Origin of the sequence: Nocardioides sp. QY071 (assembly GCF_029961765.1) — a bacterium.
In the GTDB taxonomy this organism is placed as follows: domain Bacteria; phylum Actinomycetota; class Actinomycetes; order Propionibacteriales; family Nocardioidaceae; genus Nocardioides.
In genome coordinates, this window is record NZ_CP124681.1 from 3281409 (window position 1) to 3395343 (window position 113935).

At 72.1% G+C, this 113935-nt stretch carries 111 protein-coding genes (2 of these 111 only partly in view); 45 read left to right on the forward strand and 66 right to left on the reverse strand.

Annotated elements, in window-relative coordinates:
- The 5 genes from QI633_RS15850 to QI633_RS15870 form a co-directional block, all read left to right on the forward strand.
- Positions 1-1080 carry the 3' portion of a cytochrome bc complex cytochrome b subunit gene (locus QI633_RS15850; RefSeq protein WP_260805921.1) on the forward strand. The gene continues 624 nt to the left of window position 1, outside the view, so 1080 of the gene's 1704 nt are visible here — the last part of the coding sequence; the start codon falls outside the window, past its left edge; its stop codon occupies positions 1078-1080.
- Positions 1081-1139: 59 nt separating this feature from the next.
- Positions 1140-2450 (forward strand): hypothetical protein, encoded by a 1311-nt coding sequence (locus QI633_RS15855; RefSeq protein ID WP_282426318.1) that lies wholly within the window; start codon positions 1140-1142, stop codon positions 2448-2450.
- Positions 2451-2538: 88 nt separating this feature from the next.
- Positions 2539-3240 carry a glycosyltransferase family 2 protein gene (locus QI633_RS15860; protein WP_282426319.1) on the forward strand — a complete coding sequence of 234 codons (702 nt, stop codon included), beginning with the start codon at positions 2539-2541 and terminating at the stop codon, positions 3238-3240.
- A complete protein-coding gene (locus QI633_RS15865) occupies positions 3237-3584 on the forward strand; it encodes a DUF2304 domain-containing protein (protein ID WP_141798309.1) in 348 nt (115 codons plus the stop codon). The genes QI633_RS15860 and QI633_RS15865 overlap by 4 nt, the downstream gene beginning before the upstream one ends.
- Entirely contained in the window at positions 3568-4443 is an 876-nt protein-coding gene (locus tag QI633_RS15870) for a glycosyltransferase family 2 protein (protein ID WP_282426320.1), read from the forward strand. The genes QI633_RS15865 and QI633_RS15870 overlap by 17 nt, the downstream gene beginning before the upstream one ends.
- On the opposite strand, the gene QI633_RS15875 is transcribed toward QI633_RS15870, so the two are convergent.
- The 4 genes from QI633_RS15875 to coxB all read right to left on the reverse strand — a co-directional run bounded on the left by QI633_RS15875 (position 4436) and on the right by coxB (position 8740).
- Positions 4436-5650, reverse strand: a complete 1215-nt coding sequence (locus tag QI633_RS15875) for an Ig-like domain-containing protein (RefSeq protein WP_260805920.1) — start codon at positions 5648-5650, stop codon at positions 4436-4438. The two genes, QI633_RS15870 and QI633_RS15875, sit on opposite strands and share 8 nt — an antisense overlap.
- Before the next feature lie 125 nt (positions 5651-5775).
- Positions 5776-6192, reverse strand: a complete 417-nt coding sequence (locus tag QI633_RS15880; RefSeq protein ID WP_141798307.1) for a cytochrome c oxidase subunit 4 — start codon at positions 6190-6192, stop codon at positions 5776-5778.
- Positions 6192-7811, reverse strand: a complete 1620-nt coding sequence (gene ctaD, locus QI633_RS15885) for a cytochrome c oxidase subunit I (RefSeq protein ID WP_141801007.1) — start codon at positions 7809-7811, stop codon at positions 6192-6194. The genes QI633_RS15880 and ctaD overlap by 1 nt, the downstream gene beginning before the upstream one ends.
- Positions 7812-7876: 65 nt before the next feature.
- On the reverse strand, positions 7877-8740 hold the full coding sequence (gene coxB / locus QI633_RS15890) for a cytochrome c oxidase subunit II (protein ID WP_260805919.1): 864 nt from the start codon (positions 8738-8740) through the stop codon (positions 7877-7879).
- Between the two features lie 104 nt (positions 8741-8844).
- Here coxB and QI633_RS15895 point away from each other — a divergent pair, with 104 nt between their 5' ends.
- The gene (locus QI633_RS15895; RefSeq protein WP_282426321.1) at positions 8845-9963 is read left to right on the forward strand and encodes an aminotransferase class V-fold PLP-dependent enzyme; all 1119 of its coding nucleotides are present in this window, start codon (positions 8845-8847) and stop codon (positions 9961-9963) included.
- Positions 9960-10187 carry a sulfurtransferase TusA family protein gene (locus QI633_RS15900; protein ID WP_282426322.1) on the forward strand — a complete coding sequence of 76 codons (228 nt, stop codon included), beginning with the start codon at positions 9960-9962 and terminating at the stop codon, positions 10185-10187. The genes QI633_RS15895 and QI633_RS15900 overlap by 4 nt, the downstream gene beginning before the upstream one ends.
- Here the strand turns inward: QI633_RS15900 and QI633_RS15905 are convergent.
- Positions 10180-11112 carry a carbohydrate kinase family protein gene (locus tag QI633_RS15905; RefSeq protein WP_282429309.1) on the reverse strand — a complete coding sequence of 311 codons (933 nt, stop codon included), beginning with the start codon at positions 11110-11112 and terminating at the stop codon, positions 10180-10182. The genes QI633_RS15900 and QI633_RS15905 overlap by 8 nt on opposite strands.
- Before the next feature lie 140 nt (positions 11113-11252).
- On the opposite strand from QI633_RS15905, the gene QI633_RS15910 reads away from it, so the two are divergent.
- Positions 11253-11465: a hypothetical protein gene (locus QI633_RS15910; RefSeq protein ID WP_141798304.1), complete on the forward strand. Its 213-nt coding sequence runs from the start codon at positions 11253-11255 to the stop codon at positions 11463-11465.
- A 99-nt stretch (positions 11466-11564) separates the two neighbouring features.
- Here the strand turns inward: QI633_RS15910 and erpA are convergent, their stop codons facing one another.
- The 5 genes from erpA to QI633_RS15935 all read right to left on the reverse strand — a co-directional run bounded on the left by erpA (position 11565) and on the right by QI633_RS15935 (position 14764).
- Positions 11565-11981, reverse strand: coding sequence for an iron-sulfur cluster insertion protein ErpA (gene erpA, locus QI633_RS15915; RefSeq protein ID WP_260805918.1), 417 nt, complete (start codon positions 11979-11981; stop codon positions 11565-11567).
- A gap of 71 nt (positions 11982-12052) precedes the next feature.
- The gene (locus QI633_RS15920) at positions 12053-12805 is read right to left on the reverse strand and encodes a zinc-binding dehydrogenase (protein ID WP_282426323.1); all 753 of its coding nucleotides are present in this window, start codon (positions 12803-12805) and stop codon (positions 12053-12055) included.
- Complete coding sequence (locus QI633_RS15925; RefSeq protein WP_282426324.1) at positions 12802-13170, reverse strand: alcohol dehydrogenase catalytic domain-containing protein; 369 nt, start codon at positions 13168-13170, stop codon at positions 12802-12804. The genes QI633_RS15920 and QI633_RS15925 overlap by 4 nt, the downstream gene beginning before the upstream one ends.
- A complete protein-coding gene (locus tag QI633_RS15930; protein WP_222117805.1) occupies positions 13167-13637 on the reverse strand; it encodes a DUF4334 domain-containing protein in 471 nt (156 codons plus the stop codon). Before QI633_RS15930 ends, QI633_RS15925 begins: the two co-directional genes overlap by 4 nt.
- A gap of 41 nt (positions 13638-13678) precedes the next feature.
- Positions 13679-14764: a glycerate kinase gene (locus QI633_RS15935; protein WP_282426325.1), complete on the reverse strand. Its 1086-nt coding sequence runs from the start codon at positions 14762-14764 to the stop codon at positions 13679-13681.
- 44 nt (positions 14765-14808) lie between these two features.
- On the opposite strand from QI633_RS15935, the gene QI633_RS15940 reads away from it, so the two are divergent.
- Both QI633_RS15940 and QI633_RS15945 read left to right on the forward strand, forming a co-directional pair.
- Entirely contained in the window at positions 14809-15672 is an 864-nt protein-coding gene (locus QI633_RS15940) for a GNAT family N-acetyltransferase (protein WP_282426326.1), read from the forward strand.
- A 75-nt stretch (positions 15673-15747) separates the two neighbouring features.
- On the forward strand, positions 15748-16386 hold the full coding sequence (locus tag QI633_RS15945) for a helix-turn-helix domain-containing protein (RefSeq protein ID WP_141798300.1): 639 nt from the start codon (positions 15748-15750) through the stop codon (positions 16384-16386).
- A 12-nt stretch (positions 16387-16398) separates the two neighbouring features.
- Here the strand turns inward: QI633_RS15945 and QI633_RS15950 are convergent, their stop codons facing one another.
- Complete coding sequence (locus QI633_RS15950) at positions 16399-17607, reverse strand: globin domain-containing protein (RefSeq protein WP_282426327.1); 1209 nt, start codon at positions 17605-17607, stop codon at positions 16399-16401.
- A 142-nt stretch (positions 17608-17749) separates the two neighbouring features.
- On the opposite strand from QI633_RS15950, the gene nadA reads away from it, so the two are divergent.
- Genes nadA through QI633_RS15970 form a run of 4 tightly spaced genes read left to right on the forward strand, consistent with a single transcriptional unit; the run spans position 17750 to position 20567 of the window.
- Positions 17750-18925 (forward strand): quinolinate synthase NadA, encoded by a 1176-nt coding sequence (gene nadA / locus QI633_RS15955; RefSeq protein WP_282426328.1) that lies wholly within the window; start codon positions 17750-17752, stop codon positions 18923-18925.
- Entirely contained in the window at positions 18918-19286 is a 369-nt protein-coding gene (locus QI633_RS15960) for a zinc ribbon domain-containing protein YjdM (protein ID WP_141798297.1), read from the forward strand. The genes nadA and QI633_RS15960 overlap by 8 nt, the downstream gene beginning before the upstream one ends.
- A 2-nt stretch (positions 19287-19288) precedes the next feature.
- Positions 19289-19882, forward strand: coding sequence for a DUF3043 domain-containing protein (locus QI633_RS15965; RefSeq protein ID WP_141798296.1), 594 nt, complete (start codon positions 19289-19291; stop codon positions 19880-19882).
- A gap of 28 nt (positions 19883-19910) precedes the next feature.
- Positions 19911-20567 carry a hypothetical protein gene (locus tag QI633_RS15970; protein WP_282426329.1) on the forward strand — a complete coding sequence of 219 codons (657 nt, stop codon included), beginning with the start codon at positions 19911-19913 and terminating at the stop codon, positions 20565-20567.
- A gap of 178 nt (positions 20568-20745) precedes the next feature.
- Here QI633_RS15970 and QI633_RS15975 read toward each other — a convergent pair whose 3' ends face one another.
- A complete protein-coding gene (locus QI633_RS15975) occupies positions 20746-21756 on the reverse strand; it encodes an aldo/keto reductase family protein (protein ID WP_141798294.1) in 1011 nt (336 codons plus the stop codon).
- 214 nt (positions 21757-21970) lie between these two features.
- On the opposite strand from QI633_RS15975, the gene QI633_RS15980 reads away from it, so the two are divergent.
- Genes QI633_RS15980 through QI633_RS15990 form a run of 3 tightly spaced genes read left to right on the forward strand, consistent with a single transcriptional unit; the run spans position 21971 to position 23457 of the window.
- Positions 21971-22489 (forward strand): GNAT family N-acetyltransferase, encoded by a 519-nt coding sequence (locus QI633_RS15980; protein ID WP_141798293.1) that lies wholly within the window; start codon positions 21971-21973, stop codon positions 22487-22489.
- A gap of 3 nt (positions 22490-22492) precedes the next feature.
- A complete protein-coding gene (locus tag QI633_RS15985; protein ID WP_141798292.1) occupies positions 22493-23155 on the forward strand; it encodes an AzlC family ABC transporter permease in 663 nt (220 codons plus the stop codon).
- The gene (locus tag QI633_RS15990) at positions 23155-23457 is read left to right on the forward strand and encodes an AzlD domain-containing protein (RefSeq protein ID WP_141801002.1); all 303 of its coding nucleotides are present in this window, start codon (positions 23155-23157) and stop codon (positions 23455-23457) included. Before QI633_RS15985 ends, QI633_RS15990 begins: the two co-directional genes overlap by 1 nt.
- A 12-nt stretch (positions 23458-23469) precedes the next feature.
- On the opposite strand, the gene dapB is transcribed toward QI633_RS15990, so the two are convergent.
- Positions 23470-24252 carry a 4-hydroxy-tetrahydrodipicolinate reductase gene (gene dapB / locus QI633_RS15995; protein ID WP_141798291.1) on the reverse strand — a complete coding sequence of 261 codons (783 nt, stop codon included), beginning with the start codon at positions 24250-24252 and terminating at the stop codon, positions 23470-23472.
- A 51-nt stretch (positions 24253-24303) separates the two neighbouring features.
- Between dapB and QI633_RS16000 the strand changes: the two genes are divergently transcribed.
- The gene (locus tag QI633_RS16000) at positions 24304-24819 is read left to right on the forward strand and encodes a class I SAM-dependent methyltransferase (RefSeq protein WP_141798290.1); all 516 of its coding nucleotides are present in this window, start codon (positions 24304-24306) and stop codon (positions 24817-24819) included.
- 170 nt (positions 24820-24989) lie between these two features.
- The gene (locus tag QI633_RS16005) at positions 24990-26756 is read left to right on the forward strand and encodes a BCCT family transporter (protein ID WP_141798289.1); all 1767 of its coding nucleotides are present in this window, start codon (positions 24990-24992) and stop codon (positions 26754-26756) included.
- Positions 26757-26887: 131 nt separating this feature from the next.
- Here the strand turns inward: QI633_RS16005 and QI633_RS16010 are convergent, their stop codons facing one another.
- The 3 genes from QI633_RS16010 to rpsO all read right to left on the reverse strand — a co-directional run bounded on the left by QI633_RS16010 (position 26888) and on the right by rpsO (position 30917).
- Positions 26888-28267: a pitrilysin family protein gene (locus tag QI633_RS16010; protein WP_141798288.1), complete on the reverse strand. Its 1380-nt coding sequence runs from the start codon at positions 28265-28267 to the stop codon at positions 26888-26890.
- Positions 28264-30492, reverse strand: coding sequence for a polyribonucleotide nucleotidyltransferase (locus tag QI633_RS16015; RefSeq protein ID WP_141798287.1), 2229 nt, complete (start codon positions 30490-30492; stop codon positions 28264-28266). Before QI633_RS16015 ends, QI633_RS16010 begins: the two co-directional genes overlap by 4 nt.
- A 149-nt stretch (positions 30493-30641) precedes the next feature.
- Positions 30642-30917: a 30S ribosomal protein S15 gene (gene rpsO / locus QI633_RS16020; protein WP_036542197.1), complete on the reverse strand. Its 276-nt coding sequence runs from the start codon at positions 30915-30917 to the stop codon at positions 30642-30644.
- A gap of 141 nt (positions 30918-31058) precedes the next feature.
- Here rpsO and QI633_RS16025 point away from each other — a divergent pair, with 141 nt between their 5' ends.
- Positions 31059-33167, forward strand: a complete 2109-nt coding sequence (locus tag QI633_RS16025; RefSeq protein ID WP_282426330.1) for a molybdopterin-dependent oxidoreductase — start codon at positions 31059-31061, stop codon at positions 33165-33167.
- A gap of 21 nt (positions 33168-33188) precedes the next feature.
- Positions 33189-33620, forward strand: a complete 432-nt coding sequence (gene arfB / locus QI633_RS16030) for an alternative ribosome rescue aminoacyl-tRNA hydrolase ArfB (RefSeq protein WP_282426331.1) — start codon at positions 33189-33191, stop codon at positions 33618-33620.
- Here arfB and QI633_RS16035 read toward each other — a convergent pair.
- The 10 genes from QI633_RS16035 to rimP form a co-directional block, all read right to left on the reverse strand.
- Complete coding sequence (locus tag QI633_RS16035) at positions 33617-34801, reverse strand: molybdopterin-dependent oxidoreductase (RefSeq protein ID WP_282426332.1); 1185 nt, start codon at positions 34799-34801, stop codon at positions 33617-33619. The genes arfB and QI633_RS16035 overlap by 4 nt on opposite strands.
- Positions 34802-34833: 32 nt before the next feature.
- The gene (locus QI633_RS16040) at positions 34834-35616 is read right to left on the reverse strand and encodes a nucleoside hydrolase (RefSeq protein ID WP_282426333.1); all 783 of its coding nucleotides are present in this window, start codon (positions 35614-35616) and stop codon (positions 34834-34836) included.
- Positions 35613-36620: a hypothetical protein gene (locus QI633_RS16045; protein ID WP_141798283.1), complete on the reverse strand. Its 1008-nt coding sequence runs from the start codon at positions 36618-36620 to the stop codon at positions 35613-35615. Before QI633_RS16045 ends, QI633_RS16040 begins: the two co-directional genes overlap by 4 nt.
- 10 nt (positions 36621-36630) lie before the next feature.
- Positions 36631-37578 (reverse strand): bifunctional riboflavin kinase/FAD synthetase, encoded by a 948-nt coding sequence (locus QI633_RS16050; RefSeq protein ID WP_141798282.1) that lies wholly within the window; start codon positions 37576-37578, stop codon positions 36631-36633.
- A 25-nt stretch (positions 37579-37603) separates the two neighbouring features.
- Complete coding sequence (truB, locus tag QI633_RS16055; protein WP_282426334.1) at positions 37604-38476, reverse strand: tRNA pseudouridine(55) synthase TruB; 873 nt, start codon at positions 38474-38476, stop codon at positions 37604-37606.
- Positions 38476-38922 carry a 30S ribosome-binding factor RbfA gene (rbfA, locus tag QI633_RS16060; protein WP_282426335.1) on the reverse strand — a complete coding sequence of 149 codons (447 nt, stop codon included), beginning with the start codon at positions 38920-38922 and terminating at the stop codon, positions 38476-38478. The genes truB and rbfA overlap by 1 nt, the downstream gene beginning before the upstream one ends.
- Positions 38923-39005: 83 nt before the next feature.
- The gene (infB, locus tag QI633_RS16065) at positions 39006-41900 is read right to left on the reverse strand and encodes a translation initiation factor IF-2 (RefSeq protein ID WP_141798280.1); all 2895 of its coding nucleotides are present in this window, start codon (positions 41898-41900) and stop codon (positions 39006-39008) included.
- Between the two features lie 95 nt (positions 41901-41995).
- On the reverse strand, positions 41996-42364 hold the full coding sequence (locus QI633_RS16070) for a YlxR family protein (RefSeq protein WP_282426336.1): 369 nt from the start codon (positions 42362-42364) through the stop codon (positions 41996-41998).
- Positions 42365-42501: 137 nt separating this feature from the next.
- Positions 42502-43482, reverse strand: coding sequence for a transcription termination factor NusA (gene nusA / locus QI633_RS16075; RefSeq protein ID WP_141798279.1), 981 nt, complete (start codon positions 43480-43482; stop codon positions 42502-42504).
- Complete coding sequence (gene rimP, locus QI633_RS16080) at positions 43482-44018, reverse strand: ribosome maturation factor RimP (protein WP_141798278.1); 537 nt, start codon at positions 44016-44018, stop codon at positions 43482-43484. The genes nusA and rimP overlap by 1 nt, the downstream gene beginning before the upstream one ends.
- Before the next feature lie 78 nt (positions 44019-44096).
- Between rimP and QI633_RS16085 the strand changes: the two genes are divergently transcribed.
- Positions 44097-45053: a ferritin-like domain-containing protein gene (locus QI633_RS16085; protein ID WP_282426337.1), complete on the forward strand. Its 957-nt coding sequence runs from the start codon at positions 44097-44099 to the stop codon at positions 45051-45053.
- Positions 45054-45301: 248 nt separating this feature from the next.
- Here the strand turns inward: QI633_RS16085 and QI633_RS16090 are convergent, their stop codons facing one another.
- From QI633_RS16090 to QI633_RS16105, 4 genes are all read right to left on the reverse strand, one after another.
- Positions 45302-46012: an HAD family hydrolase gene (locus QI633_RS16090; RefSeq protein WP_141798276.1), complete on the reverse strand. Its 711-nt coding sequence runs from the start codon at positions 46010-46012 to the stop codon at positions 45302-45304.
- 5 nt (positions 46013-46017) lie between these two features.
- On the reverse strand, positions 46018-47796 hold the full coding sequence (locus QI633_RS16095) for a proline--tRNA ligase (RefSeq protein ID WP_282426338.1): 1779 nt from the start codon (positions 47794-47796) through the stop codon (positions 46018-46020).
- Positions 47797-48008: 212 nt separating this feature from the next.
- On the reverse strand, positions 48009-48377 hold the full coding sequence (locus tag QI633_RS16100; protein WP_141798274.1) for a DoxX family protein: 369 nt from the start codon (positions 48375-48377) through the stop codon (positions 48009-48011).
- Between the two features lie 24 nt (positions 48378-48401).
- A complete protein-coding gene (locus tag QI633_RS16105; protein WP_282426339.1) occupies positions 48402-50150 on the reverse strand; it encodes an FAD-dependent oxidoreductase in 1749 nt (582 codons plus the stop codon).
- Positions 50151-50294: 144 nt separating this feature from the next.
- Here QI633_RS16105 and QI633_RS16110 point away from each other — a divergent pair, with 144 nt between their 5' ends.
- A complete protein-coding gene (locus QI633_RS16110; protein ID WP_282426340.1) occupies positions 50295-50921 on the forward strand; it encodes a TetR/AcrR family transcriptional regulator in 627 nt (208 codons plus the stop codon).
- On the opposite strand, the gene QI633_RS16115 is transcribed toward QI633_RS16110, so the two are convergent.
- From QI633_RS16115 to dxr, 4 genes are read right to left on the reverse strand one after another with little or no spacing between them, the layout of a single operon-like run.
- A complete protein-coding gene (locus QI633_RS16115) occupies positions 50911-51756 on the reverse strand; it encodes a GNAT family N-acetyltransferase (RefSeq protein WP_141798271.1) in 846 nt (281 codons plus the stop codon). The two genes, QI633_RS16110 and QI633_RS16115, sit on opposite strands and share 11 nt — an antisense overlap.
- A gap of 35 nt (positions 51757-51791) precedes the next feature.
- Entirely contained in the window at positions 51792-52943 is a 1152-nt protein-coding gene (gene ispG, locus QI633_RS16120; protein ID WP_141798270.1) for a flavodoxin-dependent (E)-4-hydroxy-3-methylbut-2-enyl-diphosphate synthase, read from the reverse strand.
- 31 nt (positions 52944-52974) lie between these two features.
- Complete coding sequence (locus QI633_RS16125) at positions 52975-54345, reverse strand: site-2 protease family protein (RefSeq protein ID WP_282426341.1); 1371 nt, start codon at positions 54343-54345, stop codon at positions 52975-52977.
- Positions 54342-55445 carry a 1-deoxy-D-xylulose-5-phosphate reductoisomerase gene (gene dxr, locus QI633_RS16130; protein WP_141798268.1) on the reverse strand — a complete coding sequence of 368 codons (1104 nt, stop codon included), beginning with the start codon at positions 55443-55445 and terminating at the stop codon, positions 54342-54344. The genes QI633_RS16125 and dxr overlap by 4 nt, the downstream gene beginning before the upstream one ends.
- A gap of 85 nt (positions 55446-55530) precedes the next feature.
- Here dxr and QI633_RS16135 point away from each other — a divergent pair, with 85 nt between their 5' ends.
- Entirely contained in the window at positions 55531-56598 is a 1068-nt protein-coding gene (locus QI633_RS16135; protein ID WP_282426342.1) for a polysaccharide deacetylase family protein, read from the forward strand.
- An 85-nt stretch (positions 56599-56683) separates the two neighbouring features.
- Here QI633_RS16135 and meaB read toward each other — a convergent pair whose 3' ends face one another.
- Positions 56684-57631 carry a methylmalonyl Co-A mutase-associated GTPase MeaB gene (gene meaB / locus QI633_RS16140; RefSeq protein ID WP_141800998.1) on the reverse strand — a complete coding sequence of 316 codons (948 nt, stop codon included), beginning with the start codon at positions 57629-57631 and terminating at the stop codon, positions 56684-56686.
- Between the two features lie 57 nt (positions 57632-57688).
- On the reverse strand, positions 57689-58888 hold the full coding sequence (locus QI633_RS16145; protein ID WP_141798266.1) for an acetyl-CoA C-acetyltransferase: 1200 nt from the start codon (positions 58886-58888) through the stop codon (positions 57689-57691).
- A 139-nt stretch (positions 58889-59027) separates the two neighbouring features.
- On the opposite strand from QI633_RS16145, the gene mce reads away from it, so the two are divergent.
- A complete protein-coding gene (gene mce, locus QI633_RS16150; protein ID WP_282426343.1) occupies positions 59028-59477 on the forward strand; it encodes a methylmalonyl-CoA epimerase in 450 nt (149 codons plus the stop codon).
- A gap of 134 nt (positions 59478-59611) precedes the next feature.
- On the opposite strand, the gene QI633_RS16155 is transcribed toward mce, so the two are convergent.
- Positions 59612-60337, reverse strand: coding sequence for a 5-oxoprolinase subunit PxpA (locus QI633_RS16155; protein ID WP_282429310.1), 726 nt, complete (start codon positions 60335-60337; stop codon positions 59612-59614).
- Positions 60338-60571: 234 nt separating this feature from the next.
- On the opposite strand from QI633_RS16155, the gene ccrA reads away from it, so the two are divergent.
- The 3 genes from ccrA to QI633_RS16170 all read left to right on the forward strand — a co-directional run bounded on the left by ccrA (position 60572) and on the right by QI633_RS16170 (position 64489).
- Positions 60572-61909, forward strand: a complete 1338-nt coding sequence (ccrA, locus tag QI633_RS16160) for a crotonyl-CoA carboxylase/reductase (protein ID WP_282426344.1) — start codon at positions 60572-60574, stop codon at positions 61907-61909.
- Between the two features lie 202 nt (positions 61910-62111).
- Positions 62112-63350 (forward strand): hypothetical protein, encoded by a 1239-nt coding sequence (locus tag QI633_RS16165; RefSeq protein ID WP_141798262.1) that lies wholly within the window; start codon positions 62112-62114, stop codon positions 63348-63350.
- The gene (locus QI633_RS16170; protein ID WP_141798261.1) at positions 63347-64489 is read left to right on the forward strand and encodes an AI-2E family transporter; all 1143 of its coding nucleotides are present in this window, start codon (positions 63347-63349) and stop codon (positions 64487-64489) included. The genes QI633_RS16165 and QI633_RS16170 overlap by 4 nt, the downstream gene beginning before the upstream one ends.
- Here the strand turns inward: QI633_RS16170 and QI633_RS16175 are convergent.
- Positions 64467-65480: an EamA family transporter gene (locus QI633_RS16175; protein ID WP_282426345.1), complete on the reverse strand. Its 1014-nt coding sequence runs from the start codon at positions 65478-65480 to the stop codon at positions 64467-64469. The two genes, QI633_RS16170 and QI633_RS16175, sit on opposite strands and share 23 nt — an antisense overlap.
- Before the next feature lie 39 nt (positions 65481-65519).
- On the opposite strand from QI633_RS16175, the gene QI633_RS16180 reads away from it, so the two are divergent.
- Positions 65520-66059 carry a CGNR zinc finger domain-containing protein gene (locus QI633_RS16180; RefSeq protein WP_282426346.1) on the forward strand — a complete coding sequence of 180 codons (540 nt, stop codon included), beginning with the start codon at positions 65520-65522 and terminating at the stop codon, positions 66057-66059.
- A gap of 63 nt (positions 66060-66122) precedes the next feature.
- Entirely contained in the window at positions 66123-67292 is a 1170-nt protein-coding gene (locus QI633_RS16185; protein WP_141798259.1) for an endonuclease, read from the forward strand.
- Here QI633_RS16185 and QI633_RS16190 read toward each other — a convergent pair whose 3' ends face one another.
- The 3 genes from QI633_RS16190 to QI633_RS16200 form a co-directional block, all read right to left on the reverse strand.
- Positions 67293-68078, reverse strand: coding sequence for an alpha/beta fold hydrolase (locus tag QI633_RS16190; RefSeq protein ID WP_282426347.1), 786 nt, complete (start codon positions 68076-68078; stop codon positions 67293-67295).
- Between the two features lie 12 nt (positions 68079-68090).
- Entirely contained in the window at positions 68091-69260 is a 1170-nt protein-coding gene (locus tag QI633_RS16195; protein ID WP_141798257.1) for a 3-hydroxyacyl-CoA dehydrogenase NAD-binding domain-containing protein, read from the reverse strand.
- Positions 69261-69328: 68 nt separating this feature from the next.
- A complete protein-coding gene (locus QI633_RS16200; RefSeq protein ID WP_282426348.1) occupies positions 69329-69640 on the reverse strand; it encodes a DUF167 domain-containing protein in 312 nt (103 codons plus the stop codon).
- A gap of 25 nt (positions 69641-69665) precedes the next feature.
- Here QI633_RS16200 and nucS point away from each other — a divergent pair, with 25 nt between their 5' ends.
- Entirely contained in the window at positions 69666-70364 is a 699-nt protein-coding gene (gene nucS, locus QI633_RS16205; protein ID WP_141798256.1) for an endonuclease NucS, read from the forward strand.
- An 11-nt stretch (positions 70365-70375) separates the two neighbouring features.
- Positions 70376-70999 carry a DUF952 domain-containing protein gene (locus QI633_RS16210; RefSeq protein ID WP_222117798.1) on the forward strand — a complete coding sequence of 208 codons (624 nt, stop codon included), beginning with the start codon at positions 70376-70378 and terminating at the stop codon, positions 70997-70999.
- Positions 71000-71002: 3 nt separating this feature from the next.
- On the opposite strand, the gene QI633_RS16215 is transcribed toward QI633_RS16210, so the two are convergent.
- Both QI633_RS16215 and QI633_RS16220 read right to left on the reverse strand, forming a co-directional pair.
- A complete protein-coding gene (locus QI633_RS16215) occupies positions 71003-71527 on the reverse strand; it encodes a ferritin (protein ID WP_141798255.1) in 525 nt (174 codons plus the stop codon).
- Positions 71528-71560: 33 nt separating this feature from the next.
- Entirely contained in the window at positions 71561-71767 is a 207-nt protein-coding gene (locus tag QI633_RS16220; protein WP_282426349.1) for a hypothetical protein, read from the reverse strand.
- 85 nt (positions 71768-71852) lie between these two features.
- On the opposite strand from QI633_RS16220, the gene QI633_RS16225 reads away from it, so the two are divergent.
- Positions 71853-72212, forward strand: coding sequence for an ArsC/Spx/MgsR family protein (locus QI633_RS16225; RefSeq protein WP_260805911.1), 360 nt, complete (start codon positions 71853-71855; stop codon positions 72210-72212).
- A 104-nt stretch (positions 72213-72316) separates the two neighbouring features.
- Here the strand turns inward: QI633_RS16225 and QI633_RS16230 are convergent, their stop codons facing one another.
- Together QI633_RS16230 and QI633_RS16235 are read right to left on the reverse strand one after the other, a co-directional pair.
- The gene (locus tag QI633_RS16230; RefSeq protein WP_141798253.1) at positions 72317-74356 is read right to left on the reverse strand and encodes a protein meaA; all 2040 of its coding nucleotides are present in this window, start codon (positions 74354-74356) and stop codon (positions 72317-72319) included.
- 109 nt (positions 74357-74465) lie between these two features.
- On the reverse strand, positions 74466-74798 hold the full coding sequence (locus tag QI633_RS16235) for an STAS domain-containing protein (RefSeq protein ID WP_260805910.1): 333 nt from the start codon (positions 74796-74798) through the stop codon (positions 74466-74468).
- Positions 74799-74961: 163 nt separating this feature from the next.
- On the opposite strand from QI633_RS16235, the gene QI633_RS16240 reads away from it, so the two are divergent.
- Genes QI633_RS16240 through QI633_RS16250 form a run of 3 tightly spaced genes read left to right on the forward strand, consistent with a single transcriptional unit; the run spans position 74962 to position 79392 of the window.
- On the forward strand, positions 74962-75564 hold the full coding sequence (locus QI633_RS16240) for a cob(I)yrinic acid a,c-diamide adenosyltransferase (protein ID WP_141798251.1): 603 nt from the start codon (positions 74962-74964) through the stop codon (positions 75562-75564).
- A 54-nt stretch (positions 75565-75618) separates the two neighbouring features.
- Positions 75619-76152: a hypothetical protein gene (locus QI633_RS16245; RefSeq protein WP_282426350.1), complete on the forward strand. Its 534-nt coding sequence runs from the start codon at positions 75619-75621 to the stop codon at positions 76150-76152.
- A 57-nt stretch (positions 76153-76209) separates the two neighbouring features.
- Positions 76210-79392, forward strand: a complete 3183-nt coding sequence (locus QI633_RS16250) for a DEAD/DEAH box helicase (protein ID WP_282426351.1) — start codon at positions 76210-76212, stop codon at positions 79390-79392.
- 12 nt (positions 79393-79404) lie between these two features.
- Here QI633_RS16250 and QI633_RS16255 read toward each other — a convergent pair whose 3' ends face one another.
- Positions 79405-80820 (reverse strand): MFS transporter, encoded by a 1416-nt coding sequence (locus QI633_RS16255; protein ID WP_260805909.1) that lies wholly within the window; start codon positions 80818-80820, stop codon positions 79405-79407.
- A 55-nt stretch (positions 80821-80875) separates the two neighbouring features.
- Between QI633_RS16255 and QI633_RS16260 the strand changes: the two genes are divergently transcribed.
- The 9 genes from QI633_RS16260 to QI633_RS16300 all read left to right on the forward strand — a co-directional run bounded on the left by QI633_RS16260 (position 80876) and on the right by QI633_RS16300 (position 95580).
- Positions 80876-81715: a hypothetical protein gene (locus QI633_RS16260; RefSeq protein WP_141798248.1), complete on the forward strand. Its 840-nt coding sequence runs from the start codon at positions 80876-80878 to the stop codon at positions 81713-81715.
- An 80-nt stretch (positions 81716-81795) separates the two neighbouring features.
- Positions 81796-82065, forward strand: coding sequence for a hypothetical protein (locus QI633_RS16265; RefSeq protein WP_141798247.1), 270 nt, complete (start codon positions 81796-81798; stop codon positions 82063-82065).
- 193 nt (positions 82066-82258) lie between these two features.
- Positions 82259-83851, forward strand: coding sequence for a peptidoglycan-binding domain-containing protein (locus QI633_RS16270; RefSeq protein WP_282426352.1), 1593 nt, complete (start codon positions 82259-82261; stop codon positions 83849-83851).
- Between the two features lie 70 nt (positions 83852-83921).
- Positions 83922-84185 (forward strand): hypothetical protein, encoded by a 264-nt coding sequence (locus tag QI633_RS16275; protein WP_141798245.1) that lies wholly within the window; start codon positions 83922-83924, stop codon positions 84183-84185.
- Positions 84186-84283: 98 nt separating this feature from the next.
- The gene (locus tag QI633_RS16280) at positions 84284-88546 is read left to right on the forward strand and encodes an FtsK/SpoIIIE domain-containing protein (protein ID WP_282426353.1); all 4263 of its coding nucleotides are present in this window, start codon (positions 84284-84286) and stop codon (positions 88544-88546) included.
- 136 nt (positions 88547-88682) lie between these two features.
- A complete protein-coding gene (locus tag QI633_RS16285; RefSeq protein ID WP_282426354.1) occupies positions 88683-91256 on the forward strand; it encodes a fibronectin type III domain-containing protein in 2574 nt (857 codons plus the stop codon).
- A gap of 51 nt (positions 91257-91307) precedes the next feature.
- A complete protein-coding gene (locus QI633_RS16290; RefSeq protein ID WP_141798242.1) occupies positions 91308-92294 on the forward strand; it encodes a MoxR family ATPase in 987 nt (328 codons plus the stop codon).
- Between the two features lie 17 nt (positions 92295-92311).
- Entirely contained in the window at positions 92312-93496 is a 1185-nt protein-coding gene (locus tag QI633_RS16295; protein ID WP_282426355.1) for a DUF58 domain-containing protein, read from the forward strand.
- Positions 93493-95580: a transglutaminaseTgpA domain-containing protein gene (locus tag QI633_RS16300; RefSeq protein WP_282426356.1), complete on the forward strand. Its 2088-nt coding sequence runs from the start codon at positions 93493-93495 to the stop codon at positions 95578-95580. The genes QI633_RS16295 and QI633_RS16300 overlap by 4 nt, the downstream gene beginning before the upstream one ends.
- Positions 95581-95604: 24 nt before the next feature.
- Here the strand turns inward: QI633_RS16300 and QI633_RS16305 are convergent, their stop codons facing one another.
- The 20 genes from QI633_RS16305 to thrC all read right to left on the reverse strand — a co-directional run.
- Positions 95605-97227, reverse strand: coding sequence for a serine/threonine-protein kinase (locus tag QI633_RS16305; RefSeq protein ID WP_141798239.1), 1623 nt, complete (start codon positions 97225-97227; stop codon positions 95605-95607).
- Entirely contained in the window at positions 97224-97673 is a 450-nt protein-coding gene (locus QI633_RS16310) for a DUF2550 domain-containing protein (protein ID WP_141798238.1), read from the reverse strand. Before QI633_RS16310 ends, QI633_RS16305 begins: the two co-directional genes overlap by 4 nt.
- Before the next feature lie 18 nt (positions 97674-97691).
- Positions 97692-98099, reverse strand: a complete 408-nt coding sequence (locus QI633_RS16315; RefSeq protein WP_141798237.1) for a F0F1 ATP synthase subunit epsilon — start codon at positions 98097-98099, stop codon at positions 97692-97694.
- A 2-nt stretch (positions 98100-98101) separates the two neighbouring features.
- Positions 98102-99556 (reverse strand): F0F1 ATP synthase subunit beta, encoded by a 1455-nt coding sequence (gene atpD, locus QI633_RS16320; protein WP_141798236.1) that lies wholly within the window; start codon positions 99554-99556, stop codon positions 98102-98104.
- Between the two features lie 32 nt (positions 99557-99588).
- A complete protein-coding gene (locus QI633_RS16325; protein WP_141798235.1) occupies positions 99589-100503 on the reverse strand; it encodes a F0F1 ATP synthase subunit gamma in 915 nt (304 codons plus the stop codon).
- A 3-nt stretch (positions 100504-100506) separates the two neighbouring features.
- Positions 100507-102144, reverse strand: a complete 1638-nt coding sequence (atpA, locus tag QI633_RS16330) for a F0F1 ATP synthase subunit alpha (RefSeq protein ID WP_282426357.1) — start codon at positions 102142-102144, stop codon at positions 100507-100509.
- Positions 102145-102206: 62 nt separating this feature from the next.
- A complete protein-coding gene (locus tag QI633_RS16335; RefSeq protein ID WP_282426358.1) occupies positions 102207-103013 on the reverse strand; it encodes a F0F1 ATP synthase subunit delta in 807 nt (268 codons plus the stop codon).
- Positions 103013-103576: a F0F1 ATP synthase subunit B gene (locus tag QI633_RS16340; RefSeq protein WP_141798233.1), complete on the reverse strand. Its 564-nt coding sequence runs from the start codon at positions 103574-103576 to the stop codon at positions 103013-103015. Before QI633_RS16340 ends, QI633_RS16335 begins: the two co-directional genes overlap by 1 nt.
- A 45-nt stretch (positions 103577-103621) precedes the next feature.
- Complete coding sequence (gene atpE, locus QI633_RS16345) at positions 103622-103840, reverse strand: ATP synthase F0 subunit C (RefSeq protein WP_036542107.1); 219 nt, start codon at positions 103838-103840, stop codon at positions 103622-103624.
- A 65-nt stretch (positions 103841-103905) separates the two neighbouring features.
- Positions 103906-104703: a F0F1 ATP synthase subunit A gene (gene atpB / locus QI633_RS16350; RefSeq protein ID WP_260805907.1), complete on the reverse strand. Its 798-nt coding sequence runs from the start codon at positions 104701-104703 to the stop codon at positions 103906-103908.
- A gap of 16 nt (positions 104704-104719) precedes the next feature.
- A complete protein-coding gene (locus tag QI633_RS16355; protein WP_141798232.1) occupies positions 104720-104983 on the reverse strand; it encodes an AtpZ/AtpI family protein in 264 nt (87 codons plus the stop codon).
- A gap of 30 nt (positions 104984-105013) precedes the next feature.
- Entirely contained in the window at positions 105014-105460 is a 447-nt protein-coding gene (locus QI633_RS16360) for a hypothetical protein (RefSeq protein ID WP_282426359.1), read from the reverse strand.
- Positions 105461-105530: 70 nt separating this feature from the next.
- Positions 105531-106700, reverse strand: coding sequence for an MraY family glycosyltransferase (locus tag QI633_RS16365; protein WP_141798230.1), 1170 nt, complete (start codon positions 106698-106700; stop codon positions 105531-105533).
- Positions 106693-107397 (reverse strand): L-threonylcarbamoyladenylate synthase, encoded by a 705-nt coding sequence (locus tag QI633_RS16370; protein WP_282426360.1) that lies wholly within the window; start codon positions 107395-107397, stop codon positions 106693-106695. The genes QI633_RS16365 and QI633_RS16370 overlap by 8 nt, the downstream gene beginning before the upstream one ends.
- The gene (gene prmC, locus QI633_RS16375; RefSeq protein ID WP_141798228.1) at positions 107394-108281 is read right to left on the reverse strand and encodes a peptide chain release factor N(5)-glutamine methyltransferase; all 888 of its coding nucleotides are present in this window, start codon (positions 108279-108281) and stop codon (positions 107394-107396) included. Before prmC ends, QI633_RS16370 begins: the two co-directional genes overlap by 4 nt.
- A complete protein-coding gene (gene prfA / locus QI633_RS16380; protein ID WP_282426361.1) occupies positions 108281-109354 on the reverse strand; it encodes a peptide chain release factor 1 in 1074 nt (357 codons plus the stop codon). Before prfA ends, prmC begins: the two co-directional genes overlap by 1 nt.
- 157 nt (positions 109355-109511) lie before the next feature.
- Positions 109512-109727, reverse strand: a complete 216-nt coding sequence (rpmE, locus tag QI633_RS16385; RefSeq protein ID WP_141798226.1) for a 50S ribosomal protein L31 — start codon at positions 109725-109727, stop codon at positions 109512-109514.
- 123 nt (positions 109728-109850) lie between these two features.
- Positions 109851-111755: a transcription termination factor Rho gene (rho, locus tag QI633_RS16390; RefSeq protein WP_282426362.1), complete on the reverse strand. Its 1905-nt coding sequence runs from the start codon at positions 111753-111755 to the stop codon at positions 109851-109853.
- 182 nt (positions 111756-111937) lie between these two features.
- A complete protein-coding gene (gene thrB, locus QI633_RS16395) occupies positions 111938-112861 on the reverse strand; it encodes a homoserine kinase (protein WP_141798225.1) in 924 nt (307 codons plus the stop codon).
- A gap of 5 nt (positions 112862-112866) precedes the next feature.
- Positions 112867-113935 carry the 3' portion of a threonine synthase gene (gene thrC / locus QI633_RS16400; RefSeq protein ID WP_282426363.1) on the reverse strand. The gene runs 14 nt beyond the window's last position, so 1069 of the gene's 1083 nt are visible here — the last part of the coding sequence; its start codon lies off the right edge, out of view; it ends in the stop codon at positions 112867-112869.

Sequence of the window (113935 nt, forward strand, 5' to 3'; positions counted from 1 at the left end):
TTCCCGGGTGACGCGATCATCCCCCGCTTCTACGCGATGCACATCCTGCTCATCCCCGGCCTGCTGCTCGCGCTGGTGGCCGCGCACATGCTGCTGCTCGTCTACCACAAGCACACCCAGTGGCCTGGTCCCGGCCGGACCGAGCAGAACGTCGTCGGCTACCCGATGCTCCCGGTCTACGCGGCCAAGGCGGGCGGCTTCTTCTTCATCGTGTTCGGCACCATCGCCACGATGGGCGGCCTGTTCTCGATCAACGCGGTCTGGAAGTACGGCCCCTACGACCCGTCCAAGGTGACCGCGGGCTCGCAGCCTGACTGGTACATGGGCTGGCCCGACGGCCTGCTGCGCATCATCCCGGCCTGGGAGACCCACATCTGGGGCATCACGCTGTCCTGGAATGTGATGATCCCGATCCTGGTGATGCCGCCGCTGATGCTGATGATCCTGATGGCGCTGCCGTTCCTGGAGGCCTGGATCACCGGCGACAAGCGGGAGCACCACCTGCTCCAGCGTCCGCGCAACGCACCGACCCGCACCGCGATCATGGTGGCGCTGATGACCTTCTACGGCCTCTCCTGGGCCGCGGGCGGCAACGACATCATCGCGATCAAGATGCACCTGAGCATCAACGAGATCACGTACTTCATGCGGGCCGCGGTGTTCCTCGGACCGGTCATCGCCTTCATCATCACGCGTCGCTGGTGCATCTCGCTCCAGCGTCACGACGAGGGCAAGCTGCTCCACGGCTACGAGACCGGCGTTCTGGTCCGCTCCCCCGAGGGCGGGTACGCCGAGAAGCACCTCCCGCTCCCCGAGGGCAAGGCCTACACGCTCACCGCCCGCGACGACGACCCGACGCCGGAGACGGTCGAGGAGATCGACGCCTCGGGTGCCACGGGCCGCAGCGCGCGCCTGCGCAAGCTGCGGGCCAAGCTGGCGACCGTGTTCTTCGCGGACAACGTCCAGAAGCCCACGGCCGAGGAGCTGCACGAGGCCCAGCACCACGCGGAGCACGAGCTCCACGAGCTCGAGTCGCAGATCGCCGCCGGCCCCAACCGGCACGGTCCGGCAGAGCACTGATCAACCAGCACGACCGCAGCCGACCCCGGCGCCGCGTCATCGCGGCGTTCGGGGTCGCTGTGTTCCTGCTCTGCAGCCTGGGCGCACTGCACCCGCCCATCACCGGCGACGTGTGGTCGGCCGACCTCGGAGCGTGGCGTCTCGCGACCAGCGGGACACCGTGGGTCGACGGGGTCTCCCCCGACCAGCTGCCAGCGTGGCCCGGCGTCGACGACGTCGACAGCGACGCCCTGTGGACGGTGATCAACCCCGACAACGGGCACCGGGTCGTTGCTCGCAGCCCGGGAGCGATCCTCGCCGGCGTGCCCGCGTATGCGATCGCCGGCTGGTTCGACACCGACCGATCGGGCCGCTTCAGCGACGTTCCGGGATCTCTGTCCGCCTCCGCGCTGGTCGCTCTGACCGCCGCCCTGCTGCTCCTGGCCGCGTCCCGCCTGGTCCCGGGCCCGGTCGCCCTTGCCTGCACCGCGGCCCTCGCCGCCGGTACGCCGCTGTGGAGCATCGCCGGCAACGACCTCTGGCCGCACACGGTCGGAGTGCTCGGAATCGCCGGCATGGCCGCCGCGGCCGCGCGCGAGCGCTGGTGGCTCGCGGGGATCCTCGGGGGTGTCGCGCTCGTCGGCCGCCTCCACCTCGCCGTCGTCGTCGCCGTGCTCGGCGTCGGCGTAGCGCTCGCCCGCCGGCAGCCGGGTATCGCCGTCCGCATCGCCGTCGGCAGTCTCCCCTTCGTCCTGCTGAGCTCCGTCTGGGGGCACTGGCTGTACGGATCCTGGAGCCCCACCGCGGGCTACGCCGCGAGCAGCCTCAGCGCGTGGCCGGCCTCGCGCAGCTGGCCGGAGCGCGCCGCTGACGTCGCCGGCATCCTCATCTCCCCCGGCGTCGGCGTCCTGGTCTGGACGCCGTGCCTGCTCGTGCTCCTGCCGTTCCTCCGCGGCGCCTGGCGAGAAGCACCCGACTGGGTCCGGGCGCTCGCCGTCGGCGGTGCGGTGTATCTCCTGATCCAGGTGTATCTGAACCCGTTCCAGGGTGGCACGGGGTTCTGGGGCTACCGGCTCCCGCTGGAGACGCTGTGCGCGTGCTTCCCGCTCCTCGCGCTCGCCGCGGCGCGGCTCGGGCGGCGCGGCCGGACCGCGGCGGCCGTCCTGGTCGGGCTGCAGGTGGGCCTACTGGCCATCGGGGTCCTGTTCGGCGCCGCCTCGACCGACGGCGACGGCGACGGCTCCGCGTGGCGCTACAACCTCGCCCTGGACGCCCTGCGGGAGAACCCGCCCGCCTTCCTTGTCATCCTCGGCATCGGCGCCGGCGTGGCGTACCTCGCCGACCGGTGGACCGGGTCCGGACCGGCCGGGAGCGGTCGGCACCCGGCCTAGTCCCAACGGGCTAGGGCACCGCGGACTGTCGGCCACACTTGGGCGGGACGCATGTCGCGGAGCCGTCCTCATCACTAACCTCGTCGACGTGAGCACGTCCCCCGCCTTCGATCGCACCGTCGTCGTGGTGCCGATGTACGACGAGGCCGCCATGGTCGGGTCCGTGGTCACCGCTCTGCGCGAGGTCTTCCCGCACGTCGTGTGCGTGGACGACGGCTCCCGTGACGCGTCGGCGCAGGTCGCCCGGGAGGCGGGTGCGACGGTCCTGCGCCACCCGGTCAACCTCGGCCAGGGTGCGGCGCTGCAGACGGGCTTCGACTACGTGCTGCGCCACACCGACGCGACCCACGTCGTCACCTTCGACGCCGACGGCCAGTACCTCGTCGCCGACGCGGTCACGATGGTCGGCCTCGCCACGGACACCGGGACCGACATCGTCCTCGGCTCCCGCAACCTCGGTCGCACCGAGGGCCAGCCCCACGCCCGCCGCGTTCTCATGGCCGCGGCCCTGCGGTTCTCGCGCACCCTGACGGGCATCCGCCTGACCGACACCCACAACGGCCTGCGGGTGCTCAACCGCCGTGCCCTGGCCGCGATGAACCTGCGCCAGCGCGGCATGGCGCATGCTTCCGAGATCGAGTCCCGGATCGTCAGCGCCTCGCTCTCGTGGCGCGAGCACCCGGTCACCATGTGCTACTCGGACTACTCGCGCAGCAAGGGGCAGTCGAACCTCAACGCCCTGAACATCCTCTACGACCTCGCCAGCGACCGATTGCGATCACCGGCATGATCATCCGGATCTTCCTCATCGCGAGCATCGCCGTCGCGTCGTGGTGGCTGCTGCGCCACCCGACTGGCAACCGGCTCGCGCTCACCCGCCTTGCCGGGATGCTGGTCGCGGCCGCCGCGATCGTGAGCGTCCTGGCCCCCAGCCTGGTGTCCGACGTCGCTCACCGCGCAGGTGTCGAGGAGGGCCCGCACCTGCTGCTGTACCTCCTGATCGTCGTCTTCACGTTCACCTCGATCGCCCAGGCGATGCGGAACCGCGCGATCGAGCACCGCGTTGCCGAGCTGGCCCGCGCGCACGCCCTCCTGCAGGCGGCGTACGCCGAACGCTGTGACTCCGACGCCTAGCAACCTCCCGTCGGTCGAGTTCGTCCTGCCGTTCTACGGAGACCCGGACTACCTGGTCGAGGCGGTCGGCAGCATCCGCGCCCAGAGCGATCCCGAGTGGCGGTTGACCGTCCTCGACGACTGCTACCCCGATCCTGCGGCGAGCGCTGCCGTCGGCGACGGTGACCCACGGATCACCGTCGTCCGGCACCCCGCGAACATCGGCCTGAACCGCAACTTCCAGGCATCCCTCGACGTCGCCACGGCCGACTACGTGGTGTTCATGGGCGGCGACGACCGGCTGCTCCCCGGGTACGTCGCGAGGATGCGTGAGACGGCGCGACGCACCGGTGCGGACATGATCCAACCCGGCGTCGAGGTGATCGACGAGCACGGCGCCCCTCATCTCCCGTTGGTCGATCGCGTCAAGCGCCTCCTGCGCCCCTCCCACCGCGACGTACGTGTCCACTCCGGCCAGCGGGCCTCCGTCCGTCTCCTCACCGGCAACTGGACGACCTTCCCGGCCATCGCGTGGCGCAGGGAGGTAGCACAGGCGATCGGCTTCCGCCCCGGCTACGACATCGTCGTCGACCTGGCCCTGCTCCTCGACGTGCTCGCCGACCGCGGCACCCTCGCTGTCGATCCTGCTGTCACCTTCGAGTACCGCCGGCACTCCGCCTCCGTGTCGTCGGTGCAGGCGGAGTCCGGCACCCGCTTCGACGAGGAGGCGGCGTTCCTCGACCTGATGGCGCGCGACTACCGGCGCCGTGGCTGGCACGTCGCGGCCGCCGCAGCCAAGCTCCGCGTGACCCCGAGGTTGCACGCGCTCCTGGCCCGCCACCGTCGACGGCCGCTGGCCCGGCCCGACGCTCTCAGCTGAGGGCGGAACCCGCCACGTAGTCGTTCCAGGAGACGTTCCAGTCGCCCCAGCCGTTGCCGGGCTCCATCTGGCGGTCGGTGCCGACGTACTCGACGACGTCGCCGCGACGGGTCATCGAGTAGAGCCAAGCTGCGTTGTCGGTGCTCATGCCGGTGCAGCCGTGGGACACGTTGGCGTGGCCCTGGGAGCCGACCGACCACGGCGCGGCGTGGATGAACTCACCGGAGCTGGTCAGGCGCATGGCCCACTTGACGTCGTCGATGTCGTAGGCCTCGGCGGAGCCGCGGGCGATGCCGACGGTCTCGGAGTTCATCCGCTTCTGGGCGTACTTCTCCATGATGACCTTGACGCCGGAGCGGGTCGTGAAGCCGGCCTTGCCGGTCGTGATCGGCAGCGTGCGCAGCAGCTTGCCGTTCTCGAAGACCTTCATCTGGTGGGTGCGCGCGTTGACCTTGTAGACGTGGGCGGCGCCGATCTCGAAGTCGACCCTGCGGTCCTCCTGGCCGTAGATGCCTGCGCCGGCGCTGACGCCGTTGACGCCGACGTCGACACTGACCTTGGTGCCGGCCTGCCAGTAGGACTCGGGGCGCCAGTGCGCCTCCTTGCTGCTGACCCAGTACCAGGAGCCCGGCTGTGCGGGAGTGGAGGTGACGGTCATGTGCTTCTCGAAGCTCGCCTGGTCGGTGACCGGGAGGTCGAAGGTCACGATGACCGGCATGCCGACGCCGACCGTCTCGCCCTGCAGGGGCGCGATCGAGGCGTAGGTCTGCTGGTCCAGGCTCAGCGACTGGGTGGTGAAGGTGGAGATGCTCTCGACCTCCTTGCCGTCGCTGTTGCGGGCGACGGCGCGCACGCGGTAGCGGGTGTCGGGCTCGAGGCCGCCCGAGGACACCCAGCGGGCACCGTCGCCGCGGATCTGTCCCTCGACCCGGCCGGACTTCGACTTGAGCACCACCGAGCTCAGCGTGCCCTTGTCCGCCTTGACCCGGACCACCTTGTCGACAGGGACGCCGGACGCGTCGTCCTTGACATTGGTCGTCACGATCGCCTCGGAGGCAGCGGCCGCCGTGGTCTCGTCGCCTGCCGGGTCGTCTCCGCCGGGGACGAATCCCGAGCCGTCGCAGGCGGTCGCGACGAGCGCGACGGCAGCCAGCAGGGCGGCGGCGCGCAGGGCGCGCGAGCGGGAGCGTGTCAGCGGGGAAGGCACGGAACGAGGGTACCTGCCCCGTCCGGAGATTCCGGGCTGGCAAGCACGTCGGCGGTGTCACACCGTGAGGTGGGACACCGCCGACGAGGGTGCTGAGCGGGGCTCAGCGGGTGGATCAGGGTCGATCAGTGGGCGTAGACGCCGCGGTAGTACTCGAAGATCCAGCCGCTCAGCGCGATCGCGCCGAGGACGAACCCGATGATCACGAGCCACCACGCCAGCATGGCCAGCGCGAGGACGATCACGCCGAGGCATGCGGCGCACCACAGCGGCCACCAGGAGTACGGCGGGAAGAAGCCCAGCTCACCGGCGCCGTCGGCGATCTCGCCGTCCTTGAGGTCCTCCGGACGGGCGTCCATCCGGTTGGCGTGGAACCCGATGTAGAGCGTGACCATGGCGCACAGCAGCGTGGTCATCACCAGCGCGGAGGTGCCGGTCCAGTCGGCGCCGTGGTCACTGCCGTCGGTGATGAACCAGTAGGCAGGGCTGACCAGGACCAGGAAGATCGTGGTCACGCCGAAGATCCATGCTTCGACCTTCATCAGGCGTCGACCTCCTTGGCACCGGCGCCCGCGGCGACCGGCTCGTCGTACATCTCGATGGCGGCGATCTCCGGGTGGTGGAGGTCGAACGCCGGCGACTCCGAGCGGATCCGCGGGATCGAGTGGAAGTTGTGGCGCGGCGGCGGGCAGCTCGTGGCCCACTCCAGCGACCGGCCCCAGCCCCACGGGTCGTCGGTGTTGACCAGCGGACCCTTGCGCGAGACGTAGACGTTGTAGAAGAACGGCAGCATCGAGGAGGCGAGGATGAACGCGCCGATCGTCGAAACCTGGTTCAGCGTGGTGAAGCCGTCACGCGGCAGGTAGTCGGCGTAGCGCCGCGACATGCCCTCGATGCCCAGCCAGTGCTGGACCAGGAAGGTCGTGTGGAAGCCGATGAACAGCAGCCAGAAGTGGATCTTGCCGAGGCGCTCGTCGAGCATCCGACCGGTGAGCTTGGGCCACCAGAAGTAGAAGCCGGCGAACATCGCGAACACGACCGTGCCGAACACCGTGTAGTGGAAGTGCGCCACCACGAAGTAGGAGTCGGAGACGTGGAAGTCCAGCGGCGGGCTGGCCAGGATGATGCCCGTCAGGCCACCGAAGAGGAAGGTCGTGAGGAAGCCGATCGACCAGAGCATGGGTGTGTCCATGCGCACTGAGCCGCCCCACATCGTGCCGATCCAGTTGAAGAACTTCACGCCTGTCGGTACGGCGATCAGGAACGTCATGCCGGAGAAGAACGGCAGGTTGACGGCCCCGGTGACGAACATGTGGTGCGCCCACACGGCCACCGAGAGGATCGCGATGCCGAGCGTCGCGCCGACCAGGCCGACGTAGCCGAAGATCGGCTTGCGGCTGAAGACCGGGAGGATCTCGGAGATGATGCCGAAGAACGGCAGGGCGATGATGTAGACCTCGGGATGCCCGAAGAACCAGAACAGGTGCTGCCACAGGATCGCCCCGCCGTGCGAGGCGTCGAACACGTGGGCGCCGATCTGGCGGTCGGCCTCGAGGGAGAGCAGCGCGCCGGCGAGGATCGGGAACGCGATCAGCACCAGGATCGCCGTGATCAGCACGGTCCAGACGAAGATCGGCATCCGGAACATGGTCATGCCGGGGGCACGCATGCAGATGATCGTGGTGATGAAGTTGACCGCACCGAGGATGGTGCCGAGACCCGCCATCCACAGACCCATGATCCACAGGTCACCACCGACGCCGGGGCTGTTGACCGAGTCGGACAGCGGCGTGTAGGCGAACCAGCCGAAGGACGCGGCGCCCTGCGGGGTGAGGAAGCCGGCGCCGGCGATCAGGCCGCCGAACAGGTACAGCCAGTAGCTGAACATGTTGAGGCGCGGGAACGCGACGTCGGGCGCGCCGATCTGCAGCGGCATGATCGCGTTGCCGAAGCCGAAGAACAGCGGCGTCGCGAACAGCAGCAGCATGATCGTGCCGTGCATCGTGAAGAGCTGGTTGTAGAGCTCCTCGTTGACGATCTGGCTGCCCGGATAGGCGAGCTCGGACCGGATGAGGAGCGCCATGATGCCGCCGGCCATGAACCAGGCCAGTGCGGTGCCGAAGTACAGGTTGCCGATCAGCTTGTGATCGGTCGTGGTCATCGCGCGGACGATCTGCTGGCCGAGCGGCTTGCGCTGGCTGAGGTCCGCGGAACGCGCGAGAGTGGTCACTCGTGCTCTCCCTCGTCGTCGTTGATGGGCTGCTTGGCGTACTTGCCGCCTTCGACAGGCTCGTCCGACACGTGGTCGGGGTCCTTGGCCAGGTCGGCGAGATAGGCCTCGTAGTCAGCCTCGGAGACGACCTTCACGTTGAAGAGCATCCGCGAGTGGTAGACACCGCACAGCTCGTAGCACTTGCCGTCGTAGTCGCCGATCTCGGTCGGCGTCACCTGGTAGGAGTTCTTGTTGCCCGGGACGACGTCCATGCGCATCGCGAAGGCCGGGATGCCGAAGTTGTGGATGACGTCGGGGCTGCGCAGCTGGAACTCGATGGTCTTGTCGACCGGGATCACGAGGTCCGGGATGTCCTCACCGGTGCCGGAGACGAAGACGTTCTTGCCCTCGTAAGGCTGGTTGAACGTCCACTGCCACTTCTGGCCCACGACCGTGACGACCACGTCGGGGTTGGGGTCGTGCTCGAGTGCGATGTTCTGCACCCGCACGGTCTGCGAGAAGAACGCGATGACCATGATGACCGGGAAGATCGTGTAGAAGATCTCGATCGGCAGGTTGTAGCGCGTCTGCACGGGGACCTCGTCGTCGCTGCGACGACGGAACCAGATCGGGACGCCGATGATGAGCGCCCACGTGATGACACCGGTCACCAGCGCGGCGATCCAGGCGCCCTGCCACAGGTGCAGGATGTGCTCACCCTGCGTGGTCGTGATCTCCGGCATGCCGAACCGTTCCCACTGGGTATCGGTCGAGCAGCCGGACAGCGCGAGCGCGAGTACGACGAATCCGGCGAGCGGGGTCGCGCGACGGAAACGTCGCTGCGCGCCACGCGTGCGCTCGGGGTGCCACCAGCCCACGAACGAGCCTTCCTCTCGAGGGTCAGAACCACTGCGAACACTAGCGGAGTGCGGCCCCGGTCGGGGCAAGGGGTCCTTCCGTTGGGGTGTTCTAGGGTTCGGATGTGAGCAGTACCTCCGAGGTCTACCTCGACTCGGCCTCGTCGACCCCGCTCCACCCGGCGGCCCGGGACACCCTGCTGGCCGCCCTGGATCGCGGGTACGGCGACCCACGGCGCCTGCACGCCGCCGGGCGCGATGCGCGACTGCTCCTCGACAACGCCCGGGCGGTCGTCGCCGAGTGCCTCGGCGCCCGGCCCGACGAGGTGGGCTTCACGGCCTCGGGGACCGACGCCGTGCACCGCGGCCTGCTGGGCCTGACCGCGGCGAGCGGGCGCGACGGGATCGTGCACGGAGCGGTCGAGCACTCCGCGGTGCTCCACGCCGCCGCCTGGCGTCCCTCCCCCGCCCACGCGAGCATCCCGGTCGACGCGCTCGGCCATGTCGACCTCGCCGCGCTGGCCGGGGCGGCGCGCCTCCCCGGCGTGGGCGCGGTGGCGCTGCAGGCCGCCAACCAGGAGGTGGGGACGGTGCAGCGGGTCGCCGGGCTCGACCTGCCGGCCGGCGTACCGCTGCTGGTGGACGCGGCCGCCGCCGTCGGCCACGTGCCGCTCCCCCGCCGGTGGGACGCGCTGACCGCGTCGGCGCACAAGTGGGGCGGCCCGGCCGGCGTCGGCGTGCTGGCCGTCAGGCGCGGCACCCGGTGGACCAACCCGTTCCCGGGCGACGACGGCCTGGACCAGCTGGGCGGCTTCCCCGACGTGCCCGCGGCGCTCGCCGCGGCGGCCGCGCTGCAGGCCGTCCTGGCGGAGCGGGAGGAGGTCGCCGCGCGCCAGCACGCGCTCGTCGACCGGATCCGGGCGGCTGCGGCGGCCCTGCCCGACACCGAGGTCGTGGGCGATCCGGTGGCCCGGCTCCCCCACCTGGTGACGTTCTCCTGCCTCTACGTCGGCGGCGACGAGATCGTCAGCGCGCTCGCGCGGCGCGGCTTCGGCGTCGCCAGCGGCTCGGCCTGCACCGCCTCGACGCTCGAGCCCAGCCACGTGCTGGCCGCGATGGGCGCCCTCACGCACGGCAACGTGCGGGTCTCGCTGGGCCGCGACACCACCGCCGCGCAGGTCGAGGCGTTCTGTGCCGCCCTCGCCGACGAGGTCGGCCGGATCCGGGCGGAGGCCGGTCTGTGACCACCGAGATCGACTGCCGCGACCTGCCCTGCCCGCGCCCGGTCATCGAGCTCGCGAAGGCGCTGCCGACCGTGGAGGTCGGCGACCTGCTCGCCGTGGTCGCCCGCGACCCGGCGGCGCAGCACGACGTGCCGGCGTGGTGCCGGATGCGCGGGCAGGAGTACGTCGGCGAGGAGCGCGCCGCGGACGGCGCGCCCCGCTACGTGGTGCGGCGCCTCAGCTGAGGTACTTGGCGACCTCGTCGGCCGCGTCGTCGCCGTACGAGTCGCGGATGCGCGCGACGAACTGCTCGTGGGTGAAGTCGTACTCCTGGGTGCCGACGGTCTCGACGACGTAGGCGGCGAGCACGCAGCCGACCTGGGCGGCGCGCTCGAGCGAGGTGCCCCACGACAGCGCGGCCAGGAAGCCGCCCCGGAAGGCGTCGCCGACGCCGGTCGGCTCGACCGCGGCGACGTCCTTGGCGGCGGGAACCTCGAAGGAGGTGCCGTCGCTGGAGGTGACCCGGACGCCGTCCTTGCCGAGCGTGGTGACCTGCAGGCCGACCTTGGAGAGGACCTCCTCGGCGCTCCAGCCGGTCTTCTTCTCGATGACGTGCGACTCGTACTCGTTGGAGAACAGGATCGCCGCGCCCTCGATGAGGTCGCGGATCAGGTCGCCCTCGGCGAACGCGAGCTGCTGGGAGCAGTCGGCGATGAAGGCGTAGCCGCGCTGGCGGCACTCCTCGGTGTGCCGCTTCATGGCGTCGGGGTCGTCGGCACCGATGAGGACGTACGCCGGCGCGCCGACCCGCTCGACGATCGGCAGCAGCTCGATCTGGCTGGCCTCGCTCATCGCGCCCGGGTAGAAGGACGCGAACTGGGCCATGGTGGTGTCGGTGGTGCACACGAAGCGGGCGGTGTGCTTGCTCTCCGAGATGTGCACGGAGTCGCAGTCGACGCCGTTGCGCTCGAGCCAGGAGCGGTAGTCGGCGAAGTCCTCGCCCGCGGCACCGACGAGCACGGGCCGCAGCCCGAGCCGGGCCAGCCCGAAGCACATGTTGGGCGCCACGCCCCCACGGCGGATCTCGAGGTCGTTGACCAGGAACGAGACCGACAGCTTGTCGAGCTGCTCGACGACCAGCGAGTCGGCGAACTTCCCGCCGAAGGTCATCAGGTGGTCGGTGGCGATCGAGCCGGCGATCAGGAGGGAGCCCGTGGGTGCAGTCACGATACGAAAGGTTAACCGAGCCGTAGCCGGCGCGACGGCGTTCCCCCTGGGAGTACTGGAAAGTAACGCTTAGCGTCGAAGACATGCCGCCGTACGAAGAGATCGCCAGCCCCGCCGACCTGCACGCCGACTGCCAGGCCGTCAGCCGGCGCCTCCAGGACGCCGCCGTCAAGGCCACCCGACCCGCGCCGAGCATCCACTTCGACGACCAGCCGCGCGAGGTGCCGAAGCGCGACATCCAGATCTCCGAGGCCGCCCAGCGCCTCGCCAACGCGCTGCACCTCCACCTGGACTGACGGGTTGAGTTGCCACTTTCTCACCGTTGAATTGCCACAGCCGCACGGGCTACCCGTGCGGCTGTGGCAATTCAACGGTGAGAAAGTGGCAACTCAACCTCAGTGGAACGAGTCGCCGCAGGCGCAGGAGCCCGTGGCGTTCGGGTTGTCGATCGTGAAGCCCTGCTTCTCGATCGTGTCGACGAAGTCGATGACCGCGCCGTTGAGGTAGGGCACGCTCATCCGGTCGACGACGACGGCCACGCCGTCGAAGTCGGTGACGATGTCGCCGTCGAGGGTGCGCTCGTCGAAGAAGAGCTGGTAGCGCAGGCCCGAGCAGCCGCCGGGCTGCACCGAGATGCGCAGGGAGAGGTCGTCGCGACCCTCCTGCTCGAGCAGGCTCTTCACCTTCGTGGCCGCCACCGGGCTCAGGTTGATCTGGTCCTCACGGCGCTCGAGGTCCACCGGGGCCGCGACGGTCGTGGTCGCGCCGGGGGCCTCGTGGCTGTGGCCGCCTCCGCAGCAGCTGTCGCTCATGCTCACTCCAGGGTGTGTCAGTCGGTGTAGCCAAAGGGTGTTCGACTAGCCCAATGGTCGCACAGTCCTGGTTATTCCCCCCAGACGAGGACCGGCTTGACCACCGTCCCCGCCCTGGAGTCGGCCACCGCGTCGGCGATCTTCTCGAACGGGTACGTCGTGACGAGGTGGTCGACGTCGAACCTGCCCGCCTCCCGCAGCGCGATCAGCTCGGGGATCGTGACCAGCGGATCGGCCTCCCCCTCGATCGAGGAGCGCACGATCTTGCCGCTCGAGAGCAGGTCGATCGCGTCGATGGTGTACTCCGGCGCGCCGAGCCCGAGCGCGACCAGCATGCCGCGGGTGCGCAGCGAGCGCTGGGCCTGCAGTACGACGGCCGGGATGGCCGTCGTGTCGATGGCGTACGTCGCCCCGCCGCCGGTCGCCTCGCGGACCCGGTCCTCGACCGGTGCGGCGCCCTCCTCGGTCGGGTCGAGCGCGATCGCCCCGTAGCCCGCGGCCGTCTCGCGGCGCGAGGCGACCGGGTCGACGGCGACCACGGTCTCCACGCCGGCGCCGCGGGCGACGGCGATCGCGGCGAGGCCGACCGCGCCGGCGCCGTACACGACGATGCTCTCGCCGGGCGCGGGGTCCAGGACGTTGAGCACCGTGCCGGCACCGGTCTGGAAGCCGCAGGCGAAGGGTGCCAGGCGGGTGAGGTCGAGCCGCTTGTCGACGACGACGCAGTTGTCGGCGTACGCGAGGGCGTGGCGGGCCAGGCTGGACTGGCCGAAGAAGCTGCCGAAGACGGTCTGGCCGCCCCCATCCTCCTGGCTCCGCTTCATGTGGTCGAGCCGTCGGCGCGCATGCCCATGTAGTTGAGCAGCAGGGACTGCTCGCAATAGCCGACGTCGCCGGCCAGGCACGGCGCGCACTGCCGGCAGGAGCGGAAGCTCAGCACCACGTGGTCGCCGACCTCGATGCCGCTGACGGCGGCACCGACCTTCTCCACGACGCCGGTGCCCTCGTGGCCGACGACGGTCGGCAGCATCTCCTGCGGCAGCATGGTCGGCACGGTCAGGTCGGTGTGGCACAGGCCGGTCGCGACGATGCGGACCAGGACCTCGTCGTCGCGGGGCTCCTCGAGCTCGACCTCGGCGGCGACGAACTCGCCACCGGGCTCCTCGACGAGGTAGGCAGTCGTCTTCACGCGTCACGCTCCAGCCAGAAGTAGTAGAGGTCGTCGATGCCGAAGGTCCCGGCGAGCTTGCCGTTCATGATGCCCATGACGGTGTCGGCGTCGACCTTCTTGAAGTGGTCGAGGACGGGCATCTTGTCGTAGACCATCGTGGCCGTGACCTCGCCGCGGAAGCCGACGGGCCACAGTGACGCCTCGCCGCCGCCACCGGCCGCGAGGTTGGAGTAGAGCTCCCCGTTCTCGTCGCGACAGACCAGCGGGACCGCCTCGAGCGGGCTGTCGAAGCGCTTGCCGTGCCAGCGCACCTTCTCCAGCACGCTGCTGGCGACGTGCCCGGTGGCGAAGTCGCCGCCCCGCCAGGCACCGAGCATCTCCTCGACCTCCACGGTCGCGAGGTCGGCCCAGAGGGCGTCGAGGTCGGCGGGGTCCGCGTGCTCGGCGGCCCGGAGCTCGTCGAAGCGGGTTCTGATGTCCGTCACCCGGGCAATCTAGAACACGTTCCACTCTTGGCGCGAGTGGCTCAGCTCGACCAGGTGCGGGCGACCCTGGCCGCGAGCTCGCTCAGGGCACCCGACGGGTCGGCGAAGGCCCGCTCCTCGCCCACGGCGTCGACCAGGGAGTACGCCGCGTCCATGCCGAGCGCGCGCATCTCCCGGGACCCGACGAGCACCTGGCCGGCCAGCGCCACGCACGGGCGCAGCGCGTCGGCTGCGATCGCGGCCACCCCGGCCGGGACCTTGCCGGCGCGGCTGCTGAAGTCGAAGGCGCCCTCGCCGGTGATGACCAGGTCGGCGTCGCGGGCCTGGCGGGCCAGGCCGACCGCCTCGGCGACCAGCTCGATGCCGGAGACGCGGGTGCCGCCCAGCAGCATCAGCGCGAAGCCGAGCCCGCCGGCCGCACCGGCGCCGGGCTCGAGGGCCACCCGCCGGTCGGTCGCGGCCGCGAAGCTCTCGAGGAACCCGTCGAGCAGGACCTGGGTCTCTTCGTCGAGGCCCTTCTGGGGGCCGAAGGTCTTGCTCGCCCCGAACAGCCCGGTGAGCGGGTTGTCGACGTCGGTCGCCGCGATGATCTCGACGCCGTCGACCAGGCCGCGCGGGATGCTCAGGTCGACCCGGCTCACCCCGTCGAGGAAGATCCCGCCGACGTCCAGCGCGACGTCCGCGTCCGCACCGAGCGCGGCGAGCAGGCCGGCTCCCCCGTCGTTGGTCCCCGAGCCACCCAGCCCGACCACCACCCGGCGGGCGCCGGCGTTGACCGCCTCGAGGAGCAGGCGGCCGACGCCGACCGTCGTACCGAACTCGCCGAGCTTGCCGTCCGTCAGGTGGACGCCGCAGACCTGGGCGCTCTCGACGTAGACGGTGTCGCCCACCTCGAGGATCGTGGCCGGGACCTCGTGGCCCTGCGGCGCCTCGCCGACGACGGCGAGCAGCTCGCCGCCGAGGGTCGCGTGCAGGACGTCGACGAACCCGGGCCCGCCGTCCGACATGGGGGCGAGCACGACCTCGTCGTCGGGCGCGTGCCGGCGCCAGCCGGCCGCGATGGCCTCGGCGGCCTCGACCGCCGTCAGGGTGCCCGCGAACTTGTCGGGGGCGACCAGGATCCGCATGCGTCACATCATGGGGGACGTCTACGGTCACAGGTGTGCAAGACGTGCTGATCCGACCGATGACCGACGCCGACGTACCCCTGGCCGAGGGGATCAGCGACGACGCCTTCTTCGCCCTCGACGTCGCCAACCGGCTGCCCGCCGCGCCCCCGCCCGAGCGCCGCTCCGCCTCGCACAGCGCGGCCTGGGAGGCCCGTACCCGGGGCTTCCTGGCCTCCGACCCGGACGGATGCTGGGTCGCCGTTCAGGACGACGAGGTGGTCGGGTTCGCGACCAGCTTCCGCCGCGAGCGGGTCTGGTGCCTGGCGACCTTCGCGGTCCGGCCGGGCCTGCAGGGGGCCGGGATCGGCGCGCAGGTGCTCGACGCCGCGGTGGCGTACGGCGCCGACACGCCCCGCGGGATGCTCGCCGCCTCCGTCGACCCCCGGGCGCTGCGCCGCTACCACCTGGCCGGGTTCCGGTTGCACCCCCAGCTCGCCCTGCACGGCGCGGTCGACCGGTCGGTACTGCCGGCCCTGACCGGGGTGCGCGAGGGCGACGCCGACGACCTGGCCTGGATGGACGACCTGGACCGCGCCCACCGGGGCGGTCCGCACGGCACCGACCACGAGCGGCTGCTGGCCGCCGGCCGGCTGGTCGTGACGACCGACCGCTCGGGCTACGCCTACACGAACGGCCGGGTCATGGCGTTGCTCGCGGCCCGCGACGAGGACGCCGCGCGCACCCTGCTGTGGGAGTGCCTCGCGAGCGCCGAGGAGCGCTACGAGATCGCCCACGTGACGTCGGCGAACTACTGGGCGGTCGAGGTCGGCCTGACCGCCCGGCTGGACCTGGTCGCCCGCGGCCACCTCGGCCTGCGCGGCATGGCCCCGCCCTCGCCGTACGTGCACCACGGTGCGCTGCTGTGACGGGCTTAGCCCGGATCCGGGCTTAGGATCGGACCGTTGGCGCGACCGTCCGGTCGCCCTCGGACAGGGAGCCCGATGCCTCGCCGTGCGCACGACTTCCGCGGCCTGACTCCGCTGGGCCGGCTGAAGGTGCTGCGTGCCGTCCAGCACCGGCCCGGCAGCCTCCTGGCCGAGATCGCCGAGGCCACGGGGCTGCACGTCAACACCGCGCGGGACCACCTCGGCGTGCTCGAGGAGGAGGGCCTGGTCGCCCGTCACACGGTCGCGACGAAGCGGCGCGGACGCCCGCCGGTGGCCTTCGTCCCCGTGAGCGACACCAGCCAGAACCCCCGGGCGGCCCAGCGGGCCGCGGAGGCGGCCCAGCGGGGCGACCTGCTGCGCAAGCTCGCCCCGCACCCCGCTCACGGGGGGTCACTCGGCGAGGGGGCCGCCCACCAGCTCGACGTGCTCTACGAGCACCTCGACGACACCGGCCTCGAGCCGGTGGTCGACGTCGAGGACCTCACGATCGGGCTGACACCCTGCCACTACGGCGACGTGAGCGCCGAGGAGCGGCCGATGGTGTGCTCGGTCCACACCCGGCTGGTCGAGTCGATGCTCGAGCAGGTCCCCGGCCCTCTGGAGCTGGGCACGCTCCAGCCGTTCGTCACGCCGCGGTCGTGCGTGGTCCGGCTGCGCCGTACCGATGCTGCCGGCAGCGCCGGCACCGACTGAGGTCCCGGCGGGTCAGGCCGGCTGCTGCACCCACAGGTCGGGCCCGAACACCTCGTAGTGGATGTTGCCCGACTGCACGCCCTGACCGATCAGCGTGCGGCGAGCCTCCTGCATGAACGGGATCGGGCCGCACATCACCACCTGCGCCTGCTCCGGGATCTCCACGTCCGACAGGTCCATGCGGCCCGCCCGCGCCGGGTGCAGCGTGGGCGCGGAGTCGGCGCGCTCCTCGTACCAGTTCTGTGCCCGGGCGTCCGCCATCGCCAGCACCCTGCGCCGCAGCTCGACGTAGAGGGTGTGGTCGTCGTGGGACCGGTCGGCGTGGAACAGCCGCACCGTCCGGGCCGGCTGCCGACGGGACAGGTCCGCCATGATCGCCAGCACCGGCGTGATGCCGATTCCCGCGGACACCAGCACCAGGGGGACCTCGGACTCGTCGAGCACCACGTCCCCGCACGGCTGGGAGACGTCGAGGACGGCGCCCGGGACTGCGTGCTCGCGCAGCCAGCCGGACACCTGGCCGTCGGGGGCGCCGTCGGTGCCGCGCATCCGCTTGACGGTCACCCGCAGCGAGTCGTTGCCGGGGCCGGAGGAGATCGTGTACTGCCGCGGCTGGCGGGTGCCGTCCGGCAGGTCCACGGCGATCGCGACGTACTGGCCCGTGCGGTGCGGGAGGACCTCGCCGTCGAGGGGGACCAGCACGAGCGAGAACACGTCCTCGGACTCCTCGACCCGCTCGGCGACCCGGTGCGGGCGCCACGGGTGGGCCGGGTCGGTGCCGTGGCCGGCGTACAGGCGGGCCTCCTCGGCGATCAGGGCGGTGGCGAAGAGCCAGTACACCTCGTCCCACGCGGCGGCCACCTCCGGCGTGACCGCCTCGCCCAGCACGGTCTTGACGGCTTTGAGCAGGTGGTGCCCGACGATCGTGTACTGGGCCGCATGGATGCCCAGGGAGACGTGCTTGTGGGCGATGCGACGCAGCACCGGACCGAAATCGGGTGCGTCCGGGTCGATGAGATGGACGGCGAAGGCGACGACCGACGCGGCGAGCGCCTTCGGCTGCTCGCCGACCGCCTGGTTCGCCCGGTTGAACACGTCGAGCAGCTCCGGGTGGGCGGCGAACATGTCCGGGTAGAAGACGCCGGTGATCGCCTCGGCGTGCTCGGCCACGACGCCCGCGGTGGCGGCGACGACGGCTTCGGACTCGGTGGACAGCTTCATGGGGACCCCTTGGTGAGGCTGGGTGGTGGACGAACACCTGATCCTGTCCGTGGCCGGCGGGACGCCGATCCCTCTTCGGCCGTGACTATTCGCGGGGCTGGCCGGGGAACGGCGGGATCCGCGGCCAAACTAGGATGACTCCATGACCACCGTTGACCTCCCGCTGCTGCCGCTGGGCCGTGGCACGGACGCGCTCTCCGAACGCGGCGTCGACTGCCCCGGCGACCTGCCGGCGCCCTCCGACCCGGACCTGGTGGCGCGCGCCCGCGCGGCCAAGGAGAAGCTCGGCGACCGGCTGTTCGTGCTCGGGCACCACTACCAGCGCGACGAGGTCATCCAGTTCGCCGACGTCACCGGCGACTCCTTCAAGCTCGCCCGTGACGCGGCGGCCCGCCCCGACGCGGAGTACATCGTCTTCTGCGGCGTGCACTTCATGGCCGAGTCCGCCGACATCCTCACCGGCCCCGGCCAGAAGGTGATCCTCCCCGACCTCGCCGCCGGCTGCTCGATGGCCGACATGGCGCGGATCGCCCAGGTCGAGCGGGCCTGGGAGGCGCTGGCCGCCGCTGGCGTCCAGGACGTCGTCGTGCCGGTCACCTACATGAACTCCAGCGCCGACATCAAGGCGTTCTGCGGCCGCAACGGCGGTGTCGTGTGCACCTCGTCCAACGCGGAGGTCGCCCTCGACTGGGCGTTCCAGCAGAAGGGCCCCGACACGAAGGTGCTGTTCCTCCCCGACCAGCACCTCGGCCGCAACACCGCGGTCCTGCAGCTCGGGTACTCCCTCGACGAGTGTGTCGTGTGGAACCCGCTGATGCCCAACGGCGGCCTGACCGCCGAGGAGCTCGCGGGCGCCCGGATGATCCTGTGGAAGGGCCACTGCTCGGTCCACGGCCGGTTCTCCGCCGACGTGGTCGACGAGCTGCGCGCGAAGGTGCCGGACCTCAACGTCCTGGTCCACCCCGAGTGCCAGCACGAGGTCGTGCTCAAGGCCGACCTGGTCGGCTCGACCGAGTTCATCATCAAGACCATCGAGGCCGCGCCTGCCGGCTCGAGCTGGGCGATCGGCACCGAGCTCAACCTGGTGCAGCGCCTGGCCAACGCGCACCCGGACAAGAACATCATGTTCCTGGACCGCAACGTCTGCTACTGCTCGACGATGAACCGGATCGACCTGCCCCACTTCGTGTGGGCGCTGGAGAACCTCGTCGAGGGCGTCGTCGTCAACCAGATCGAGGTCGACCCGCAGACCGAGGCCGACGCGCTGGCCGCCCTCCAGCGGATGCTGGACCTGCCCGGGAAGTCCCACCGTGACTGACGCCCTCCCGCCGTGCCCGGAGTGCTCGAGCGCGTACACCTACGAGATGGGCGACCTGCTGGTCTGCCCCGAGTGCGCCCACGAGTGGTCGCCCGCCGAGGCCGCGGCGGCCGCTGACGAGGCGGCGGCCGCGGGCGTCGTACGCGATGCCAACGGGAACGCCCTCGCCGACGGCGACGACGTCATCGTGGTCAAGGACCTGCCGGTCAAGGGCGCGCCGAAGCCGATCAAGTCCGGCACCAAGGTCCGCAACATCCGCCTCGTCGCCCCCGACATCCGGGTCGGCGACCACGACATCGACTGCAAGGTCGACGGGTTCGGCCCGATGCAGCTCAAGTCCAGCCTGGTCCGGAAGGCCTGATCGTGTTCAAGCGCACCAAGTCCCCCGCCGCCCCCGAGCCCGCACCGGACGGTGAGGGCAAGGTCGGCGGAAAGGGCCGCCCGACGCCGACGCGCAAGGAGGCCGAGGCCGCCGCCAAGGCGCGCGCCAAGGCACCCACCGACCGCCGCGACGCCTCGCGTCGCCAGCGGGAGTACCGCGCCGAGGAGAGCCGCAAGATCCGCCAGGGCATGAAGAGCGGCGACGAGCGCTACTTCCTGCCCCGCGACAAGGGCCGGGTGCGCCGCTTCATCCGCGACTACGTCGACCGCCGCTTCTCCATCGTCGAGATGGTCATCCCGTTGATGATCATCGGCCTGATGCTCGGCTACACCGGCAACTCGGCGCTCGTGCAGGCCTCCAGCATGGTCCTGCTCGCCACCGTGCTGTTCGTCGTGACCGACATGCTCGTCCTCCGCTTCCGGCTGCGCCGCGAGCTGCGCACCCGCTTCCCCGACGAGCCGCTCAAGGGCACGACCTACTACGCGCTGACCCGGTCGATGCAGATGAAGTTCATGCGCCTGCCCAAGGCCCGCGTCAAGATCGGGCAGCCGCTGCCCGAGGACTACGACAAGTAGCACCAAGCATGCGCTAGGTTTCAGGCGCATGAAGGTCATCGCCGCGCTGCACGGCCCCGGCCCCGCCCTGCTCAAGCCCGCGTTCCGCGCGGAGGTCGCCGCGACCGGCGCCACCCGCCTGCAGGTCAACGTCGACGACGACGAGGTCGCGCCGGCGATGAGGTTCGGCCCCGGTACGCCGATCACGGCCGTGGTGACGGCGTGGACGGACCGCGACCCCGCGCCCCTTCTCGACGTCGTACGACGCCACGACCCGGACGTGCACGCGTGGTCGGTGGACGAGCGCGAGCCGCTGGTCCCGCCCGCGGTGGCCGACGGCGCACGCACCGACGCGCTGGCGAACCTGGCGTTCCTGCGCCGCCCGGCGGCGATGCCGCACGCTGCCTGGCTCGCCGACTGGCTGGACCGCCACACGCAGGTAGCGATCGACACGCAGGGCACCTTCGGCTACGTCCAGAACCCGGTCGTTGCGCACCTCACCGACGGCGGACGCGACGTGGCCGGCATCGTCGAGGAGCTGTTCCCCATGGCGGCGATGGCCGACCAGCACGCGTTCTACGGCAGCGGTGGCGACGACGAGGAACTCCAGCGCCGGTTCACGATGCTGATGGACAGCTGCGCCCGGTTCGGCGCCGCCGAGGGTCTCGACCTGGTTCCGACGAGCCGCTACCGCTTCACGCTGTAGGAACGACCCCATCCCTGACGGCAGGCCGAGATCGCTCCGCGCGTGCCGTGCGGTAGCCGGAGGTCGTCGCGCCGCCCGCCGCTTCTGCACGGAGGAGCGAGCGAGGAACGAGCGAGCGGGGGAGGAAGAAGCGGCGTTGGCAGGCGGCGCGACATGCGCGCGAAGCGCGCCAGGCAGCTCAGCCCAGGATCTCCGAGCGCCGCGGCGAGCGGGTCAGCGCCGGGTCGGAGGTGACGACGCCGTCGAGCGCCCCGTCGATCGCTGCCAGGGTGTCGGCGTCGAGCGTGATCCCGGCGGCCTTGACGTTCTCGGTGACCTGCTCGGGCCGGCTGGCGCCGATGATCGCGGCCGAGACGTTGTCGTTCTGCAGCACCCAGGCGACGGCGAGCTGGGCCAGGGACAGGCCGGCGGCGTCGGCGATCGGCTGCAGCAGCTGGACCCGCTCGAGCACGTCGTCGCGCAGCCAGCGGCTGATGTCGTTGGCGCCGCCCTTCTCGTCGGTGGCCCGGGAGCCGGCGGGCGGCGCCTGGCCGGGACGGTACTTGCCGGTCAGCACGCCCTGGGCGATGGGCGACCAGACGATCTGGCCGATGCCGAGCTCGCGGCAGGTCGGGACGACCTCGCTCTCGATGACCCGCCAGAGCATGGAGTACTGCGGCTGGTTGGAGACCAGCGGCACCCGCAGCTCGCGGGCCAGCTCGGCGGCCGACCGGATCTCCTCGGCCCGCCACTCCGAGACGCCGATGTAGAGCGCCTTGCCCGACCGTACGACGTCCGCGAACGCCACCATGGTCTCCTCGAGCGGCGTCTCGTGGTCGTAGCGGTGGGCCTGGTAGAGGTCGACGTAGTCGGTGCCGAGCCGGCGCAGCGAGCCGTCGATCGACTCCAGGATGTGCTTGCGGGACAGCCCGTGGTCGTTGTGCTTGCCGGGCCCGGTCGGCCAGAAGACCTTGGTGAAGATCTCCAGGCCCTCGCGCCGCTCGCCGGCCAGCGCCCGGCCGAGCACGGTCTCGGCGGCGGTGTTGGCGTAGACGTCGGCGGTGTCGAAGGTGGTGATCCCCTCGTCGAGCGCGCGGCGCACGCAGGCCAGCGCGCCGTCCTCCTCGACCTGGGAGCCGTGGGTGATCCAGTTGCCGTAGGCGATGGCCGAGATGCGGAGGCCACTCGCCCCGAGGTTGCGAATCTCCATGCCCCGACCATAGGGCGCGGCTCCTCATCCCGCGCCTGCTGCGCGGACTTTCGGACTCGATCTGGCTGCGTTGGCGTCGCTCGAAGGGCGATCCAGCACGTCATCGCTCCGCCGCCTTGCCAGATCGGCCCGAAAGCCCGCTCGCGACGGCGCGGGACAAGGAGCCACACCCTAGTCGCCGATGCCACACCCCCGCCCTGACAGGATGGCCGGCATGGTCGTTGCTGACGTCTCCGTACGGGTCGCCTGGCCGGCCGACGCCACCGGGATCGCGGCGGTCCAGCTGCGCGCCTGGCAGGAGCGGTACGACGCCGGCCCGGCCCTCGACGTCCCCACCCTCACCGAGGCGTGGCGCCAGTCCCTCTCCCGGCCCCCGGAGGCCCGGCACCGCGCCCTCGTGGCGCTCGCCGGCGACCAGGTCGTCGGGTTCGCGCTGACCGGCCCGAACGCCGATCCCGACGCCGATCCGGCCGCCGACGGTGAGATGGCCGAGTTCACCGTGAGTCCGGACGCCACCCGCGCCGGGCACGGCTCGCGACTGCTGCAGGCCTGCGCCGACACCCTGGCCGCCGACGGCTTCGCACGTGCCGTGTGCTGGCTGGACGCGACCGACGACGTGCTGCGGGCCTTCTTGACCAGTGCCGGCTGGGAGGCGGACGGCGCGAGCCGCGAGCTCGCCGACGAGTCCGGTACGACGCTCAAGCAGGTCCGGCTGCACACCGGTCTCGCATAGCCCGTGGCCGAGCCGACCAGGCGGACCGTGATCCGCGACAGCCTCGGCGTCGCGATCGCGACCGGCACCTACGGCCTGAGCTTCGGCGCGGTCGGCGTCGCGTCCGGGCTGAGCCTGGCCCAGACCTGCGCGCTCTCGCTGGTCATGTTCACCGGCGCCTCGCAGTTCGCGCTGGTGGGCGTCCTGGGGTCGGGTGGAACGCCGATCGCGGGGGCGCTGACGGCGATGCTGCTCGGCACCCGCAACGCCCTCTACGGCCTGCGCCTGGCTCCCCTGCTCGGCTATCGAGGCTGGCGCCGGGCAGCCGCGGCACAGGTCCTCATCGACGAGTCGACCGCGATGGCGGTGACCCGTCCCGACCGAGACCTGGCGCGCACGGGGTTCCTCACCACCGGGGTGACGATCTTCGTGCTGTGGAACCTCACCACGTTCGCCGGTGCGGTGGCCGGCGAGCAGCTCGGCGACCCGCGCGACCTCGGCCTGGACGCAGCCGTGGGCGCAGCCTTCCTCGCGCTGCTGTGGCCACGGCTGACCACGCCGGTGCTGAAGGCGACCGCGGCCCTGGCTGCACTGGTGGCGGCGGGCGCGGTGACGGTGACCCCGGCCGGCGTACCCGTGCTGGTGGCGGCCGGCGTCGCCGTGCTCGTGGGAGCGCTGACCCGGTGATGTGGTGGGCGGTGCTCAGCGCCGGCGTCGGCTGCTACCTGCTCAAGCTGGCCGGGCTCTCCGTGCCCGCACGGGTGCTCGGCAACCCGCTGGTGGCCCGGATCGCGGACCTGATCCCGGTCGCCCTGCTGGCCGCCCTGGTGACGGTGCAGGTGCTCGCCGCGCCTGAGGGCCGCGCGCTGGTGCTCGATGCACGGGTGCTGGCGCTGGGCGTGGCCGTGCTGCTCCTCCTCGCACGGGCGCCGTTCCTGGTCGTCGTGTTCGGCTCGGCCGCGGCCGCCGCGCTGGTCCGGCTGCTCTGAGCGCCGGGGAGGCTAGCCGAGGTCGAGGAAGTGCTCCAGGCCCACCGTCAGGCCCGGGAACGACCCGATCCGGCGTACGCCGGTCAGCACGCCGGGCGTGAACGAGACCCGGTCGAGCGAGTCGTGGCGGATGGTCAGGGTCTCCCCCAGCCCGCCGAGGATGACCTCCTGGTGGGCGACCAGTCCCCGCACCCGCACGCTGTGGACGCGTACGCCGTCGACTTCGGCGCCCCGCGCGCCCTCGAGCCCGGTGCTGGTCGCGTCGGGGATCGGCGCGCTGCCGGCCTCGCGGCGGGCGGCGGCGATCAGCTCGGCCGTGCGGCCGGCCGTGCCGCTGGGGGCGTCGGCCTTGGTCGGGTGGTGCAGCTCGACGACCTCGACCGACTCGAAGAAGGGCGCGGCGACCGCGGCGAAGCGCATCATGAGGATCGCACCGATGGAGAAGTTGGGGGCGATGAGGACGCCGGTGCCGGGGCTGTCCGCGAGCCAGCCGCGCAGCGTCTCGAGGCGCGTGTCGTCGAAGCCCGTCGTACCGACGACGGCGTGGATGCCGTTCTCGATGCAGAAGCGCAGGTTGTCCATCACCACGTCGGGATGGGTGAAGTCGACGACCACCCGGGTGCCGCTGTCGACCAGCGAGGCGACCGCGTCGCCCTGGTCGATCCCGACGGTGAAGTCGAGGTCGTCGGCACTCTCGACGGCCTTGACGACCTCCGCGCCCACCTTGCCCCGGGCACCGAGGACGCCCACCTGGAGGCGCTCAGCAGCACCCTGATCCGCGACACGTGAACTCACGCCACCAAGGTAGTGCGTCACCCCGGCTCGCGTTCTGGCAGGCTGACCCCCATGGTGAACAAGATCCCGGCCCGGATCCGGTGGGCGGTGGACTTCATGGACGTCCAGCCCAACGACCACGTGCTGGAGATCGGCTGCGGAAATGGCGCGGCCGCCGACCTCATCTGCCGACGCCTCGAGGGCAAGGGCAAGATGTTCGCGATCGACCGGTCCGAGGCCGGCGTGGACCGCACCAAGGCCCGCTGCGCCGAGCACATCGCCGCCGGCCGGCTCACGGTGCGCCAGATCGACCTCGCCACGCTGCGGGTGCCGGTCAAGCGCCTCACGAAGGTCTTCGCGTTCGACGTCAACCTGTTCTGGGTGCGCGACGCGAGCGAGGAGATCGCACTGCTCCACGAGCGGCTGATGCCCGGGGGCTCGGTGAACCTCTTCTTCGACACCACCCGCCCCGAGCAGGTGCCCGACATCCTCGCGAAGGCGTCCGAGCAGCTGCGCGACGGCGGCTTCCGCGTCTACATCGTGGACTCCAAGATGCCGCCGGTCATCGGCATCATCGGCCGCCGCTGACCCGTCCCGAGGCCCTCCCGGGGCCGCCCCCGATTCGACGCGGCGGGGTCACTCCTTGTTAACGTGCGGGAGCAGTACGCCCGTCTCGGGGCTGGCCTGACCTCAATATCGGACCTCTCTCACCGCCTCGGCGCGCGTGCTCGTCCTGATCGGCGAGACCCTGGAGAGACGTGACCCAGACCGACCGTAGTGCCCCGAGCAAGACCCGAGCCGCCGACCTGGCCGACGCGCTGAGCACCCCCGCCGCGGACGTCGTACCGCACCCGGCGCTGGACCAGGCCGTCGAGGTCGACGCGCCCGCACGCCGCGGTCTCGACCCCGTCGTCTTCGGCGTCGCGGCCGTCGTGAGCATCGCCTTCGTGGTGTGGGGCCTGGCGAGCACCAGCTCGCTCGGCACCGCCTCCGGCAAGGCGCTGGACTGGGTGATGACCAACACCGGCTGGCTGTTCGTGCTGACCTCCAGCGGCTTCGTCGTGTTCGTCATCTGGCTGGCGATGAGCAAGTACGGCACCATCCCGCTGGGCCGCGACGACGAGGAGCCGGAGTTCCGCACGACGTCGTGGATCGCGATGATGTTCAGCGCCGGCATGGGCATCGGGCTGATGTTCTACGGCGTCAGCGAGCCGCTCTCGCACTTCGTGGACCCGCCTCCCGGCACCAGCGGCGAGCAGGACGCCGCGGCGCAGACCGCGATGGCGACCACGATGTTCCACTGGACCCTGCACCCGTGGGCGATCTACGCCGTCGTCGGGCTCGCGATCGCCTACGGCGTCTACCGCAAGGGCCGCGTGCAGCTGATCTCCGCGGCGTTCGCGCCGCTGCTCGGTGAGCGGGCCACCGGCGGCGCCGGCAAGGTGATCGACATGTTCGCGATCTTCGCGACGCTGTTCGGCTCGGCGACCTCGCTGGGCCTGGGTGCCCTGCAGATCAGCAGCGGCCTCGAGATCGTGGGCGACATCGGCCCGCTCGGCAACGGCGTCCTCGTCGGCATCATCAGCGTGCTGACCGTCGCATTCGTGCTCTCGGCCGTCTCCGGCGTCGCCAAGGGCATCCAGTGGCTGTCCAACATCAACATGGTGCTGGCCGTCGTCCTGGCGCTGTTCCTGTTCGTGGTCGGCCCGACCGTCTTCATCCTCAACCTGGTGCCGACCTCGCTCGGCAGCTATGTGCAGGACCTGGCGATGATGGCCGCGCGCACCGGCGCCGAGGGTGCCGACACCGAGGCGTGGCTGAGCGGCTGGACCGTCTTCTACTGGGCGTGGTGGCTGTCCTGGACGCCGTTCGTCGGCATGTTCATCGCACGCATCTCGCGCGGGCGCACCATCCGCCAGTTCGTCACCGGCGTGCTGCTGGTCCCGAGCGTGGTCAGCGTGATCTGGTTCTGCATCCTCGGCGGCACCGCGATCGACCTCCAGCGCACCGGCACCGACATCGCGAACGCCGGCGGCCTCGAGGCCCAGCTCTTCGGCACCCTCGACGCGCTCCCCCTCGCCACCGTCGCCAGCATCCTGGTGATGGTGCTGGTCGCGATCTTCTTCGTGTCCGGCGCCGACGCGGCCTCGATCGTGATGGGCAGCCTCTCGGAGCGCGGTACGACGGAGCCGCGGCGCAGCACCGTCATCTTCTGGGGCGTCGCCACCGGCGCCGTGGCCGCGGTGATGCTGCTGGCGGGCGGCGAGAACGCCCTGACCGGCCTGCAGACGATCACCATCGTCGCGGCTCTGCCGTTCGTGGTGATCATGATCGGCCTCGCGGCCGCCCTCGTCCGCGAGCTGCGCACCGACCCGATGGTCGTGCGCCGCCGCTACGGCGAGGAGGCGGTCGAGCAGGCCGTCATCGCCGGTGTCACCGAGCACGGCGACGACTTCGTGCTGTCGATCGAGCCGGTCGACCCCGAGCCCGAGCCGGTCGAGGCCGACGTCGTCCGGGAATCCTGACGGATCAGTCCGGCCGGACTCACGCCCGTCGCCCTCGAGTCGTTCGATCGAACGGTTCGAGGGGATGACGCGCGAAGGAATCCCTCAGATCGTTCGATCGAACGATCTGAGGGATTGCTCGCGCCGTCGGCTCACGCTGAGCCGGGCCCCACGAGAGCGAGCAGCTCGGGCCGGCCGAAGACCTCGGCGGCGACCTCACGCACCTCGTCGAGCGTGACCGCCTCGATCCGCGCGATCACCTCGTCGATGCCGAGCACCTCGCCGTTGACCAGCTCGTTCTTGCCCAGCCGCATCATCCGCGAGCCGGAGTCCTCGAGGCCGAGGATCATCCCGCCGACCAGCTGACCCTTGCCGCGGACCAGCTCGTCCTCGGTGATCCCCTCCTCCGCGATCAGCCGCAGCTGCTCGCGGACCACGGCCAGCACCTCGTCGGTGCGGTCGGGCAGGCAGCCGACGGCGACCCCGACGATCCCGGAGTCGGCGTAGTGGCTGGCGAAGGAGTAGACCGAGTACGCCAGCCCGCGCACCTCGCGGACCTCCTGGAACAGCCGGCTGGACGTGCCGCCACCGAGCGCGGTGTTGAGCACGCCGAGCGCGTAGCGCCGATCGTCGTCGCGGGTCAGTCCCTCGCGGCCCAGGACCAGGTTGACCTGCTCGAAGGGCCGGTCGACCCGGCCGTCGCCGGCGGCGACCTTGGGACGGCGCCGGGTCGACGTGGTCCGCGGGGCGGCGGGAGCGGCCAGCGCGTCGAGCCAGCCGTGACGGCCGAACGCCTTCTTCACGGAGCGTACGACAGCCGCGTGGTCGAGCGCGCCGGCGACCGAGATGACGGTGTTGGCCGGGGCGTAGTGGCGCCGGTAGAAGCGCTTGATCTGTGCCGGGGTCATCGCCTCGATCGAACCGGTGGTGCCGGCGATCGGGCGCCCGAGGGCCGACTCGGCGCCCCAGGCGAGCTCGGCGAGCAGGTTCTGGACGACGTCGTCGGGGTCGTCGTCGTGCATCGCGATCTCGTCGAGGATGACGTCGCGCTCGGCGTCGACGTCGTGGGTCGCGATGAGCGAGCCGGTGATCATGTCACCGAGCACGTCGACGGCCAGCGGCAGGTCGTCGGAGAGCACCCGCGCGTGGAAGCAGGTGTACTCCTTGGCGGTGAAGGCGTTGAACTCACCGCCCACGGCGTCGAGCTCGATGGAGATGTCGAGCGCGGAGCGCTCGGTGGTGCCCTTGAACAGCAGGTGCTCGAGGAAGTGCGAGGCGCCGTGGGTCGTGGCGGTCTCGTCGCGCGAGCCGACGCCGACCCAGACACCGACGGACGCGGAGCGGGCGCCGGCCATCTGCTCGGTGACGATCCGCAGCCCGGACGGCAGCTGCGTGCGTCGTACGAGCGAGGTCACCTGACCGGCCTGGTCGCGCACGGTCTCGAGGGTCCGGGTGGACGCCCCGGCGCGGGAAACGGCCGACGGCCGGCCAGCAGAGCGCTGGCCGGCCGTCGTGGAGCTGGTGGTGCTCACTCGGAGTCAGACTCCTCGCCCTCGGCGGTCTCGGCGGCGTCCGCCTCCTCGACCACCGGGATGAGGGACAGCTTGCCGCGGTCATCGATCTCGGCGATCTCGACCTGCAGCTTCTGGCCCACGGAGACGACGTCCTCGACGTTCTCCACGCGCTTGCCACCGGCGAGGCCACGCAGCTTGCTGATGTGCAGCAGGCCGTCCTTGCCCGGCATGAGCGCGATGAACGCACCGAAGTTGGTCGTCTTGACGACCGTGCCGAGGTAGCGCTCGCCGACCTCGGGCATGGTCGGGTTCGCGATCGCGTTGATCGCGGACCGGGCCGCCTCGGCGGCCTCGCCGTTGGTCGCACCGATGTAGACCGTGCCGTCGTCCTCGATGGAGATCGAGGCGCCGGTGTCGTCCTGCAGCTGGTTGATGACCTTGCCCTTGGGCCCGATGACCTCGCCGATCTTGTCCACGGGCACCTTGACGGTGATGATCCGCGGGGCGTGGACCGACATCTCCTCGGGAGCGTCGATCGCCTCGCCCATGACCTCGAGGATCGTCAGGCGGGCGTCGCGGGCCTGGGTCAGCGCCGCGGCGAGGACCTCGGCCGGGATGCCGTCGAGCTTGGTGTCGAGCTGGAGCGCGGTGACGAACTCCTTGGTACCGGCGACCTTGAAGTCCATGTCGCCGAACGCGTCCTCGGCACCGAGGATGTCGGTCAGCGCGACGTACTCGGTCTTGCCGTCGATCTCACCCGAGATGAGGCCCATGGCGATGCCGGCGACCGGCGCCTTCAGGGGCACACCGGCCTGCAGCAGCGACAGGGTCGAGGCGCAGACCGAGCCCATCGAGGTGGAGCCGTTGGAGCCCATGGCCTCGGAGAGCTGGCGGATGGCGTACGGGAACTCCTCGCGGTTCGGGAGCACCGGCAGCAGCGCACGACGCGCAAGGGCGCCGTGGCCGACCTCGCGGCGCTTCGGCGAGCCGACGCGACCGGTCTCACCGGTGGAGAACGGCGGGAAGATGTACTTGTGCATGTAGCGCCGGTGGGTCTCCGGCGACAGGGTGTCGATCTGCTGCTCCATCTTGAGCATGTCGAGGGTGGTGACGCCCAGGATCTGGGTCTCGCCACGCTCGAACAGCGCGGAGCCGTGGACCCGCGGGATCACGTCGACCTCGGCGTGCAGCGGACGGATGTCGGCGAGGCCGCGGCCGTCGATGCGGACCTTGTCGCGCAGCACGCGCTCGCGCACGACCTGCTTGTTGACCGAGCGGAAGGCCGCGCCGATCTCCTTCTCGCGACCCTCGAACTGGCCGGCGAGCTTCTCCAGCAGCCCGGCCTTGAGCTCGTCGGTGCGCGCCTCGCGCTCCTGCTTGTCGCCGATGGTCATCGCGGCGACGAGGTCGTCCTTCGCGGCGGCCTCGACGGCGGCGTAGACGTCGTCCTCGTAGTCGAGGAAGATCGGGAACTCCTGGACCGGCTTGGCGGCCACGTTGGCGAGCTCGACCTGGGCCTCGACCAGCTGCTTGATGAACGGCTTGGCGGCCTCGAGGCCACCGGCCACGACCTCCTCGGTCGGCGCCTGGGCGCCGCCGCGGACCAGCTCGATGGTCTCCTCGGTCGCCTCGGCCTCGACCATCATGATCGCGACGTCACCGGTCTCGGTGACCCGGCCGGCGACGACCATGTCGAACACGGCCTTCTCCAGCTGGCTGTGGGTCGGGAACGCGACCCACTGGCCCTCGATGAGGGCGACGCGGGTGGCGCCGACCGGGCCGCTGAACGGCAGGCCGGAGAGCTGGGTCGAAAGCGACGCGGCGTTGATCGCGAGCACGTCGTACGGCGTGTCGGGGTTGAGCGCCATGACGGTGATGACGACCTGGACCTCGTTGCGCAGGCCCTTCTTGAAGGTCGGGCGCAGCGGGCGGTCGATGAGGCGGCAGGCCAGGATCGCGTCCTCGCCCGGGCGGCCCTCGGAACGGAAGAACGAGCCGGGGATGCGGCCCGCGGCGTACATCCGCTCCTCGACGTCGATGGTCAGCGGGAAGAAGTCGAAGTGGTCCTTCGGGTGCTTGCCGGCCGTGGTGGCCGACAGCAGCATGGTGTCGCCGTCGAGGAAGGCGCTCACCGAACCGGCGGCCTGGCGGGCGAGGACGCCCGTCTCGAACTTGATGGTGCGAGTGCCGAACTTGCCGTTGTCGAGAACGGTCTCGACCTCGGAGATGACGGGTTCAGTCAATGTTTTCTCTTGTTCGTGCGGTGCGGGACGCGCTGCCCCGCGGAATCGGACTTGAATGACGCCTGCCACTTTATCGACCGGCAGGGAAATTGCAGAACGGGCGACCCGGTGCGGGTCACCCGTTCTGGAAGTTCATCAGCGCGTCGAGATCAACGACGCAGGCCGAGGCGCTCGACGATCGAGCGGTAGCGCTCGATCTCGGTCTTCTTCAGGTAGTTGAGGAGACGGCGGCGCTGGCCGACGAGCAGGAGCAGGCCACGACGGCTGTGGTGGTCGTGCTTGTGCTGCTTGAGGTGCTCGGTCAGGTGGCTGATGCGGTGCGAGAGCAGCGCGATCTGCACCTCGGGCGAACCGGTGTCACCCTCGGTCGTGGCGTACTCAGCGATGATCTTCTTCTTGGTCTCAGCGTCGGTACCGACTGCCATGTGAACTCCTTGTTCGCTCGTTGCGCGGCGCCCCAGCCTGAAATCCTGGAGCTCTCTTGATCCGCGGCCGTCCTGACGGCAACCGCACAAGGCTAACAGCGGGGGTCACGCGCGACCGAATCGCTGTGCGACGATGCCCACGTGGAGACGCGGACCGGCGTGTGCAACCTGTGCGAGGCCACCTGTGGCCTGCTGCTGAGCATCGAGGACGGCGCCGTGACCGGCGTGCGGGGCAACCCCGACGACCCGCTCTCACGCGGCCACATCTGCCCCAAGGGCGTGGCGATCGGCGACGTCCACGCCGACCCGGACCGCCTGCGCCGTCCGGTACGACGCATCGGGCGCGGCGACGACGCACGCTGGGAGGAGATCGGCTGGGACGAGGCGCTCGACCTGGTGGCCGACGGGCTCGCGCGGGCCGTCAACGAGCACGGCGAGGACGCACTGGCGATCTACCTCGGCAACCCCAACGTGCACAGCCTCGGCTCGATGACCCACGGTGTCGCGCTGGCGCAGTCGTTCCGCACCCGCAACAAGTTCAGCGCGACCTCGGTCGACCAGCTCCCCCACCAGGTCGTCGGACACCTCCTCTACGGCCACCAGCTGCTGCTGCCCGTGCCCGACATCGACCGCACGTCCTACTTCCTCGTGCTCGGCGCGAACCCGATGGCGTCCAACGGCTCGCTCATGACGGTGCCCGACTTCCCCGGCAGGCTGCGTGAGCTGCGCGCCCGCGGCGGCCGGATGGTCGTGCTGGACCCGCGGCGCACCGAGACCGCGAAGGTCGCCGACGAGCACCACTTCGTCCGCCCCGGCACCGACGCGTGGGTGCTGCTGGCCCTGCTGCAGGTGCTGTTCGCCGAGGGGCTGACCACCCCGCCGGCGTACGTCGACGGGCTGGCGGGCGTCGAGGCGCTGGTCGCGCCCTTCACCCCCGAGCTCGCCGAGCAGGCGAGCGGGGTGCCGGCCGGGGAGATCCGCCGGATCGCGCGGGACTTCGCGGCCGCCGACGGAGCGGCGGCGTACGGCCGGATCGGGGTGTCGACCCAGGAGTTCGGGACGGTCTGCCAGTGGGCGGTCCAGGTGATCAACCTGGTCACCGGCAACCTGGACCGCGAGGGTGGGGTGCTGTTCACGAGCCCGGCGATCGACGCGATCGGCCGGGGGCTGATCGGGCGCGGCCACCACGACCGCTACCGCTCGCGGGTCCGGCAGGCTCCCGAGTTCGGCGGCGAGCTGCCCGTCGCGGTGCTGCGGGAGGAGATCGAGACGCCCGGCGAGGGCCAGGTGCGAGCACTGCTCACCGTCGCGGGCAACCCGGTGCTGTCCACCCCGGACGGCGCCGCGCTCGACCGGGCGATCGCGGGCCTCGACTTCTACGCCGCGGTCGACATCTACCTCAACGAGACGACCCGGCACGCCGACGTCGTGCTCCCGCCGACGACCCTGCTCGAGCGCGACCACTACGACCTGGTCTTCCACCTGCTGGCGGTGCGCAACACGGCCCGGTTCACACCCGCGGTGTTCGCGAAGGGCCGCGACCAGCGGCATGACTGGGAGATCTTCCGCGACCTCTACCTGCGGGTGACCCGTCGCCGCCGCCGCAAGCCGCCGCTCAGGCGCCGGGTCGTCGCCGAGGCGCGGATGCGGATGAGCCCGACCTTCCTGATCGGGATGCTGCTGCGCTCCGGCGGCTCTAGGACGACGCTGACCGAGCTGCGCAAGCACCCCGAGGGTGTGGACCTCGGTGCGCTGCGTGCCGGTCAGCTGCCCGGCCGGCTGCGGACGCGGGGCGGCCGGATCGACGCGGTGCCGGACCTGGTGGCCGCCGACATCGAGCGGCTGCGTGAGCACGCGCTGCCCACCGACGGCGAGCTGCTGCTCATCGGCCGCCGTCACCAGCGCGACTGCAACTCGTGGATGCACAACACCGAACGGCTCACCCGCGGCAAGGCGCGGCACCAGCTGCTCATGAACCCGAGCGACCTGGCCTCGCGCGGCCTCGCGGACGGCGCGGTCGTCACCGTCCGCTCCCGCGTCGGCGAGGTGAAGGTCGAGGTGGCCGCGACCGAGGACGTGATGCCCGGCGTCGTCTCGCTCCCCCACGGCTACGGGCACGGCCGCACCGGCGCCCGGCTCGGCGTCGCGGCCGGCGTCGCGGGAGTGTCGATCAACGACCTGACCGACCCCGACCGGCTCGACGTGTCGGGCAACGCGGCGCTGTCCGGCGTACCGGTCACCGTCACGTGAGAGTTCTCGGTCTCGCGTGAGATGGCGCTGAACGATCTCATCATCCCTCCCGGCCCGGGCCTGCCCGGCGGGCTGGTCATCCCCGACACCGAGCTGGTCGAGCGGTTCTCCCGCTCCCCCGGCCCCGGTGGCCAGTCGGTCAACACCACCGACAGCCGGGTCGAGCTGGTCTGGGACCCGGCGGCGTCGAGCGTGCTCACCGACGCCCAGCGCAGCCGGCTGATCGCCCGCGCCGACGGCCCGATCGGCGTCGTCGCCCACGAGCACCGCTCCCAGCACCGCAACCGGGTCGCCGCCCGGGAACGGCTCGCCGCCCGGCTCCGCGAGCTGCTCGCTCCCCCGCCGCCGGCCCGACGGGCCACCAAGCCGACCCGCGGCTCCAAGGAGCGGCGGCTGGAGGCCAAGCGGCAGCGCGGGCGGACCAAGCAGCTGCGCGGCCGGGTCGACGACTAGGCCGCCACCACCACGGGGTGCCGGACGACGGCGTCGAAGAAGTACCCGTTCGGGTTGTAGGCCGCCACGTCCGGCTGGGTGCGCCCGTGCAGGTCGGTCGCCCGGGCGAGGAGCTCGTGCCGCCCCGCCGGCGGCGCGTGCCAGGTGTGCGACCAGCGGGTCCAGCCGTGCCCCTCGGTACGGCGCCCGGGCGGGCGGCCCAGGCGGGCTGCGGTCCACGTCGTACCTGCGTCGGTACTGACCTCCACCCGGGCGATCGGCGCCGCGCCGGACCAGGACCGCCCGGTCAGCCGGAGGGTCCGCCCCGCCGGGAGGGCCGCGTCGCGAGGCAGCTCCCAGGCCGAGCGGACGGGGTTGGCGCCGAGCGGGCCGCCGATGTTGTACCAGCGGGTGTTCCACGGCGAGGTCAGCTCGGAGGCCGACACCTCCAGCTCGCCGAGCCACTTGATGCTCGCGATGCCGACCCAGCCCGGCAGCACCAGCCGCAGCGGGAAGCCGTGGTCGGGCAGCAGCGGCTCGCCGTTCACGCCCCACGCGAGAAGCGCGTCGTCGAGCGCCTTGGCGATCGGGAACGGGCGCCGCACGTGGCCGAGGTTCTCGCCCTTGTCGACGTACTCGTCGTCGAGGCCGACGCCCTGCACGCAGACCGCGTCGGGACGCAGCCCCGCCCACCGCAGCACGTCGCGCAGCCGGACGCCCTGCCAGGTCACGGCGCCGACCGCGCCGAGCGTCCAGGGCGTGCCGGCGGCCCTGGTGCCCTGCTGGGTGTCGAAGAGGCTGCGGCCGTTGCCGGTGCACTCGTGGACCGAGGTGACCTCGACGGCAGGGAACCGCCGCCTCAGCTCGTCCAGGCCGAGCGTCACGCCCGCGGCGTCGCGCAGGCCGTCACCGTGCACCCGCAGCCGGTACGACGACGCGTCGAGCCGCGGCGTGCGCGTGTGGTTGCGCACGAACAGCCGGGACTGCGGGGTCAGCTGGCGGTGCGGGTCGACCGACTCCCAGCGCATCTCCGCGTTGGTCCCGTAGTCGACGAAGGCCTCAGCCGGGAGCGGCTTGAGGATCGCGGGCGCGCCGGCGCCGGCTCGGGAGGCCAGCGGCCCGAGCTGGGTGAGCGTGGCGCCGGCCAGGCCGGCGGCGGGCAGGGCGAGCACCGAGCGGCGGCGCAGGCTGTACGGGGTCATGCACCGACGTTAACATGAGTTATTCAGTGTAGTTAGTGCGGTTGGCGGCCGAGTGTCGCGCAGAGCAGGTCGACGTACCGCTCGCGGTCGGCGCGGACCGCCACCGTCACCCGCCCCCGGGCCTCGTCGACCTCGGCGGCGAAGCGCGTGGCGCCGTACGTCGTCGGGTCGGTGCGCTCGACCCGCACCGCCGCGCGCAGGGTGGTGAGCAGCCCGGGCTCGACCAGCGCGGCGACGGCCAGGGGGTCGTGCACCCGCGCTCCGCGGTCGAGCCGGCTCGCGGCGAGGTCCGCGGCGGCACGGGCGGCCGGGGTCCCGAGAGCACGCCACCGGTCCAGGTCCGCACTGCTCAGTGCCGCGGACGCCGTTGCGTCGGCCGTCACCAGCAGCACCTCGCGGAACGGCGCCGCGAGCACGGTGGCGGCGGCATCCGGGTCGGACCAGACGTTGCGGTCGGCGTACGGCGTCACCCCGGGCTCGCGGTGCGTGCCACCGAGCACCACCAGCCGGGCCACGGCGCCGGTCAGCGAGCGGTCGGCCGCCAGCGCCGCGGCCAGGTTCGTCAGCGGCCCGGTGGTCACCAGGGTCACCGGCGCGGCAGCTCCGGCCAGCGTCGAGAGCAGCCAGGACGTGCCGGGGCGCACGTCGACCTCGACACCGCCCCGCTCGATCATGCCTCGCACGGAGGCTGCCTCCTCCTCGCTCGCCGTGGACACGCCGAGCAGGTCGAGGCCCGGATGGAGGGCGGCGAGCAGGATCGCGATGGCGTCGTCGGTCCCGGCGTCGCAGTCGAGGACCAGCGGGACCGGGGTCACGCCAGATCCTCGTCGCGCAGCGAGCGGTAGGCCACCCGGGCGCTCACCGCCCGCTCGAGCTCGCGGATCACCACGGAGAAGAACTGCCGGCGGTAGAGCTCGTCGGTGACGGCGTACACCGTGAAGTAGAGGCCGCTGAAGGCGGCGAGGAAGGTCGAGACCCGCAGCAGCTCGAGGCTGAGCCGCTCGCCGAACAGGTGCCCGACCGGGCCGTCCAGCGCGTGCACCGGGTGGGCGAGCCACAGCTCGAGCACCTCCGGCTCCATCGCGACCAGGCCGAAGACGATGAAGAAGGCGAAGACCGCGAGGGCGAGCAGCAGCACCTGGACCGTCTGCGTGACGAGCAGGACCAGCACCAGGTTGGCCTTCTGCAGCCCGCTGACCTCGGCGTCGACCGCGCCCACCCGGTCGACGCGGGCGGCGATCCGCCGGGCCGCGGGCTCGAGCGGGGTGCCGGTGCAGGCCTCGATCAGCTGCGCCGACTCGACCTCGTCGTCGACGCTGTCGAGCTCCTCGGGCAGCCGGGTGAGCAGGAAGCCCACGGCGATGGCCGCGAACAGCAGCACCGCCACCCACAGCACCCCGCCGTCCAGGCTCGCCGCGACCTGCCAGACCTCGGTGTTGATGAACAGGAAGGTGATGAACAGCAGCAGCAGCGGCAGGGCGCGCGTCACGAGCGGGAGCATCAGCCCCATCGAGCGGAAGGTACGCCGGATCGCCCAGCCCACGATCAGCCACGCACGCAGCACGGCGACGGCGTACATCGCGAGCACGACGCCGAACGCGGTCAGCGCGGCGCCGAGCGCGGAGGCCACACCGAGCCACGGCCCGGTCACGAGGCCGGCCACGACGGCCAGCACGCCGGCCACCGCCAGGGCAGGGACCAGGCGCGCGCGGCGCAGCCCTCGGGCGACCGCGGCGCGGTAGCCGTCGACGAAGTAGGGCAGCCCGTGCTCGACGAACCACCGCTCGGCGGCGGCGAGGTCGTCCCGCGCCCCGGTCATCGCAGCCCCGTCAGTCGGCGAGGATCGCCCGGGCCCGGTCGACGTCGTCGGCCATGGCGGTGAGCAGCTCCTCGATCGAGTCGAACCGGACCATGCCGCGCAGCCGCTCGACGAAGGCGACCTCGACCTCGAGGCCGTAGAGGTCGAGGTCGGTGCGGTCGAGCACGTAGGACTCGACCCGCCGCTCGCGCTCGCCGGCGAAGGTCGGGTTGGTGCCGACACTGATCGCGGCCGGGTACGACGTACCGGCGTCGGGGCCGTCGTGCACCGTCAACCGGCCGGCGTACACACCGTCCGCCGGGGCCGCGGCGCCCGGACGCACCGGCACGTTGGCGGTCGGGAAGCCCAGCTCGCGCCCGCGCTTGTCGCCCTCGACGACCGTGCCGGTGACGGTGAAGACCCGGCCGAGCGCCTCGGCGGCGCCGGTGACGTCGCCGGCCGCGAGGCAGGTGCGCACGTAGGTGGACGACCAGACCTGGGGTCCGCCGTCGAGGCTGACCTCCTCGAGGACGAAGTCGTGCTCGAGGCCGGCGCTGCGCAGCAGGTTGCAGTCCCCGGCGGCCCGGTTGCCGAAGCGGAAGTTCGCCCCGACGACCACGGCCCTGACGTGCAGGGTGTCGACCAGGATCCGGTCGATGAACTCCTCCGGCGTCCAGGCCGCGATGTCGCGGGTGAAGGGGATGACGAGGACGTCATCGACACCGGTCTCGCCGAGCAGGCGCAGCCGCTGGTCGATCGTGGTGAGCGTCGGTGGGGCGTGCTCGGGGCGCAGCACGGCGATCGGGTGCGGGTCGAAGGTCACCGCGACCACGTGGTCGACGCCGACCTCGGCGGCCACCTCCCGCGCCCGTCGTACGACGTGCTGGTGGCCCAGGTGCATGCCGTCGAAGTTCCCGATCGTCGCGACCGTGCGACCGAGGTCGCCGGGCACGTCGGAGAAGTCACGCCACACTCGCACGGCCGCAACTCTCCCACATGGTCACTCAGCCGACGAAGACGGCCGCCGGGCGCGCCGCGCCGCCCTCGGGACGGTAGAGCGCGAGGAACTCGCCGTCGGGGGCGAACACCCCGGTGAGCGCGTCGATGGCGAGCGGCAGTGGCCGGCCGTAGCGGACCGCCTGCGCCTGGCCGGCGTCGAGGTCGAGCGCGGGGAAGCTCGCGCGCGCCGCGTCGGCGAGCGGGGTCACGGTGACGTCGTCGAGGTCGGTGACCGCGCCGTCGAGGGTGAACGGCCCGACGGCGGTACGACGCAGCGCGGTCAGGTGACCGCCCACGCCGAGCGCGGCGCCGACGTCACGCGCGATCGCGCGGATGTAGGTGCCGCTCGAGCAGCGGACCGTGATGTCGACGTCGAGGTAGTCCCCCACGACCCGCTGGTCGTGGACGGTCAGCTCGTGGACGGTCACCGGCCGCGCGTCGAGCTCGACCTCCTCGCCGTCGCGGACCCGCTGGTAGGCGCGCTTGCCATCGACCTTGATCGCACTGACGGCCGTCGGCACCTGGAGGATCTCGCCGACCTGGGTCGCGAACCGGGCGCGGACGGCCGCGAGCTCGAGGTGACCCGTCGGCGTCGCGGTGACGAGCTCACCCTCGGCGTCGTCGGTGGTGGTCGAGGCGCCGAGCCGCACCGTGGCGTCGTACGCCTTCTCGGTGAGCATGAGGTGCCCGAGCAGCCGGGTGGCGCGCTCGACGCCGAGCACCAGCACCCCCGTCGCCATCGGGTCGAGGGTACCGGCGTGGCCGACCTTGCGGGTGCCGACCGCCCGGCGCACGCGGGACACGACGGCGTGCGAGGTCATGCCGGCGGGCTTGTCGACGACGACCAGGCCCGACGGCACGGCGGGCTTGGCCACCACTAGTCGTCCTCGGCCTCTTCGTCGACGACCTCGCGCGGCTTCTTGTAGGGGTCGGCCTCGCCGGCCGGCCGCGCGCCCTCGCGGGCCGCGGCGACGGCCGCGTCGGCCTCGCGGGCCCGGGCCAGCACCTCGTCGAGGTGGCGGGCGGTCTCGGGGACGCCGTCGAACTCGAAGGCGAGCGACGGGACGTGGCGCATGCCGAGCTGCTTGCCGACCTCGGAGCGCAGGACGCCCTTGGCGGACTCCAGCGCGGTCGCGGTGGCCTGCTGGTCGGCGTCCTCGCCGAGCACCGTGTAGTAGACGGTCGCGTTCTGGGCGTCGCCGGTGAGGCGGACCTCGGTGACGGTGACGAAGCCGAGGCGCGGGTCCTTGATCCGGCGCTCGAGCATCTCGGCGACGATCACCTGGATCCGGTCGGCGATCTTGCGTACCCGCGGGCTGGCCATGGTCTGTTTCCTATCACTAGAACGGCGGCGCCGCCCGCCCCTGTGCAGGGACGGGCGGCACCACGAGGTGTTGCCGGCGTGCGTCAGCCGCGCGGGATCTCCCGCATCTCGAAGGCCTCGACGATGTCGCCCTCCTTGATGTCCTGGAAGTTCTTGAGCACGAGACCGCACTCGAAGCCTTCCCGGACCTCGGCCGCGTCGTCCTTCTCACGCTTGAGCGAGGCGAGGTCGAGGTTGTCGGCCACCACGGCGCCGTCGCGCAGGACGCGGACCTTGGCGTTGCGGCGGATGACACCACTGGTGACCATGCAGCCGGCGATGTTGCCGATCTTGGACGAGCGGAAGATCGCACGGATCTCCGCCTGACCGAGAGCGTGCTCCTCGTACTCCGGCTTGAGCATGCCCTTGAGGGCCGCCTCGATCTCCTCGATCGCCTGGTAGATGACCGAGTAGTAGCGGATCTCGACGCCCTCCTTCTCGGCCATCTGACCCGCCTTGCCCTGCGGGCGGACGTTGAAGCCGATGATGATCGCGTCGGAGGCGGCGGCGAGGTCGACGTTGGTCTCGGTGATCGCACCGACACCGCGGTCGATGACCCGCAGGCTGACCTCCTCGCCCACGTCGATCTGGGCGAGGGCGTCCTCGAGAGCCTCGACCGAACCGGACACGTCGCCCTTGAGGATGAGGTTGAGCTCCTGGCTCTCGCCCTTCTCCATGGAGGCCATGAAGTCCTCGAGGGTACGACGCACGCGGCGCTTGGCCTGTAGGGCCGCCCGCTCCCGCGCCTCACGCTTCTCGGCGATCTGGCGTGCCATCCGGTCGTCCTCGACCACGAGGAAGTTCTGGCCGGCGCCCGGGACGGACGAGAGGCCGAGGACCATCGCCGGACGGGCCGGGTCGGCCTCGGTCAGCTCGTTGCCGTGCTCGTCGAGCATGGCGCGGACGCGGCCGTGGGCCGGACCGGCGACGATCGAGTCGCCGACCCGCAGCGTGCCGCGCTGGACCAGGACGGTCGCGACCGGACCGCGACCGCGGTCGAGGTGCGCCTCGATGACCAGGCCCTGGGCGTCCTGCACCGGGTTGGCCCGCAGGTCGAGGGACGCGTCGGCGGTGAGCACGACGGCCTCGAGCAGCTTGTCGAGGTTGAGCCCGGCCTTGGCCGAGACGTCGACGAACATCGCGTCGCCGCCGTACTCCTCGGGCACCAGGCCGTACTCGGAGAGCTGGCCACGGACCTTGGTCGGGTCCGCGCTCTCCTTGTCGATCTTGTTGACCGCGACCACGATCGGCACGTTGGCGGCCTTGGCGTGGTTGAGCGCCTCGACCGTCTGCGGCATGACGCCGTCGTCGGCCGCAACCACCAGCACCGCGATGTCGGTCGCCTGGGCGCCACGGGCACGCATCGAGGTGAACGCCTCGTGACCCGGGGTGTCGATGAAGGTGATCCGGCGGTCAGTGCCGTCGACCTCGGTGTGGACCTGGTAGGCACCGATGTGCTGGGTGATGCCGCCGGCCTCACCCGCGACGACGTTGGCGTCGCGCAGCGCGTCGAGGAGCTTGGTCTTTCCGTGGTCGACGTGACCCATGACGGTGACGACCGGCGGGCGGACGACCAGGTCGTCCTCGCTGCCCTCGTCGGCGCCGAACTCGAGGTCGAACGTCCCGAGCAGCTCGCGGTCCTCGTCCTCCGGGGAGACGACCTCGACGACGTAGTTGAGCTCGTCACCGAGCAGCTCCAGCGTCTCGTCGCCCACCGACTGGGTGGCCGTGACCATCTCGCCGAGGTGGAAGAGCATCTGCACCAGCGAGGCGGCGTCGACGCCGATCTTCTCGGCGAAGTCGGTCAGCGAGGAGCCCCGGGCGAGACGGACCGTCTCGCCGTTGCCCTTGCGGACCCGCATGCCGCCGATCGTCGGGGCCTCCATGGCCTCGAACTCCTGGCGACGCGCCCGCTTCGACTTGCGACCGCGGCGCGCGGGACCACCCGGGCGACCGAAGGCACCCTGGGTCTGGCCGCGCTGGCCGGGACGACCGCCGCCACCGGGACGACCGCCGCCACCGGGGCCGAAGCCACCGGGACCGCGACCGCCGGGAGCTCCCGCACCGGCACCGGCACCGGGACGACCCGGGGCACCAGCGCGACCGGGACCACCCGGACCACGACCACCGGGACCGGGGCGACCGGGGCCACCCGGGCCACGACCGCCGCCGGGGCCGCCCTGCCCGAAGGAACCGGCGGACTTCGGCATCATCGCCGGGTTGGGACGCGGCATGCCGGGACGGCCAGCGCCGCCGCCGGCACCGGCCGGCGGCCGCGGGCCGGCCGGACCGGCCTCACCCTCGCGCGGCGGCGGAGCGGGACGACGCCCCATGCCCTGGCTGGGTGCGAACGGGTTGTTGCCCGGACGCGGGGTGCCACCGGGCTTGCCGACCGGACGCGGAGCCGGGGCCGGCGCCTTGGGCGTCGGGGGCTTCGGCGCACCGGGCTTGGCAGCCGGGGCGGCGGGAGCGGCCGGAGCCTCAGGGGCCTCGGGCGCAGCCGGGGCCGCGGCAGCGGCGGGCTGCTCCTCGACGGCCGGCGCCTCGGGAGCGGCGGCAGCCTTCGGACCGGGCCGCGGGCCCGGGCGGGGACCGCCGGGCTTGGGCGCGGCAGCAGCCGGCGCCTCGGCCGCGGGGGCCTCAGCAGCGGGGGCCTCGGCAGCAGGAGCCTCGGCGGCGGGCGCCTCGGGCGCGGCAGCGGCCTTCTTGGCCGGAGCCTTCGGGGCCGGCTTGGCGGCCTCACCGGCGGACTCGCCGGCAGGCTTCATCTTGGCGAGGAGCTCGGCTCCGTAGGTCGCCTCGAACTTCTTCACGGCGGGGAGCTCGATGCTCGACGACGCCGTCTTGGCGAACTCGCCAATGTCACTGAGCATCTTGAGCGCGTCGGCGCTCTTGATGCCGTACTGCTTCGCGAGTTCGGAAACTCGGGTCTTGGCCACGGTTCTCCTTCTGGCCCAAGACCCGGGTTGGATCTCTAGACCGTTGGTGGGTGGTGCAGAACGAACTGGCTCATCGCGAGGTACTCATCGAGTGCTCATGAGCTGTTGCTCCAGTCTCTGTCGGTCGGATCGGTCCGAGCTGCGGCCGCCTGGGCGACGTACTCCCCCACCGGCACGCTGGAGTGCCCACCCGCGCCCGGAGCGATCCGGAGCACACGGGAGAAGGCCTTCCGCCGTACCGCGAGGTCGTAGCAGCCGGTCGTGGGGTGCAGGTGCGCTCCACGGCCCGGCGCGGTGCCACCAGGATCCGGGACGACGGCCGGCTGGCCGTCGGGTCCCGAGCCGGCGGTCACCCGCAACAACTCGCTCTTGGTGGCGCGTGCCCGGCAGCCGATGCAGGTCCGGACGGGCCCCGGGATCGGGACGGCGTCAGGGCGTACAGGGGAATTCGGTCGGTGTGCCACCAAGAACCAACTCTACCGGTTGGGGTGCCGAGTTCACGAACCGGGAGGTGCGTGACGCCGACCCGGCGCAAGCCGCCCTCCTCCACTTCGCTCCCCCGGTGCGTTTCCGCCGGGTCGGCCGCATCCCCTCGGACTCGTCAGCCGGCTGCGCCGGCCTCCTCATCCGAGTGGATGTCGATGCGCCAGCCGGTCAGGCGAGCGGCGAGGCGGGCGTTCTGGCCCTCCTTGCCGATGGCCAGCGACAGCTGGAAGTCGGGGACGACGACGCGGGCCGAGCGGGCGGCCGCGTCGACCACGGTCACCGACTGCACCTGGGCCGGGGACAGGGCGTTGGCCACGAGCCGGGCCGGGTCGTCGGACCAGTCGACGATGTCGATCTTCTCGCCGCCGAGCTCGGCCATCACGTTGCGCACCCGCTGGCCCATCGGGCCGATGCAGGCACCCTTGGCGTTGACGCCCGAGACGGTCGACTTCACCGCGATCTTGGTGCGGTGGCCGGCCTCGCGGGCGATGGCGGCGATCTCGACGGTGCCGTCGGCGATCTCGGGGACCTCGAGTGCGAACAGCTTCTTGACCAGGCTCGGGTGGGAACGGGACAGGGTGACCTGCGGGCCGCGCATGCCCTTGCGGACGGAGACCACCAGGCACTTGATCCGGGTGCCGTGGCGGTAGTCCTCGCCGGGGACGCGCTCGCTGGCGGGCAGGTGGGCCTCGATCCGGCCGAGGTCGACGAGCACGTCGTCGGGGTTGCGGCCCTGCTGGATGACGCCGGAGATGATGTCGCCCTCCTTGCCGGAGAACTCACCGAACTTGATCTCGTCCTCGGCGTCGCGCAGCCGCTGCAGCATGATCTGCTTCGCGGTCGTCGCGGCGATGCGGCCGAAGCCGTCCGGGGTGTCGTCGTACTCGCCGACCTTGTTGCCCTCGGCGTCGAGCTCGGCGGCCAGCACCGTGACGTGCCCGGTCTTGCGGTTGAGCTCGACCCGCGCCTGCGAGACCGAGCCCTCGGTCTTGTGGTACGCCGTGAGCAGCGCCTGCTCGATCGCCTCGACGAGGACGTCGAACTTGATCTCCTTCTCGCGCTCCAGCGTCCGGAGGATGCTGAGGTCGATGTCCATCAGTCGGCGTCCTTGTCGTTCTCGTCGTTCGTGTCGTTCTTCATGTCTTTGCGGTTGAACTCGATCTGCACCAAAGCCTTGCGCACCTCGCTGTAGGCGACCCGGCGCTCGCCGCCGTCGACGGCGAGATCGACGCCCTCGTCGTCGCTGGTGCCGATCCGGCCGGTCACGGTGGCGTCGTCGGCGAGCGACACCTTCACCAGGCGCCCCTCGTTGCGGCGCCAGTGGCGCGGCAGGGTGAGCGGCCGGTCCACGCCGCGGGAGGTGACCTCCAGCGTGTACGGCAGCTCGCCGAGGGCCTTGGCTCCCCCGTCGGGGCCGTCGTCCTCCAGGACCCGGTCGATCACCTTGGTCGCCGACGCGACGTCGTCGAGGGTGAGCCCGCCGTCGGTGTCGACGGCGATCCGCAGCACGCGACGCTTCCCGGCGGGGGTGAGCTCCACGGCCTCGAGGTCGAGGCCCAGCTCGGCGAGCGGAGCGACGAGGACGTGCTCGATCCGCTCTGCTGTCGCTCCCTGAGCGGAATGAGTACCCATGGTGAGTCTCCCCGTGTCCTGTTGTGGCTGTGCGAGGCACACGATACCCGGCCGCCCCCTGCCCGATAGGGTCGCCGGGTGCCTGCAGGTCCCCGCCCCGTCCCCCGACGGCTCGTCCTCCTCGGCGGGATCGGCGCAACGACGCTGGTGCTGACCGGATGCGACGCGATCGACGACGTCCTCGGCTCGGGCGACGACCCGGGCGTGTCGGGCGCGGTGACGCCCACGGCGCCCGCGGCCGACGCCGACAGCACCCTCGTCGAGACCGTCCTGGCCGCCATCTCGACCACCGGCGCGCTGGCCGCGGCGACCGCGGACGCACTGCCCGGCCTCAAGGTCGCCGCCCGCCTCGCCCGGGTCCACGACGCCCACGCCGCCGAGCTCGGCGGCTCTGTCACCGCGACCGCATCGGAGGTCGCCGCGGACCGCCCGGCGGCACGCGCCGCCCTGGTCACCGCCGAGACCGCGCTGCGCGACCGGCTCGTCGGCGCTGCCCGCGAGGCGCACAGCGGCGGTCTCGCCCAGGTTCTGGCCTCGATGGCCGCCGCCCTCGCCCAGGTCCTCGTCGGCCCCGCCAGCCGGCCCCCCGCCACGCTGCCCGCCGCGGCCGGCGACCCCCCGCCCGCCGTCGAGGCCCTGCAGACCACGCTCGCCGCCGAGCACGCCGCCGTCTTCGTGTACGGCGTCCTCGGCGGCCAGACCTCGCAGTCCGGCTCCGCCGCGCTGTACGCCGCCCTCACCTCGGCGTACACGACCCACCGGACGCGCCGCGACGACCTGATGGCCCGGCTGCGGGCCGCCGGCGCCGAGCCGGTCGCCGCCGAGCCGGGCTACGGCCTGCCGGCGGACCTCGGCACGCCCGCGGCGGTCACCGACCGTGCCCGCGCGCTCGAGGAGTCAGCGACGCAGACCTACGCCTACCTCGTCGCCAGCACGACCGGCGAGGCACGCGCCTGGGCTGTCGACGCGCTCGTCGACGCCGCGGTGCGCAGCACCGCCTTCGGTGGCCGGCCGGACCGGCTGCCCGGCCTCTGAACGCCCCAAAAACGCCACCGGTTCGCGACCTCCGACATCCGGGGAACTCCCGAGACGTCCCCCGAAGCCGGGGTCGCGAACCGATGGTGACCGGGGACAACGGTCATCAGGCGACCGGGAGAGGTGGGGCTCACCGTCCGCCGTGTGCACAATCATGCAACAGAACGCGTCCGAGGGCCCGCGGTTGCGATCCTCATAAATGTGCACTGCACAAACCTGCAGATGAGGGAACCCTCACCTGAGTCCGATCAGCGCCAGGGAGCGAGCAGTCCGGGCAGCTCGGAGAGGCGGTGCGCGACGGCGTCGGGCTCGCCCTCGGTGTGGCCCACCTGGTCGGCCGGGATGGTGCTGTGCGGGACGTGCACGGCCCGCATCCCCGCGTTCTGCGCGCCCCAGACGTCGTCGAAGAGCCGGTCGCCGACGTACACACAGGCGGCGGGGTCGGTCACGCCGACGGCGTCCATGGCCGCGCGGAAGGCCTCGGGCGAGGGCTTCGTCCACGGGACCTCGCTCGTGTAGACGTCGCCGTCGAGGAGGTCGAGGACGCCGTCGCGCTCGAAGTACCCGCGGTGCCAGGCGCGCGGCCAGATCGTGTTGGACAGGACGCCGACCTTGATCCCCTCGCTGCGCAGCCACCGCCACAGCGGGCCGACCTCGGGGTCAGTGAGGGTGTGCGGCTCCCAGAACGCGTAGTAGGCGTCGAGCAGGTCCGGGTCGTGGTCGAGGCCGGCCGCGTCGAACAGGTCGCCGATGGTGGCGCTGCGCTGGTGGTCGCGGCTGCGGCCCCAGACCACGCTGCCGGCCTCGTGCAGGCGGACGGCGTGCGCGTGGTGGTCGTCGGACGTGTCCGGCGTTGTTCGCACGGCCTGCGCGAGGGCGAGCGACTCCGCGTGGAAGTCGATGTCGTGCCAGGCGGTCAGCGTGCCGCCCCAGTCGAAGATGACCGCGTCGACCGCCACCGGGATCAGCCCCGGACGATCGCCGTCAGCGCGGCGACGGCGTCGCCGAGGGCGACCTCCTGCCGCTCCCCGCTGCGCCGGTCCTTGATCTCGATGACCTTGTTGTCGGGATCGGCCACGCCGCGCCCGACGGTGACGATGGTCGGTACGCCGATCAGCTCGGCGTCCTTGAACTTCACCCCGGGGCTGATCTTGCCGGCGCGGTCGTCGTAGATGACGTCGAGGCCGGCGGCGGTGAGCCCCGCGACGAGCTCGTCCGCCGCGGCGAACACGGCCTCGTCCTTGCCGGCAGCGACGACGTGGACGTCGGCGGGCGCGACGTGGCGCGGCCAACACAGGCCGATCTCGTCGAGGGTGTCCTCGGCGATCGCGGCCACCGCGCGCGTGACGCCGATGCCGTAGGAGCCCATCGTGACGGTGACCAGCTTGCCGTTCTCGTCGAGCACCTTGAGGTCGAGCGCGTCGGCGTACTTGCGGCCGAGCTGGAAGACGTGGCCCATCTCGATGCCGCGGGCGGTCTCGAGCGTGCCCTCGGTGCAGTTGGGGCAGGCGTCGCCGTCGCGGACCTCGGCGGCCTCGATGGTGCCGTCAGCGGTGAAGTCGCGGCCGGCCACGAGGTCGATGACGTGGGAGCCGTGGACGTCGGCGCCGGTCACCCAGCGGGTGCCGTCGGCGACCCGGGGGTCGAGGAGGAAGCGGATACCGGACTTGCTCTCCTCGCCGAGCGCTCCGGGCCCGATGTAGCCCTTGACCAGCGCGGGGTGCTTGGCGAACTCGGCCTCGTCCATGGGCTCGACCTCGATCGGCTCGAGCTGGCCCTCGAGCCGCTTCTGGTCGACCTCACGGTCGCCGGGCAGGCCGATGGCGAGGGGCTCGCGGGTACCGTCGGGGTGCTTCAGCACGACGACGACGTTCTTGAGCGTGTCACCGGCCACCCACGGACGGTCCTCGCGGGGATAGGCCGCGTTGAGGTGGGCGACCAGCGTGTCGATGGTCGGGGTGTCGGGGGTCGGCTCGGCGTGGGCAGCCGGCAGTGCGTCGTACGACGTGGGCGCGGGCGGGCGGACCTGCACGGCCTCGACGTTGGCGGCGTAGTCGCAGTGGGTGCAGCGGACGTAGGTGTCCTCGCCGACCTCGGCCTTGGCGAGGAACTCCTCCGACTTCGAGCCGCCCATCGCGCCGGCGGTGGCCTTGACGATGGCGTAGTCGAAGCCGAGCCGGTCGAAGATCCGGACGTAGGCGTCGCGGTGGTTCTGGTAGGACACCTCGAGGCCCGCGTCGCTGACGTCGAAGGAGTAGGAGTCCTTCATCGTGAACTCGCGCCCACGCAGCAGGCCTGCGCGGGGCCGCGCCTCGTCGCGGTACTTGGTCTGGATCTGGTAGAGGCTCAGCGGCAGGTCCTTGTAGGAGCTGTACATGTCCTTGACGAGGAGGGTGAACATCTCCTCGTGCGTGGGACCGAGGAGGTAGTCGGCGTCCTTGCGGTCCTTGAGCCGGAAGATGCCCTCGCCGTACTCGGTCCAGCGGTTGGTCGCCTCGTAGGGCTCGCGCGGCAGCAGCGCGGGGAAGGACACCTCCTGCGCGCCGATCCCGTTCATCTCGTCGCGGATGATGCCCTCGATCTTGCGCAGCACGGCCAGGCCCAGCGGCAGCCAGGTGTAGATGCCCGGCGCGGCGCGGCGGATGTAGCCGGCGCGCACGAGCAGCCGGTGGCTCGGGACCTCCGCGTCCGAGGGGTCCTCGCGCAGGGTCCGAACGAACAGGGTCGACATCCGCATCAGCACGGGCCGAAGCCTACGGCCGGGCCCCGTGGCGCAGCGAACCAGTAAGAGGTTCCGCCAATAGGTGGCGTCGTCGCGAGCGTCGCGAGGCGCGTGCGCTGACAAGGCGGCGGAGCGAAGTCGTGCTTGTCCGCCCAACGAGCGACGCCAACGCCGTCAGCGTACGTGGATCGCGGCGCGCAGCAGGCGGCACCTATTGGCGGAACCTCTAACGCTCAGGCCGCGCGTGCCGCCTTCAGCATCGCGCGGATCATCGGCACCTGGAGCGGCAGCCGGGCCAGCGTGCCGGCCTTGAGCACCGCGTTGTCGCCGCGCTGGGCGTCGAGCGCCATCTTCACGTTCCCCGGGAGCACGCCGGCCAACAGCGCCGCGCCGGCGTACGCCGCCACCCGGCGGGTGCGCGGGTGCAGCATGCCGGCGGCGCAGGCCAGCTCGGCGACACCGCTCCACGTCACCCACGGCCGTGGGCCGCCGGGCAGCTGCTCGGGAACCAACGGCTCGAACACCTGCGGGCGGACGAGGTGCACGACGCCGCTGGCGACGAAGGCTCCGGTGACGGCCTTGGCCGTGAGGGGGACGGTCATGTCCCCACTCTGTCAGCCGACCTGTCAGCCGAGGTCGAGCAGGTTGCGCCGGCCGAGCTTGTAGAGCACCTTGTCGGCCTGCTTGAGCAGGGCGAACTCGGGCGGGTCGTAGAGCGTGAAGGTCTTGGCCCGCGCCGCCGGCGAATCGGCCTCGTCGAGGAGCGCGTTGACGGCGTGCCGGGCCGACTCGTTGGCCCCCTCCATCGTGGCCAGGTCGATGTCGGTCTGCACGAAGTCGCCGCTGAGCAGCAGGTTGGGGATCCGGGTGCGGGCGGTCGGCCGGCTGGACCAGGAGTCGACGGTGTTGACCAGCAGCGGCGTCTCGTTGGTGTTGCGGCCGGCCGCGGCGTTCCACTGGACGCCGGGGTCGAGGAACCACGAATGGATGATCCCCTCGGGCAGCAGGTCGCCGGCGGTGTGGTGGTCGCGGATCTGGGCGAGCACCTCGTCGGCGATCTCCTGGCGGGTGCACTCCTTGGCCGGCTTGCCGTACAGGATCCCGGGCGCGTCCCAGTTGGAGACGTCGACGGAGAGGATGTCGACCACCTCCCCGTCGCCGTAGTCGCGGGAGACCACGCGGTCCGCCCAGAACTGGCCCTGGGTCAGCGCGGTGAGCGCCCACGGAGAGTCGATGAAGGTGATGTGCCCCTTGGTGATCGGCACCGGTGCGCGCAGGAAGAACTGGATGCCCACCATCCAGTCGGTCTTGAGCGCCGAGAGCCGCTGCAGGCCGGGGTCGAGGGCGAGGACGTCCGGAGTCAGGGTCGGGACCACCCGCTCGACCGGCATCGCGCTGACGAACCAGTCCGCCTCGACGCGGCTCGTCGCGCCGGCGGCGTCGGCGAGGACGGCAGCGGTGATCCGCCCGCCTGCGGTCTCGTAGCGGACCAGCCCCTGGCCGGCGACGAAGCGGACGCCGCGCCCGCGCAGGTAGGTCAGCCACGGGTCGATCCAGGCCTCGTTGGTCGGCAGGTCGAGCACCCGGTCGAGCGCGCCGTCGTTGCCCCGACCCATCATGTTGTAGACGAAGGCCTCGCCCATGTTGCCGATGGTGCGGGTGCTGGCGATGGTCTCCTTGGCCGCGACCAGGTTGCGGGTGAGGCCGGCGGCGAGGATCTTCTGGTACGGCGTGGACCGCTTCGCCGCGCCGACGAAGTCCCACCAGCTGACCTTCTCCCACTGCCCGAGCCGGCGCTCGTCGCAGCTGGTGAGGAAGACGAGCAGCCGCTCGACGAAGTAGGTGAGCTCGTGCGGAGGTACGGCGGAACCGCCGAGCGTGTCGCGCAGGAACCGGCGCAGGCCGTCGACCGTGAGGACCTGCTGCGGGTCCGGCCCGATGCCGAACACGAAGGCGTCGGCGTGGTCGCCGGAGCGCAGGAACTTGCCGCCACTGGCGGCGACCAGGTTGTCGCCGACGGTCCCGTTCCCGAACGGGATCCGTCGCATCGTCTCCGGGACGTGGTGGTAGAAGCCGGGGAAGAAGCGGAAGCCGTGCTCGCCCGGCAGGTCGGCGCGACCACCCGCGGCGGTGCCGGCGACCGGGATGCTGCGGGCCTTGCCGCCCCAGGCGGACGGCTCGAAGACGGTCACCTCGAAGCCCCGCTCGACGAGCTCGTGCGCGGCGGTCAGTCCGGCCATGCCGCCACCGAGGACGGCGACCCGCTTGCCGGGAGTGGCGGCGAACGCCGGGGCCAGCCCGGTGCCGGCGAGGACCGCGCCGGCGCCGACGGCACCGGCGGACGTGAGCAAGGTACGACGGTCCAGCTGCGCCATCGGCGATCACCCCATGATCTCCAACCGACACTGGTGTCGGTTAGTCGTTGACAGCGAGTATCGTGACCTGAACCACATCCGGTCAAGAGAGACGCCCGCAACCGACGTTCCTGTCGGTCCGGGCGACCGCAGCGAGGAGGCGTCGTGAGCACCACCGAGGGCCTCCGCCGGCGGCTCAGCGCATCGGCTCGCCGCGAGCGGATCGAGGCCGCGGCGGTCGAGGTGTTCGCCGCCCGTGGGTACGACGCCGCGTCGGTCGGCGAGATCGCGGGTGCTGCCGGCGTCAGCAGGACCGTGCTCTACGACCACTTCCGCTCCAAGCGCGACCTCTACCTCCACGTCCTGGACACCCAGAACGCCGCCATGCTGGCCGAGGTGGGTGCCGGCATCACCGGGGCGGGGGCGGGCCGGGACCGGATGCGGGCGACCGTGGCGGCGTACCTCTCCTTCGCGCGGCAGCGTCCCGCCGCCCGCCGGATCCTGGTCGACCCGATCCCGACCGGCGACCCCGAGCTGGACCGGGCGCTGCGGACCTTCCGCACCGCCCGCACCCAGGCGGTCGCCACCATGCTCGGACCCGACCTCGACCGCGCGGGCCTCCCCCACGGCTCGACCGCGGCCGAGGTGGTCGTCGAGCTGCTCATCACCGGCGTCGACGGCGTCGCCCGCTGGTGGCAGGAGCACCCGGCGGCGAGCCTGGACGAGGTGACCGACGTCGCCGCGCGACTCCTGTGGGCCGGGGTGCCCCACCTCGGCGAGGTCAGAACATGACGGTCGCGAAGCGCGCGGTCTCGGTGAACCCGACCCGCTCGTAGGCCTTGCGGGCCGCGTGGTTCCAGTCGTTGACGTAGAGCGACACCGAGGGCGCGATGCGGGCCCGCACGTGCCGCACGACCGCGGCCATCCCGGCCGTGGCGATCCCCTCGCCGCGCCGGTGCGGTGGCACCCACACCCCCTGGATCTGGGCGGCGTCCGGGGTCGCACAGGCCACCTCGGCCTTGAAGACCAGCTCGTCGCCGTCGTACCGAACGAAGGACCAGGCCCGGCTGACCAGCTGGGCCACCCGGGCACGGTAGAGGTCGCCTCCCCCGCCGAGCTCGGGCGAGACCCCGACCTCCTCGGTGTACATCGCCACGCACGCCGGGTAGAGCGTGGGGACGTCCTCGGGCGTGCCGTGTCGCACCCCGTGGTCGGGCGCGACCAGTGGTTCGGCGTCGATGACGAGGTGGCGCTGGTCCCAACGAACGTCGCGCGGCTGCCCCCACTCCCGGCCGACGTGGCCCCAGAACGCGCGGACGGCGTCCTGCGGCCCCACGATCGTCGAGGCGGTACGACGCCGGGCCAGCGCACGTCCCGCGAACACCTCCGCGTCCTCGGGCGTGGCCTGCACCGGCACCAGGTTGGCGGCGACGTGGCACGCCGCGACCAGGTGACCGCCGTCGAACCGGCCCCACATCTCACCCCCGAGCCAGCGCGGCTCGAGGTTCGTGGTGTGGGCGCGGTGGATCGCGAACACGTTGACCACGGGGTCGCGGCCGGCGAGGGCCACGAAGGCGGGAAGGTCTGCCTGCGCGAGGACGCGCACGCCGTGCCGGGTGGTCAACACGCGACCACACTAGTGGCGATGGGGCACCCAGGTCCTCAGGAGACCGAGACCGTGGCCTCCGCGCCCTCGACCGGCTCCATCGACTCGGCGATCTTCATCGCCTCCTCGATCAGGGTCTCGACGATCTCGGCCTCGGGGACGGTCTTGATGACCTCGCCCTTGACGAAGATCTGGCCCTTGCCGTTGCCGGAGGCGACGCCGAGGTCGGCCTCGCGCGCCTCGCCCGGGCCGTTGACGACACAGCCCATGACCGCGACGCGGAGCGGGACCTCGAGCCCGTCGAGGCCGGCCGTGACCCGCTCGGCGAGCGTGTAGACGTCGACCTGGGCCCGGCCGCAGGACGGGCAGGAGACGATCTCGAGCTTGCGTGGGCGCAGGTTGAGCGACTGCAGGATCTGGATGCCGACCTTGACCTCCTCGACCGGCGGCGCCGAGAGCGAGACCCGGATCGTGTCGCCGATCCCGCGCGAGAGCAGCGCACCGAAGGCAGTGGCGGACTTGATCGTGCCCTGGAACGCGGGGCCGGCCTCGGTGACGCCGAGGTGCAGCGGCCAGTCGCCCTGCTCGGCGAGCAGCTCGTAGGCACGGACCATCACGACCGGGTCATTGTGCTTGACCGAGATCTTGAAGTCGCGGAAGCCGTGCTCCTCGAACAGGCTCGCCTCCCATACGGCGGACTCGACGAGCGCCTCCGGGGTGGCCTTGCCGTACTTCTCCAGCAGCCGCTTGTCGAGCGAGCCGGCGTTGACGCCGATCCGGATCGAGGTGCCGTGCTCCTGGGCCGCCTTCGCGATCTCCTTGACCTGGTCGTCGAACTTCTTGATGTTGCCCGGGTTGACCCGGACGGCGGCGCAGCCGGCCTCGATCGCCGCGAAGACGTACTTCGGCTGGAAGTGGATGTCGGCGATCACCGGGATCTGGCTGTGCTTCGCGATCTCCGGCAGTGCGTCGGCGTCGTCCTGGCTCGGGCAGGCCACGCGGACGATGTCGCAGCCCGCGGCGGTCAACTCGGCGATCTGCTGGAGCGTGGTGTTGACGTCGGAGGTGAGCGTCGTGGTCATCGACTGCACCGAGATCGGGTGGTCGCTGCCGACCCCGACCTTGCCGACCCGGATCTGGCGGGTCCGGCGGCGGGGAGCGAGCACCGGCGGGGGCGCCTCGGGCATGCCCAGGCTGATGGACGTCATGGCGTCAAGACTACTTTCCGCAGCGGGTGGATCAGGATTCGAGGTGAACCGGTACGACGATGTCGCCGACGATGAGCACGATGCCCATGACGAGGATCGCCAGGCCGACGACGTACGCGATCGGCAGCAGCTTGGCCACGTCGACGTAGCCGGGGTCGGGGCGGCGACGCAGCCGGGCCCAGCCACGGCGCACGGCCTCCCACAGGGCACCGGCGATGTGGCCGCCGTCGAGCGGCAGCAGCGGCACGAAGTTGAACATGCCGATGAAGAAGTTGAAGCCGGCGACCAGCATCAGCAGGGAGACCAGCTTCGCCTTCACCGGGATCTCGGTGTGCGAGGCGGTCTCGCCGGCCAGCCGGCCGCCGCCGACGATGCTGACCGGGCCCATCGGGTCGCGTTTCTCGGCGCCGACGATCGCCTTGGCGACGCCCCAGACCTTGGCCGGCAGCGTGGCGAGGGACTTCACCACCTCGACGGTCATCGAGCCCATCTGGTCGACGGTGTAGACGACGCCGCCGGTGGTGGGGTGCGAGCGGGGGACGACGCCGAGGAAGCCCACCGTCTTGTCGACCTTGTCGCCGGCCTTGAGCGGCGGCTTGACCACGGTCTGGGTGCGGAAGGTCTGCTCCTTGCCGTCGCGCTCGACGACGACCTCGGCCTGCCCGGTGCCATTGGCCTTGACCAGCCGCTGGACCTGCGACCAGCTGGTGACCTCGGTGCCGTTGAACGACACGATCCGGTCGCCGGCCTCGATCCCGGCCGCGTGGGCGGGCGTGGGACTCTGCGCGAGCTCCTCGGGGGTGCACACCCGGCCGGACTCCTCGGCCGGGAGCACGCAGGCGTTGACCTCGGCGATGGTCGTCTCGACGGTCTGGTCGCCCGGGTTGCCGTAGGTCGCGAACACACCCGCGAACAGGAGGAAGGCGATGGCGATGTTCACCGTCGGGCCGCCGCCCATCACGATGACCTTCTGCCACCACGGGAACTTGTAGAAGAGGCGGTCGGCGTCCTCGGGGCGGATCGTCTCCCACTCCGCCGCGCGGGCGTCCGAGATCAGCTGGGTGAACATCCCGGTGTTGGACTTGCGGACCCGGACCACCTGCCCGATGACACGGCCCTCGGCGTCGACCTCGTCAGACACCTCGTCGGCCAGCTCGGCCGCGCCGGGCGGGAGCATGCCGACGATCTTGACGTAGCCGCCGAGGGGGATCGCCTTGACGCCGTACTCCGTCTCACCGACCTGCTTGCTCCACACGGTGGGGCCGAAGCCGATGAAGTACTGCGTGACCTTCCCGCCGAACCGCTTCGCCGGGATCATGTGGCCGAGCTCGTGGAGCCCGATCGACGCCAGGATCGCCGCCGCGAAGACGACGACACCGAGCAGGTAGAGCAGAGCGGTCATGGGCGGGTTGCGGTCCTCGAGTCGATGAGCTGGGTGGCCGCCTCCCGCGCCCACGCGTCCGCGCCGAGGACGTCGTCGAGGGAGAGCTGCCCCTTCGAGGGTACGTCGTGGGCGGCTAGCGCGCTGGCGACCACGTCGACGATCCCGGGGAATCCGAGGCGACCGGTGCGGAAGGCCTCCACCGCGACCTCGTTGGCGGCGTTGTAGACCGCCGGGGCGGTGCTGCCCTTCTCCCCCGCCTCGCGGGCGAGCGCGACGGCAGGGAAGGCCTCGTCGTCGAGGGGCAGGAACTCCCAGGTCTCGGCGCGGGTCCAGTCCACGGCGGGCGCGGCGTCCGGGACCCGGTCGGGCCAGGCCAGGCCGAGGGCGATCGGGATCAGCATGGTCGGCGGGCTGGCCTGCACCAGCGTGGAGCCGTCGACGAACTCGACCATCGAGTGCACGACGCTCGTCGGGTGCACCACGACCTCGATCCGGTCGAACGGGATCCCGAAGAGCAGGTGCGCCTCGATCACCTCGAGGCCCTTGTTGACCAGGGTCGCGGAGTTGATCGTGATCACCGGGCCCATGTCCCAGGTGGGGTGGTTGCCCGCCTGCTCGGGCGTGACGTCGGCGAGCTCCGCGCGGCTGCGGCCGCGGAAGGGTCCGCCGCTCGCGGTCAGCACCAGTCGTCGTACCTCGTCGGGGGTGCCGCCGCGCAGGCACTGCGCGAGCGCGCTGTGCTCGGAGTCGACGGGCACGATCTGGCCGGGCCTCGCCTTGTCGAGCACGAGCGGGCCGCCCATGACGAGCGACTCCTTGTTGGCCAGCGCCAGCGTGGTGCCTGCCTCGAGCGCGGCCAGGGTCGGGAGCAGTCCCACGGCGCCGGTGATGCCGTTGAGGACGACGTCGCACTCCTGCTGGGCGGCCTCGACGCTGGCCTGCTCGCCGAGCCCGTGGAACCGGGGCGCGAACTCCGCGACCTGCTGGGCGAAGAGGTCAGGGTTGCCGCCGCCGGCGGTCAGGCCCACCACCCGGAACCGGTCGCGGTTGGCCCGCACCAGGTCGAGCGCCTGGGTCCCGATCGATCCGGTCGAGCCGAGGATGACGACGTCCTTCACGTGGTCATCCTCGCAGGAGCGACGTCACAGTCCGGAATCCGCCGAAATGCCGGTTCGGGGCGCCCGGACCCTTCATGCTGTGGCGGTGCTCCGTCCTGTCCCCGCGCTCCTCGTCGTCCTGCTGACCCTCGGCGGGGTGACGCTCGCGTCGCCGGCCGAGGCGATGCCGCCCGAGGTCGCGAAGGGCTGCACGGGCAAGGTGGCGCTCACCTTCGACGACGGTCCGGCCCGCGGTACGACACACCGGCTGGTCCAGGTGCTGCGCCGCAACCAGGTCCCGGCGACGTTCTTCATGGTCGGGCAGCGGGTCGCGGCCAGCCCGGCGGCCGCGCTCGAGGTCGAGCAGGCCGGGAACCTGGTGGCCAACCACAGCTGGGCGCACCGCGACATGAGCCGCCAGTCCTACCGCGACGTGCGGCGCTCACTGCGCGCGACGCGACGCGCGATGAAGGCCGCCGGGCTGCACCCGACCGACCTGATGCGCCCGCCGTACGGCGCCCTCGCGAAGCCCGCACGCCGGGCGATCCGGGCCTCCGGCTACGTCCCCGTCCTGTGGACCGACGACTCGCTCGACTGGAAGTCGGGCAGCTCGCAGCAGATCGCGCGCCGGATCCTCGCGGGCCTGCACCCTGGCCGCAACATCGTGCTCCAGCACGACGGCGTCAACCGCTCGCCGATCTCAGTCGGCGCCGTGGAGCGGGTGATCCGCGTCGCGAAGCGGCGCGGCTACTGCTTCACCGCACTCGACGAGAACGGCCGTCCCGGGTTCCCGACGCCACTGGTCACCGCGGTCGCGAAGGACGCCGTCGAAGGCACCGACGCGGTCGTCACCCTCGAGCTCGCCCAGCCCGCCGGCCGCGCCACAGCGGTGGTCGTCGAGGCCGCCTCCGGTACGGCGCTCGTCGGCTCCGACCTGCCCGCCTTCCAGGCCCGGGTGGAGATCCCGGCCGGCAAGGTCAGGGGCACGGTGCGGATCCCGGTCGCCACCGACGCCGTCCTGGAGCCGGCCGAGACGTTCTCGGTCGTGCTCCGCGACCCCGAGGGCGTGCGGGTCGGCCAGCCAACGACGGTCACCGTGATCGACGCCGCGAACGCGCCGCGCATCGACCTGCCGGGCCCGCCGTTCCTGCCGCTGGGACCGACGTTCAGCTGAGTCTCCGAATCGTTCGATCGAATGGTTCGAGGGACTTGGGCGCCCGGAAATCCCCCTAACCGTTCGATCGAACGATTAGGGGGAGTCAGCCGGCGGTCAGCTGAGTCGCCGCGGTGTGCGGGTCGACCTCGCCCGCGACCACCGCGGCGGCGAGCTCGTCGAGCCGGTCCCCCTCGCCGACGCTGCCCCAGCGCTTGCGCAGGGCGGTGAGCGCGAGGGTCTCGATCTCGTCGCGGGCGCGGCGGACCCGGCGGCGGCCGAGCTCGCCACTGTCGCGCAGCCAGGCTGCGTGCTCGTCGATCGCGTCGACGACGTCGGTCACGCCGTCGCCGTTGGACGCGGTGGTCTTGAGGACCGGGGGCCGCCAGGCGCCGTCGCGCCGCTCGGCGAGGCCGAGCATGGACCGCAGGTCGCGGCGTACCTTGTCGGCGCCCTCGCGGTCGGACTTGTTGACGACGTAGAGGTCGCCGATCTCGAGGATGCCGGCCTTCGCGGCCTGGATCCCGTCGCCCATCCCGGGCGCGAGCAGCACGATCGTCGTGTCGGCCTGGCCGGCCACCTCGACCTCGCTCTGGCCGACGCCGACGGTCTCGACCAGGACGACGTCGAAGCCGGCGCCGTCGAGCACCCGCAGCGCCTGCGGCGTGGTCCAGGCCAGGCCGCCGAGGTGGCCGCGGGCGGCCATCGAGCGGATGAAGACGCCGGGGTCGAGGACGTGGTCACCCATCCGGATCCGGTCGCCCAGCAGGGCGCCGCCGGAGAACGGCGAGGACGGGTCGACGGCGAGGACGGCGACCCGGCGCCCGCGCCGGCGCAGCTCGCCGATCAGCGCGTTGGTGGACGTCGACTTGCCGACGCCCGGGGAGCCGGTGAGCCCGATGACGTGGGCGTGACCGGCGTGCGGCGCCAGCGCCCGCATCAGCTCGGGCAGCAGCGGCGACTCGTCCTCGACGAGCGACACCAGCCGCCCGACCGCGCGCGGGTCGCCCTCGCGGGCCTTCTCGACCCATGCAGGAACGGCCGCCGCGGTGATCCCGCGACGGCCGCCCTGGATGTTGCTCGCGTCAGGCAACGCTGTCCGCTCGGCCGATCAGCTGGCCGGAACCCGCAGGACCAGCGCGTCACCCTGGCCGCCACCGCCGCACAGGGCGGCGGCACCGAGGCCACCGCCGCGACGCTTGAGCTCGAGCGCGAGGTGCAGCGTGATCCGCGCACCGGAGGCACCGAGCGGGTGACCGATGGCGATGGCGCCACCGTTGACGTTGACCTTGTCCTCGTCGATGCCGAGGGCGCGGGCCGACTCGATGCCGACGGCGGCGAAGGCCTCGTTGAACTCGACCAGGTCGAGGTCGGCGGCGGTCAGGCCGGCCTTGTCGAGGGCCTTCTTGGTGGCGTTGGCCGGCTGCAGCTGCAGGGTTGAGTCCGGGCCGGCGACCTGCCCGTGGCTGACGATCTCGGCGAGGATCGGGAGACCGAGCTCCTCGGCCTTCTTCTTGCTGGTCACCACGACCGCGGCGGCGCCGTCGGAGATCTGCGAGGACGAGGCAGCGGTGATCGTGCCGTCCTTGGCGAACGCCGGGCGCAGGCCCGCGAGGCCCTCGGCGGTGGTGTCGCCACGGACACCCTCGTCCTGGCTGACGACGACCGGGTCGCCCTTGCGCTGCGGGATCGACACCGGGACGATCTCGTCGTCGAAGACGCCGTTCTTCTGCGCGGCGGCGGCGAGCTGGTGCGAGCGGGCCGCGACGGCGTCCTGCTCCTCACGGGTCAGCGGGGTCTCGCGGCACGCGTTGGTCGCCTCGGTCAGGTTGCCCATGCCCTGCTGGGTGGCCTGGTCGAAGAGCGCGTCGTAGGCGAGCGAGTCGACGAGCGCGGTGTCGCCGTACTTGAAGCCCTCGCGGCTCTTCGGGAGAAGGTGGGGGGCCTGGGTCATCGACTCGGTGCCACCGGCGACCACGATGTCGGCCTCGCCGGCACGGATCAGCTGGTCGGCCTGGGCGATGGCGTTGATGCCCGACAGGCACACCTTGTTGACGGTGATGGAGGGAACCTGCGGCGGCAGGCCTGCGGCGAGACCCGCGGTACGCGCGGGGTTCTGACCGGCACCGGCCTGGAGCACCTGGCCCAGGATCAGGTAGTCGACCTGGTCGCCGGAGACGCCGGCCTTCTCCAGCGCGCCCTTGATCGCGACACCGGCGAGGTCCGCGGCCGACAGGGTCTTGAGGGCGCCGAGGTGGCGACCGATCGGCGTACGGGCGCCGGCGACGATGACGCTGGGGTTGTCGGACATGTTTCCTCCGTGCAGACGTGTGGTCGGAACTCTTTCGAGCGTACTCGTGGGTAGCGGGACCCGGCGAGGGGTCCATCGTGCGGTCGGTGAGGCACTCGTCACACCACTCCGGGTAGCGGGCGACGGCACAATGACGCGCATGAGCATCACTGAAGGCGTCCCCACCCACCTGTTCACCGCGATCGACCACGTCGGCATCGCGGTCCCCGACCTCGACGAGGCGATCGCGTTCTACCGCGACAACTTCGGCATGCACGTCGCGCACGAAGAGACCAACGAGGAGCAGGGCGTGCGCGAGGCGATGGTCGCCGTCGGCGACACCGACTCCAAGATCCAACTGCTCGCCCCGCTCAACGCCGAGTCGACCATCGCGAAGTTCATCGACCGCAGCGGCCCGGGCCTGCAGCAGCTCGCCTACCGGGTCACCGATCTCGACCAGGTCTCCGCGATCCTGCGCGAGCGCGGACTGCGCCTGCTCTACCCCGAGGCCCGGCGCGGTACGGCGAACAGCCGGATCAACTTCGTGCACCCCAAGGACGCCGGCGGTGTCCTGGTCGAGCTGGTCGAGCCGGCAGCCGACGGTCACTGATCCTCAGCACCCGCCGTCAGCCGGGCTCAGGCCCAGCGGGTCTTCCCGTCGCATCTGACGAATGGGCTGCCGCCGAGGCCATTTCACAGCCCATTCGTCAGATGCGACGTCACGGTCGTCGTACGGCAGCAGCCTCATGGGGTCGCGAAGGCGCCGACGGGCAGTCCCGCAGCGTCCAGCGCGGCCCGCACCGCGGCGGCCAGCGCCGGTGCACCGGGCGAGTCGCCGTGGACGCACAGCGAGCGCACGTCGCCCGACCGGGCCAGCTCGACCGCCTGGGCGGCGACCGCGACCGGGTCGGTCAGCACCGCGCCTGGCGCAGAGCGCGGCACCAGTCCCCCGTCGGGCAGGTAGGCGCGGTCGGCGAAGCCCTCGCCGACCGCCTCCAGACCGGCCTCGGCCACGGCCGCCAGGAAGGCCGAGCCGGCGAGGCCGAGGACCGGCAGGCCGCCGTACGCGCGAACCGCGTCGATGACGGCGAGAGCCTGCTCCGGGTGACGCGAGACCGCGTGGTAGAGCGCGCCGTGCGGCTTGACGTAGGACAGCCGGCCGCCGGCCGCGCGGGCGATGCCGTCGAGGGCGCCGAGCTGGTAGAGCACGTCGGCGGCCAGCTCGTCGGTCGGTACGTCGACGAAGCGGCGCCCGAAGCCGGCCAGGTCGCGATAGCCCACCTGGGCGCCGATCGACACGCCGAGGGACACCGCGAGGTCGCACGTACGGCGCAGCGTCAGCGGGTCCCCGGCATGGAAGCCACACGCCACGTTGGCGCTGGTCAGGTGCGGCAGCAGCGCGTCGTCGTCGCCGAGCTGCCAGCGCCCGAAGGACTCGCCGACGTCCGCGTTGAGGTCGACCACCCCGATCGGGCCGTCCGGCGTGGACGCCGAACCCGGATGCAACGTCATGGCCCTATCGTGGCCCATCGATGCGCCGCCGAGCCCAGGACGGTGCAGCCGCCCGCGGCACTGGTCCGATGAGACGAGTGTCACGAACCCGTCACCGAGCGGTTACCGACGGGTATCTTCGCGGCGGCCGTATTGCCACCCAGCCCATCTGGGCCCATCTGGCTCGCAACGAATCCCAGGGAGACGACGACCGTGCAGCACATCCTCGACGCCATCCAGGCGGAGTCCTCCGCGGAGGACTTCGCCAACCTCGACCTTCCCGAGTCCTACCGGGCCGTCACGGTCCACAAGGACGAGGTCGACATGTTCGAGGGCATCGACTCTCGCGACAAGGACCCCCGCAAGTCCCTCCACGTCGACCAGGTCGCCCTCCCCGAGCTCGGGCCGGGCGAGGCGTTCGTGGCGGTCATGGCCTCCGCGATCAACTACAACACCGTGTGGACCTCGATCTTCGAGCCGGTCTCCACCTTCGGCTTCCTGGAGCGCTACGGACGTGAGTCCGACCTCGGCGCGCGGCACAACCTGCCCTACCACATCGTCGGCTCCGACCTGTCCGGCGTCGTGCTGGCCGTCGGCGCGGGCGTCACCAAGTGGAAGCCGGGCGACCGCGTCGTCGCGCACTGCCTGAGCGTCGAGCTCGAGGCCCCCGACGGCCACAACGACACGATGATGGACCCCTCCCAGCGCATCTGGGGCTTCGAGACCAACTTCGGTGGCCTCGCCGACGTCGCCATGGTCAAGGCCAACCAGCTGATGCCGAAGCCCGAGCACCTGACCTGGGAGGAGGCGGCCTCCCCCGGCCTGGTCAACTGCACCGCGTACCGCCAGCTCGTCTCGGCCAACGGCGGCAACATGAAGCAGGGCGACAACGTCCTGATCTGGGGCGCCTCCGGCGGCCTCGGCGGCTTCGCGACGCAGTACGCCCTCAACGGCGGCGCCAACCCGATCTGCGTGGTCTCCAACGAGGAGAAGGCCCAGATCGTGCGCAACATGGGCGCCGAGATGGTCATCAACCGCTCCGAGCTCGCTCCGAAGTTCTGGAACGAGGACGGCACCAAGCAGAACCCGAAGGAGTGGCAGCGCTTCGGCAAGGCCATCCGCGAGCTCACCGGCGGCGAGGACATCGACATCGTCTTCGAGCACCCGGGCCGCGAGACCTTCGGCGCGAGCGTCTACGTCACCCGCAAGGGCGGCACCATCACCACCTGCGCCTCCACCTCGGGCTACATGCACGAGTACGACAACCGCTACCTGTGGATGAACCTCAAGAAGATCATCTCCAGCCACTTCGCCAACTACCGGGAGTCGTGGGAGGCCAACCGCCTCATCGCCCAGGGCAAGATCCACCCCACCCTGTCGCGCACCTACAAGCTCGAGGACACCGGCCAGGCCGCCCTCGACGTGCACCACAACAAGCACCAGGGCAAGGTCGGCGTCCTGTGCCTCTCCCCCGAGGAGGGCCTCGGCGTCAAGAACGAGGAGCTCCGCGAGAAGCACCTCGACAAGATCAACCTGTTCCGCGGCATCTGAGCCTGCAGTACGACGAACCGGGCGGGTCCGTGCGCGAGCACGGGCCCGCCCGGCTCGCATCTGCGGCCGGATCCGCGTAGCGACGCGGTCCGGTCCCGCGCGCCGGGGTGGGAATCGCTGGGGCGATCAGGGATCATGGGCGGGTTCGTGCACGCGCACATCCCCCCATGACCGCAGCGAGAGCCAGGGAGGCTCAGTTCACATGAGCGACGAGGGTCTGTCCATCTTCGACGACGACGAGCCCACCCCCACCAAGGAGTCCACGCCCGTGACCACCAAGGCCACCGACGACCAGTCCACCCAGGTGATCCCGGCCGTGAAGACGGCCCAGACGCCGGCCGCCCCGCCGGCCGCCCCCACAGCCGCGGCCCCCCGGCCCGCCGCCGCGCCGTCCGCCACGAGCACCGGCACCGCCGCCCGCCCCGTCGGCTTCAACGCCCCCGGCGCCACCGGCGGCCTTCCGATCGTGCGCAAGGGGGGCTACGACCGCGACGCCGTCGACGCCCAGATCCGTCAGCTCTCCAGCGAGAAGGCCACGCTGGGCGCCAGCCTCAACGAGTCCGAGCAGCGGGTCATCGACCTCGAGCAGGAGCTCGCCAAGGCACGCGCCGAGCTGGCCGAGACCGACAACCCGTCGTACGCCGGTCTCGGCGGCCGCGCGAGCGCCATGCTTCGCCTGGCCGAGGAGGAGGCCGCGGAGATCCGGGCCACCGCCGAGTCCGACGCCCGAGAGATCCGCGAGCAGGCCGCCCGCGACGCGAAGGCGATCCGGGCCGAGGCCGCCCGCGAGGCCGACGACATGCGCGCGGTCCAGCTGCGCGAGCTCGAGGAGAACCGCACCCGTCTGCTGACCGACGCCGAGCAGGAGCGCTCCCTCGCCGAGACCGAGGCCGCCGACATGCTGGCCGCCGCCCGGCGCGAGTCCGACCAGCTCCGGCTCGCGACCCAGCAGGAGACGACCGAGCAGCGCAGCCAGGCCCAGCGCGAGGTCGAGCAGGCCCGCGCTGCCGTCGACCGCGAGGTCCAGGAGGCGCGGCGCGCGCTGGCCATGGAGAAGGAGCGCCTCGCCCGCGAGGCCACCGACCACCACAACACCGCGGTCGCCGAGACCCGCCGCCTGGTCGAGGAGGCCGAGCAGCGCGCGAGCGCCGCCGAGGCCCGCGCCGCCGAGGCCAGCAAGAAGGCCGCCGCCAACCGGGCCGCCGCGCAGACCGAGGCCGAGGGCGTGCTGAGCCGGGCTCGTCGCGAGGCCGAGCAGGTCGTCGCCTCGGCCCGCACGCAGGCCGAGGCGATCGCTGCGAGTGGCGACGCGGAGCTCGAGCGCGAGATCGCCGTACGCCGCTCCGAGCTCGACCGGCTCACCAAGCGCCGGGCCGCCATCACCGCCCAGCTGTCCTCGCTCGCCGACCTCGTCGCCGGCTTCGGCGAGGACGAGAGTTGAGCGGCGCCGCCGAGGCAGCCGCGACCGACGGCGTCACCGAGCACGCCGGGATCGACCCGGCGGCGCCGGTCGACGCCGAGGACGCGCCGTACGGCCGGCTCGGGAAGCCGTTCGACCGACGCTCGCCGTTCTACTACGGCTTCATCGGTGCCCTCGGCGCGCTGACCGCTTTCTGGCTCTTCCAGGCGGTCATCGGCATCGGCTCGGTGCTGATGCTGGTCGTGGTGTCCTTCTTCCTCGCAGCGGGCCTCAACCCGGCGGTGAGCTTCCTCGAGCGCCACGGCCTGCGTCGCTCGTGGGCGGTCACGGTCGTGATCGTTCTCGCCCTCGGGACCGTCGCGCTGTTCCTCGTGGCGATCGTCCCGGTCATCACCGACCAGATCACCGCGATCACCAAGAACGCGCCGGGCTGGCTCGACGAGCTCCAGCGCAACAAGCGCATCCAGCAGCTCAACGACGAGTACGACATCATCGACAAGCTCCAGGCCAAGATCACCGACGAGAACTTCCTCTCGGCCCTCTTCGGAGGCGCGCTCGGCTTCGGCCTCAAGATCGTCTCGGCGCTGTTCAACCTGTTCGTGATCGTCGTGCTGACGCTCTACTTCCTCGCCTCGCTGAAGACCACCACCGGCGCCCTCTACAAGCTCGCCCCGGCCTCACGACGCGAGCGCGTCGCCAAGCTCGGCGACAAGGTGATCGCCAACATCGGCGGATACGTCTCCGGCGCCTTCCTGGTCGCCCTCTGCGCCGGCCTGAGCTCGCTGGTGTTCCTGTCACTGACCCCGATCAGCGAGTACGCCGTCGCGCTGGCCTTCGTCGTCGCCGTCCTCGACGTCATCCCGATGATCGGCGCCACCCTCGGCGCGGTGATCGTCTCGGCGATCGCCTTCGCGACCGACGTCAAGACCGGTATCGCCTGCGTGGTGTTCTACGTGATCTACCAGCAGTTCGAGAACTACGTCGTCTACCCGCGGGTGATGAGCAAGTCCGTCGACCTGCCCGGCGCGGTCATCGTGATCGCCGCCCTGGTCGGCACCGCACTGCTCGGCGTGGTCGGTGCACTCCTCGCCATCCCGGTGGCAGCCGCGATCCTGCTGGTCGTGCGCGAGGTCGTGGTCAAGCAGCAGGACCTGCGCTGAGCCTCTCGCTCGCTTCAGCGGGCTCGGCCGGCACGACCGGCAGCGGATCGGTTCCGACCACGACGCTGCGCTCCCCCAGCTTGACCCCGATCACGCCGGCGAGGATGAGTGCCCCGCCGACGAACTGGACGGGAGCGGGGAGCTGGTCGAGGAGCAGCCACGCCCACGCGACGGCGGCCACGACCTCGCTGAGTGCGACGAAGGAGGCCAGCCGCGAGCCGAGGCGGCGGCTGGCGGCGATGCCGGTTGTGTAGGCGAGGGCGGCGGTGACCAGGCCCAGGGCGAGCAGCACCGTCCACGGGGCGACGTCGACACCGGCGTAGGCGACGGTGCTCGACGAGGCCGCCATCGGCATCAGGCCGGTCAGTCCCAGGACGCCGAGCAGCAGGCCGCCGACGACCAGGCCGCCCGCGGCCAGCGCCATCGGCGGGATGCCGCTGCGCTCGTCGGCCGAGATGACGAAGTAGGTCGCCGCACCGACCATCGCGGCGAGCGCCCACGCAGTGCCGCGGACGTCGACGTCGGCGCCGGCGAACAGGTCGAGGACGAGCACCAGGCCGAGGGCCGCGACGACGGCCCCGGCCACGGTGAGCCGGCCGGGACGCTGGCCGTGGGCGAGCCACATCCACACGACCACCGCCGCGGGCGCGGTGTACTCGATGAGCAGGGCCGGGCCGACCTCCATGGTCCGCACGGCCGAGAAGTAGCAGTACTGGGCACCGGCGACCGCCAGGCCGCCGTACAGGAGGACCGTGGGAGCGGCACGGCGCAGCAGGGCCCAGCGGCCGCGCAGCGCGACCAGGCCGAAGGGCAGGACGACGAGCGCGCCGATCGCGATCCGCAGCAGCACGATGCTGCCGGCGGTCCAGCCGCTGTCGAGCATCGGCCGCGCGAGGGCGCCGGAGAGCGCGAACGTGATCGCCGAGGTGAGCGCCAGGAGTACGCCGGCCCGGGTGGCGTCCCGCGATGCGTCACGAGTCAACGTCGTCATGACTCATGACACTAGGCCTCGATGCAGTAACCTGTCAAAGTGGTTTTCGCCCATGACACATCGTTGTCCCTGCAGGCGGCCGTGGCACTGGTCAACGGCAGCCTGGAGCCGGTGACGATCAGCACGCCCGACGAGCTCGACGCCTTCTTCGCCGACTTCGCCTACACCGGGCGCCACGACGGCGACCAAGCCGAGGTGGACGCCGTGCTGGCGATCGCACCCCGGCTCCGCGTCCTGCTGACCGCCGACCGCGACGACGCCGCCGACATCGTCAACGCCATGCTCCGCGACGCCTCCGCCCTCCCCCAGCTGCGCCGCCACGACGGTCACGACTGGCACCTGCACGCCGTCGACAACCAGGCCCCGTTCGCCGAGCGGATCGTGGTCGAGACCGCCATGGCGATGATCGACGTGATCCGCGCCGACGAGATGTCGCGGCTCTCGGTGTGCGCCGACGACACCTGCGAGGGCATCGTCCTCGACCTGTCCCGCAACCGGTCCAAGCGGTTCTGCTCGGTCACCTGCGGCAACCGCAACGCCGTGGCGGCGTACCGCGCCCGCCAGGCGAACGAGGAGTGACCTCGGCGTGACGATTCCGCCGCGCACCTAGCGCCAAGCCTTGCAGAGGACGAGGATCCCGGCATGACACGCACGCTCGGGCTGCGCCGTCGCGCGCTCCACGCCGTCCTCCTGTCCCTGCTGGCCGCTACCGCCCTCCTCGTGCCTCGCCCGGGGCCCGCGGCCGCAGCAGCCCCGCTCACCGTCGCGCAGGCGATCGCCACCCAGAACTCCTCGACCGCCACCGTGCGCGGGTACGTGGTCGGGCAGCCGACCGCGACCTCGACCGTGGTGACCAGCGGGTTCCCCAACGACTACGCCATCGCCCTCGCCGACGCACCGGGCACCTCCGCGACCAGCCAGATGGTCTACGTGCAGGTGCCCACCGCGTTCCGCGCGTCCTTCGGCCTGAGGTCGAACCCGTCGCTGATGGGCAAGCAGGTCGACGTCACAGGCACCCTCACGGCGTACTTCTCCCACCCCGGCCTCAAGGACGGCACCGACTTCGCGCTCACCGGCTCCGGAGGTGGGGACGGCGGTGGGGACGGCGGTGGCGGCACCGACCCGAGCATCCCGGCCGGCTACTACGACCCCGCGGCGGGCAAGACCGGCGCCGCGCTCGCGGCGGCACTGCACGGCATCATCGACGGCAACCGGACGCTGAGCTACACGCAGGTCTGGGACGCGCTCAAGGTCACCGACGCCGATCCCGCCAACAGCAACAACGTGATCGAGTTCTACTCCGGCCGCTCCGTCCCGAAGTCGACCAACGGCGGTGATGCCGACGACTGGAACCGCGAGCACACGTGGCCGCAGAGCCATGGCGACTTCGGCACCAGCGCCGGTCCGGGCACCGACCTGCACCACCTACGTCCCGAGGACGTCACCGTCAACTCCACCCGCGGCAACAAGGACTTCGACAACGGCGGCTCCGCAGTCGCTCAGTGCCCCGACTGCTTCTCCGACGCCGACTCCTTCGAGCCCCGCGACTCGGTCAAGGGCGACGTGGCTCGCGGGCTGATGTACATGGCCGTGCGCTACGAGGGCGGCGACGGCTTCGCGGACCTCGAGCTCAACGACAGCATCAACGGCACTACGCCGTACCTCGGCAAGATCTCGGTGTTGCTCGCCTGGAGCGCCGCTGACCCGCCGACGGCCGCGGAGCGGGCCCGCAACGACCGGATCTACCGCGACTACCAGGGCAACCGGAACCCGTTCGTCGACCACCCGGAGTACGCCGAGGCGATCTGGTAGTCAGTCCCCCAGGAACCGCTGCAGGATCTCGAGGAAGAGCTCCGGGCGCTCTGAGTGCAGCCAGTGCCCGGTGTCCTTCATCGTCACCTTGCGGTTGCGCGGGAACCAGCGGTCCATCGCGGCGTCGTAGGCGGGCTGGACGTAGCTCGACCGGCCGCCGGCGAGCCACAGCACCGGTCCGTCGTACGGCGCCACGTGGGCCAGCTCCGCCTCGGGCCAGCCGCTGATGGCGCCGAGGTCGCGGCCGAGCACATCGAGGTTGGCCTGCCAGCTCCAGCCGCCGGGCGCGGTGGGGTCGCGCCGCAGGTTCTGCAGCAGGAACGAGCGCACCGTCGGGTCGGGTACCGCGGGCTCCAGCAGTCGCTCGGCGTCCTCCCGGCGGACCACCTGCGTCAGGTCCATCGCGCGCATCGCGGAGATGTAGCCCTGGAACTCGCGGCCCTCGGGATAGCTCACGGGTGAGATGTCGGCGACGCACAGGCGCTCCACCCGATCGGGGTGGAGCAGGGAGAGCACCATGGCGACCTTGCCGCCGAGCGAGTGACCGACCAGCGCGACCGGCTCGTCGGCCGGGATGACGTCCGCGACGAGCGCCGCCGTCTCGGCGAAGTCGAAGCGGTCGGGCCACGCGGAGCGCCCGTGGTGGGGCAGGTCGACGAGCAGCACCCGGTGCCTGCCGGCGAGCTGCTTGGCGATCCCGGTCCAGTTCTTGCCCTGGCCGAAGAGCCCGTGGAGAAAGACCACACGGCTCCCGGTGGAACCGAGAGCCGTGTGGTGAAGCGTCACTCCGCCATTGTGTCAGGCGTAGTCGTGGAAGCCCTTGCCGGTCTTGCGGCCGAGCTCGCCGGCGTCGACCTTGGCGACGAGGGTGCCGGCCGGCTCGAAGCCCGGCTCGCCGAACTCGGCGTACAGCTCCTTCTGGATGGCCAGCGACACGTCGTTGCCGACCACGTCGAGCAGCTCGAACGGGCCCATCGGGAACGCGGCGGTCTCCTTGATCGCGGCGTCGATGGTCGTGAGCTCCTCGCCGCCCTCGGCGAGCTTGATCGCGTCGTTGAGGTAGGGGAAGAGCAGCAGGTTGACGATGAAGCCCGAGCGGTCGCCGGCGGAGACGCCGACCTTGCCGACGTTGGCGGTCAGCGCCCGCACGGTCTCGTCGACGTCGGCGGCGGTGGCCGGGGTCGTGATGATCTCGACCAGCTTCATGACCGGGGCCGGGTTGAAGAAGTGCATGCCGATCACGTCCTGCGGGCGGCCGGTTGCCTCGCCCAGCTTGGTGATCGGGAGCGACGAGGTGGTGGTCGCGAGGATGGCGCCCGGCTTGCAGATCCGGTCGAGGTCGCGGAACAGCTCGAGCTTGAGCTCGAGGTCCTCCGCGATGGCCTCGACGACGATGTCCACGCCGCCCAGCGCCTCGCGCTCGGTCGAGCCGGTGAGGCGGCCCAGCAGCGCGTCCTTGTCGCCCTCGGTGCCCTTGCCCTTGGCGATGGCGCGGTCGAGGTTCTTGGTGATGTAGCCGACGACGCCGTCGAGCTTCTCCTGGCTGCGGCCGACGTAGATGACCTCGTAGCCGGCCTGTGCGAAGACCTGGACGATGCCGGAGGCCATGGTGCCGGTGCCGACGACGCCGACCTTGGTGATGTCGTGCTTGAACTGCGGCGCGGCGGCCTCGCCCGCGGCAGCAGCCTCGTCGGCGAAGGTGCGGCCCTCGGCGACGAGCTTGTCGAGCAGGCCCGCCGGCTCGTGCAGGTGGTCGCCGGTCTCGGCGTACCGGGCGGCGAGCAGGTCACGGACCTGGGCGGCGCCGATCTCGTCGACGACGGTCAGCGGGCCCTTCGGGTAGCCGCAGCCGAAGCGCATGGCGGCGTCGATGTCGGTCACCGAGGCGTAGCCCGACTCGTAGGTGCGCACCGCGTGGTTGAGGTACGGCAGCACCAGCGTGTTGAAGATCTGCTCGCTCGAAGTCATGGCTGGCAGTGTGGCATCCGTCCGGCCCACTGACTACCAGTCGGTAACCATGTGGACAGAGACAGACGTCACATCCGGCGGGCGGTCACGTCGACGCGGACCAGCTTGGACCGCGAGGCCTGGCCGCGCACCAGGCTCACCGCAGAGCGGGGGACGCCGAGCTCCTTGGCCAGCCAGCGCACCAGCTCGTCGTTGGCTCGACCGTCGACGGGCGGCGAGGCGAGCCGGATCTTGAGCTCGGCTCCGTCCACGCCCGTCGCGCCCGCCGGGCCCGTGCGAGAGGCGCCCGGCAGGACACGTACGGCGAGCAGCCAGGTCGTCGTACGGCCCTGCTCGTCGACGTGCTCGGGGCGCCACCACGGCTGGTCGTCGATCTCCACGACGCAGACTGTAGATTCGTCGCCCGTGAGACTCGTCGTTGCGCGTTGCCAGGTGGACTACGCAGGCCGATTGACCGCGCACCTCCCGATGGCGACCCGGGTGCTCATGCTCAAGGCCGACGGCTCGGTGCTCGTGCACTCCGACGGCGGCTCCTACAAGCCGCTGAACTGGATGTCGCCGCCGTGCACGGTCCGGGAGGGCGAGGCCGAGGACGGCCGGGTCGAGTGGACCGTCACCGCGAAGGCGCCGAAGGGCCAGACGCCCGACACGCTGCGGATCCTCATCGACGAGATTCACCACGACACGAAGCACGACCTCGGCATCGACCCCGGACTGCAGAAGGACGGCGTCGAGAAGCACCTCCAGGAGCTGCTCGCCGAGCACCCCGGAACGCTGTCCGCCGGCCTGACCCTGGTCCGGCGCGAGTTCCCCACCGCCATCGGCCCGGTCGACCTCATGTGCCGCGACGGCGAGGGCCTCTCGGTCGCGGTCGAGATCAAGCGCCGCGGGGAGATCGACGGCGTCGAGCAGCTCACCCGCTACCTCGACCTGCTCAACCGCGACCCGCTGCTGACCGGCAAGGGCGCGGTGCGCGGCATCTTCGCCGCCCAGGAGATCAAGCCGCAGGCTCGCGTGCTCGCCGAGGACCGCGGCATCGCCTGCGCCGTGGTCGACTACGACGCGCTGCGTGGGCTCGACAACGCCGAGGACCGGCTCTTCTGAGCCGCCGCGCCATGACGCCGATCTTCCACCTCGCCCTGCTCCGCGACTGGGAGGAGGCTCAGCGCGCGGGCTCCTACACGACCTCCACGCTCGGTCGCAGCCTTGCCGAGGAGGGCTTCATCCACGCCAGCCGGGCCGATCAGTGGACCGGCGTGCGCGACCGGTTCTACGGCGAGGTCACCGACCCGATGGTGCTGCTGCAGATCGACCCGGGAGTGCTCGACGTACCCGTGGTCGACGAGGAGCCGTTCCCGGGCGCGGGCGAGACCTTCCCCCACATCTACGGACCGCTGCCGGTGACGGCGGTGGTCAAGGCGATCCCGCTCGCGGCGCAGCGATCCACCGAGCCCGCGCCGACGCCGGCCCCGGAGCCCGCACCCGTCGCGGACCGCCCGGACCGCCCGGACGTTCCGGACCGCCCGACCGAGAGCTTCTCCCGCGTCTACTTCCGCGAGGTGTTCTTCAACGTCGCCGTCCTCAGCATCGTGCTGCTGGTCGCTGTGGCGGGCACGGCCCTCGGCAGCACGCTGCCGATCGCCGCGGGTACGGCGCTCGGCGGGTTGCTGGGCATCGCGCTCGGCGTGGTGCTGGCAGTAGGGGTCTACCGGCTGCGGCACCCGCGCGCCGGACGCTGAGCGTCAGGCGCCGGCGGCCGGCGGAGCGGTCGGGTCGGTGTCGCCGGCGCCCTGCTCCCGGGCGACCCAGTCCTCGATCGCGTTGATGTCGTCCTTGCTGCGGGTGACCACGGCGAGCAGGTCGTTCATGGTCGCGACCTCCTCGACCTGCTCCTTGATGAACCACTGCATGAACTGCTCGGAGGCGAAGTCGTACTCGTCGCGGGCGATGCGCAGCAGGCCGTTGATCTGCTCGGTGACCCGCTTCTCCTGCTCCAAGGCCAGCTCGATCGGCGCGACGACGTCGTCGAAGACGGCGACCGGCGCCTCGACGCCCGGGATCTTCACGGGAGCGTCGGTGTCGAGGAGGTACTGCACCATCATCATGGCGTGCAGGCGCTCCTCGAGCGCCTGGGCGTAGAAGAAGGCCGCCAGCTGGGGCATCGTCAGCGCGTCGTAGTGCACGGCGCACGCGAGGTACTGGTTGTGCGCGGCGAACTCGTTGCCGATCTGGACGTTGAGCTGGTCGGTGAAGCGGGGTGCGGCCATGGGCGCCAGCCTAGTCGGCGGCGTGAGCGAGCCTCAGGCGGCCTTCTGCAGGCTCTTCTTGGTGACCTTCTTGCCGTCGGCGCGCACCAGCACGCGCTTCTTGACGGTGTAGCCCTCGGGGAGGGTGCCCTCCTTGAGCATGCGCAGGGGGCAGCGACCGCAGCGCGACTTCGACACGCAGCACTTCGTCTTGGGGAGCTTGCGCACCTTCCCCTTCGACTTCTTCTTGTCCTTGCCCACACGACGAGGGTAAGCGATTGAGGGTAGGCAGACCTAACCGACGTGACGCGGCTCACATGTGCCGCGGACTACTAGGGTTCCGGTCGTGATCGAGATCTGGCTGAACCCCGCCTGCTCCAAGTGCCGCACCGCCGAGAGCGAGCTCCGGGCCGCCGGCGTCGACTACACCGTCCGCCGCTACCTCGACGAGCCGCCGACCATCACCGAGCTCGAGGACGTGCTCGCCCGCCTCGGCCTCGAGCCCTGGGACATCGCGCGTACGGCGGACGCCGGCAAGCTGGGCGTCACGCTGCCCGCCCGGGCGGCCGAGCAGCGCGCGGCATGGCTCGACCTGATGGCCGCGCACCCGCGCCTCATCCAGCGCCCGATCCTCACCGCCTCGGACGGTACGACGGTCGTCGGTCGCGACCCCGAGTCGTTGTCCCGGGTGATCGCGGCCGAGTGACCGACGGGTCATGTAACTAAGTGTTACAGCACAGATATCCACCACTCTGGCCCCACAGGCACCAAATCAGTGCTGTAACACTTAGTTACAAGTGAGCGGCGGTCTCACCCCAGGCCGTTGGCCCTGCGGATAACGTTGACGATGCCGCCCATGATCTCGGTCAGCCCGAAGTCCTTGGGCGTGTAGACCGCGGCGACGCCCTGCTCGATCAGCGCCTTCCCGTCGGACTCGGGGATGATCCCGCCGACGATGACGGGGACCTCGCCCATCCCGGCCGCGCGCAGACCATCGAGGACGGCGGGCACCAGCTCCATGTGGGAGCCGGACAGGATCGAGAGGCCGACGCAGTGGACGTCCTCGGCGACCGCGGCGGCGACGATCTGCTCCGGGGTCAGCCGGATGCCCTGGTAGATCACCTCGAAGCCCGCGTCGCGGGCGCGTACGGCGACCTGCTCGGCGCCGTTCGAGTGGCCGTCGAGGCCCGGCTTGCCGACCAGCAGGCGCAGGCGGCCTCCGAGCTCCTCGCCCGTGGCGCGCACGGCCTCGCGGACGGCGGTCAGCTCGGCACCGGCCTCGGCGACGCCGACCGCACCGGCGACGCCGGTGGGGGCGCGGAACTCGCCGAAGACCTCACGCAGGACGCCGGCCCACTCCCCCGTGGTCGCGCCCGCACGGGCGGCGGCGAGGGTGGCGGCCATCAGGTTGGTGCCGGACTTGGCGTCCTCGGCGAGCCGGGCGAGAGCGGCCTCGACCTCGCCGGCGTCGCGCTGGGCCTTCCACGCCTCGACCGAGGCGAGGGCCGACTTCTCGGCCTCCGGGTCGGCGACCATGATCGCGCCGTCGAGGTCCGCGGTGAGCGGGCTCTGCTCGGTGGTGTCGAACTTGTTGACGCCGACGATGATCTCCTCGCCGGCCTCGATGGCCGCCCGGCGGCGGGCGTGGGAGGAGACCAGCTCCTGCTTCATGTAGCCGGAGTCGACGGCGGCGATCGCGCCGCCCATCGCCTGGACCCGGTCGATCTCGGCCTTGGCGCCGGCGATCAGCTCCTGCACCTTGGCCTCGACGACGGGCGAGCCGTCGAAGATGTCGTCGTACTCCAGCAGGTCGGACTCGAAGGCGAGGACCTGCTGCAGGCGCAGCGACCACTGCTGGTCCCAGGGGCGCGGGAGGCCGAGGGCCTCGTTCCACGCGGGGAGCTGGACGGCGCGGGCGCGGGCCTTCTTCGACAGCGTCACGGCGAGCATCTCGAGCACGATGCGCTGGACGTTGTTCTCGGGCTGCGCCTCCGTGAGGCCCAGGCTGTTGACCTGGACGCCGTAGCGGAAGCGGCGCATCTTCTCGTCGGTGACGCCGTAGCGCTCCCGGGTGATCTCGTCCCACAGGTCGACGAAGGCGCGCATCTTGCACATCTCCTCGACGAAGCGCACGCCCGCGTTGACGAAGAAGGAGATCCGGCCGACGACCTTCTCGAAGTCGTCGTCGGAGACCTGTCCGGAGTTCTTCACCTGGTCGAGGACGGCGATCGCGGTGCACATGGCGTACGCGATCTCCTGCACCGGCGTCGCGCCGGCCTCCTGCAGGTGGTAGCTGCAGATGTTGATCGGGTTCCACTTCGGGATCTCGTGGACCGTGTAGGCGATCATGTCGCCGATCAGGCGCAGGGAGTGCTCGGGCGGGAACACGTAGGTCCCGCGCGAGAGGTACTCCTTGATGATGTCGTTCTGCGTCGTGCCCGCGAGCTGGTGGGCGACCTCGGACGGCGAGGAGTCGGGGTTCTGCTCCTCCGCAGCGACCTGGTACATCGCGAGCAGCCACATGGCGGTCGCGTTGATCGTCATCGAGGTGTTCATCTCGGTGAGGGGGATCTGGTCGAAGAGCTTGCGCATCTCGCCCAGGTGCGGCACCGGTACGCCGACCTTGCCGACCTCACCGCGCGACAGTGGGCTGTCGGGGTCGTAGCCGGTCTGGGTGGGCAGGTCGAAGGCCACCGACAGGCCGGTCTGGCCCTTGGCCAGGTTGGTCCGGTACAGGGCGTTGGACGCCTCGGCGGTCGAGTGACCGGCGTAGGTCCGCATCACCCAGGGGCGGTCCTTGGCGTGCGATGCCTTCCCGGCGGGGCCGGCTGCGTCGGGCGAGGTGCTCATACGCCGAAGCGTAGGCCGATCCCTACCTGTTGGTAACCGCCGTCCGTGTGGGGTTCTCCACAACGCCGCCCCCGAGCAGGCGGCGTTGACACGGCGACCGGGCCCGCGCTCAGGCGGGGATCGGCTCCCGCTCGAGCTCGATCAGCCGGATCAGGTGGGTGAGGTGGAGCATCCGCCGGACAGCAGGCCGGGCGCCGCGCAGGACCACGCGCACGCCGTAGCGCTGGGCCTGTCGGCTCGCGGCGGCGATCACCTTGAGCGCGGTCGCGTCGACCGAGCGGACAGCGCTGATGTCGATGACGACCGGGCTGATCAGGTCGGTGCCGCAGGCGTGGATGTGGTCGTGGACGGCGGCGCGCAGCTCGCCCGTGCTGCGGACGTCGAGGTCGCCGGCCAGGACCAGGACGGGCTCGCCGAGGACATGCTCGACGGAACTGCGCACGACGGAAGGGTGAGTGAGCTGTCGTGCTGCCATGGTTCCCTCCCGAGATCGTCCTGGGCAGGCGCCCCACACGCCTGTTACCCACCATGACGCTCCGGCAGTCCGATCGGTTGCATGCCGGGCCGAACTTTTTCGTGCCGCAGCCCCGGCTACCCTGCGAGCCATGGTCAACCTCACCCGCATCTACACGCGCACCGGCGACGCCGGTGAGACCCGCCTGGGCGACATGAGCGTGACGTCGAAGACCGACCTGCGGCTCGAGGCCTACGCGACCGTCGACGAGGCCAACGCCCAGATCGCGGTGGCCGTGGCGACCGGCGGGCTCAGCGACCACGTCGTCGCCGTGCTCACGCACGTCCAGAACGAGATGTTCGACGTGGGCGCCGACCTGTGCAACCCGGTGGTGGCCGACCCGGAGTACCCGCCGCTGCGGATCGAGCAGCCCTCGATCGACCGGCTCGAGAGGTGGTGCGACCACTTCAACGAGGACCTCGAGAAGCTGCGGTCCTTCATCCTCAACGGCGGCACCCCGGCGGCGGCGCAGCTGCACGTCGCGCGCACCGTCGTACGACGTGCCGAGCGGGCCGCGTGGGCGGCCAACGCCGTGCACGGCGAGACGATGAACCCGCTCGCCATCACCTACCTCAACCGGCTCAGCGACCTGCTGTTCATCCTGGCCCGGCACGCCAACCGCGAGGTCGGCGACGTGCTGTGGGTGCCCGGCGGCGACCGCGGCTACTCCGACGAGCGCGAGCAGACCAGCTGAGGCGCCGCGGATAACCCGTTGCACCCGGCGGTCCGCACTGCCGACGATGCAGCGGTGGACGTGACCTTCACGAAGCTCGCCGGGCGCTACGAGATCGCCGTCGACCGCTCGGTCGGCGCGGCTCTCGCGCCGCGCAACGGACCGGGCCACAGCGACGCCGTGCCCCACGACGTCGCGCATCTGCTGGTGGAGGTCGAGGACGGCATCCGCGGCGGCGTCTACGGCCGGCTCGCGGCGGCCGACGGCGACGACGGGCTGTTCTGGCCGGCCGACCCGGCCACGCGCCGCGCCTCGTCGAGGAGGCGACGCGAGCCGACCCCCGAGGAGTCGGCCGACATGGCGCGCTCGGAGCGGCTCGCGTCCCTCACGGTGGCGCTGTGGGAGGTCAGGCGCGGGCGGCGGCGCCCGGACCCGGCATGGCCGGGGCGGGTCGAGGACAGCGAGGTCGCCCCGGCGCTGCTGGAGCGGCTGTTCGCGCGGTACGACGAGTTCGCCGCCCGCTGGTCGGGGCTGCCGGTCGGCGGCTCGATCACGCTGCCCTGGCCGTTCCCCGAGGGCACCGGGAAGCGCCGTCGCACCGGTCGGTGAGGCTCGTCCCGCCGCGATCCGGCCTTCGTCGCAGGTGCGTGCCACGATGAGGGAACCGTGGACGTCCTCGCCGAGCTGACCGACGACTTCCTGGCGCGCCACTTCGACGCCGGGACGCTGGAGCGTGCCCGCTCGATCGTCGCTGCGGGCGGCGTCCGGCGTCCCGAGATCGGGATGCGCTCGGCGGCGTCGGTCACGGCGACGGCGGAGGTCCTCGGGAGCCGGGAGGCGCCGTACCAGGTCCAGCTGCACGTCGAGGCACCCAACGCGAGCTACGCCGGCTGGGTGTTCACGGTGTGCACCTGCCCGGTGCGCTCGGTGTGCAAGCACGGCGCCGCGCTGGCGCTGAGCCTGCGCCAGACCTTCACCCAGCCGGCCGGCGAGGCCGCGTGGCGACGCTCGGTGGAGCGGCTGGTCGGCGAGCTGGCGCGCCAGCAGCCGTCGGTGCGCGAGGAGGTGCCGCTCGCGCTGGAGGTGACCCTCGACCGCGGTCGCGGCAGCTACCGCGCCGCCGGCCCGACGCTGCGGGTCCGGCCACTGCGGCAGGGCAAGAGCAAGCCGTGGATCAAGAGCGGCGCCGAGTGGAATGACGTCGCCGGCAGCCCGCGCGGCTTCGTGCAGCGGCAGGCCGACGCGCTCGCCGCGCTGCACACCCAGTGGGCCGGCCACCGCGGCTACTACTCCGCCGGGGTCTCCCCCGCGCTCGACGAGTTCGGCGACCAGGTGGTCCGCGCCCTGCGCAACGCCCGCGACGCCGGCGTCACCCTGCTGGCCGCCCGGCCACTGGTCTCAGTCGAGGTCGCCGACGAGCCGGCCGAGGTGGTCGCCGAGCTCGGCGACGTCGACGGCGGTACGACGATGCGCGCGGTCGTCACCCTCGCCGAGCGGACCTGGCGCGACGAGTCCGTGGTGCTGGTCGGCTCCCCCGCGTCGGTCGTCGGCCTGCTCGACGACAGCGGCCACCTCCTCATCGCCGCGACCACGACCCCGGTGCCGCCCGCGCTGCGCCACCTGGTCGACGGCCCGCCGATCCTGGTCCCGCCCGCCGACCTGGCCGACTTCCGCGAGACGCTGCCCGGGCTGATGCGGCTGGTGCCGGTGCGCGCGGACGCGTCGTCGGTCGAGCTGCCCGAGCCGCTGTCGCCGACACTGGTGCTGACCGTCTCGTGGCACACCTCCACCAAGGCGGGCCTGGCGTGGCACTGGCAGTACGGCGCCGACCCGGAGCGCAGCTGCCCGCTCACCAGCAGCGACTCCCTCGGCGGGGTCAGGGACCGTGCCGCGGAGCAGGCACTGCTCGCGACCGTGCCGCCGGCGCTGCTGCAGGTCTCGACGCTCATCGACGGCGACGCCCTCACCCTGGCCATCCACGACCTGCCGCACCTGCGCGAGACGGAGGGCGTGCGGGTCGTCGAGGAGGAGCGGCCCGACTTCCGCGAGGCCGACGTGGCGCCCGAGATCCGGTTCGACCTGGTCGAGCCCGACTCCAGCACGACGTCCAGCACGACCGACTGGCTCGACCTGGCCGTGACCGTCAGCGTCGACGGCGAGCAGATCCCGCTGCCCGACGTCCTCGCCGCCCTCACCCTCGACCTGGAGTTCCTCGTGCTGCCGAGCGGGCTCTACGTGACCACCGACCGCCCCGAGTTCGACCGGCTGCGCGAGGTGGTCACCGCGGCCGCCGAGCTGCGCGAGCGCGAGGGCGACCGGATCGGCATCGGCCACCACGACCTCGGCCTGTGGGCCCAGCTCGCCGAGACCGGTCTCGTCGACGCCCAGGTCGCCGCGTGGGTCGAGCGGGCCCGGGCGCTGCGGGACCTCACCGACATCCCGCGACCCGAGCCGCGCGGCCTGGTCACCGACCTGCGCAGCTACCAGCGCGAGGGCTTCTGGTGGCTGGCATTCCTGTGGCAGCACGGCCTCGGCGGTGTGCTCGCCGACGACATGGGTCTCGGCAAGACGCTCCAGGTGCTCGCCCTCATCACCCACGCCCGCGCCCAACGTCCTCTCGACGCGCCCTTCCTCGTCGTCGCCCCGACCAGCGTCGTCACCGCCTGGGCCACCGAGACCGCCCGGCACGCGCCGGGCCTGCGCGTCGCGGTGGCCTCGCGTCGTACCGACGACGTGGCGGCGCTGGCCCGCGACCACGACGTGGTCGTCACGACGTACACCCTGCTCCGGCTGGCCCACGAGGAGTACGCCGACCTGGCCTGGTCCGGGCTGGTGCTCGACGAGGCACAGCAGGCCAAGAACCACCAGAGCAAGACCTACCAGGCGATCCGCACCATCGACGCGCCGTTCCGCCTCGCCGTCACCGGCACGCCGTTCGAGAACCGGCTGATGGAGCTGTGGTCGCTGCTCTCGATCACGGTGCCCGGCCTGTACCCCTGGCCGCGCACGTTCCAGGACAAGGTCGTGCGGCCGGTCGAGCGCGACGGCGACCAGGTCGTGCTCGACCGGTTCCGAGCCCGGATCAGGCCGTTCCTGCTGCGGCGCACCAAGGAACTGGTCGCCGACGACCTGCCGCCCAAGCAGGAGCAGGTCCTCCAGGTCGACCTCGACGCCGCGCACCGCAGGATCTACGACACCCACCTGGCCAAGGAGCGGCAGCGGATCCTCGGCCTGGTCGAGGACTTCGACCGCAACCGGGTCGCCATCTTCAGCGCGCTGACCAAGCTGCGCCAGCTCGCCCTAGACCCCGCGCTCGTCGACGACGAGCACGAGAGCGTCGGCTCCGCCAAGCTCGACGTGCTCGTCGAGCACCTCGCCGAGATCACGGCCGAGGGCCACCGGGCTCTGGTGTTCAGCCAGTTCACGTCCTTCCTCACCCGGGTCCGCTCGCGCCTCGACGACGTGGGGATCGCGACGACCTACCTCGACGGCACGACCCGCGACCGCGCGGGCGTCATCGACAGGTTCCGCTCCGGTGCCTCCCCCGTCTTCCTCATCTCCCTCAAGGCCGGCGGCACCGGCCTGACCCTCACCGAGGCCGACTACGTCTTCGTGCTCGACCCGTGGTGGAACCCCGCCGCCGAGGCGCAGGCCGTCGACCGCGCCCACCGGATCGGCCAGACGCGCCACGTCCACGTCTACCGGCTGGTCGCGACCGACACCATCGAGGAGAAGGTGATGGAGCTCAAGGCCCGCAAGGCCGAGCTGTTCGCACAGGTCATCGACGGCGACGGAGCGATGAGCACGTCGATCGGGGCCGAGGACATCCGCGGTCTGTTCGAGGAGTGACGCCGGTGCCGGTCAGGGCGCCGGAGCGGCGCTGACCTCGGACGCCGGGTTGCGGATCAGCAGCCACGACAGCGCACCGCCGGCGACCAGCAGGCCGGCACAGCACAGCATCGCCGTGCGGTAACCGGCATCGAAGACCTCCGGGCGCTGGTAGTCGGCGCCCGCGAGCCCCACCACGAGCGGCAGGGCGGCGACCGCGAGCAGCGAGCCGGCGCGGGCGACGGCGTTGTTGACGCCCGAGGCGACACCGGCGTGCTCGTCGGGTACGGCGGCCAGCACGGCCGCGGTCAACGGGGCCACGAGCGAGGCGAGCCCCAGCCCGAACACGGTCAGCGGCAGGGCGACCTCGGTCCAGTAGTCGAGCTCGGCGTCGATCCGGCTCAGCAGCAGGGCGCCGACCGCGCACAGCAGCGGGCCGACGGTCATCGGCAGGCGCGGACCGATCCGGCCGGCGAGGGCGCCCCCGCGACCGGCGAGCAGCAGCATGACGATCGTGATCGGCAGCGTGGACAGGCCGGCCTCGAGCGGGCCGAGGCCGGCGACGGTCTGCAGCTGCAGGACGAGGAAGAAGAGGACGCCGCCGAGCGCGGCGTAGGTCAGCAGGGTCATCGCGTTCGCGGCGCTGAACTGACGTGAGGCGAACAACCCCGGCGGCAGCAGCGGCGCGTGCGAGCGGCGCTCGTCGAACCAGAAGGCGACCCCGGCCACGAGGCCGACCACGAGCGCGACGACGGCGACCGTCGGCTCGGTCCGCCACTCGATCAGCGCATAGGTGAGACCGCCCAGCGCGAGGGTGCACAGCGCCGCGCCAGAGAGGTCGAAGCCCCGCACCGCCGACGGGTCGCGGGTCTCGGGGACTCGGCGGGCGACGGCCAGGGTGAACAGGGCGACGGGCAGGTTGATGAGGAACACCCAGCGCCAGCTCACCGACTGGACCAGCCAGCCGCCGAGGAAGGGGCCGATCGCGGTAGCGACGCCGCCGAGCCCGGACCAGGTGCCGATCGCTCGGGACCGGTCGGAGGGCGCGAACGAGCCCTGGATCATGGCGAGACTGCCCGGCACGAGCAATGCGGCGGCGACGCCCTGTGCGATCCGGGCGAGGATCAGGACCTCCGCAGTCGGGGCGAGACCGCACGCGACCGAGGTGAGGGCGAAGCCGAGCACGCCGGTCATGAAGATCCGGCGTCGCCCGAACCGGTCGCCGAGCGAGCCGCCGAGCAGGGTGAGCGAGGCGAGGCTGAGCAGGTAGCCGTTCGAGACCCACTGCAGCTCGCCAAGACTGGCCTCGAGGTCCTCCCCGATCCGGTGCAGGGCGACGTTGACGACGGTGCTGTCGAGCAGCGCCAGCGAGGAGCCCAGGATCGCCGCGGCGAGGACCGTGCGACCGGTCCGCGACCCGACGGTGACCTCGGCGCAGGTCGGATCCACTTGCCGAGCGTAGTGGAGACGGGAGTTGGTGAGGGGGCTGTGATTGGATGCCGCCATGCTGAGGGTGGGACTGAGGTGTGCCGGCCTGCCGACCGTGACGCTCGGTTCGGGCGAGACGCTGCTGTTCGGGCGCTCGCCGCACCACGCCGTACCGCTCGACAGCCCGGACGACGCACTGCGCACGACGGCAATCGCGCTGCCGCGCTGCGCCCCGCACGTCTCCCGCCTGCTCGGTGAGCTCGTCGTGGGTGAGGAGATCGCCCGGCTGCGCTGGCACGGCGCTGGTGAGACCCAGGTGGCGAGCCTGTTCGACGCCCCGGGCGGCGCGCGGCGGGTCACGCTGGTGGAGGGCATGTCGCTCCTGCTCGACGAGGGCGAGAACCAGCTGGTCGTGCTCCGCGGCCGCGAGACCACGACGGGGACCTACGACGACCTGACCATCGTCGTCGATGTCCAGGCCTCCGCGCCGGCCGCCCCCCGCCGGCCGGTCGCCGAAGCGCCCGACACCGACGTCGACGGTACGGCGACCGCCCCCGCGCCCAGCCTGCCCCGCCTGTCGCGGGAGTGGTACGTCGCACTCGCGCTCGCCGAGCCGTGGCTCACCGGCACCGACGACTACCCGCGCCCCCCGTCCAACCGGGAGATCTACGAGCGGGTGCTGCACTGGCACGGCTACGCGTGGAACCTCGACCGCGCGCAGCGGGTCGACGACGCGATCCGCTCTGTGTCGATGCTCGCCTTCGGGCCCAAGGACGACCCGTGCCGCACGAAGGGGCGCGCGCAGAACGTGCGGTTCGCGATCGGCCGTCGTACCGCGGAGGTCCGGTTGGTCACCGCCGACGACCTCGACGCGGTCGAGAGGGCCGCGACGGCGCGGAACCTTCCGCCCGCCTGACGCTGGTGCCGCGCCCGGCGCGTCCCTACCGTTTCGCGACAACGACCGATCGGGCCACGTCACGAGCGAAGGAGACCACGATGAGCAGCAGCATGCAGGGCATGGACACCGAGCACGCGCGGGAGACGTCCGCGCGGATGGACAGCCACGCCAGCCAGGCCTCGGGCGTGTGCAGCGGGCTGTACGCCCGCCTGGGCGCGACCAACTGGGTCGGGCCGGACATGGACCGGATGATGGAGGACATGGCGTCGTCCTTCGTGCCGGAGTCGACCAACGCCGCCGAGACGCTGCGCGACCAGGCGCGGGTGCTCGCCGCCCACGCCGACCGGCAGGACGCCGCGAGCGCCTGACCCGCACCCCACCCGAGAGGGCCGCCGGCACTGCCGGCGGCCCTCTCGTGCGTCCAGGCCCGCCCAGGAGCGCGGCGACAAGGCGGAACCTTCCGCCCCTGGATCCCTCGACCGGCGGGCATGCGGCTGCCTAGCGTCCACGGCGTCCGGTCCGGCGACCGGCACCAGACCCTCCGACGAAAGGGAGATCACCATGGCGTTCCTCGGCGCAGACACCGACGAGCTCCGCGAGGTGGGCCAGGAGTTCCAGGAGGGCGCGGAGACGATCGACCAGATCATCGCGTTCGTCCGGGCGCTGATCATGGTCCTCCGCGCGGCGGCCTTCTTCAGCGGCGGCGCGAGCCTGGCCTACGCGCAGTACCTCGAGACCACGGTCCTGCCGTGGCTCCAGCGGATCTCGATGGCGCTCAAGGCCTTCGCGCAGGTGCTGCTGGCCAACGCCGACGCCCAGGACGAGGTCAGCAACGGCGCCACCGTCGACCTCGGCTCGCTCCCGATCTACCAGACGCCGGTCCTGCCGCCGTCGTCGCAGCCGTACGCCGGCGGCGACATCATCGGTGGCGGCGCACCCGGCGCCGTGCCGGTCTCCGGCACCCCGGGTCCCGGCACCTCGACCGCCGTCGGCGGGGGGATCGACGGCCAGGGGCACGCCGTCGCCCAGCCCGCGCCCGCCCGTACGGCGGGTGACCCGGTCCTGGTGAGCACGACCGGCGGCGGCATCGACGGCGGCATCGACGGGGGCGCCGGCAGCGGCGCCGGCAGTGTGCCCGCGGGCGGCGGTGCCGGCAGCGCAGGCGCGCCCGGGCTCGGCACCGGCTCGGTCGACGGTGGCACCGGCACCGGCACGGGTCCCCTCAGCCCTCACGGCACGGCGACCCAGCCGGCCGACGGCGGGCTCGGCGGTGCCACCCCGGGGGCGGAGGCGACCAGGGACGCGAAGGACGCCGGGTTCGGCGGGACCGCGCAGCCGAGGGCGAGCGAGCAGTCGTCGTACGGCGCCGCGGCGGCGATCGGCGGCGGGGCGGCCGCGGCCGGCCTGGGCGGCGCGGCGCTGGCCGGGCGCTCCGGGTCCACGAACAAGGAGATCGACGACCTCGGCTCCCGCAACGGCCGCGGGTCGCGTGGCGAGGAGGTGCGCCGGGTCCAGCAGCTGCTGACCGACGCGGGCTACGACACCCAGGGCGTCGACGGGGTCTGGGGCCGCGACACCGAGCGTGCCTACGACGCCTACCGGGCCGCGCACCCGCTCGAGATCCGGCACGGCTCCGGCTACAGCTCGCCCGACGGCTTCGACTACGAGCAGATCGCCGGGCTGCGCGGCAACGCGAACGTGACGCCGGAGTTCCTGCGGGAGGTCGAGGGCGTGGCGCAGCGCATCGGCGCCCAGCCCGAGCACCTGCTGGCAGCGATGAGCTTCGAGACCGGCGGCACCTTCTCGCCGTCCGTCGAGAACCCGCGCAGCGGCGCGACCGGGCTGATCCAGTTCATGGACCGCACCGCCACCGGGCTCGGCACCAGCACCGACGCGCTGTCGCGGATGACGCCCACCGAGCAGCTGACCTACGTCGAGCGCTACTTCGAGGGCCACCGTGGCCGGGTGGGCGACCTGGACAGCCTCTACACCTCGATCCTGGCCGGCCACCCCGCGTCCGGCGACGACGCCCTGTTCACCCAGGGCACCACGGCCTACCACCAGAACCGCGAGCTCGACATCGACCGCAACGGCGTCGTCACAGCCGCGGAGGCCACCGCGCACGTCCGGAGCCGACTCGGCACCGGCCACTGAGCAACCGGCTCAGGACCACCCCATCCATCCGTAGCAACCGCAGCACCCGCTGCAGAACAGGAGAACCACCATGGCCATGAAGGGAATGGACGTCGAGGCCGGTCGCCAGGCGTCGCAGCAGGTCTCGCAGGGCTCGCAGGAGCTGGACGCGCTCACCGCGCGGATGACCCAGGTGATCGACGGCTTCGAGTGGGTCGGCCCCGACGCCGAGCGCACCCGCGACTCGTGGAAGTCGGAGTACGTCCCCATGCTCGGCAAGGTCAGCCAGTCCATGCAGGAGTTCGGCTCGCTGATCAACAACCAGGCCCAGGAGCAGGAGCAGGTCTCCCACTGAGGACCGCCGAGTTCGTCGAGTAGCCGCGAGCGCTGGCGAGTTCCTCGCTCCGTGGCTGCTCGACGAGCTCCCAGCAAGCCCGGACGAAGGAGCCACCGATGCCGACCTGGACCCTCTCCCTGCGCACCGCCCCTGAGAGCGGGCTGCCGTCGGTCGACGTCGTGGTCCTGGCCCGCGAGGACGCGACCGTGGCCGACCTCGCCGACCAGCTGGGACGGCACCTGGCGCCCGAGCAGCACCAGCTCCAGGTGGTCCCGCTCGAGGGCGACCAGCCCTGGCCGCCGGACCGCCCGCTCGCGGAGTGCGGCCTCAACACCGGCGACCTCGTCGACGTCGTGGTCGCCGGGTCGGCGTGGCGCGAGCGCAGCGGCGCGCTGCGCCGGCCGCGGGCGGTGGTGCGGGTGGTCGCCGGTCCCGACCGCGGGCACCGGACCCATGTCCGCGGCAGCTCGCTCACCCTGGGCCGCGGCCAGCACTGCACCGTGCGGCTCACCGACCCGCTGGTCTCCCAGCGGCACGCCCGGATCGACCTCGGCGTCCGGCCGACGGTGCACGACGAGGGCTCGGCCAACGGTACGACGGTCGCCGGCGAGCGCGTGGTCGCCGGCCGGGAGTTCGACTGGGGTGTGCCGGTCCGGATCGGCGCCACCACGCTGGTCGTCGACCGCGGCGACTCCCCCGCCGAGCAGCCGGCGGTGGCGGTGTTCCGTCCGCCCCGGTTCGGCGACCCGCTGGCCGAGGGCGTCCTCGAGCTGCCGTCGCCGCCGGCGAAGGTCCGGCCGACGCCGCTGCCCTGGGCGATGCTCGCGCTGCCGATGGTGATGGGGCTCGCGCTGTTCAGCCGCACCCGCACGGCCTTCGCGCTGATCTACATGCTGGCCTGGCCGGTGATGGGCTACCTCGGCTGGCGCCAGCAGCGCAGGGCCGCGGAGCGGCAGTTCCAGGAGGAGCTCGCCGACTGGCGCACCGACGTCGACGGCCTGCTCACCACGATCGACGACGCCGCGGCCCGGCAACGGCAGCGGCTCGAGGACGACTACCCGGCCACCGACGTCGTCAGGCAGCGGGCGGCCGCCCGCGACCGGTACCTGTGGGCGCGGGCCGCCGAGCGGGAGGGCTTCTTGACCACCCGGCTCGGGACCGGGACGGTGCCGGCGCTGCTGACCGGATCGATCGGCGACGGCGGCGATCGCACGGCACGTCGCGGCGTCGTCGCCGAGCTGGCCCGGCGCGACCACCTCGCCGGCCTGCCCGTCGTGGCCGACCTCGCGGCGCACCCGCTCGTCGCGGTGACCGGCGCCCCCGCACCGGTGGACGCGCTGGTCCGCGCCGCCCTGCTCCGCCTCGCCTTCGACCACTCCCCGGCCGACCTGTCGGTCGCTGCCTGCCTCGGTCGCGGCCGGGCCGGCCACGAGGCATGGCTGCGCTGGCTCCCGCACGTGACCGCCCGGATCGGCGGCGAGGCCCCGGTCGCGATCGGGCCGCAGGCCTCGACCGCCCTGCTCGACCGGCTGGTCAGCGAGGACGGCCAGCGCGGCCACACGATCTGCCTAGTCGACGAGGACGCCGGTGTCCCCCGCCGCACCGTCGAGGCGGTGGCGGCCGAGGCGGGCGCCCGGCAGCTGCACCTGGTCTGGCTCGGCCGCACCCGCGACGAGGTGCCGGCCGCGACCAGCCTGCTCGTCGACCTCGACCAACAGCAGGTCGCCTCGGCCGACCGCACAGGCGTCGCCGGGCTCGACGTACCCGACGACGTCTCGCTGCACCAGGCCTGGCAGTCGGCACGCACCATGACCGGGTACGTCGACGAGGCGGCCGTGCTGCCTCCCAGCACCGCCATCCCGTCGGTGGTCCGCCTGCCCGACCTCAGCAGCGACTTCGAGGACCTCGACGAGACCACCGCGGTGCTGCGCCGCTGGCAGCAGGCGCGCGGCCTGCGCGCCCAGATCGGCACCGGCGTCGACGGCGTGGTCACCCTCGACCTGCGCGACGACGGCCCGCACGGCCTGGTCGCCGGCACCACCGGCTCCGGCAAGAGCGAGCTGCTGCAGTCGCTCATCTGCAGTCTGGCGCTCAACAACGCGCCGTCGCGGATCAACTTCCTGCTCGTCGACTACAAGGGCGGCGCCGCGTTCCGTGAGTGCGCGGAGCTGCCGCACACGGTCGGCTACATCACCGACCTCACCCCCGCCCTCGTGGCGCGCGGCCTGACCTCGCTCGGCGCCGAGATCACCGCCCGTGAGCACCTGCTGGCGGAGTACGGCGTCAAGGACCTCGTGCAGCTCGAGGCCGAGCATCCCGAGGTGGCACCGCCCAGCCTGCTCATCTGCGTCGACGAGTTCGCCGCGCTGACCGCCGAGGTGCCCGAGTTCGTCGACGGCATGGTCAACATCGCCCAGCGCGGCCGCTCGCTCGGCATGCACCTGCTGCTCGCCACCCAACGGCCGGCCGGCGTGGTGACCGGCAACATCCGCGCCAACTCCGACCTGCGGATCTCGCTGCGCGTCTCCTCGGCCGACGACTCCCGCGACGTCATCGACACCCCCGAGGCCGCCCGGATCTCCCGGCGCACGCCCGGCCGGGCCTGGATCCGGCGTACCGGGCACGGCACCGCCGAGCTGGTCCAGAGCGCCTGGACAGGTGCCCGCGCCCGGTTGCGCGACGACGAGCCGCCGGTGCTGGTGCACGCCTTCTCCGCGGAGGACCAGCCCGCCACGGCCGCCGCCGGGGAGGGACGCCTCGACCCGCGGACCGACCTCGAGCGCTGCGTCGCCACGATCCGGCGCGCGTTCGCGCAGTCCGGCGCGGCCACACCGAAGCGGCCCTGGCTGCCGACCCTGCCGGAGGAGCTGGTCCTCGACGACCTGGCGGTGGCCGGGACCGGGCGACGCTCCGGCCGCCTGGTCGTCGGCCGGGTCGACGAGCCGGACCGGCAGGCCCAACCCGAGCTGCTCCTCGACCTCGCCACGGTGGGCCACCTGCTCGTCCACGGTGCCTCCGGCTCGGGCAAGACCGAGCTGCTGCGCACGGTCGCCGCGGCCGCCTCGCTCGGTGACGCGACCGGCGAGTCGGGAACCCCGCCGTACCTCTACGCGATCGACCACGCCGGTGGCGGGCTGGCGGTGCTGTCCGAGCTGCCGACCGTGGAGGCGGTCATCCCGGGCACCCAGACCGGGCGGGTGCTGCGCCTGATCCGCCTGCTGCGCCGTACGGCAGAGGAGCGGACCGAGCTGCTCGCCGACCGCGGCTGCGCCGACCTCGACGACCTGGCCGCCCTCGGCGTCCACCTCCCCCGGGTCTACGTCCTCGTCGACAACCTGCCCAGCCTGGTCGAGGGCCTCGAGGGCGGCGGGGGCGTGGCGCCGGCCCACGCCGAGCAGCTGCGCACGGTGCTGCAGGTCGGGCGCCGCGTCGGCATCCATGTCGTCGCGACGGCCCCCGGGCGGACCGGCGTGCCGACCGCCGTCGCGGCGAGCTTCGGACGCCGGCTGGTGCTGCGGATGACCACGACCGACGACTACCTGCTGCTCGGCGTACCCGGCAACGTCCTCGACGCCGACAGCCCCGCCGGCAGCGGCCTCCTCGAGGGTCGCCAGGTGCAGGTCGGCACCACCGGCGGCGCCGGCAGCCCGCGCCAGGCCGAGCACCTGCGCCGGCTCGCCGAGCGTCTCGCCGACCGGGTCCGCGACCGCGGCCGGGCCCCCGTGCCGTCGATGCCCGCCCGCCTCGAACCCGCCGCGCTGCCCGCACCGGCCGGCGCGAGGGTGACCATCGCGGTCGACGCCGACGCCGTGTCCGTGCTCGACGTCGACCTGCTCGCCGGACCGGTCCTGGTCGCCGGGCGGGCCCGCAGCGGCCGTACGTCGGCGCTCGAGGGCCTGGCGCAGCTCGTCCGTGGGGGCGAGGACCCGCCCCGGATCGTCCGCGCGAGGTCGTACGACGACGCCCTGGCCGGCGTCGAGGGGTGGCTCGCCGCGCCCGCCGCACCCGCCGCGGAGTCCTGGTGCCTGCTGCTCGCCGACGACGTGGACGCCTGGCCGCCCGCAGGCGAGGCCCGTGACCGCCTGCTGGGGCTGCTCGAGGAGCACCGCGGCCGGGTTGCCCTGGTGCTGACCGCCGACGTCGCGGCGGCCCGCCAGCGCGGCACCGGACCGGGACTGGTCGAGCTCGCCCGGGCCCAGCGACGCGGCTTCCTGCTCCAGCCCGAGTGGGGCGACGGCGACGTCCTCGGCGTCACCGTGCCGACCAAGACCTCCGAGCCGCTCAGCGGTCCGGGACGCGGGCTGTGGTGCGACGGCGGGGCCACGTGGGTCGCCCAGCTCGTCGGCGCCGACCCCGTGGCGGCGGCAGGTGCCGGGTGAGGCGGCGAGCCGGAAGGTTCCGTCCTGGTCCCGCGGGGCATGTTGCGGATGGCCCCGGTCTGCTTGACTCCGGAGCACGACCCGCGGACGATGCCCGTCCGCACCTTGATCGAGGCAGGGACGAGGGAGACGTACGGTGATCGGGAGCCTGCGCAGGCTGGTGGCCTCCGCGCGCCGCCGCGGCCGGCGGCACAACACGAAGGGATCGGCCGAGATCGCGGTCGTCGTGGTCGCCTTCTCGCTCGTCGCCGGTGTCTTCGTCGGCAACGGCATCTCCAGCACCGGGGTCAACGTCGCCGACGGCCTCACCTGGCTCTCCGACGATCCCAGCGGCCGGGTGATCCAGGTGAACCCGTCGACCGGGCGCCCGGAGCTCGCGCTCAAGGTGGGCGCGCCCGGAGACGACCTCGAGATCGTCCAGTACGACGGCCAGCTCTACGTCCTCAACCACACGACCGGCCAGCTGATGGCCTTCGACCTGACCAGCATCCTGATCTCCGGGCAGCGCAGCATCACCCAGGGCGGCGTGGTCCACACCCTGCATCACGGCGACCAGCTGTTCCTGGTCGACGACAAGGCCTCCACCATCGCAGCGATCGACCCCATCTCGACGGAGGCGATCGGCACCATCTGGGCCTCCCCCGCCGGCCTCGCCGACGTGGGCATCGACGACGCCGGCACCGTCTGGGCCCTCGAGGACGACGGCACGCTGCACGAGCTCGCCTGGTCGCCCGAGCAGCAGGAGTTCACGACCCGTTCCTCCGAGGCGATCGACCAGTCCGGGCCGCAGTCGGTGCTGGTCACCCACGCACTGGGCGCGACCGTGTTCGGCGCGGACCACGGCATCGTCGTACGCGCGGGCACCGACGCGGACTTCTCCGCCGACGCGCCGCGGCTCTCCGGCCGGCTGGTCGCGCCGGAGTCGGCCCCCGAGGACCTGGTGCCGGTCTCGGCACCCGACACCGGCACGGTCGTGATCGTCACGCCCGAGAAGGTCAACGAGGTCAACGTGGCCGAGGTCGACTGCGCGAAGCCGGGCACGCCCGAGGAGTACGAGTCGGTCGTCTACGTGCCCTGCCAGGGCGTCGGCAAAGTGCTCCGGCTGCGCGCCGACGGCAAGCGGGCCGGGGAGGACATCCCCACGCCCGGCGCGCAGACCCCCGAGCTGGTGCGTGACGACGGCCGGCTGATCATCAACGCCCCCGGCACCACTCACGCGACCGTGGTCAACCCCGACGGCAGCCTCGACACGATCCAGCGCGACGACGACCAGCTGCCGATCGAGACGCCGAGCAAGACCGCCAACGACACGGCCCCGTTCGTGCCGGACGACAACGGCGGCAGCCGCAACGACGACGGGCGCGACAAGTGCCCGGTCGTGGACTGCACCGCCCTGCAGCCGCAGGTGCCCGGCGCCAAGAACCCGAACCAGGGCCGCGGCGAGGACAAGCCGACCGACGACCCGAGCGACGACCCGAGCGACGACCGGAGCGACCACCCGGGCGGCAAGCCGACCGGTGTCCCGACGGGCGACCCGACCGGCGGCCCGACCGGCGGGCCCCGGGACCCGGGCGGCTCGACCGGCCCCGGCGAGGGCACCAGCAGCCCCACCGACGCGGGCACCCTGCCCACCGACCCGACCTCCACCACACCCACGAACCCGACCCCACCGCCGACCACACCCACGAACCCGACCCCACCGCCGACCACACCCACGACGCCCACGACGCCCACCACCCCGGCGGAGCCGCTCCAGGCACCCACCGGCGTGTCCGCGGTCGCGGGCGCCGACGGCCGGGTCACGGTCAGCTGGAGCCACGGCGGGCCGACCGCGACGTCCTTCGTCGTCTCCCTCGTCGGCGGCGGCGACCTGACCACGGTCGACGGCAGCAGCCGCCAGGCCATGGTCACCATCGCCGCCGGCAGCTCCGCCTCGTTCACCGTCAGCGCGGTCTCCGGTTCCGACCGGGCCCGCTCGGCCGCGTCCAACACGGTCTCCACGACCGGCGCCCCCGGCGCCCCGGCCAACGTGACCGCCACCGGCGAGTGGCGCGGGAACTGGAAGATCGAGCGGTACGTCGGCACCGTCACCTGGGACGCGGCACCCGACAACGGCTCGCCGGTCACCGGCTACACCGTCTCGGTGTCCTCGCCCGACGGCGACCAGGTCCGCAACGTGGCGGGCGACGTACGCTCGGCGAGCTTCACCTGGTCCTGCTACAACCCCGACGGCGGGGCCGAGTGCGGTGGCATCGTCGGCGACTTCAGCGTCCGCATCACCGCGACCAACGCCATCGGCACCGGCCCAGCGGCGACCGACGCGGCGAACGCACCGCCGCTGCCCCCTCCGCCGCTGCCGGCCGGCGGCCAGCAGCACGTCACCGCCGAGAAGACCGACCCGATCTGGGTCGAGGGCTTCGGCGACACGGTGCTGACCCTGAACCCGCCCGACAGCTGGAAGACCTTCGGCGGCACCTGCACCTGGACCCACTCCGGCAACCGCAACGGTGACCGCTCCGGCACCCTCCCGTGCGACGCGACCACGCTGACCGTCCCGATCGACAACGGCTACATCTGGCAGCCGAACTCCGGCAACGTCGGCCACTCGATCACGTTCACGGCCAGCAACGGGTCCGGCACCGTCGACAGCGCCCGCTACACCTGGACCACCCGCCAAGACACGCTGTGCGAGGGCTGCCAGGTCCCCTGACCGCCGCACCCGACCGCCTCCCTGACCCCCGAACACCGGAAGCGAGCCCCCGTGACCACAGCACCGCCCCGTCCCCTCACCGAGGAGGACATCGCCGACTTCCGCTCCCTGCATGAGCAGCTCGGCGATGCCGTCGAGATCGCCGTGCACGGCAAGCGGGCGGTCATCGACCTGGTGCTCGTCGCGACCTTCGCCGAGGGACACGTGCTGCTCGAGGACGTCCCCGGCACGGGCAAGACGACCCTCGCGCGCGCCGTCGCGCACGCCCTCGGCGGCCAGGTCAGCCGGATCCAGTTCACGCCCGACCTGCTGCCCAGCGACGTCACCGGTACCACCGTGTTCGACCCGCGCGACGGCCAGATCCGCTTCCGCCGCGGCCCGGTGTTCACCCACGTGCTGCTCGCCGACGAGATCAACCGGGCGGCCGCGAAGACCCAGTCCGCGCTGCTCGAGGTGATGCAGGAGCACACCGTCACGGTCGACGGCACCCCGCACGACGTACCGAGCCCGTTCGTGGTCATCGCCACCCAGAACCCGCTCGACCAGGACGGCACCTACCGCCTGCCCGAGGCGCAGCTCGACCGGTTCCTGGTGCGTACGGCGATCGGCTACCCGGGTGCGGAGCACGAGATCGAGGTGTTGCGGCCCGGGAGCAGCGCCGGGCGGGTCGAGGACGTCAAGCCGGTCACCACGCCCGACCGGGTCGCGGCGATGTCCGCCCAGCTGCGCCATCTCCACGTGGCGGAGCCGATCCTGCGCTACGTGCGGGCGATCGGGGTCGCGCTGCGCGAGGACGAGCGGGTCCGGATCGGTGCCAGCACCCGCGGACTGCGTGCGCTGGTCCGCTGCCTGCAGGTGCACGCCGCTGCCCGCGGCCGCCACTACGTCGTGCCCGCCGACGTGCAACGGCTCGCCGAGCCGGTGCTCGCGCACCGCGTCGTGCTGGCCCGCGACGCGCTGCTGGCCGGGCACACCTCGGCGTCGATCGTGCAGGACGTGCTCGACACCGTCCCGGCACCGCGCCCCGACGACGCCTGAGCCTGGCCCACCGACCGATGGCGACGCTGTGGCGGACACTCACCGGGCGCGGACGCGGTACCGCCGCGCTCGGCCTGGTCCTGCTCGGCGCCGGGCTGGGCTGCCGCTACCCGGTGGTGGCGGTCCTCGGCGCGCTGCTCCTCGGCCTCGTCGCCGCCGAGCTCGCCAGCGTGCTGGGACGTACGACGGTGACCACCACCCGGGAGGTGAGCCCGCGGGTCGTCGTGCGCCACGGCGAGTGCCGGGCCCGGCTCCACATCGACGGCGCCCGGCGCCGCGCCCTGGTGCGGGTCGACGCCGTGGACCTGGTCGACGGTGAGCCGGTGGTCGTGAACCTGCCCGATGCGGGCTCCTCGCCGGAGGCGCGACGCACGACCACGACCCTCGACTACCCGGTCCCCACCCGGCGCCGCGGCCTGGTCGCCGTCGGTCCGGTCCGGGTGCGTGCGGTCGGGCTGACCGGGATGGCGGCCCACACGGCCGGCACCGGCAGCGTCGACCACGTCCGGGTGCTCCCCCGCCGGGTCCCGGTGACCACGTTGCCGGCCGGGCACCGTCGCGCGGTGACGGGCGGCGACGACAGCACCGAGCTGGGCGGCACCGACCTGGTCGGCCTGCACGAGTACACGATCGGCGACGACCTGCGCCGACTGCACTGGGCGACCAGCGCCCGCACCGGCACCCTGATGGTGCGCGAGGACGCCGAGCCGTCCGAGCCGCACGTGTGCGTGGTCCTCGACGACCGCGCCGCGAGCTATCCCGGGTCCGGGCCGGGCGAGCCGTTCGAGGACGCGGTGGAGCTGGCGGCGGCCCTGTGCCGGCTCACCATCGAGGCCGGGCACCCGCTCCGGTTCCAGGTCGCCAGCCGCCGGGTCTCGGTGACGGTGCCGGGCTCCGCGACCCGCCACCCACGGCCCGAGGGGCAGGAGCTGGAGCTGCTGTTCGCGGAGATCGACACGACCGCCGACGACCTGCGGGTCGACATCGAGCACGCCGACCTCGACCTCGCCGTCGTCGTGACCGGCGCCGGGGCCGACCTGGCCGAGCTGTCGCTCGCGCTGGGCGGCGCCCCCACCCGCATCGTCGCCGCCGTCGACCCTGCCCCGGTCGTCGCGGTGGAGCAGTACGGCGGCCTGCTGGTCGTGCGCAGCACCGACTCCACCGGCCTGGCGGCCGCCTGGGACCGGGTGGCGGCCCGATGACCGGTCCGCGCGGCTTCCGCACCCCCCTCGTCGAGGGCGTGCTGCCCGTGGTGCTGCTGGTGCTGGGCACGCTCACCCTCGCCACCGCCTGGCAGGGGGTCCTCGCCTTCACTCTTCTCGCCCTCGCGGCGGTGCTTCCGTACGCATTGCTGCGCGCGGTGGTCGGCGTCGGGGTGTCGCGGTGGGCCGCCGCGACGGTCCTCGTGCTCCTCATGCTGCTGGCGGCCTACGTGCTCACCGCGGGCGCCGACCTGTCGTTCCGCGAGATGCTGCGCGACCTGGTGCCGCGGCTGCTGACCTCGCCGCGCCCCTACGCCCTGCGCGGCGACCTGCTCGTCGGGCCGATGCTGCTGACCGGCCTGGTCTCCCTGCTGGTCGGGCTGCGCGCCCGCAGCCGGCTCCGCGTCGAGCCGCTGGTCGGTGCCGCGGTGCTCTACCTCGCCGGCCTGCTCCTCACCGGCGGGACGGCCGACCGGTGGGGGCTCGTGGCCGCCGCGCTGCTGGTCACCGCGGTGCTCGGCTGGACCGTGGTCGACGACCAAGGCGAGCCGGTCCGCCCCCGGGTCCGGGTCGGTGCCCCGTTGGCCGCGCTCGGCGTGGTCGCGCTCGCCGCCTCGGCCCTGGTCGCCGTCGACGACCCGTTCGAGCCGCGCGACCTGGTCGCCCCGCCGATCGTCGAGGTCGCGGCCAGCAACCCACTCACCCAGCTCGGCGCCTGGGCGGCCCATCCCGACGAGTCGCTGCTGCAGGTGCGCGGCGACCGGGTGCCGCTGCGGCTGGTCGTCCTCGACGACTACGACGGCACGCAGTGGACCGCCGCCACCCGCTACCAGCCGTTCGACACGGGCGGCACGACACCGTTGCCGCGCGGCCGGGTCGAGCGCTCCGCCTCGCAGCAGGTGCGCATCACCGGCCTGCGGGGTCCGTGGCTCCCCACGCCCGGACAGCCCTCGACGGTCAGCGACCCCGCGATCCTCGTCGACGTACCCACGGGAACGCTCGCGCGGCCCGAGGGCCACGACGCGAAGGAGTACGCCGTCACCGGGAGCATCGACGCCCCCGACGAGGCCGTCCTGGTCGCGGCCGCGGTGCCCCAGGACGCTGCCGCGCTACGCTACACGCGGCTGCCTCCGCTGCCCGCGGGGATCCGGCAGTACTGCAGCCAGATCGCCGGCACCGCCAGCACGCCCTACCAGCTGGCCCTGACCATCGAGGACACCATCCGCACCGGCAGCCGGCTGTCGTACGACGCGATCTCGGGCTCGGCGCTGTGGCGCCTCGACGCGTTCCTGGTCGGCCGTGAGGGGCGCAGCGGTGCTCGCGAAGGCACCTCGGAGCAGTTCGCCAGCGCGTTCGCGGTCGTCGCCCGCTGTCTGGGCCTGCCGTCCCGGGTCGTGGTCGGCTTCCGCCCGGGCACCGACCAGCCCGACGGCTCGCGGCTGGTCACCGGCAAGGACGCGTTCGCGTGGCCCGAGGTCTACTTCGAGGGCCACGGCTGGCTGCCGTTCTCCCCGCTGCCCGACGACGACACGTTCAGCCACGACCCGCCGCCGCAGCCGGTCGAGACCAAGGAGCGCCGTCCCGAGGACGACCCGACGCCGCCGGCCGACGCGCCCAAGGGGCCGAAGGACGCCGCGCCCAACCCGGACCACACCGACCCCGCCGTCAGTGCCGGCTCGCCCTGGTTGCTGGGGACGCTGGGTGGCGTCGTCCTCGCCGTCCCTCTCCTGCTGCTGGTCGCCCGGCGGGTCCGCTCCGCGCGGCACCGTCGGCGCGGCGCGATCGGCGCATGGACCGAGGTGACCGATGCGCTGCGGCTCTCCGGGATCCGCCCGCCGGCGGGTCAGCCCGCCAGCGAGATCGCCCACGACGTCGACACCCGGCTCGGCACGACCACGACGCGGGTCGTGGCGCGCGCCGCGGAGCGGGCCGCCTACGCGCCGGTCCCGGCCGGCGACGCCCGCAAGGAGGTCCCGGCGGAGGTCCCGGCAGCGGTGCGGGAGGTGCGCCGCGCCGTACGACGGGTCCGGCCGCGGTGGCGGCGCTGGTGGTGGCACCTGGATCCGAGGGTCTGGCGCCGCTGATCACTTCGCCGGAGTCGGGTCTGGTCAGGACTCGCGGTCGACGCAGCGGCGGTTGGAGACGCCGAAGTCGCCGTCGACCAGGTGCACCGTGAGGAAGTAGCAGCTGCGCCCCGCCGGGAGCGCGTGCACCGTCTCGCCCCGGGTGCTGCCCGCGGGGAAGGTCGCGACCAGGTCCGCGTCCGGCGCGACCTGGTGGAGCACGAAGGTGCCCTCCCCCTTGCTGGGGTCGGTCCAGGCCAGGTCGAGACCCGAAGCGCCCTCGGCATCGAGACGGGTCAGCACGACCGCGAGCTCGGGGTTCGGGTCACCGCTGAACGTCGGCACCGAGGTCGGCGAGGTCGACAGGGACGGGATGTCGGCGCCGGTCGGGGCGGGCGTGTCCTTCGGCGTGGTCTCCGGGTCGTCGTTGCGCAGGATCGCGCCGCCCACGCCGAGGGCCAGGCCCACGACCAGGGCGATGCCGCCGAGCACGAGTGCGGTGCGACGCTGCGAGGGTCCCCGCGTGTCCCCGGCACCGGCGGGCGCGGGCGCCTCCGGACCGGACGGGGGTGCGCCCGTGGCGTCCTGGTCGGGTCGCCCCACCCCCGTGGGGGCGTCGTCGCGCTCGACCGGGGCGTGCGCGGCGACCGAGAGCGCGACGGGCGGCGACGACGGTACCGCGGCAGGCACGGCGGGCGCGGAAGGAGCGGGCGCGGGCGTCGCGGAGCGGGGTGCGGTCGGCGTGCGGTCGGGCTCGGCCGGCGCTCCGGGCGCCACGGTCGCGGTCGTCGCCCGGGGTGCCCAAGCCGAGCTGCGCAGGCCCGCGAGGGCGTCGCGCAGCGCCTCGGCGGACGACCACCGCTCGGCGACGTCCTTGGCCAGGCAGCGGTCGATGATCGGCGCGATCCGCTCGGAGCCCGGTGTGGTGAGCGGGCGGTAGGGCTCGGTGCGGGCGCGGCGCAGGTAGGCCAGCGCGGAGTCCTCGTCGACGTCGTCGCTCGCGAACGGCGGCCGCCCGTCGAGCAGCGTGTAGAGCGTGGAGCCGAGCGACCAGATGTCGTCGGCGGCGGTCGGCGGGTGCCCGTCGAGGATCTGCGGCGCCGCGTGCCGGTAGGTGAAGTGCTCGGCGGAGTCGGTGTGCTCGGAGCCGGCCAGCCGGGCGATGCCGAAGTCGGTGAGCACCCACGACGTCGGCAGCACGAGCACGTTCTGCGGCTTCACGTCGCGGTGCAGGACGCCCCGGGCGTGGGCGAAGGCCAGTGCGTCGGCGAGCACCTCGCCGATCCGGCCCACCTCCTCGGCCGGCAGCGGACCGTGGGACACGAGCCGGTCGTGCAAGGTGCCGCCCTCGGCAAGGTCCATCACGATCGCGGGCCGGCCCGAGGCGGTGGTGCCGGTCGCGAGGATCGTGACGATGTTGGGGTGCTGGCGGCCGAGGTCGACGCTGATCTGGACCTCGCGGGCGAACCGGGCGAACCGCTTCTCGTCGTCGACGAGCAGCACCTTGATCGCGACGTCACGGCCCAGCGCGGCCTCGCGGGCCCGATAGACCACGGAGTCGCCGCCCCGGCCGATCGCGACCAGGCCGGTGTAGCCGTCCAGCGCCTCCACCGGGTCGGCGGGATGGTCCGGCGGTCGCCAGGCGCTGTCCGAGATGTCGTCGCTCATGACCGGGCGCGGTTCCAGTCCGTGCCGGGCGGCATCGCCTCGAGCCAGGACTGGAACCCGGTCAGCGACGAGACGCTCATCGCGAGCTCGACCTCGCCCTGCGACGAGTGGCAGCGGATGACGAGGTGGTCGGGGTACAGCGAGGCCTGCTCGGTGCCGACCGGCTCGCGGCGTCCGTCGTACTCGAGCTCGTCACGGCGCCAGGCCCGCTTCGGTCGCGGCGAGAGGGTGAAGATGCGGAACCACTCCAGGGTCTCCCCCGAGTAGCGCCCGAGGCCGAGGACCCAGCCCCGCCCGGACGTCCCGGTCCGCAGCCGGTGGCTCAACTCGAAGGTGCCACCGTGCCGGGAGAGCGTACGGCGCCGGACGATGAGTCCGGCGCCGTACAGCACACACAGGAGCAGGAGCGCGCCACAGATGTCGAGCAGCCACTCCCACCATGCCATCTGCGTATCAGTGACCTTCTACGAGACCTTCTCCGCGGCGCGGATCCGCGCCTCGGCGTGACGGACGCGCTGCTCCGCCTCGTTGCTCGAGTCGAGCAGCCGCTTGGCCTCCTCGAGGTCGATGCGCGCCTGGGACACCTCGATGTCCTCGGCCAGCTCGACCCGCTCGGCCAGGATCGACACGCGGTCGTTGGCCACCGACAGGAAGCCACCGTCCACGGCGACGACCACGAGCTGGTTGGAGTTCGCGACCTGGATCTCCACCACCGAGGCGGAGAGCAGCGACAGCGTGGGCGCGTGGCCGCGCAGCACGCCGATGTCTCCGTCGAGCGTGCGCGCAATGATCATCGCCGCGTCACCGGACCACACGGTCCGGTCCGCAGCGACGAGCTCGACGTGCAGGTGCTCGACCGTCGTGTCAGCCATGATCAGAGGCTCTTCTGGATCTCGGCCCAGTTGCGCTCGACGTCGTCGAGTCCACCGCACATGAAGAAGGCCTGCTCGGCGACGTGGTCGTACTCACCGTCGGCGATCTTGTTGAACGCCTCGATGGTCTCGGCCACGGGCACGGTCGAGCCCTCGATGCCGGTGAACTGCTTGGCGACGTAGGTGTTCTGCGACAGGAACCGCTGGATACGACGCGCGCGGGACACGATGATCTTGTCCTCTTCGGAGAGCTCGTCGACACCGAGGATCGCGATGATGTCCTGGAGCTCCTTGTTGCGCTGCAGGATCTGCTTGATGCGGATCGCGCAGTCGTAGTGCGCCTGACCGATGTACTGCGGGTCGAGGATCCGCGAGGTCGAGGTCAGCGGGTCGACGGCCGGGTAGATACCCAGCGACGCGATCTCACGGGAGAGCTCGGTCGTCGCGTCGAGGTGGGCGAAGGTCGCCGCCGGAGCCGGGTCGGTGTAGTCGTCCGCGGGGACGTAGATCGCCTGCATCGAGGTGATCGAGCGACCGCGGGTCGAGGTGATCCGCTCCTGCAGCGTGCCCATCTCGTCGGCCAGGTTGGGCTGGTAGCCCACCGCGGACGGCATGCGGCCGAGCAGGGTGGACACCTCGGAGCCGGCCTGGGTGAACCGGAAGATGTTGTCGATGAACAGCAGCACGTCCTGGCCCTGCACGTCGCGGAAGTACTCCGCCATCGTCAGCGCGGACAGGGCGACGCGAAGACGCGTGCCCGGCGGCTCGTCCATCTGGCCGAAGACCAGGGCGACCTTGTCGAAGACGCCGGCCTCCTGCATCTCCACGATCAGGTCGTTGCCCTCACGGGTGCGCTCGCCCACACCGGCGAACACCGACACACCACCGTGGTTCTTGGCGACGCGCGCGATCATCTCCTGGATGAGCACGGTCTTGCCGACACCGGCACCACCGAACAGGCCGATCTTTCCACCGGTGACGTACGGCGCGAGCAGGTCGATGACCTTGATGCCGGTCTCGAACATCTGGGTCTTCGACTCGAGCTGGTCGAAGGCCGGCGCCTTGCGGTGGATGCCCCACCGCTCGGTCACCTCGACGGTCTCACCCGGCTCGAGGTTGAGGAAGTCGCCGGTGGCGTTGAACACCTTGCCGAGGGTGACGTCGCCGACGGGGACGCTGATCGGGCTGCCCGTGTCGGTCACGGTCTGGCCGCGGACCAGGCCGTCGGTCGGCTTCAGGGAGATGGCGCGGACCATGCCGTCGCCGATGTGCTGGGCCACCTCGAGCGGCAGGACCGAGGTCTCGCCGTCGAGGGTGATCTCGGCCTCGAGCTTGTTGTAGATCTCGGGCATCGCGTCGGTCGGGAACTCGATGTCCACGACCGGGCCGATGACCCGAGCGATCCGACCCACCGAGGCCGCACCGCTGGCGGTGGTCTCTTCAACCGTTGCAGTCATGTCTTACTCCGTTTGGTGTTTTCTCTGGTGGGTCAGTCGTTCGCAGCCTGGGCGTCGGCGAGCGCGTTCACGCCACCGACGATCTCGCTGATCTCCTGGGTGATGCCCGCCTGGCGCGCCTGGTTGGCGATCCGGGTGAGCTTCTTGATCAGCTCCTCGGCGTTGTCGGTCGCCGACTTCATCGCCTTCTGGCGGGCGGCGAGCTCGGAGGCCGCCGCCTGCAGGAGAGCGTAGAAGATCCGGCTCTGGACGTACTGCGGCAGCAGTCCGTCGAGCACCTGGGCCGCCGACGGCTCGAACTCGTAGAGCGGCAGCAGCTCGTCGGCCTCGGGGGCCTCCTCGCCCTCGACGACCTCGAGCGGCAGCAGCCGGATCGCGGTCGGCTCCTGGGTGAGCATCGAGCGGAACCGGGTGTAGACCACGTGGACCTCGTCCACGTCGCCGTCCTCGCCCTGCTCCTTGAGGAAGGCCTCGATCAGCGCCGCGCCGATCTCAGCCGCCTTGTCGTAGGTCGGCTGGTCGGAGAAGCCGGTCCAGGCCTGGATGTAGGGACGACCGCGGAACTTGAAGTACGCCTCGGCCTTGCGTCCGGCGAGGTAGAAGTCGAGCTCCTTGCCCTCGGACCGGAGACGCTCGGCGAGCCGCTCGGTCTCCTTGATGACGCTCGAGGAGTAGGCCCCCGCGAGACCACGGTCGCTGGTGATGACCAGGACCGCCGCGCGCTTCGGGTTCTCCTCCTCCCGCGTCAGCGGGTGGTCGACGTTCGAGAACGTCGCCACCGCGGACACGGCACGGGTCAGCTCCCGGGCGTACGGCGCTGCCGCCTGCGCCCGCTGCTGCGCCTTGATGATCCGGGACGCAGCGATGAGCTCCATGGCGCGCGTGATCTTCTTCATCGACTCCGTCGACTTGATCCGCGCGCGGTACTCACGCAGCGATACGGCCATGCGTCAGCCCCGCTTCTGCTTGACGATCTGCTCCTGCTCGAGCTCGTCGTCGGCGAGCGCCTCGGCCTCGGGCTCGTGCCCGACCTTGATGCTGCCGCCCTCGGAGGTCTCGAACTGGGTCAGGAAGGAGTCGTACGCCGCCGCGAGGCCGTCCTCGTCCTCGAACTTCTGCGTCTCGCGGATGGCGGCCAGGATGCCGTCGTGCGAGCGGTGCAGGTAGTCGAGGAACTCGCGCTCGAAGCGCAGCACGTCGCCGGTGTCGACGACGTCGAGGCGACCCGAGGTGCCGAGCCACAGCGAGACGGTCATGTCGGCCAGCGGGTACGGCGAGTAGGCCGGCTGCTTGAGCAGCGCCATCAGCCGCTGGCCGCGGGCCAGCTGCTGCTTCGACGCGGCGTCGAGGTCCGAGGCGAACATCGCGAAGGCCTCCATCGCGCGGTACTGCGCGAGGTCGACCTTGAGCGAGCCGGTGACGGCCTTCATCGCCTTGGTCATCGCCGCGCCGCCGACGCGGGAGACCGAGATGCCGACGTCGATGGCCGGGCGCTGGTTGGCCGCGAACAGGTCCGACTGCAGGAAGATCTGGCCGTCGGTGATCGAGATGACGTTGGTCGGGATGAACGCCGAGACGTCGTTGGCCTTGGTCTCGATGATCGGCAGGCCGGTCATCGAGCCCGCGCCGAGCTCGTCGGACAGCTTCGCGCAGCGCTCCAGCAGGCGGGAGTGCAGGTAGAAGACGTCACCCGGGTAGGCCTCACGGCCCGGCGGGCGGCGCAGCAGGAGCGACACGGCGCGGTAGGCCTCGGCCTGCTTGGTCAGGTCGTCGAAGACGATGAGGACGTGCTTGCCGTCGTACATCCAGTGCTGGCCGATGGCCGAGCCGGTGTAGGGGGCGAGGTACTTGAAGCCCGCGCTGTCCGAGGCCGGCGAGGCGACGATCGTGGTGTACTCCAGCGCGCCGGCCTCCTCGAGGGCACCACGCACGGCGGCGATGGTCGAGCCCTTCTGGCCGATGGCGACGTAGATGCAGCGGACCTGCTTGGTCGGGTCGCCCGACTCCCAGTTCTGCTTCTGGTTGATGATCGTGTCGATCGCGATGGTGGTCTTGCCCGTCGAGCGGTCGCCGATGATCAGCTGGCGCTGGCCACGGCCGATCGGGGTCATCGAGTCGATGGCCTTGATGCCGGTGGCGAGCGGCTCGTGGACCGACTTGCGGGCCATCACGCCGGGAGCCTGGAGCTCGAGGGCGCGACGACCCTCGGTGGTGATCTCGCCGAGGCCGTCGATCGGCTTGCCGAGCGGGTCGACCACGCGGCCGAGGTAGCCCTCGCCCACGGGGACCGAGAGGATCTCGCCGGTGCGGCGGACCGTCTGGCCCTCCTCGATCTTGTCGAAGTCACCGAGGATGACGACACCGATCTCGCGGTCCTCGAGGTTCAGCGCGAGGCCGAGCGTGCCGTCCTCGAACTCGAGGAGCTCGTTCGCCATCGCCGACGGGAGGCCCGACACGCGGGCGATGCCGTCCGCGGCGGAGGCGACGGTGCCGACCTCTTCCTTGCTCGCGGCCGCGGGCTGGAAGTCGGCGACATACTTGGCGAGGGCGTCGCGGATCTCGTCCGGACGGATGGAGAGTTCCGTCATCTCTGGTGCCTTCTCTCTTGTCTACAGCTGTGAAGTCGTGGGTGGTACGGCGATCGGCGGGGTCAGCCGGCGATCTTGCGGCGAGCGTCGTCGAGGCGGGCCAGGACGGTTCCGTCGATGACGTCGTCCCCGATCTCCACCTTCATGCCGCCGAGCACGCCGGCGTCGACGACGATGTTGAGGTGCACCGGACGGCCGTACTGGCGCGTCAGTGCGGCGGCGAGGCGCCGCTGGTCGGCCTCGGTGAGCGGGCGGGCGACGTACACCGTGGCGACGCCCTCGCCCTGCACCTGGGCCGCGGTGCGCTCGTAGTCCTCGAGCGCGGCGACGACGGTGCGGTAGGAGCCGGACAGGGCCTGCCTGACCAGCTGCACGGTCGTCGGGAGCACCTTGCCGGTGAGCAGGGTCTCGACGAGCGCGCCCTTGTCGGCCGCGGAGCGGACCGGGTCGGACAGCGCGTCGCGCAGGCCGTGGTCCCCGTTGACGAGCTGACGCACGGCGAACAGCTCGTCGACCAGCGTGCCGGCCTGGAGGCCGACGGACCGGACGGCGGCGATCACGCCGAGCTGCTCGAGGGCGTCGGCGAGGTCGCGGGGGCGGGTCCAGCGCCGGGCGGCCGCGTCACGCAGCAGACCGGTCGTGGCCGCGTCGACCTTGCCGGCGAACAGGTCGCCGACCAGACCCGCACGGGCCTCGGCCGGGACCGACTGGTCGGTGACGACCCGACGCAGCGCCGCCTCGGCCCGCACGGTGCGGGCCGCGGCGAACAGGTCGCCGGCGACCGTCGAGGCCGACGCCTCGGCCACCCCACCGACCTGGTCGGTGAGGGCGGCCATGGCGTCTGCCGAGGCGCCGCGGAAGGACACCATCAGGCGTCCTTGCCCGCGTCGGCGGCCTCGGCCGTCTCGAGCTCGGCGAGGAACCGCTCGACGACGCGAGCCTGGCGCTCGTCGTCCTCCAGCGACTCACCCACGATGCGACCGGCGAGACCGGTGGCGAGAGAGCCCACCTCGGCACGGAGCGAGGTGACCGCCTGCTGGCGCTCGGCCTCGATCTGCGCCTTGCCGTGCTCGAGGATGCGGGTGGACTCGGCCTGGGCCTGCTCCCGCATCTCGGCCACGATCGCGGCACCCTGCTCGCGCGCCTCCTCGCGGATGCGCGCGGCCTCGTGACGGGCGTCGGCCAGCTGCTGCTCGAGCTCGGCCAGCTTGGCGTCCGCCTCGGCCTGCTTGGTCGCAGCCGCGGCGATGCCGCCCTCGATCGCCTGCGAGCGCTCGGCGAACGTCTTCTCGAAGTTCGGGACGACGAACTTCTTGATGGCGAAGAACAGGATCGCGAACACGACGAGGGCGAGCACGACCTCGATCCACTCGGGGACGAGGGGGTTGTGCTCCTCGGCCTCAGCGGCGGCGATGACCAAAAGTGACTTCATGGACCTGACCTAGATCTCGAGCTGACAGGAGGCGGCCGGTTCGGCTCAGGTGTTGCTGGCCTTGAGGACGAACGCGAGCGCGATGCCGATGATGGCGAGGGCCTCGGCGAGCGCGAAGCCGAGGATCGCGATCGACTGGAGGCGGCTCTGCGCCTCGGGCTGGCGGGCAACGCCGTTGATGTACGCGGCGAAGATGAGACCGATGCCGATACCCGGGCCGATGGCAGCCAGGCCGTAACCGATCATGTTGAGAGAGCCACCCATGGCTACTTTCCTTTCGGGTTGTTTTCTCTTGGTGAGAACTGTGGGGTTGTGGTCGGAGCGGAGCGTCAGTGCTCGTCGGCGAGCGCGCCCTGGATGTACATGGCGTTCAGCAGGACGAACACGTAGGCCTGCAGGAACTGGACCAGGATCTCCAGGAAGCTCACCAGGATCGCGAGCACCCAGGCCAGCGGGCCGGCGACGTAGCCGATCCCGCCGACGTGCTCGATGAGGTAGAGACCACCGGTCGCGAACAGCGCCAGCAGGATGTGGCCGGCGAACATGTTGCAGAACAGACGCAGGGCCAGCGTGACCGGGCGGACCAGGATGTTGGAGAAGAACTCCAGCGGGACCAGCAGCGGGTACATCGCGGGGCTGACGCCCGACGGCACGCTCTGCAGCTTGAGGTAGCCCAGGAAGCCGTGCTTCGCGATGCCGACGCCGTTGTAGACGACCCAGGACAGGCCGGCCAGCGCGTAGGCCATGCCGGCGCGGCTGAACGTCGGGAACTGGATGAACGGGATGGTCGCGAACAGGTTGTTGACCAGGATGAAGAAGAAGACCGTGACGAGGTACGGCACGAACTTCTGGAAGTCGTGGCTGCCGATGATGTCGCGGGCGACGCTGTTGCGGACGAAGCCGTAGGCGCCCTCGCCGGCGAACTGGAGCTTGCCGGGGACCAGCGCACGCTTGCGGGCGGCCAGGAAGAAGAAGCCGAACACGAGGATCGCGGCGAGGAACAGCTGGACCATCGGCTTGGTGACCTCGGTGCCGGCGATGCCGGGCAGGTCGAACAGGCTGGGGCCGGGGGCGTGGAAGCCCTCTCCACCCTCGGCGGCGATGGTGGCGCTGGCTGCGGTGATCACCAGGTCTCCTCTACGGTCACTGCTCGTCGGAACTGTCGGGCTTCGGGCTGTCGGGTGGAGCCGGTGCTTCGGGTGCTGCAAGAGGCATCGTGCGGAACCGCCTGGCTGTCATGAAGATCCCCAGCGCGGCACCCGCGAGAATGCCCACCGCAACGAGGAACGTGGTGCCCAGCCAGCGGTCTGCGAGCCACCCGAGGAAGCCGTAGAACGCGACCCCGGCCACGACGTAGCCGAACGCATGCCACGGGTCGCCCTGGGGCTTCTCCTCGGGCTGACTCATTGCGCCCCGGACAATAGCAGCAGCTCCGGGTCATCGCGCACCGCCCTCGACCGGGGCACCGGGACGCGGCTCGAAGGCCGGGATCCGGGCCGTCGTGGCGACCACGATCTGCACCGTCATCCACACGAGGGCGCCGAGGATGATGGCGATGCCGACCCAGGTGCTGTCGAGCTCGTCGTCCAGGAGGCCGGACTCGTTGAGCGCGACGAACACCAGCGCCATGGCCACCACCTGGAAGGTGTAGGTGAGCATCGCGAAGAGCAGCGAGGCGGTCGGCATCAGCCGCGAGACGAGCTCGACGGCGAAGGAGCCGAAGGCGAAGACGCCCACGGCGATCACTCCCCCGACGGCGGCGCCGAGCGCTGCGGACGAGCCGGCGACGAGAGCGGCGACCGCGACGAGGAGCACCGCGGCCGCGGCGGCCACCAGGGCCGCACGCAACACCATGCGGTGTGTCCGGGTCTCGGTCGTCAGCATCGGCGGCCGTTCTGCTCGGGTGCGTCCTGGGCGGTCTCGGAGATTGCTCTCCGGGAGTTCGTGAAAGTTATCACAAAGTCCCGGAGGGCTCCGAATCGGGGGTCGGATCGAGCTCCTTGGCGGCCTCCGCCGGGTCGTGCACGTGGGGCAGCGCGAAGGTGAGGACGAGGGTCACGACCAGGCTCACGCCCAGTGCGGCCCACACCGCGGGGCCGGTGAAGACGCTGGCCAGGACCACGCCGAAGGCGATCAGCCCGGCCCACAGCCACATGATGATCACCGCGCGGCGGTGGGAGTGGCCGATCTCGAGCAGGCGGTGGTGGAGGTGCTGCTTGTCGGGGGCGAACGGCGAGCGCCCGGCCCGCGTGCGTCGTACGACGGCCAGCACCAGGTCGCCCAGCGGCACGATCAGGATCAGGATCGGCAGCGCGAACGGCAGCAGCACCGGCAGCAGGCTCGACCGGGTGCCGTCGGCGCCCTGGGCGAGGTCGCCGGGCGCGAACTGGGTGGTGATCGTGATCGCGGTGGCCGAGAGGACCAGGCCGATCAACATCGACCCGCTGTCGCCCATGAACAGCCGGGCCGGGTGGAAGTTGTGGACCAGGAAGCCGACGCACGCGCCGGCCAGCGCGGCCGACAGCAACGCCCCGGTGGTCGCCCGGCTGACGTCGTTGAGGACCGAGAGGGCGTAGCAGAACAGGAAGAAGGCCGACGCGCTGATGCCGATGACGCCGGCGGCCAGGCCGTCGAGTCCGTCGATGAAGTTGACCGCGTTGACCGTGGCCAGGACGACGAAGGCGGTGAGCAGTGCCCCCTGGGCCAGGTCGAGGGAGAAGACCTCGCCGGTGGCCTGGTAGAAGTACTTGAACTGGATGCCGGCATAGACCAGCACCCCCACCGCCAGCACCTGGCCACCGAACTTGGTGAGCGCGTCGAGGTCGAAGATGTCGTCGACCACGCCGACCGCGCAGACCAGGGTGCCGGCCACCAGCACCGAGAGCGCGTCGTCCGAGAACGGGTTGCGGGTGCTCAGGAACGGCAGCTGCTGGGCGACGAGGTACGCCGCCCACAGCCCGCCGAGCATCGCCAGTCCCCCGAGGTACGGGATCGGCTCGGCGTGGACATCGCGGTCGCGCACCTTCGCGACCGCACCCGTGCGCAGCGCGATCTCCCGGGCGACGACCGTCAGCAGGTAGGTGACGATCGCGGCGACGAGGAAGACGACGAGGTACTCACGCATCGGTGGGCGCGGCCTCCTGAGCGTCCGGCTGGTCGTCGGGCTCGACCTGGACGGTGACGCCGAGGTCGGCGAGGGCGGCGTCGAGGTCGGCGACGGGGATCGCGCCCAGGCGCAGCAGGCGAGGCCGCTCGCCGGTGGCGTCGACGATGGTGGATGCCACGCCGCCGGGCGAGGCGCCCGCGTCGACGACGACCGCGACCGACTCCCCCAGCATCGCGATCGCGCCGTCGGCGTCGAGGGCCGCCGGGCTGCCGGAGAGGTTGGCCGAGCTCACCGCGAGCGGGCCGGTGCGGTCGAGCAGCTCGCGGGCGACCGCGTGGTCGGGCATCCGGATCGCGACCGTGCCGCGGGTCTCCCCCAGGTCCCACTGCAGCGACGGCTGCTGGTGGCACACGAGGGTCAGCGCGCCGGGCCAGAACCGCTCGACCAGCGGGGCGACGTACGGCGGCACCCGGGTCGCGAGCGCCTCGAGGGTGCCCTTCGTGCCGACCAGGACCGGCGGCGGCATCTCGCGGCCCCGCCCCTTCGCGGCCAGCAGCCGCGCGACGGCATCGGGGTCGAAGGCGTCGGCGCCGACGCCGTAGACGGTGTCGGTGGGGAGCACGACCAGGCGGCCCAGCCGGACGGCGCGACTCGCCGCGTCCAGCGCCGCCTCGCGCTCCTCGTCGGTCTCGGTCGGGAACCGCTCGGCACTCACGCGCTCCATCCTTCCACTGCGTCGTGGTCGTGGCGTGGGCGGCGTGCCGTGGTGAACCGCGGCCGGCCGGCGAGGTCGCGGTGGTCACGGACCTCCTCCCAGCGCGCGCCCCTGCTGAACACGGCGGGCGCGGACTCGCCCTGGACGTCGGCGTGCTCCACGCCGACGACGCCGCCGGGCTTGAGCAGGACCAGGCCGCGGGTGGCGATGACGCGGATCGCGTCGAGCCCGTCGTCGCCGGAGAACAGCGCGAGGTGCGGGTCGTGGTCGCGGGCCTCGACGGCCACCGACTCCCACGCCTCCAGCGGCACGTAGGGCGGGTTGCTGACCAGGACGTCGACCCGGCCGGCGAGGTCGTCGAAGGCGGTGGCGAGGTCGCCGATGCGCAGCTCGACGCCGGTGCCGGCGAGGTTGCGCTCGGCCCAGGCGTGGGCGGGCGGGTCCAGCTCGACGGCGTGCACCCGCGCCGACGGAACCTCATCAGCGATGCTCTTCGCGATCACCCCGGAGCCGGTGCACAGGTCGACGACGACCGGCTGCACCCCGGTCGCCGCGATGGCGGCGGCGTGCTCGATCGCCCAGCCGGCGAGCAGCTCGGTCTCGGGTCGCGGGACGAACACGCCCGGCCCGACCGCGACCTCGACGTGCCGGAACCAGGCCGCTCCGAGGAGGTGCTGCAGTGGCTCCCGGGCGGCGCGGCGGGCCAGCAGGTCGTCGTACCGCTGGGCGTGGGCGGAGCTGGGCTCGGGGGCGAGGAGGAGCTGACCGCGGGTGGTGCCGAGGACGTGGGCGAGCAGCTCGCCGGCGTCGTGCTCGGGGCTCGCGACCCCGGCTGCCCGGAGCCGGTCGGCGGCGTCGCGGAGCAGCTCCCTGGTCGTGCCCATCAGTCCTCGAGGGCGGCCAGGCGGGCGGCCATGTCGGCCTCGACGCAGGAGTCGAGGACGGGCTGGAGGTCGCCGTCGAGCACCTGGTCGAGGTTGTAGGCCTTGTAGCCGGTGCGGTGGTCGGAGATCCGGTTCTCCGGGAAGTTGTAGGTGCGGATCCGCTCGGACCGGTCGACGGTGCGGACCTGGCTGCGGCGGGCGTCGCTGGCCTCGGCGTCGGCGGCCTCCTGCGCGGCCTGGAGCAGCCGGGCCCGCAGGATGCGCATCGCCTGCTCCTTGTTCTGCAGCTGCGACTTCTCGTTCTGGCAGCTGACCACGATGCCGGTCGGGAGGTGGGTGATCCGCACCGCCGAGTCGGTCGTGTTGACGCTCTGGCCACCGGGGCCCGAGGAGCGGAAGACGTCGATGCGCAGGTCGTTCTCGTTGACCTCGACGTCGACCTGCTCGGCCTCCGGCATCACGAGCACGCCGGCGGCGCTGGTGTGGATCCGGCCCTGCGACTCGGTGACGGGTACCCGCTGCACCCGGTGCACCCCGCCCTCGAACTTGAGCAGGGCGTACGGCGTCTGGCCGGGCTCGGCGCTCCCGGTGCTCTTGACCGCCACGGTGACGGACTTGTAGCCGCCGAGGTCGGACTCGGTCGCGTCGAGGATCTCGGTCTTCCAGCCACGGCGCTCGGCGTACCGCGCGTACATGCGGAGCAGGTCGCCGGCGAACAGCGCGCTCTCCTCGCCGCCCTCCCCCGACTTCACCTCGAGCAGCACGTCCTTGTCGTCGGCGGGATCGCGGGGAACCAGGAGCCGGCGCAGCCGCTCGGCCGCGTCCTCGCGCTGGACGAGGAGGGTCTCGACCTCCTCGGCGAACGCGGGGTCGTCGGCGGTCAGCTCACGCGCGGCGTCCGCGTCGTCGCCGTACCGCTGCCACTCGCGCCAGGCGGCGATCACCGCGTTGAGCTCGGCGTAGCGCCGGTTGAGGGTGCGGGCCAGCCGGGCGTCGGCGTGGGTCTCGGGCAGCGCCAGCCTCGACTCGAGCTCGGCGTGCTCGGCGAGCATGCCCTCGACGGCTTCGAACACCTGGTCTCCTCGGCTGCATGAAACCCCGGCCGGCCGGGGATTCATGCACTTGTTGGGGGTTGCAACGCCTGACAAGTGCATGAGAACCCCGACAAGTGCCGGGGAACGACAAGCGCCGGCCATCCGCACGGGGCGGACGACCGGCGCTCGGAGACGGCTACTTCTTGCCGACGTTGGCGTAGCGGGCCTCGAAGCGGGCCACGCGGCCGCCGGTGTCGAGGATCTTCTGCTTGCCGGTGTAGAACGGGTGGCACTGCGAGCACACGTCGGCGTGGATCGTGCCGGACGTCGCGGTGCTGCGGGTGGTGAACGAGGCGCCACAGGTGCAGGTCACCTGGGTCACGACGTACTCGGGGTGGATGTCCTTCTTCATGGTGTCCTCTCACGGGGGTCCGGGTCGCAGCACGGGTTGTGGAGCGTGAACCGGAGCCAACAGTCGATTCTACGGGCGACGTCCCCGCCACCCAAATGCCGGGCGGCCGTGCCCGGCCCCAGGTCAGTCGCGCTGGACGCGGAGCAGGAACTCGTAGTTGGTACGCGAGTTCCGCAGCCGCTGCAGCAGGGCGGCGTGCGACTCGGCGCGGTCGCCGTCGGCCAGCTCGCGGCGCAGCTTCCAGACGATCTCGAGCTCCTCCTTGCCGAGCAGGAGCTCCTCGCGCCGGGTTCCCGAGGCGACCACGTCGATCGCCGGGAACAGCCGCTTCTCGGCGAAGTCGCTGCGCAGGCGCAGCTCGAGGTTCTCGGTGCCGCGCAGCTCCTCGAAGATCACCTCGTCGACGCGGGAGCCGGAGTCGACGACCACGGTGGCGAGGATGGTCAGCGAGCCGCCGTTCTCGATGTTGCGGGCCGCGCCGAAGAACCGCTTCGGCGGGAACAGCGCCGAGGAGTCGACGCCGCCGGACAGGATCCGGCCGCTGGCGGGGGCCGCCAGGTTGTACGCGCGGCCCAGCCGGGTCAGCCCGTCGAGCAGGATGACGACGTCGTGGCCCAGCTCGACCAGGCGCTTGGCCCGCTCGACGGCCAGCTCGGCGACCGTGGTGTGGTCGATCGCCGGGCGGTCGAAGGTGCTCGCGATGACCTCGCCCTTGATCGAGCGCTCGAAGTCGGTGACCTCCTCGGGACGCTCGTCGACGAGGACGACCATGAGGTGGCACTCGGGGTTGTTGGCCGTGATCGCGTTGGCGATCGACTGCAGCAGCGTGGTCTTGCCGGCCCGGGCGGGCGAGACGATCAGGCCGCGCTGGCCCTTGCCGACCGGCGCCGCCATGTCGATGAGCCGGCCGGTCAGGTCGTCCTGGCCGGTCTCGAGGCGCAGCCGCTCGGTCGGCGAGACCGGGGTGAGCTGGGTGTACTCGACCCGGTTCTTCGCCTGCTCGGGGTCGACGCCGTTGACCGACTCGATGCGGACCATCGGGTTGAACTTCTCGCGGCGCTCGCCGTCGCGCGGCTGGCGGACCTGGCCGGCGATCGCGTCACCACGGCGCAGGCCGTACTTGCGGACCATCGAGAGCGACAGGTAGACGTCGTCGGGGCCGGCGAGGTAGCCACCGGTGCGCACGAACGCGTAGTTGTCGAGCACGTCGAGGATGCCGGCGGCCGGGACCAGGACGTCGTCCTCGCGCACCTCGGTGTCGGGCTCGCGACCGGCACGGTTCGTGCGGTCGCGGTCACGACCCCGGCGGCGCCGGTTGCGGCGGCTGCCGCCCTCGCCGTCACCGTCGTCGTCGGCGTCGTCGTGGTCACCACCGGGGGCGGCGGCCGCGGGACGGGCCTGGTCCTGCTGCTGGTTCTGGCCCTGCTTGTTCTGCTGGGGCTGGCCCTGCTTGTTCTGCTGGCCGCCCTGCTTCTGTTGGTTCTGGCCGCCCTGCTGGTTCTGCTTCTGCTGGCGCTGGCCCTGCTGCTGCTTCTGCTGCTGGGCCTTGGGCTCCTGCTGCTCGGCCTTGGGCTGCTCGGCCTTGGGCTGCTCGGCCTTGGGCTGCTCGGCCTTGGGCTGCTCGGCCTTGGGCTGCTCGGCCTTCGGCTGCTCGGCCTTCGGCTGCTGGCCCTTCGGCTGCTCGGCCTTGGGCTCCGTCCGCGGCTCGGTCTTCTCCGCCCGCGGCGCCTCCGCCTTCGGGGCGTCGGTCCTGGGCGCCTCGGCCTTGGGCGCCTCGGCCTTCGGCGCCTCCGACTTGGGGGCCGACTCGGGCTTCTCGGCCGGCGCGCTGCGCTGCGTGGCCGCTCCGGCCTGGGTGGCCTTGATCGCCTCGACGAGGGCGGCCTTCTTCATCGAGCCGGCGCCGCGGATGCCCATGCCGCTCGCCATCGCCTTGAGGTCGGCGAGGAGCATGGCGTTGAGCCCACCCGTGCGCTTCTTCGGGGCCGCGGTGGCGGCAGGCGCGGTGGAGTCGGGAGTTTCGGTCACGTGAGTCCTTCCCACGTATCTCGTGGGTTCCGCGATCCAACGACGGCGGAACACGCACTGGTCTGGTTCTACGAAGGAACGTCCGGCCGTTGGCCAGTCGATCCTGGAAGAGGGGCGGATCGAGCCCGCCGGGGCGCCGAGAACTGCGGCGCTGCGTCAATGTACCACCACGGTGGCGGGGATCACCGGGCTCCGGGCTCGTCCGGCGCGGCGCCGGTGCCGGCCACGGCCAGCGCGTGCCCGCCCCACCCCTGCGGGCACCGGGCGAGGAGCTCCTCGGTGGCAATCGAGCCGGGACCGTCGGTGAAGGCCAGCACGGTCGGGCCGGCCCCGGAGATGACGGCCGGGATGCCGTCGGCACGCAGCGCCTCGACGAGAGCGAGGCTCTCGGGCATCGCGGGGCGTCGGTACTCCTGGTGCAGCCGGTCCTCGGTCGCCCGCAGCAGCTCCTCGGGGTGTCCCGACAGGGCGGCGACGAGGAGGGCGGCACGACCGGCGTTGGCCGCCGCGTCGGCATGGGGTACGGCGGCCGGCAGCAGCCCACGCGCGGCCTCGGTCTCGACCGGGGTGGTCGGCACGAACACGACCGCGCCCACCCGAGGGTCGACGCTGCCGGGGACAGCCCAGAAGGAGCCGTCGGCGTCCTGGCCGGAGATCACGAAGCCGCCCAGCAACGCCGGGGCGACGTTGTCCGGGTGGCCCTCGAGCCGGGCGGCGAGGTCGAGCAGCGCGGCGTCGTCGAGCAGCAGCCGTCCGCCGGCGACCAGCTCGCGGGCCAGCCACACGCCGGCGACGATCGCGGCCGACGACGAGCCGAGCCCGCGGGCGTGCGGGATGACGTTGGTGCAGGACAGCCGCAGACCGGTGGGCTGCGTGCCGAGGCGGTCGAAGGTCGCGCGCATCGCCCGGACCACGAGGTGCCTCTCGTCGAGCGGGACCTGGCCCTCGCCATACCCCCTCACCTCGACGACGAGCCCGCCGGGCAGCACCTCGGCCTCGAGACGGTCGTGCAGGTCGAGGGCGAGGCCGAGGGTGTCGAAGCCGGGGCCGAGGTTGGCCGACGTCGCGGGCACCCGGACCCGGACCGGGCCCTCCACGAAGGTCATCGGTGTCAGAGGCCCGCGGCCGCTGCGGCGGCGTCGACGTCCGCGTCGACCACGACGTCGGGCAGCACCAGGCCGTCGAGGGCGGTGGCGATGTCCTTGAGGCCGTGGCCGGTGACGGTGATCGCGACGGTGGTTCCGGTGTAGGACTCCCCCGCCTCGAGCTCGGCGAGCAGGCCGGCGATGCCGGCGGCCGAGGCGGGCTCGACGAAGACGCCGTCGTTGGCGGCGAGCGCCTTCTGCGCGGCGAGGATCTGCCCGTCGGAGACGGCGGCGAACCGGCCGCCGGACTCGTCGCGGGCCGCCTCGGCGAGCTTCCAGGACGCGGGGTTGCCGATCCGGATCGCGGTCGCGCGGGTCTCGGGGTCGGGGAACGGCTCGCCGGTCACCAGCGGGGCCGCGCCCTCGGCCTGGAAGCCACGCATGACGGGCTTCTTGGTGGCACGGCCGAGGCCGGCGTACTGCGTGTAGCCGAGCCAGTACGCCGAGATGTTGCCGGCGTTGCCGACCGGCAGCAGGTGGTAGTCGGGGGCGTCGCCGAGGAAGTCGACGATCTCGAACGCCGCCGTCTTCTGGCCCTCGAGGCGGGCCGGGTTGACCGAGTTGACCAGGGCGACGGGGTACTTCCACGCCATCTCGCGGGCCATCCGCAGGCAGTCGTCGAAGTTGCCGCGCACCTGGATGACCTGCGATCCGTGGAGCACGGCCTGCGCCATCTTGCCGGCGGCGATCTTGCCCTCGGGCACCAGCACGATCGGCGTGACACGGGCCTTGGCGGCGTACGCGGCCATCGACGCGGACGTGTTGCCGGTCGACGCGCACACGACGGCCTTGGCGCCCTCGTGGACGGCGACCGACAGGGCCGTGGTCATGCCGCGGTCCTTGAACGAGCCGGTCGGGTTGTTGCCCTCGACCTTGAGCCAGACCTGGGCACCGGTCAGGCCGGAGAGCCACTCGGAGTGGACCAGCGGGGTGCCGCCCTCACGCAGCGTCACCGCCGGGGTGTCCTGGGGGATGTCGAGAAGCTCGCGGTACTCCTCGATGACGCCGCGCCACTGCCCGCTTGCCCGGTCGGTA

What these genes read in the sequence shown, in the direction of transcription:
- mce (WP_282426343.1), top strand. Translation starts at nt 59,028, where the DNA reads ATGAGCATCACTGAAGGCGTCCCCACCCACCTGTTCACCGCGATCGAC.
- QI633_RS16165 (WP_141798262.1), top strand. Translation starts at nt 62,112, where the DNA reads ATGAGCGACGAGGGTCTGTCCATCTTCGACGACGACGAGCCCACCCCC.
- QI633_RS16360 (WP_282426359.1), bottom strand. Translation starts at nt 105,460, where the DNA reads ATGCTGACGACCGAGACCCGGACACACCGCATGGTGTTGCGTGCGGCC.
- QI633_RS15935 (WP_282426325.1), bottom strand. Translation starts at nt 14,764, where the DNA reads ATGCGGATCCTGGTCGCCCCCGACAAGTTCGCGGGCACCCTGACGGCG.
- QI633_RS16215 (WP_141798255.1), bottom strand. Translation starts at nt 71,527, where the DNA reads ATGGCCGCACCCCGCTTCACCGACCAGCTCAACGTCCAGATCGGCAAC.
- rbfA (WP_282426335.1), bottom strand. Translation starts at nt 38,922, where the DNA reads ATGGCCAGCCCGCGGGTACGCAAGATCGCCGACCGGATCCAGGTGATC.
- QI633_RS16240 (WP_141798251.1), top strand. Translation starts at nt 74,962, where the DNA reads ATGGTCAACCTCACCCGCATCTACACGCGCACCGGCGACGCCGGTGAG.
- QI633_RS15880 (WP_141798307.1), bottom strand. Translation starts at nt 6,192, where the DNA reads ATGAAGGTCGAAGCATGGATCTTCGGCGTGACCACGATCTTCCTGGTC.
- QI633_RS16300 (WP_282426356.1), top strand. Translation starts at nt 93,493, where the DNA reads ATGACCGGTCCGCGCGGCTTCCGCACCCCCCTCGTCGAGGGCGTGCTG.
- QI633_RS16105 (WP_282426339.1), bottom strand. Translation starts at nt 50,150, where the DNA reads ATGGCGCAGCTGGACCGTCGTACCTTGCTCACGTCCGCCGGTGCCGTC.
- QI633_RS15970 (WP_282426329.1), top strand. Translation starts at nt 19,911, where the DNA reads ATGAAGGTCATCGCCGCGCTGCACGGCCCCGGCCCCGCCCTGCTCAAG.
- rimP (WP_141798278.1), bottom strand. Translation starts at nt 44,018, where the DNA reads ATGGGTACTCATTCCGCTCAGGGAGCGACAGCAGAGCGGATCGAGCAC.
- QI633_RS16175 (WP_282426345.1), bottom strand. Translation starts at nt 65,480, where the DNA reads ATGACGACGTTGACTCGTGACGCATCGCGGGACGCCACCCGGGCCGGC.
- QI633_RS16125 (WP_282426341.1), bottom strand. Translation starts at nt 54,345, where the DNA reads ATGACCGCTCTGCTCTACCTGCTCGGTGTCGTCGTCTTCGCGGCGGCG.
- QI633_RS16260 (WP_141798248.1), top strand. Translation starts at nt 80,876, where the DNA reads ATGCTGAGGGTGGGACTGAGGTGTGCCGGCCTGCCGACCGTGACGCTC.
- QI633_RS16230 (WP_141798253.1), bottom strand. Translation starts at nt 74,356, where the DNA reads ATGAGCACCTCGCCCGACGCAGCCGGCCCCGCCGGGAAGGCATCGCAC.
- QI633_RS15990 (WP_141801002.1), top strand. Translation starts at nt 23,155, where the DNA reads ATGTGGTGGGCGGTGCTCAGCGCCGGCGTCGGCTGCTACCTGCTCAAG.
- nusA (WP_141798279.1), bottom strand. Translation starts at nt 43,482, where the DNA reads ATGGACATCGACCTCAGCATCCTCCGGACGCTGGAGCGCGAGAAGGAG.
- QI633_RS16310 (WP_141798238.1), bottom strand. Translation starts at nt 97,673, where the DNA reads ATGGCATGGTGGGAGTGGCTGCTCGACATCTGTGGCGCGCTCCTGCTC.
- QI633_RS15980 (WP_141798293.1), top strand. Translation starts at nt 21,971, where the DNA reads ATGGTCGTTGCTGACGTCTCCGTACGGGTCGCCTGGCCGGCCGACGCC.
- QI633_RS16335 (WP_282426358.1), bottom strand. Translation starts at nt 103,013, where the DNA reads ATGGTGTCCTTCCGCGGCGCCTCGGCAGACGCCATGGCCGCCCTCACC.
- ctaD (WP_141801007.1), bottom strand. Translation starts at nt 7,811, where the DNA reads ATGACCACGACCGATCACAAGCTGATCGGCAACCTGTACTTCGGCACC.
- QI633_RS15865 (WP_141798309.1), top strand. Translation starts at nt 3,237, where the DNA reads ATGATCATCCGGATCTTCCTCATCGCGAGCATCGCCGTCGCGTCGTGG.
- QI633_RS15950 (WP_282426327.1), bottom strand. Translation starts at nt 17,607, where the DNA reads ATGAAGCTGTCCACCGAGTCCGAAGCCGTCGTCGCCGCCACCGCGGGC.
- QI633_RS16000 (WP_141798290.1), top strand. Translation starts at nt 24,304, where the DNA reads ATGGTGAACAAGATCCCGGCCCGGATCCGGTGGGCGGTGGACTTCATG.
- rpsO (WP_036542197.1), bottom strand. Translation starts at nt 30,917, where the DNA reads ATGGCAGTCGGTACCGACGCTGAGACCAAGAAGAAGATCATCGCTGAG.
- QI633_RS16325 (WP_141798235.1), bottom strand. Translation starts at nt 100,503, where the DNA reads ATGGCCGTATCGCTGCGTGAGTACCGCGCGCGGATCAAGTCGACGGAG.
- QI633_RS15975 (WP_141798294.1), bottom strand. Translation starts at nt 21,756, where the DNA reads ATGGAGATTCGCAACCTCGGGGCGAGTGGCCTCCGCATCTCGGCCATC.
- thrB (WP_141798225.1), bottom strand. Translation starts at nt 112,861, where the DNA reads ATGACCTTCGTGGAGGGCCCGGTCCGGGTCCGGGTGCCCGCGACGTCG.
- atpE (WP_036542107.1), bottom strand. Translation starts at nt 103,840, where the DNA reads ATGGGTGGCTCTCTCAACATGATCGGTTACGGCCTGGCTGCCATCGGC.
- atpA (WP_282426357.1), bottom strand. Translation starts at nt 102,144, where the DNA reads ATGACGGAACTCTCCATCCGTCCGGACGAGATCCGCGACGCCCTCGCC.
- QI633_RS16295 (WP_282426355.1), top strand. Translation starts at nt 92,312, where the DNA reads ATGGCGACGCTGTGGCGGACACTCACCGGGCGCGGACGCGGTACCGCC.
- QI633_RS16275 (WP_141798245.1), top strand. Translation starts at nt 83,922, where the DNA reads ATGGCCATGAAGGGAATGGACGTCGAGGCCGGTCGCCAGGCGTCGCAG.
- QI633_RS15945 (WP_141798300.1), top strand. Translation starts at nt 15,748, where the DNA reads ATGCCTCGCCGTGCGCACGACTTCCGCGGCCTGACTCCGCTGGGCCGG.
- arfB (WP_282426331.1), top strand. Translation starts at nt 33,189, where the DNA reads ATGGCGCTGAACGATCTCATCATCCCTCCCGGCCCGGGCCTGCCCGGC.
- QI633_RS16210 (WP_222117798.1), top strand. Translation starts at nt 70,376, where the DNA reads ATGACGCCGATCTTCCACCTCGCCCTGCTCCGCGACTGGGAGGAGGCT.
- ispG (WP_141798270.1), bottom strand. Translation starts at nt 52,943, where the DNA reads ATGACGTCCATCAGCCTGGGCATGCCCGAGGCGCCCCCGCCGGTGCTC.
- QI633_RS16145 (WP_141798266.1), bottom strand. Translation starts at nt 58,888, where the DNA reads ATGTCCGACAACCCCAGCGTCATCGTCGCCGGCGCCCGTACGCCGATC.
- QI633_RS16265 (WP_141798247.1), top strand. Translation starts at nt 81,796, where the DNA reads ATGAGCAGCAGCATGCAGGGCATGGACACCGAGCACGCGCGGGAGACG.
- QI633_RS16340 (WP_141798233.1), bottom strand. Translation starts at nt 103,576, where the DNA reads ATGAAGTCACTTTTGGTCATCGCCGCCGCTGAGGCCGAGGAGCACAAC.
- QI633_RS15905 (WP_282429309.1), bottom strand. Translation starts at nt 11,112, where the DNA reads ATGACCTTCGGCGGGAAGTTCGCCGACTCGCTGGTCGTCGAGCAGCTC.
- QI633_RS16315 (WP_141798237.1), bottom strand. Translation starts at nt 98,099, where the DNA reads ATGGCTGACACGACGGTCGAGCACCTGCACGTCGAGCTCGTCGCTGCG.
- QI633_RS16355 (WP_141798232.1), bottom strand. Translation starts at nt 104,983, where the DNA reads ATGAGTCAGCCCGAGGAGAAGCCCCAGGGCGACCCGTGGCATGCGTTC.
- erpA (WP_260805918.1), bottom strand. Translation starts at nt 11,981, where the DNA reads ATGAGCGACAGCTGCTGCGGAGGCGGCCACAGCCACGAGGCCCCCGGC.
- QI633_RS16365 (WP_141798230.1), bottom strand. Translation starts at nt 106,700, where the DNA reads ATGCGTGAGTACCTCGTCGTCTTCCTCGTCGCCGCGATCGTCACCTAC.
- rpmE (WP_141798226.1), bottom strand. Translation starts at nt 109,727, where the DNA reads ATGAAGAAGGACATCCACCCCGAGTACGTCGTGACCCAGGTGACCTGC.
- QI633_RS16195 (WP_141798257.1), bottom strand. Translation starts at nt 69,260, where the DNA reads ATGACTTCGAGCGAGCAGATCTTCAACACGCTGGTGCTGCCGTACCTC.
- QI633_RS16100 (WP_141798274.1), bottom strand. Translation starts at nt 48,377, where the DNA reads ATGACCGTCCCCCTCACGGCCAAGGCCGTCACCGGAGCCTTCGTCGCC.
- nadA (WP_282426328.1), top strand. Translation starts at nt 17,750, where the DNA reads ATGACCACCGTTGACCTCCCGCTGCTGCCGCTGGGCCGTGGCACGGAC.
- QI633_RS16045 (WP_141798283.1), bottom strand. Translation starts at nt 36,620, where the DNA reads ATGACCGGGGCGCGGGACGACCTCGCCGCCGCCGAGCGGTGGTTCGTC.
- QI633_RS16035 (WP_282426332.1), bottom strand. Translation starts at nt 34,801, where the DNA reads ATGACCCCGTACAGCCTGCGCCGCCGCTCGGTGCTCGCCCTGCCCGCC.
- prmC (WP_141798228.1), bottom strand. Translation starts at nt 108,281, where the DNA reads ATGGGCACGACCAGGGAGCTGCTCCGCGACGCCGCCGACCGGCTCCGG.
- QI633_RS16280 (WP_282426353.1), top strand. Translation starts at nt 84,284, where the DNA reads ATGCCGACCTGGACCCTCTCCCTGCGCACCGCCCCTGAGAGCGGGCTG.
- QI633_RS15920 (WP_282426323.1), bottom strand. Translation starts at nt 12,805, where the DNA reads ATGAAGCGGAGCCAGGAGGATGGGGGCGGCCAGACCGTCTTCGGCAGC.
- atpD (WP_141798236.1), bottom strand. Translation starts at nt 99,556, where the DNA reads ATGACTGCAACGGTTGAAGAGACCACCGCCAGCGGTGCGGCCTCGGTG.
- QI633_RS15910 (WP_141798304.1), top strand. Translation starts at nt 11,253, where the DNA reads ATGCCGCCGTACGAAGAGATCGCCAGCCCCGCCGACCTGCACGCCGAC.
- QI633_RS16270 (WP_282426352.1), top strand. Translation starts at nt 82,259, where the DNA reads ATGGCGTTCCTCGGCGCAGACACCGACGAGCTCCGCGAGGTGGGCCAG.
- QI633_RS16185 (WP_141798259.1), top strand. Translation starts at nt 66,123, where the DNA reads ATGACACGCACGCTCGGGCTGCGCCGTCGCGCGCTCCACGCCGTCCTC.
- QI633_RS16305 (WP_141798239.1), bottom strand. Translation starts at nt 97,227, where the DNA reads ATGAGCGACGACATCTCGGACAGCGCCTGGCGACCGCCGGACCATCCC.